Genomic DNA, 113,794 nt, shown 5'->3' with positions numbered 1-113,794 from the left:
CCACAGCGGCTTGCGACCGGCCATGACGGGGCCGATGATGCCCAGACGCTGGTTGATAAAAGGCAAATTGGCTGCCACAAGGGCAGCCAAGATGATGAGCCAGATAGAGGCGGTTATAGACACAAAGCCATTCCTAGAAAAAGCGATGAGGGCATCAAGCCCTCATCACATTCGTCTTATCAGGAAGCCAGGGCACGCACAACGGCGTCAGCGCACAAGGCCATCAGACCGCCGGGCAGGATACCCAGCAGCAGAACCAGCGCACCGTTGATCGTCAGCACAACGCGTACATCCAGAGGGGCAGACACGCTGGTAGCAGTGATTGGAGCATCAAAGTACATGACCTTGACCACGCGCAGGTAATAGAAGGCGCCGATCAGCGACATGATCACGGCGAACACGGCCAGACCGATGTATAGGCTGCTGCCCGAAGCGACCAGTGCCTGCAGCACGGACAGCTTGGCGTAGAAGCCGACCAGCGGAGGAATACCGGCCATGGAGAACAGGCAGATCGCCATCACGCCGGCGTACAGCGGGCTGCGCTGGTTCAGGCCGGCCAGATCGGCGATCTCTTCGCTTTCAAAGCCTTCGCGGGCCAGCAGCAGGATCACGCCGAAGGAAGCCAGGGCAGTCAGCACATAGGTCACGATGTAGAACATCGCCGAGCTGTAGGCATTTTCGACGGTGGCAGGATCGACCTTGCCGTCCACCACACCCGACATCAGACCCAGCAGCACGAAGCCCATCTGGGAAATCGTCGAGTAAGCCAGCATGCGCTTGAGGCTGGTCTGCTGCAGACCGGCCAGGTTGCCGATGAGCAGCGAGCAGACGGCCAGCACCATCAGCATCTGCTGCCAATCGATGGCCAGCGGCAGCAGGCCGTCCACCAGCAGGCGGATGGTCATGGCAAAGGCAGCCAGCTTGGGTGCGCCACCGATCAAGGCAGTGATGGCGGTAGGTGCACCCTGGTAAACGTCGGGCACCCACATGTGGAAGGGAACCACACCCAGCTTGAAGGCCAGACCGGCGACCACGAAGACCAGACCGAAGACCAGCACCTGGTGCTTGATTTCACCGGAATTGATGGCCTTGAAGACCTGTCCGATATCCAGCGAACCGGTGGCGCCGTAGAGCATGGACATGCCGTACAGCAGGAAACCGGAAGCCATGGCACCCAGAACGAAGTACTTCATGGCGGCTTCGACGGACACGGTGTGGTCACGGCGCAGAGCCACCAGCGCATAGCTGGACAGTGTCAGCAGCTCCAGGCCCAGATACAGGACCAGGAAGTTGTTGCCGCTGATCATGATGAACATGCCCAGCAGGGCCAGCATGGACAGTGTGAAGAACTCACCGCCGCGCAGCATGTCGCGCTCGGCCGCATAAGGGCGGCCGTAGACCATGGTGATCATCACGGCGATAGTGGCAAAGCACTTGAGCCAGTTGCCCATGGCGTCCGAGACAACCATGTTGCCCCAGCCGTAGAAGGTATTGCCGCTCGCGGCGTACATGCCTTGCATCACCGCCACGACAAGCAGGGTGAGCATGGTCAGAACATAGGTGCCGGTGCGACGGGCGCTCTTGACGCCCAGGTCCACCAAGGCAATGACGCAGGCCATGACCAGGAGAGTGATCTCCGGGTAGATCGCCAGCCAGCTGATGTTGTCAATCATCTCGTGTCTCTCGTTTCAGTCTGGTCAGTTGAGCTTGCTCACAGCCACATGCTTGATGAGCTCTGCCACAGACACATCCATCACATCGGTGAAGGGCTTGGGATACAGACCCATGACCAGCACGGCCGCGGCCAGCAGGCCCAGCACCAGGAATTCGCGGCAGTTGATGTCCTTGAGTTCAGCCACATGGTCGTTGGCCACGGCACCCAGGTACACGCGCTTGTACATCCACAGGGTGTAGGCAGCGCCGAAGATCAGAGCGGTTGCAGCGCCCAGACCAATCCAGAAGTTGTATTGCACGGCACCCAGGATCACCATCCACTCGCCGACAAAACCGGCGGTTGCAGGCAGACCGCAGTTGGCCATGGCAAACAGCAGAGCAAAGGCAGCGAACTTGGGCATGGTGTTGACCACACCGCCGTAAGCGGCGATTTCGCGGGAGTGAACGCGGTCGTACAGCACGCCGATGCACAGGAACATGGCGCCGGACACGAAACCGTGGGCAATCATCTGCACCAGGCCACCGGAGATGCCCAGGTTGTTGAACATGAAAAAGCCCAGGGTCACAAAGCCCATGTGAGCCACGGACGAATAAGCTACCAGCTTCTTCATGTCCTTTTGCACCAGAGCCACCACACCCACATAGATCACGGCAATCAGCGACAGCGTGATCATCAGGCCCGACCACTCATGCGCCGCATCGGGAGCAATGGGCAGAGAGAAGCGCAGGAAACCATAGGCACCCAGCTTCAGCATGATGGCGGCCAGCACGGCGGAACCGCCGGTAGGGGCTTCAACGTGAACGTCAGGCAGCCAGGTGTGGACCGGGAACATGGGCACCTTCACCGCAAAAGCGGCGAAGAAGGCGAAGAAGATCAGCGTCTGTGCGGTACCGGACAGGGGCAGCTTGTGCCAGTCCAGGATCTCGAAGCTGCCGCCCGACTGGGTGTACAGATAGATCAGTGCGACCAGTGTGAGCAGCGAGCCCATCAAGGTGTACAGGAAGAACTTGAAGGCTGCGTAGATACGGTTCGGGCCGCCCCAGATACCGATGATGAGATACATCGGGATCAGAGTCGCTTCGAAGAACACATAGAACAGCATGCCATCCAGAGACGCGAACACACCGATCATCAGACCCGACAGGATCAGGAACGCGCCCATGTACTGGTTCACGCGCTCGGTGATGTTGGTCCAGGAGGCGATCACCACGATGACGGTGATGAAGGCCGTCAGCGGCACAAACCACATGGAGATGCCATCCACGCCCAGGTGGTAGTGGATGTTGAAGCGCTCAATCCAGAGCGCGTTCTCCACAAACTGCATATTGGCAGTCGTGGTGTCGAAGCCGGTGACCAGAGGAATGGTCACCGCAAAACCGATCAGCGCACCGATCAGTGCCAGCCAGCGCACCGCGTTGGCCTGCCCTTCTTTGCTGAAGGCCAGCAGGAGGGCGCCAAAAGCAATCGGCACCCAGATAGAAAGACTCAACAAACCCATTTTTGTTCTTCCCCTACTACTTGTTGAGCCACACGAAGTACGTCATGAGGGCAACGATACCCAGCAGCATGACCAACGCGTAGTGATAGAGATAGCCTGTTTGCAGGCCGCGCACCCACTGACCGAACTTGGCCATGAGCTTCCAGGAGCCATTGACGATGGCGCCATCGATGATGGCCTGATCGCCGGCCTTCCAGAAGAAGGTACCGAAGGCACGGGAGCCGCGGGCGAAGATGTTCTCGTACACCCAGTCCACGCCGTACTTGCCTTCCAGAACCTGGTACAGACCAATCTTCTTGGAGAAAGCCATGATGGCGGCAGGAATCTCGGGCTTGACCATGTAGAACACATAGGACACCACCACACCGGCCAGAGCCAGCCAGAACGGTGCAGCCGTGAAGCCGTGCAGTGCCATCGGCACCCAGCCGTGGATCTGCTCGGCCAGTTCGGCCATGGCGCCATGCTTGGAGCCATCGACGTGGATCACGCCCTTGAAGAAGTCGCCAAACAGCATGGGCATCAGCGCAATCGCACCGATCAACACCGAAGGAATGGCCAGCAGCACCAGAGGACCGGTCACCACCAGAGGCGACTCGTGGGGCTTGGCATCATGGCCATGGCCGTGGTCGTCATGACCGTGGTGGTCATCATGGTGGGCATCGGGGTTCTGGTCGTAGCGCTCCTTGCCGTGGAAGACGATGAAGTACAGACGGAAGGAGTAGAAAGCCGTGATGAACACACCGGCCAGAACTGCAAAATTGGCAAAGCCGGCAGCAGGCAGGTTGGAAGCGTGAACCGCCTCGATGATGGCATCCTTGGAGTAGAAGCCCGAGAAGAACGGCGTGCCGATCAGCGCGAGGTTACCCAGCAGGAAGGTGATCCAGGTGATGGGCATGTACTTGCGCACGCCGCCCATCCAGCGGATGTCCTGATTGTGGTGCATGCCCATGATGACGGAGCCGGCACCGAGGAACAGCAGAGCCTTGAAGAAGGCGTGGGTCATCAGGTGGAACACGGACACCGAGTAGGCCGACACACCCAGAGCGATGGTCATATAGCCCAGCTGGGACAGCGTGGAGTACGCAATCACGCGCTTGATGTCGTTCTGGATGATGCCCAGGATACCCATGAACAGCGCTGTGATGGAGCCGATCACCAGGATGAAGTTCAGCGCAGCGTCCGACAGCTCATACAGAGGAGACATGCGCGACACCATGAAGATGCCGGCCGTCACCATGGTCGCCGCGTGAATCAGCGCGGAGATAGGTGTGGGGCCTTCCATGGAGTCCGGCAGCCAGGCGTGCAGCGGGAACTGGGCCGACTTGCCCATCGCGCCGATGAACAGGCAGATGGCAGTCACGGTCACCAGCAGCCAGCCCGTACCGGGCAGCTGGGTGTTCTGGATCTCTGGCAGCTTGGCAAAGATTTCAGAGTAGTTCAGCGTGCCGGTGTAGGCCGCAATCAGGCCGATACCCAGAATGAAGCCGAAGTCACCCACGCGGTTGACCAGGAAGGCCTTCAGGTTCGCGAAGATGGCCGTAGGCTTCTTGTAGTAGAAGCCGATCAGCAGATAGGACACCAGACCCACGGCTTCCCAGCCGAAGAACAGCTGCAGCAGGTTGTTGCTCATCACGAGCATCAACATGGAGAAGGTGAACAGCGAGATATAGGAGAAGAAACGGTTGTAGCCGTCATCCTCTTCCATGTAGCCCATGGTGTAGATGTGAACCATCAGCGACACAAAGGTCACCACGCACATCATCATGGCCGTGATGGAGTCGATCAGGAAACCGACTTCCATCTTCAGGCCACCGACAACCATCCAGGTGTAGATGGTTTCGTTGAACTTTGCGCCGTCGAACACGACAGCCTTGAACGTGAGGGCCGACAGAACGAAGGCCAGGAGCACGCTCAGAATCGTCAGGGAACTGCTGCCGGTGCGACCAATCTTGTTGCCGCCAAAGGCCGTGCCCCAGATACCCGCGAGTGCGGAGCCGACCAGCGGTGCCAACGGCACCGCAAGCAGCATGGATGCAGAAAGGGTTTGACTCATTTCTTGAGAACCTTGCAAGTTACGGCGGACTCAACCCTTGAGGGCGTTGAGATCTTCCGCATCGATGCTTGTCTTGTTACGGAACAGCAGCACCAAGATCGCCAGACCGATGGCCGATTCAGCAGCAGCCACTGTCAGGATGAAAAACACGAACACCTGGCCGTGCATGTCGCCCAGATAGCTGGAAAACGCGACAAAGTTCATGTTCACGGCCAGCAGCATCAGCTCGATGGCCATGAGCAAGACGATCAGGTTCTTGCGGTTCAGAAAGATGCCAACCACGGAGAGTGCAAACAGCATGGCACCCAGCGTCAGGAAGTGGCCCAAAGTCAGCGTCATGCTTTTGTCTCCACAGCAGGCGCTGCAGCCGCGGCTTCAGCGTCAGGTTTTTGTGCAGGCTTGGTGCTGTCGACCTTGACCAGCTTGATGCGGTCAGAGGCGCGTACACGAATTTGATCTGCAGGGTTCATGGCCTTGCTGTCCTTGCGCTTGCGCAGCGTCAGGGCAATTGCGGCAATCATGGCCACCAGCAGGATCACGGCCGCAATTTCCACGGGATACAGGTATTCCGTGTACAGCAGCTTGCCCAGAGCCTGTGTGTTCGAGTAAGGAACGGTCTGGCCGGCGGCATTGACCATGGTCGCACCAACAGCCTTGGCGTCTTCGACATCACCGAAACCGCCCATCAGCACCATGCCCATTTCAAAGGCGATCAGCACACCGATCAGGGCGGCGAACGGGAAATGCTTCCAGAAACCGCGGCGCATGGAGTCGATACGGATATCGAGCATCATCACCACGAACAGGAACAGCACCATCACAGCGCCCAGATAGACCAGCACCAGAGCGATGCCGAGGAATTCAGCCTTGAGCAGCAGCCAGATGGCGGCAGCCTGCGAGAAGGCCAGAATCAGATTGAGCACGGCGTGCACAGGGTTGCGAGCCGTGACAACCCGGAAGGCTGCAAACAGCAGCACGACCGAGAACAGATAGAAAAAACCAGTTTTGGCGTCCATGGATCGAATCTTTTCAAGTGATCAAGGAGCCGCTTCAGCGGTACTTGGCATCTGCTGCCTTGTTGGCAGCGATCTCGGCTTCATAACGGTCACCCACTGCCAGGAGCATGTCCTTGGTGAAGTAGAGATCACCGCGCTTTTCGCCGTGGTATTCGAAGATGTGCGTCTCCACGATGGAGTCCACCGGGCAGCTTTCTTCGCAGAAGCCGCAGAAGATGCACTTGGTCAGATCGATGTCATAGCGCGTGGTACGGCGCGAGCCGTCGTCACGCACATCGGACTCGATGGTGATGGCCATGGCAGGGCACACGGCTTCGCAAAGCTTGCAGGCAATGCAGCGCTCTTCGCCGTTTTCGTAACGGCGCAGGGCGTGCAGACCACGGAAGCGTGGCGACTGAGGTGTTTTTTCCTCAGGGAACTGCACCGTGATCTTGCGACGGAAGGTGTAGCGGCCAGTCAGGGCCATGCCCTTGGCCAGTTCCCAGAGCATGAAGCTCTTGAGGAAATCCTTGAAGGAGAAAGGTGTTGCAGCTACTGCAGACATACGTACTCCGCTTATTTCCAGATGTTCCAGGGCGAGTACAGCCAAGCACCCACAACCACCAGCCACACCAGGGTGACGGGAATGAAGATCTTCCAACCCAGACGCATGATCTGGTCATAACGGAAGCGCGGGAAGGTAGCGCGAATCCAGATGAAGCACGACACCACCAGGAAGGTCTTGATCGCCAGCCAGATCCAACCGGGGATGAAACCCAGGAAGTCGAACGGAGGCAACCAGCCGCCCAGGAACATGATCACGGCCAGGATGGAAACCAGCCACATGCTCGCGTATTCGGCCAGGAAGAAGACCGCAAAGCCCATGCCCGAGTACTCGACCATGTGACCTGCCACGATTTCGGCTTCGCCTTCGACCACGTCAAACGGGTGACGGTTGGTTTCGGCAACGACCGAGATCAGGTAGACGATGAAGATGGGCAGCAGAGGCAGCCAGTTCCAGGACAGGATGCTCATGCCCATGGATGCGAACTGACCTTGACCCTGGCTCATCACGATGGCCGAGAGGTTCATGCTGCCCGTGACCATGATGACCACCAGGAAACAGAAGCCCAGCGCGATTTCGTAGCTCACCATCTGGGCCGAGGCACGCAGCGCGCCCAGGAAGGCGTACTTGGAGTTGGAAGCCCAGCCCGCAATGATCACGCCATAGACTTCGATGGAAGTGATGGCCATGAGCAGCAGCAGACCTGCATTCACGTTGGCCAGGGCCACATCGGGGGCAAAGGGAATCACCACCCAGGCCGCCAGGGCGGGCATGATGGCCATGACGGGGCCCACATAGAACAGGCCCTTGGCAGCTGCCGTGGGCTGAATCAGTTCCTTGGTCAGCAGCTTCAGGCCGTCAGCCAGAGGCTGCAGCAGACCCGAGGGACCCACGCGGTTGGGGCCCAGACGGATTTGCATGAAACCCAGCAGCTTGCGTTCCCACAATGTGAGGTAGGCCACGGCACCCATCAGGGGAGCCACGATGGCCACGATGCCGAGCAGAATCCAGATGACGGGCCAGGCCACATCGGTCCAGAAAGGAGCTGCGGACAGGCCCGCGCCCCAGGCTTTCAATGCGTCGATCATGCGGCGCCTCCCTCACGAACCTGACGAGCGTCAGCCGTCAATTGCAGCGACGTAGCGCGGCGCACGATGCTGTCGAGCTGGTAAATGCTGGCGACTGCAGGCGCAGTCACATTGCCGGCGGGCACTGCGCTCACGGCCTGGGCCGCGTTGCTCAGCACATTGGCTGGCACTTGGGCAGCGCCGCCGGTAGCCACAGCCAGCACGTCCTGCGACGTCTCATAGTCCACGCCCGGCACACCCATCAGGTTGGCCAGCACGCGCAGCACCTTCCATGCGGGACGCGTGTCGGCCAGAGGCTTGACCACGGCGTGGAAGCTCTGCAGACGGCCTTCGGCGTTGACAAAGCTGCCCGAGGTTTCCGTGAACGGAGCAATGGGCAGCAGCACATCGCTGAATTCCAGATTGGCCTTGAAGGGGCTCAGAGTCACCACCATCTCGGCCTTGTTCAGACCAGCAATGGCGGCCTTGCCGGCAGCGCTGTCGAACTCGGGCTCGTTGTTCAGCAAGATGGCAGCCTTCAGGCCACCGTCAATCATCTGAGCCGCATTCAGACCGTTGCCAGCAGGCATAGCCTTGACCCATTGCGCGCCCACCGTGTTGGCGGCTTCGGTCAGATAGCCCACGGCAGCACCGGTCTGTTCGGCAACCCAGCTGGCCAGAGCCAGCAGTGCAGAAGCCTGAGCATGGTGCGCTGCGGCATTGCCCAGCAGCACGGCCTTTTGCTCGCCGGCCAGCAATGCAGCGGCAATCGCCTTGGCTTCGTCATGGGCCTGACCGGCCACGGGTGCCGAGACACCCTTGGCTTCGGCCACGGCAGCGGCCACATCGGCCAGAGCCTGAGCCCAGTCGCCGGCAGCGACCACCGATGCGTTGACAGGCAAGGCCCAGTCATGGATGCGATCGTTGATGGCGAAGACCTTGCAGCCCTTCTTGGCAGCCTGGCGAATGCGCTGCGCGAACAGCGGATGGTCCTTGCGCAGGTTGGAGCCCACGATCAGAGCGGACTGCAGATTGCTCAATGCAGCGATGGGCAGACCCAGCCACTGCACGCCTTGCGTGGCAGCGAACTCGGCATTGCGCAGACGGTAGTCGATGTTCTCGCTACCGATGCCGCGCACCAGCTTGCCGGCCAGGAACAGCTCTTCCACTGTGCTGTGAGGGCTGACCAGAGCGCCGATGGCGCTGGCGCCATGGTTGCTCTTGATCTGCTGCAGGCCGTTGGCCACATATTCCAGAGCGGTCTGCCAGTCGACTTCCTTCCACTCGCCGCCCTGCTTGAGCATGGGCTTGGTGAGGCGTTCGTCGCTGTTCAGCGCTTCATAGGAGAAGCGGTCGCGGTCGGCAATCCAGCATTCGTTGACTTCTTCGTTCTCGAAGGGCACAACGCGCATGACCTTGTGGTTCTTGACCTGAACGATCAGGTTGGAGCCTGTGGAGTCGTGCGGAGCCACCGACTTGCGGCGCGACAGTTCCCAGGTACGGGCGCTGTAGCGGAAGGGCTTGCTGGTCAACGCGCCCACGGGGCAGATGTCGATCATATTGCCCGACAGCTCGGAGTCCACGCTATCGCCCACCACGGTGGTGATCTCGGAGTGCTCGCCGCGGTGAATCATGCCCAGTTCCATTACGCCGGCCACTTCCTGGCCAAAGCGCACGCAACGTGTGCAGTGAATGCAGCGGCTCATTTCCTCCATGGAAATCAGCGGCCCCACGTTCTTGTGGAACACCACGCGCTTTTCTTCTTCGTAACGCGAAGAGCTGCTGCCATAACCCACTGCCAGATCCTGGAGCTGGCATTCGCCGCCCTGGTCGCAGATGGGGCAGTCCAGCGGGTGATTGATGAGCAGGAACTCCATCACCGACTGTTGTGCCTTGATGGCCTTCTCGCTCTTGGTGCGCACGATCATGCCCTGCGTCACTGGCGTGGCGCAGGCGGGCATGGGCTTGGGAGCCTTTTCCACATCCACAAGGCACATGCGGCAGTTGGCCGCAATGGATAGCTTCTTGTGGTAGCAGAAGTGAGGAATGTAGGTGCCGGCCTTCTCGGCTGCATGCATGACCATGCTGCCTTCCGTCACCTCGACCTTTTTTCCGTCCAGTTCAATTTCAACCATATGCTTGTCTCGCGATCAGGCGCTCATGCTGCCTGTTTGGAAGCGTTCTGGATCTTCGCTTCGAACTCGTGGCGGAAGTGCTTGATCATGGCGCGAACCGGCATGGCTGCCGCGTCGCCGAGCGCACAGATCGTGCGGCCCATGATGTTCACGGATACCGAGTCCAACAGCTCGATATCTTCCGGACGGCCTTCGCCGTGCTGAATACGGTTCACCACGCGCCACAGCCAGCCCGTGCCTTCACGGCAGGGCGTGCACTGGCCGCAGGACTCGTGCGAATAGAAGTACGACAGACGCAGCAGGCACTCGACCATGTCGCGCGAATCATCCATCACGATCACGGCGCCCGAACCCAGCATGGAGCCGGCCTTGGAGATGGAGTCATAGTCCATCGTGCAGTCCATGATGATGTCGGCAGGCAGCACGGGCGACGAAGAGCCGCCGGGGATCACGGCCTTGAGCTTGCGTCCGGTGCGCACACCGCCGGCCAGCTCCAGCAGCTTGCTGAAAGGCGTGCCCATGGGAACTTCGTAGTTGCCGGGCAGGTTCACGTCGCCGCTGACCGAGAAGATCTTGGTGCCGCCGTTATTGGGCTTGCCACATTCCAGATAGGCCTGGCCACCGTTGCGGATGATCCAGGGAACGGCCGCAAAAGTCTCGGTGTTATTGATGGTCGTGGGCTTGCCGTAGAGACCGAAGCTGGCGGGGAATGGCGGCTTGAAGCGGGGCTGACCCTTCTTGCCTTCCAGCGATTCCAGCAGCGCGGTTTCTTCGCCGCAGATGTAGGCGCCAAAGCCATGGTGGGCATGCAGCTGGAAGCTGAAGCTGCTGCCCAGGATGTTGTCACCCAAGTAGCCGGCCGCACGGGCTTCTTCCAGGGCCGCCTCGAAGCGCTCATAGACTTCGAAGATCTCGCCGTGGATGTAGTTGTAGCCGATGCTGATGCCCATCGCGAAAGCGGCAATGATCATGCCTTCGATCACGATGTGCGGGTTGAACATCAGGATGTCGCGGTCCTTGCAGGTACCGGGTTCGCCTTCATCCGAGTTGCAGACCAGGTGCTTCTGACCGGGGAACTGGCGGGGCATGAAGCTCCACTTCAGACCCGTGGGGAAGCCCGCACCGCCACGGCCGCGCAGACCGGATTCCTTGAGCGTCGCGATGACCTGATCTTGTGTCAGGCCTTCGCCGCCATCCTTGCCCAGCAGCTTGCGCAAGGCCTGATAGCCGCCGCGTGCTTCATAGTCCTTGATGGACCAGTTGCTGCCGTTCAGATCCGCATAGATCTGGGGGTTGATGTGACGGTCGTGGAAGCAGGTTTCATTGCCGGTCGATGCGAACTTGGCCAGCACGGCATTGGCGGCAGGATTGTTCAGAATCGTGCTCATGCCTTGCCCTCCGCTGCGCGCAGGCCGTCAACCAGCTCGTCGAGCTTTTCATTGCTCATGAAGCTGCACATGCAACGGTCGTTGACCAGCATCACGGGCGAATCGGCGCAGGCGCCCAGGCACTCGGACTGCTGCAGCGTGAACAGGCCATCCTTGGTGGTCTCGCCCATCTTGATGCCCAGCTTGTGCTCCAGGTGGTGCAAGGCCTTGTAGCCGTCACGCAGCTGGCATGGCAGATTGGTGCAGACATTGAGCTTGTACTTGCCAACGGGTTGCTGGTTGTACATGTTGTAGAAAGTGGTGACTTCGTGCACCGCAATCTCGGCCATGCCCAGGACTTCGGCAATCACTGCCTCGCTTTCCTGGCTGACCCAGCCCTGCTCCTGCTGCACGATAGACAGGCAAGCCATGACGGCAGACTGTTTCTGGTCAGCCGGATACTTTGCCACCTCACGCGCAAAGCGTTCTCTGGTCGCTTCGGTAATCATCGGTCAACGTCTCCAAACACGATGTCCAGGGTACTGAGCACCATCACGGCGTCAGCCAGCATATGGCCACGGCTCAGTTCATCGAGAGCAGCCATGTGCGCAAATCCTGGTGGACGAATCTTCAGTCGATAGGGCTTGTTGGCACCATCGCTGATCAAATAAATGCCGAACTCACCCTTGGGATGCTCGACGGAAGCGTAAGCCTCGCCTTCGGGAACCTTGAAGCCTTCGGTAAAGAGCTTGAAGTGGTGAATCAGCTCTTCCATGTTGGACTTCATGGCTTCACGGCTTGCGGGCGCAACCTTGTGATTGTCCGTGATCACCGGGCCGGGATTGACACGCAGCCAGTCCACGCATTGCTTGATGATCTTGTTGGACTCGCGCATTTCGGCCATGCGAACCAGATAGCGGTCGTAGCAGTCGCCCGTGGCACCCACCGGAATATCGAAGTCCAGCTTGTCGTAGACCTCGTAGGGCTGGGTCTTGCGCATGTCCCAGGGCAGGCCCGAGGCACGCAGCATGGGACCGGTCAGACCCAGATTGATGGCGCGCTCAGCAGACACCACACCGATGCCGACGTTACGCTGCTTCCAGATGCGGTTGTCGGTGAGCAGGGTTTCGTACTCGTCCGCACACTTGGGGAAGCGCTGCGTGAAAGCATCGATGAAGTCCAGCAGCGAGCCCTTGCGGTCTTCGTTCATAGCCTCCATGGAGCGCACATTGCGCACCTTGCTGGCCTTGTACTGGGGCATGCTGTCCGGCAGGTCGCGATACACGCCACCGGGACGGAAGTAAGCCGCGTGCATGCGCGCACCCGACACTGCTTCGTACATGTCCATCAGCGCTTCGCGTTCGCGGAAGCTGTAGATCAGGATGGTCGAGCTGCCGGCATCGTTGCCCGAGGAACCCAGCCACATCAGGTGATTCATGATGCGGGTGATTTCCGAGAACATCACACGGATGTACTGGGCACGGATAGGCACTTCGATGCCCATCAGTTTTTCAATGGCCAGGCAGTAAGCGTGCTCGTTGCTCATCATCGAGCAGTAATCCAGGCGGTCCATATAGGGCAGCGACTGGATATAGGTCTTGCTTTCGGCCAGCTTTTCGGTCGCGCGGTGCAGCAGACCGATGTGCGGGTCGGCGCGCTGCACCACCTCGCCATCGAGCTCCAACACCAGACGCAGCACACCGTGCGCTGCCGGGTGCTGCGGACCAAAGTTCAGGGAATAGTTCTTGATTTCAGCCATGGTCTTCCGTCAAAAGGCGACGTGCGCCTTTAGTGCAGGCCTCCGCCGTAGTTTTCTTCACGAATGATGCGCGGCGTGATTTCGCGAGGCTCGATCGTGACGGGCTGGTACACCACACGTTGCTGTTCGGCGTCGTAGCGCATTTCCACGTGACCGGACAGGGGGAAATCCTTGCGGAATGGATGGCCGATGAAGCCATAGTCTGTCAGGATACGACGCAGGTCTTCGTGACCTTCGAACACGATGCCGAACAGATCGAAGGCTTCGCGCTCGAACCAGTTGGCCGAGTTCCAGATGGGGTTGATCGAGGCCACCACGGGGAAGTCGTCGTCGGCGCAGTACACACGCACACGCAGGCGCTGGTTCAGCGTCAGGGACATCAGGTGGGATACAACGGCAAAACGCGGACCGTCCTTGCCGACTTCCGCATAAGTGGAATAGTCCACGCCGCACAGATCCAGCAGCATCTCGAACTGGCAGTCCGGGGCATTGCGCAGAATCTGCATCACGTCCAGATACTTGTCAGCGGATACTTCCACCGTCACTTCGCCATAGGCCAGAGTGACGGAGCGCACCCTGTCACCCAAGGCAGCAGTAACCACATCCCGAAGCTTCTCGGGGTGAATTGCAATTGCAGTCATCTCAGCCCTTTAAACGCGAGCGATGGTGTGGGTACGACGAATCTTCTGCTGCAGCTGGATGATGCCGTAGATCAGCGCTTCCGCTGTCGGGGGGCAACCAGGCACATAGACGTCGACGGGAACAATGCGGTCGCAACCACGCACCACCGAGTAGCTGTAGTGGTAGTAACCGCCACCATTGGCGCAGGAGCCCATGGAAATTACCCAACGCGGCTCGGACATCTGGTCATAGACCTTGCGCATCGCGGGAGCCATCTTGTTGCACAGCGTACCGGCAACAATCATCAGGTCAGAGTGGCGGGGGCTGGCACGGAACACTTCGGAGCCGAAGCGACCGATGTCATAGCGGGCAGCTGCTGCGTGCATCATCTCCACCGCACAGCAGGCCAGGCCAAATGTCATGGGCCAGATCGACCCTGTCTTGGCCCAGTTCACCACCGTGTCATAACTGGTGGTGACGAAGCCTTCCTTCATCACGCCTTCGATCATCGTGTTTCCTCAGAAAAGCTGCTTATTCCCAATCCAGGGCGCCTTTTTTCCACTCGTAGGCAAAGCCCACGACCAGAATGGCCAGGAAAATCAGGACAGCAACAAAACCCACGCCGCCGACATCTTTGAGTGCGACAGCCCAGGGCAGCAGAAATGCGATTTCCAAGTCGAACAGAATGAACAGGATGGCGACCAGGTAGTAGCGCACATCAAACTTCATTCGAGCGTCTTCAAACGCCTCGAAACCGCATTCGTAGGGGGAGTTCTTGGCAGCATCAGGGCGGTTGGGACCCAGCACGTAGCCGAGCACCAGGGGTACAACACCCACAGCCATGCCAATAAGAATGAACAGAAGAACGGGAAGGTACTGATCGATGTTCATCGAGTGGGCCTTGTTATGAAAACATGCCTCACCGATCACTGCCTGATCAGCAGGGCAGGTTTTTAGTTATGTGTTGGTGCCGTCGGCGAGACTCGAACTCGCACAGCTTTCGCCACTACCCCCTCAAGATAGCGTGTCTACCAATTCCACCACGACGGCTTCGTCTCAAAGTCCGGCAATCCCTGGAACCTTCGTTGCAAAGATTCTGATCCCCAGACAATCCCTAGATTCTAGCCTGAAAAACCCCACTCTTTGGGGTTCTTCAGGATTTTCTCCAAATTATTTCGTTGGGATCTGGGCTGCGCCCTCAGCACCAGCCGCTGGAGCAGCAGGAGGCACGGCTGCATCGCCGGCAGTTGCGGGCGACACATTGGCAGCAGGCGCAGGAGCCGAAACAGGAGCAGCGCCTTCCAGCACACTGCCCGAGCTCACTGGGCGAGCGTTGCCCAGATAAGCCAGAGCCAATGTAGCCACGAAGAACACGGTGGCCAGAGCCGCCGTGGAGCGCGACAAGAAGTTGGCGCTGCCCGAGGCGCCAAACAGGCTGCCCGACGAACCGCTGCCAAAGGAAGCCCCCATATCGGCACCCTTGCCGTGCTGCATGAGAATGAGGCCAATCATGCCCAGAGCGGCCAGCATCTGGACCGCGAGAATGACGCTGGAAAAGACGTTCATATCAAAACCTAAAAGTCTGAATCATTGCGCACCACACCGGAGTGCGGCGCAGACGAATTATTGCGCTGCCGCAATAATGGTGAGGAAATCCGGGGCCTTGAGAGCAGCGCCACCGATCAGGCCACCGTCAATATCGGCCTGAGCCAGCAGCTGCGCCGCATTGCCCGCATTCATGCTGCCGCCATAAAGCAGAGGCACGCGATCAGCCTTGTCGCTGGCCGCCGCCAGCTGCGCCCGCAGCACGGCATGCACCTGCTGAGCCTGCTCGGGAGTGGCAGTCTTGCCGGTGCCTATGGCCCAGACAGGCTCATAGGCCACAACCAGCTCGCTCACGCAGTGGCCGACCTGATGAATCACGGCTGCCAGCTGACGCTTGACCACGGCCTCGGTCTGACCCGCCTCACGCTCCGCCAGGGTCTCGCCCACGCAGACGATGGGCGTAATGCCCTTGGCCAGCGCGGCCTGGGCCTTGGCGGCAACCACTGCATCAGTCTCGCCATGATATTGACGACGCTCGGAGTGACCGACCAGCGCATAGCGCACGCCGAACTCCTTGAGCATGGCGGCCGAAGCCTCGCCCGTGAATGCGCCCTGCTCGTGCTGGGACACATCCTGCGCGCCCACGCCAATGGAAGTACCCGCAAGTTCTGCCTGGACTTGAGCCAGATAGGGCGCAGGAGCAGCCACGGCCACGCCCGCCTTGTTGTCAGCAGGCAAGCCCTGCTTGATGGCCTGCAGCAAAGCAGCATTGGCAGCCAGGCTGCCATTCATCTTCCAGTTGCCAACAATGAGTTTTTGCTTCATGTTTCCCAAGTCAAAACGATTTTTCCGGTGTGCTGGCTGGATTCCATCAGCGCATGAGCCTGCGCCGCATCAGCAGCATCGAATTCACGATAGATGGCTGGGCGCACCTTGCCGGACTCCAGCAGGGGCCAGACATTGCGCTTGAGCGCCTCGGCGATCGCCGCCTTGAAGGCAACGGAGCGCGGGCGCAACGTGGAGCCGGTCACGGTCAACCGCTGGCGCAGCACCAGGCCGGCATCGAACTCGGCCTTGACGCCACCCTGCACCGCGATAATGACCAGGCGACCATCAGGAGCCAGGCATTGGACTTCGCGCGCCACATAGCTGCCGGCGACCATGTCGAGAATGACGTTGACGCCCTCGCCCGCCGTGATGCGCTGCACTTCTGCCGCAAAGTCCTGGGTCTTGTAGTTGATGGCGTGGTCGGCACCGAGCTTGAGACAGTCATCGCACTTGGCATCACTGCCCGCCGTGACAATGACCGTCGCGCCCCAGGCCTTGGCCAGCTGAATCGCCGTCACGCCAATGCCGCTGCTGCCGCCCTGCACCAGCAAGGTTTCACCGGGCTGCAGAGCCCCCCGGTCAAACACATTGCTCCAGACCGTGAAAAAGGTCTCGGGCAAGGCCGCCGCCTGCACGTCGCTGAAGCCCTTCGGCACCGGCAGGCACTGGTCCACGGGCGCAGCGCAGAAACTCGCATAGCCGCCACCGGCCACCAGCGCGCAGACGCGGTCGCCAAGCTTGAAGCCCGCCTTGGCCATGGCCGCCTCGTCACCCGCCACGATCACACCCGCCACCTCCAGCCCCGGAAGATCGGAGGCTCCGGCAGGCGGCGCGTAATGACCTTTGCGCTGCAGCACATCGGGGCGGTTGATGCCGCTCGCAGCAACGCGAATCAGCACCTCCCCCTCAGCCGCCACCGGCATGGGACGTACACCCATGCGCAGCACGTCTGGCGCACCATAGCTGGTGATCTCCACCGCTCGCATTGTGTTGGCTTCCATAGTCAGGCTTTGCTTTATCAAAGGAATCAGGCTCAAACGCTTATGCAGAAAGTGCCGGCAGCTACAAAATCAGGATCAACCAGCAAACGACAAAACAGGAGACCGCCTCGCGGCGGACTCCTGCTCAGCCATTACTGCTGCTGTTGCTGCTGCTCGTCAGCGGCTGCGCGGTTTTCACGTGGCTCGCGATTCTCGCGGGGTTCGCGATTCTGGCGAGGAGCACGTTCGCGATACTCGCGATCGCCACGGGGTTCACGCGGCTCGCGCTCGGGCATGCCGGCAGGACGCTCGGTCAGCGCCTTCATGGACAGCTTGACACGACCCTTGTCGTCGGTTTCCAGAACCTTGACCTTGACCACTTGACCTTCTTGCAGGTAGTCGGTGACCTTTTCCACGCGTTCGTGAGCGATCTGGCTGATGTGCAGCAGACCGTCCTTGCCGGGCAGCAGGTTGACCAGGGCACCGAATTCCAGGATCTTGACGATGGGACCTTCGTAGATCTTGCCGATCTCGACTTCGGCCGTGATCTGCTCGATGCGCAGCTTGGCGGCTTCGGCCTTGGCGCCGTCGGTGGCGGCAATGGTGATGGTGCCGTCTTCCTCGATGTTGATCTGGGTGCCGGTCTCTTCGGTCAGCGCACGGATGGTGGCGCCGCCCTTGCCGATCACGTCACGGATCTTCTCGGGGTTGATCTTCATGGTGTAGAGCTTGGGCGCGAAGCTGGAGACTTCGGTCTTGGCTTCGCCCATGGCTTCCTGCATCTTGCCCAGGATATGCATGCGCGCTTCCTTGGCCTGAGCCAGGGCGACCTGCATGATTTCCTTGGTGATGCCCTGGATCTTGATGTCCATCTGCAGGGCTGTGATGCCGTTGGTGGTACCTGCCACCTTGAAGTCCATGTCACCCAGGTGATCTTCGTCACCCAGGATGTCGGTCAGCACGGCAAACTTGTTGTCTTCCTTGATCAGACCCATGGCGATACCGGCCACATGCGCCTTCATGGGCACGCCGGCGTCCATCATGGACAGGCAGCCGCCGCAGACCGAAGCCATGGACGAGGAACCGTTGGACTCGGTGATTTCCGACACCACGCGGATGGTGTAGGGGAACTCTTCCTTGGTCGGCAGGCAAGCCGCCAGAGCGCGCTTGGCCAGACGGCCGTGGCCGATTTCACGGCGCTTGGTCGAGCCCATGCGGCCCACTTCACCGGTGGCAAAGGGAGGCATGTTGTAGTGGAACAGGAAGCGGTCTTCGAACTCGCCAGCCAGCGCATCGATCTTCTGAGCATCGCGCTCGGTACCCAGCGTGGAGATCACCAGGGCCTGAGTCTCACCACGCGTGAACAGCGCGGAGCCGTGAGTGCGGGGCAGCACGGAGGAACGGATCTCGATGGGGCGCACGGTACGGGTATCGCGGCCGTCGATACGGGGCTCGCCCGCCAGGATCTGCGAACGCACGATGCCGGCTTCGATGTCGAACAGCATGCCTTCGACCTTGACGCCGTCGAATGCCACGCCTTGCTCGGCCAAGGCGGCCTTGACATCAGCGTATGCAGTGCGGCAAGCCAGGGTACGCACCTGCTTGTTGCGCTCCTGGTAAGCGGCGCGCAGCTTGGCTTCGCCCAGCTCGGCCACCTTGGCGATCAGCGCTTCGTCCTTGGCGGGAGCAGTCCAGTCCCATGCGGGCTTGCCGCCTTCACGCACCAGGTCATGGATGGCGTCGATGGCGATCTTGCCCTGTTCGTGACCGAACACCACGGCGCCCAGCATCACTTCTTCAGGCAGTTGCAGGGCTTCGGATTCCACCATCAGCACGGCGGATTCGGTGCCGGCAACGACCAGATCCATCTGAGAATCCTTGCGCTGGGTCTGACCGGGATTCAGCACATATTCGCCGTTGATGTAGCCCACGCGAGCAGCACCGATGGGGCCGCTGAATGGAATGCCGGACACAGCCAGGGCCGCCGAAGTGGCGATCATGGCAGCGATGTCGGCGTCGACTTCGGGATTCAGCGAAATGGTGTGGATGACCACATGCACGTCGTTGTAGAAGCCTTCGGGGAACAGGGGACGGATGGGACGGTCGATCAGACGCGAGGTCAGAGTCTCCAGCTCGGAAGGCTTGGCTTCGCGCTTGAAGAAGCTGCCGGGGATCTTGCCGGCGGCATAAGTCTTCTCGATGTAATCGACGGTCAGGGGGAAGAAGTCCTGGCCGGCCTTGGCGATCTTGGAACCCACGACAGTGGCCAGCACCACGGTGTCGTCGATGTTGACCAGCACGGCGCCGGAGGCCTGACGCGCGATTTCGCCGGTTTCCATGGTGACCGTATGCTGGCCCCACTGGAAGGTCTTGGTAACTTTGTTGAACATGGTCATATTGACTCCTTCATGAATAGCTGGATGCGCTTATCCAGTCTTGATTTGGAGTGCAAACAGAACACGATGCCATTCCAGTGCTGCGCTACGCGCTACAAATAGTGCAGCATTGGAATGACACAGCTTCGCTCTGTTTTGCGAACTCCGAAGTAAAAAACGCCTGAGCTAGGCAATCTAACTCAGGCGTTTCGATCTTTCACCGTGCTTACTTGCGCAGGCCCAGCTTGGCGATCAGTGCTGTGTAGCGGTCAGCGTCCTTGGACTTCAGGTAGTCCAGCAGCTTGCGGCGACGGCTCACCATGCGCAGCAGACCGCGACGACCGTGGTGGTCCTTGGCGTTAGCCTTGAAGTGGGGAGTCAGTTCGTTGATGCGAGCTGTCAGCAGAGCCACTTGCACTTCGGGGCTACCAGTGTCGTTTTCGGAACGGGCATTGGCCTTGACAACTTCAGCCTTCTTATCGGCAGCGATCATTTTGTTTTCCTTAGGATTTGGCACTCGACGAGGAGCACCTTGGTTACTTGCGCCAAGGCTGGAAAGGCCTCAGCGTGCGTCTTGCACCATGCAAAACTTGGCGATTATATCAAGAGGCGATTTATTCCCTATGCAATAGCACGACTAGGCGCCAGACCAAGGCAGGCAAACCCGCTTGCCCGCTCCTAAGCAAGACTCGGACAATCCGCCCATCACCTCCAGCCGGGGATCTGCAATGACCAGCTTTTCTAGACGCTATTCGTTTGCCAGCCTCTGCACTGCGGTCCTTATGGTATTCGCCCTCGCAGATCAGCCAGCACTCGCAGCCAACGCAGGCCAACGGAGCCACAAAGCAGCCAAGAAGCAAAGCGGCAAGGTCAAGATCCAGAACCACCCGGAGCAGTTCGGAAGAGACGACTGCCGAACGCGATAGACGGCTCTATCGGGAATGCCAGGGAAGACCCAACTCCGGGGCATGCGCGGGGTATGCCTACCCGGCTTCCGGCCGCCGCCGCTGAAAGCGACCACCGATCTCCCCATCAAGACCACTCATCCAGTCACAAAGCATTCGGCATGCAACGAAACGTAATATGCCAGCATGCCCAATTTGCCCCTCATTCGTCGCCATTTTTCCAGAGGCTTCACAGCCATTGAACTCATGGTCACGGTTGCCATTCTGGCCGTTTTGGCCGGCCTTGCCGCGCCCAGCTTCAATCCAATCATTGAACGCTGGCGAGTGCGCCAGGTTTCGGAAGAGTTGCAGTCCACGTTTTACTTTGCGCGCTCCGAAGCCATCAAGCGCGGCGGCAATGTGACTATTTTGCGCAGCGATGATGGCGGAGGCTGCACAGCAGTGGGCACAGACACCAGCCTCTGGAGCTGCGGCTGGATTGTGTTTGCCGACTTGGACAACGACGGCGAGCAGGACAGCGGCGAAGACACATTGCAGACTGCCCCCGCCCCCAACAAGGTAAGCGTGCAGTTCACCAATACCAGCGATGCCAAGCTGACCGACCCGATCAAGGTTGACCGCTGGGGAAGGTTCTCAAGCACGAATGCCGCCATCGATTTTGCATTTCGATTGACCCCAAAAAGTGGCAGCGCCGCCAGCGCATCCTCAATCTGTGTCAGCAGCAGCGGACGCATCAAGCGACTCGACTCTGCAACCGGCTCATGCAGTTAACCAAACGAACAGGATCATTGGGCAGCGGCACAGGCCCGCCCTCAACGAGGAATATGTATGTACCCCGGCTTAAACAACGCTCCGCACCTCGCAGCCCCCGGTTTCAGCAGTTACGGATTCACTTCCATTGAGCTGATAGTGACCGTTGCCATAGCCGCAGTCCTCAGCGCCATTGCAGTGCCCAGCTTCAATTTTATTTTTGAGCGCTGGCGCGTCATGGAGGCCGTGGAGATCATGAAATCCAGTCTGATGTTCGCCCGCTCAGAAGCTATCAAGCGCGGTGGCAACGTATATCTGGAAAAGCTTCCCCGAACCACTGTTGGCTGCGTCACCGACGGGACCAACCAGGACTGGGATTGCGGCTGGGTCGTCTTCGTGGACAGCAATGGCAACAGGCGCTGGAACAGCGGAGAGGAAATCCAGCGCTATGAACCACCAACCAAAGTAACCGTCACCAGAACCAAATCAGGCGCCACCATCCGTGTCGACCGCTGGGGAATGATGGATGGCGCCAATTTGATCGGCTTCACGATAGCACCTCAGCCTGCCGGAATAGCCTCTGCCGCCACCAAGGGCATTTGCATGTCTTCGGGCGGACGAATTCGAGTCATTGAACAAAAAGACGTGCCATGCACCAACTGAATCACACTCGCCAACCCGGTAAACAGCGAGGCATCACTTTGCTGGAATCGTTGATTGCCATTGTCGTTGCCGCACTGGGCATCCTCGGCATCCTCGGCGTACAAATGCGCACGCTGACCGACACCCAGACCAGCATGCGCCGCGCTCAAGCCATCCGTTTGATTGAAGACCTCAGCGAGCGCATGAAGGTAAATCCCAATGCACTGAGCGGCATCAACACCTACGTCACGGGCTGGACCGCAACACCGCCAACCACTGCGGCGACCAAAAAATGCGTTGGCAGCACTACCTGCACCCAGGCCGAATTGGCCGAGTACGACCTCAAGGAATGGAAACGCCTGGTGGAGCGCTCTCTCCCGCTTGGCAATGCCGCCACCTTCCTGGCCCTTGCCGACGGCGATTCCAGCAGCATCACCAACCGCCGGCAGCTGGGCGTGCTCATACGCTGGCGGGAAAACGAGCGCGAAGACTTTGCAAGCGATGCCACCGGCACTGCTGCCAAAAAAGCCTACGAGGACGCCATCAACACCGGAGCCAGCATCAAGAGCGACGGCAGCATCAGCACCAAAGATCCCACCTCCTGCCCCGCCAACTTCACTTGCCATCTTCAATACATACCAGTCAGTGCACGCTGCGCACCTGACTTTCGTGCAGGCAATAGTGCACCTTTGTTTTTCTGCCCCGGAACCTGACGCATCCCTATGAAAGCCTCCAGCATCGCGAGAAGCCAGCCTCAGCGCGGCGTGACTCTGATTGAACTACTTGTCGGCATCGTCATCGGACTTCTGACGGTAGCCGTTGCCATGGGTGCGCTGATGGTCTCAAGAGGCGTTACCGGCACGGTCAGCGATAGCAGCATGCTGCAGCAACAAGCCGCATACGCTTTTCGCGTCATCGGGCAACAGATCCGCCAGGCTGGCTCCTTGAGACTGAATCTGGCCTCACAGAAGTCAGAAGGAGCCGATATCGATATGTCGGATCCGGTAGCCTTTGAGACCAAAGCCACAGATTTCGATCCCGCGGTCAATACCATCAGCGGTATGGACAGCCCCGGCACCAATGAATACAAGCTCACCTTGGGTTATCGCAACTATAAAGAGCCGGTATATACATCTACAAATGCTGCATCCATGCTGCGCGATTGTCTCGGTCAATCACCCAATGACAATTTGATTCAAAGCCGGTTCTCGCTCAATTCTACAAATAATGAATTGCGCTGCGTGGGCGCATCAGGAAACCCGCAGCCCATTATTCAGAATGTCGCTAATTTTCAAGTGCGATATTTGCTGCAGACATCGGCATCCAGTGGTTCCCCGCAGATCAGCTATGTCGATGCAGCTACTGTGGCAAGCGCCTGGCCGCAGGTTGTCGGCGTGGAAATATGTCTGGTGCTTTATGGCAATGAAGCCATTGATATGCCGGACAACACCACCTACCTGGACTGCGACAACACTACATCCGTCACCATGAATACATTGGCTGCCCCACGTACGCGGCGAGCGCACATGGTTTTCCGCAACATCTACCAGCTGCGCAGCCAGGGACTGACTACGGTCAGCTGAATACCATGAATACATTCAAATTTTCCCGACAAAGAGAACAGCGAGGTATATCACTATTCGTTGTGATCATCTTTGTCATGCTCTCCATGCTGCTCGCCCTGTGGGCATCCCGCACATCGCTTTTCAATGAGTTGATCGTCGGTAATGATGCTGATTACCAGCGAGCCTTCGAGGCAGCCCAGGCCATCTTGCAAGATGCCGAGCTCGATATTCGCGGAGAAAACTCTGATGGCAGCTTTTGCACACCCAATGACAGTGACGGAAACATATGCCGACGCACGACTGCAGAGAAAATCCCGCTAGAAGCACAAGAGGTGGGAACCCTTCTGGCGGACCTGGCAGATCCCACCAAGATTGCCAGCACAGCGCCGAAATGCAAAAACGGCATTTGCATCAAGCGCGCTGATCGCCCTGACATCAAAGACAAACAGGACTTCTGGAACAACACAGATTCGACCAAGGGCATTACGCTGACACAAATGACCGGTGTTCATACAGGCACCACTACGCCCGTCGGCGCGCGCTATGGTCAATTCACAGGCGCAGCAATCGGAGATGATGATAGTCCGGCAAGTGCCATATTGCGAGACCGAAGTGCCGCCAACCAAGGGGCCTGGTACTGGATCGAGATTCTCCCCTATGACGATAGCAGCAAAAATTCCGGTGTTCTTGTCAACAGCACTGGAACAGGTGCAATAAACCCACAAAGCATTTTGGCACTCAACCTGACACCTAATATCGTCTATCGAATTACAGCTCTGGCGTATGGCCGCAAGCCCAACACAATGGTTGTGCTACAGCAGACGTATGCAAGACAAAAACTCAAAGACTAGATACCCATATTCTCTAATTATCAGATCAGGTGATCGCCATGCAAAAAAAAATGCCCGCTCACTTCAAAAGAAAGTCACTTGCCATAGCAGCAGGTGCAGTTCTAATACCCTCGATCGCAACATCCATCGAGTTGCTTCAGGCCCCTCCGGGCACAGTGCAGCCCTATGTCACACCTAATGTGATTATCTCCGTCGACGATTCTGGAAGCATGGACTTTTGCTCAAATGCCGAAAGCAGCTCCCAATGCATTTACGAGAATCGTCAATGGAAAGGCGCAACTAATGAAAAAAAACCCAATGCCGATGGAACTTGGCCAGTAACAAGCCGTCGAATTAATGTTTTAAAGTATGCTTTAATTGGTGCACAAAAAACTGATGGCACCTGGGAAGGAGGCGTCTTTCGGGATAAAAACTTACTCCCCGATAGAAAAATTCGTCTTTCTTGGCAAGCAATGTGGAACAACGGCAAGGCACCCGATGCAAAGAATGTCGACTCCGATAAAATGAATCAAAACTCCATGCGCTTCTTAGGAGAAACTCATAGAAATAACTTCATTAGCTTCATTAATGGATTAGATGCAAATAGTGGAACACCTTCCCACTTAATGTTCAAACAAGCCGACGCCTACATGCGTCGCGACTTATCAATAAATAGTCCCTGGGCATCAGACCCAGGGAGTCAAGCTACACCTTACCTCGGTTGTCGTCGAAACTACCATATCATGATGACGGATGGCCGCTGGAACAATACATCATATGACATCGGCAACACAAATCGTCGAGATAATGCAACCAACATAACCCTACCAGATGAAACCATTTATGGTGGAACACAAGCCCAACAAAAACAGACATCTTTATATAGAGACTCCCACACAGAAACCCTAGCTGATTGGGCTTTCTACAGCTGGGGAACGCCATTACAAACAGCAAAAGACGAGACAAATGGAGTTAAAGGATTAAAAGGATCCATACAACCCTCTCCAGAATATGACAATGCCCCTCAACAAGAAAATTTCGGAAAAGACTCAAAAGGCAACGATGCAATTTTAGAGAGATACTGGAACCCAAAGTTCAACCCTGCCAACTGGCCCCATATGGTCACCTACACCATTGGATTCAGCAATATGGCTGTAACTTGGCCTGGCGCATCTGACATTATTGCACCGACTAATAAAGTTCCATTTGGATACAACGGAAGCTTTCTTGATTTCGTTACAGGAAACAAATCCTGGCCTGCGATGGACAATGAAAACAAGAGATCTCTTGATCTTTGGCATGCTGCCTTAAATGGTCGTGGGCGCTTTTATGCTGTTGAGAAAGGTGAAGATCTAGAAAAAGCATTCCGTGAAATTTTTGGGCAAATCAACACCCAAACTGATCCAGATATGACATCCACTGCTACAAGTGGATCCAATAATACGCGCTATGACGTTGGAAAGTTCACAGGAAATTATGAACCCAAAAATGGCTGGAAAGGCTTCATCAAGGCTGAAACTGTCAGAACAGATGGATCGATAATATCCACTCCTGGATGGGGTGGTCAGAATACGGCAGAAAAGCTTGACGCCTTAAATGCAACAGGTGCCACAAAAAATACAACCAGCAGAACCATCCTCAGCTGGAGTGACAAATGGGGGAGCGAGGACAAGTATCAGGGTGGCGTTCCATTCCTGTGGGCAAATGATGAATCCACACTAAGCACAGCCCAAAAGCTATGGTTACAGAAGAAGCCTGATGGATCTGGAACCGACGAAGGTGCAGCAGCTGGGCAAAACCGCCTGAACTTTATACGAGGCATACGAACCCTTGAAGGCTCTGAAAGCACCGGCTACACAGCAGCCAAGCCGTTTCGTGAGCGCAAGAGTATCCAAGGAGACATCATCAACTCCATTATCTGGTTTACTGGAGCTCCTTCGAGCAACTACGCTTTAAAGGGCTATGCAGACTTCACCCGATCCAAGGGTACAAGAACGCCGATGATTTATGCAGGTGGCAATGACGGAATGCTGCATGGATTCTCTGCTGCTGATGGCACAGAGAAAATTGCATACATTCCGCAGGGAATCATCCCTAGCTTAGGTCGCCTTACAGACCCCACATACAACCAAAAGCATCGCAATTTTGTTGACGGCTCCCCAATGACAGGGGATATCTATATCGGCTCAAACATCGACACAGACACCAACCCTGGCAACAACTGGAAAACAATTCTGGTTGGTTCACTGGGCGCTGGCGGAAAAGGTTATTTTGTTTTGGATGTCACCAACCCAGATAGCTTTTCCACGACAGCGGCTTCGAGCCTCGTCAAATTAGACCGAACTCGCAGTACTGATGCTGCGATGAATGCCGCAGCAGCACCCAACTGCGCATTGACTGGCATGAGTACTCCCGAAAAGACGGCCTGTGCCAAAGCCGTATCGGAGGATCGTGACATTGGTAACATCACAGCAACACCCGTCGCTGATGAGAACAACCCTATGCGCACCACACAGATCACGCGCATGAATAACAACCGCTGGGCAGTTGTTATGGGTAACGGCTACAACAGCAGCAACCAACGCCCCGTATTGCTGATTCAGTATCTGGACAACGATATGGAACTCAAGCGTATCCCTGTCGTAGGCGCCGTTGATGCGAGTACTGCAGACATTGGTACAGGTAGTGGCATTGCCAACGACAATGGCCTGGCTGCCCCCCGCTTGGTTGACCTCAATGGTGATGGATTGCCTGATATTGCATACGCTGGTGATAACTTGGGCAATATGTGGAAGTTTGATCTCACCAGTGCTGATGCAAGCAACTGGGGAGTCGCTTTCAGCGGAAGGCCATTATTCACTGCGCAAGGCCCCGCATCCTTGAACAGCACCAGAACTCTTGTCCAGTCCATTACGGCCCCACCAACTGTGCGTGCCAACGACCGGAAAATGACCATTGGAACAGGCAACGACAAGAAAACCATTGCTGTAGGCGGCATGATGGTTGCTTTTGGCACAGGCCGCAACGCTACCAAAGCTGACGAAAACAACCGGAATGTGCAAACCATTTACTCCGTCCTGGACAACACACGCTACAACTTGATTACCACAAACCTTGGCCCACGCGTACAAGTCAATAGTGGCAATACATCCTGCACAACCCCCAACGGAACCTGCATTCCAGTCCCCACGGCCTTGGGCACCGGCGTAACCGCAGCCAAGCTTGCTCAGCAAAGCATTACGGAACTGAGCAACGGTGACTTTGGCGCTGTTGGAGCAAGTAATGACGACAACAAGCTCACCACCAGCACCTGGGCCAACTACAACGGCTGGTATCTGGACTTGCCGGCCGTAGGAGAGCGTCAGCTCAAACCCATGGAGTTCTATGACGGCAGCAATATCCTGGCCATTTACTCTCAGGTTCCGGCCAAGGGCACCGATGTAGACCCCAATGTGGAAAGCTGTGAATCCACGACGGTCGATGGAGAGCGCCAGTACCGCACCTTTATCAACATCATGGATGGGCTTCGTCCGTCGGTTCAGATCGTTGATAAAAACAACGACGGTCTCTACAACTCGCTGGATCTGAATGTGTCTCGCGTCAAGGTAAGCAAAGGCTCCCACACGCTAATAGCCCAGAAAAACAAGATCGCAGATATCGACACCAAGAATGATAAAGAGATGCTGGCACGCATGCCCGAGCAGTCGCTGCGCCCCAGCTGGCGTCAGCTGCGTTGAGCGCTGCCTGCTTCATGAGGAAAAATGAAAATGCAAAAAAAACAGCAAAAAGGCTTCACCTTGATCGAATTGATGATCGTCGTGGCCGTCGTCGGTATCCTGAGTGCCATCGCCTACCCCAGCTATACCGAGTATGTGCGCCGCGGCCATAGAGCAGATGCACGCGCCGGCCTGCTGCAAGCCCAGCTCTGGATGGAGCGTGCAGCCACGGCAACCGGGGTATATCCAACCAATGCAGACCTCACCAAGGTGCTACCCGCCAACCTGTCCTGGTCCACCGACGCCAGCAAGCGCTACCAGATCGAAATGAAAGCCAGCTCCACTGCCGCCTACACTTTGATCGCCAAACGCAAAAACCCGGGAGCACAGGCAACTGACAAGTGCGGAGACTTCACCCTCAGCAACACAGGGGTCAAGAGTGCTGACAATCTGGCAAGCGGTACCACGGCCTCGGACTGCTGGACCAAGTAACGCAGAACCCTCTGCATTACCATCCTGGGCATGACACCCTCTGCCCACTTCATGAACAAAGCGCTTGAGCAGGCTGCCCAGGCGCTTTTTCTTTCTTCACCCAACCCGCGTGTTGGCTGCGTGATCGTCGATGCCTCGGACCGCATCATCGGCCAGGGCTTTACCCAGCAGGCCGGTGGTCCGCACGCCGAGGTGATGGCATTGCGTGATGCTTCTGCAAAAGGCAACGATGTGCGTGGCGCCACGGCCTATGTGACGCTGGAGCCCTGCTCGCACCATGGCCGCACCGGCCCCTGCTGCGACGCCTTGATCGCAGCCGGCATCGGCAAGGTGGTGGGAGCCCTGACGGATCCCAATCCGCAAGTGGCCGGCCAGGGTTTCGCGCGGCTGCGCGCCGCGGGCGTCGATGTGGAGATCGGCCCCGGCGGAGCTGAATCACGCGAGCTCAATATCGGCTTTTTCAGCCGCATGATTCGCGGCACACCCTGGGTGCGCATGAAGGCTGCCAGCTCGCTGGACGGCGTCACGGCCTTGCACAACGGCCAAAGCCAGTGGATTACCTCGGCGGCCGCCCGGGCCGACGGACATGCCTGGCGTGCCCGTGCCTGCACGATTCTGACCGGCATAGGCACGGTGCTTGAAGACAATCCGCGCATGAATGTGCGGGACGTAGACACGCCACGCCAGCCACGCATTGCCGTGGTGGACAGCAAGCTGGACATCCCGCTGGATGCTCATGTTTTGAAAGCACCTAGCGGTTGCCTCATCTATACCTGCAGCACAAAGCAATCTAAAATTGAAGCACTGCAAGCGCTAGGTGCTACGGTTATTGCTATGCCCAATGCTGCAGGCAAGGTCGATCTGGCGGCCATGCTGCGAGATCTGGCCGCGCGCGGCACGAATGAACTGCATGTGGAAGCTGGCTTCAAGCTCAACGGCTCCCTGATTCGCGAAGGTCTGGTCGATGAGCTTCTCTTCTATCAAGCCCCGAAACTGCTTGGCACGGGTGCCATGGGTATTGCCAACTTCGGCCCGCTCGACAGACTGGACCAAGGTCTGCCACTGGTGTTCCATGATGTCACCCGCCTGGGACCGGACCTGCGCATTGTTGCCAGAGTCCAGGGCCGAGAGCAGTTCTAGCGCAGTCTGTGTCCGACATGTGAATCCGGTCATCATGGGTTACAAAGCAGCAATGACGGCTTCTATCTCCACATCGTCACGGCTGCAGCCATCAGGGCCGCAAAAGCATCTGGCGCTGCTTGCCGGCATCATTGCCGCGATGCTGCTCACAGGTTGCGCGGCGTCGCTACCCAAGGATGTGGAGCGCCCCGTCAGCACCGCATTGAGCCAGCCCCAAAGCACCGAGCTTGGCCTGTTCATCTCTCAGGCTCGCCCGGCCAAGGCAAAGCCAGATGCCTCTGCTTTTGCCTTGCTCTCCGGCCCCAAGCATGCCCTCAGCAGCCGCATGGCGCTGGTGGAAAACGCACAGAAAACGCTGGATCTGCAGTACTACGCCATCCATGCAGACCAAAGTACCGGGCGACTGCTGCGCGCCATCGTGCAGGCGGCCAAGCGCGGCGTGCGCGTACGCGTGCTGCTGGACGACTTCCACAGCACGGGGCCGGACGCGCAGGTCATGCGCCTGGCTTTTGTGCCCAATGTGGAGATGCGCATGTTCAACCCGCTGGCCGGCTCGCGCGCCTCCACCATCGGCCGCGCCTGGACCTTGCTGACCGACTTTCAGCGCGCGCAGCAGCGCATGCACAACAAGCTGTTTGTGGCCGACAACACCCTGGCCGTGATTGGCGGGCGCAATCTGGGCGATGCCTACTTTGACGCCTCCAATGAAGGCAATTTTGTCGATCTCGATGTCTTGACCGGCGGCCCGGTCGTCAAGGATTTGTCGCGCAGCTTCGACCGCTACTGGAACAATGTGCGCGCCTACCCCGTGCAGTCGCTGATCAGCGAGCCTGACTTGCTCAAACTCAAAAAGCAGTTTGAACAGGAAGACGCCAGGAGCGAAGCCGAGCATGCTCGTAACACCGCTGTCCCCAGACCGGAACCCGAAGACAGCCCCTTGAATCTGACCCAGATCCCATGGATCTGGGCCCAGGCCATGGTGCTGGCCGACAGCCCGACCAAGATTCCCGCAGAAGGGGCGGAGCGGACTGCCGCCGATGAGTCATTCGAAGCAGCGGTGCTCAAGGCCGACGACGCCAACAGCCTCCCCCCCTTGGCCACACCAGCGCTGAATGCCGAGTCGGTGGTTGATGGTCTGCTGGCTCTGATTCGCTCTGCCAGGCGGGACTTGCTGGTCGTTTCGCCCTACTTTGTACCGGGGTCGGAGATCATGGATGCCTTTCGCACCGCACGCAGCAAAGGCGTACGCATCCGGGTACTGACCAACTCCCTGGCCTCCAACGATGCTCCACTGGCACATGCCGGCTATGCCCGCCACCGCAAGGCACTACTGGAGATGGGCATCGAATTGCACGAAATGCGCAGCGAAGCGGCCAATGTCAGCTCCGCCCTGCGCGCAGGCGGCACGGGCTCCAGCGGGGGCAGCTCCGGCGCTTCGCGGGCCATGCTGCACACCAAGCTGCTGGTCATAGACGGGCGGCTGGTCGCCGTAGGTTCCATGAATCTGGATATGCGCTCACGCCTGCAGAACACCGAGATCGCCGTGCTGATCGCCAGCCGCCGCTTCAGCCAGCTAGCCGGCGACAGCATCGATGAAAGCCTGCCCGAAAACAGCTGGCGGGTGGACCTGGATCCCAAGGGAAAGCTGGTCTGGCGTGCACCTCAGGACAGCGGGCTAGCGGACTCTTACTCGGAGCCCGATGCCAGCCTGGGGCTGCGCCTTATGCTGCAGCTGCTCGGGCCTCTGGCTCCGGACAGCCTGCTTTAGGCATGGTTTGCGGCCAGGCCCATTCCTGCTGCAGATCACGCTGCGGCAGCGCCTGCACCCAGTCGCTGATGGCGCGTTGATCGGTCTGGGTGCGCACTTCCTGATAGGCCAGCTCTGCCTCGGGAAAACGTCTGCGCATGAGGTTGAGCCACTGCTTGAGGCGACCCGCACGCTGACGCGGCTCCAGATCCTCGCAGACCATATGCCAAAAACGCTGCACCTGGGGTACCAGCACCAGCCAGTCAATGCCAGCGACCGCACTGACGCTGCCGTGCTCCACGGCGCGGCGCACGGCCAGGGCCAGACCCGGGTCGGCCACAATGCCACGCCCGAGCATCAGATCGTCACAGCCCGAAACTTCGCGGCAGCGCAAGGCCTCTTCCACAGTCCAGATCTCGCCATTGGCCACCACATTCACGCCCACCGCCTCGCGGATGCGTGGAATCTCTTCCCAATAGGCCGGCGGACGATAGCCGTCCAGCTTGGTACGCGCATGGACGACGATCTCACAGGCACCGCCCTGCTCCATGGCCTGCGCGCATTCCGTCATCAGCGCACGGTCGTTGAAACCCAACCGCATCTTGGCCGACACCGGCATCTGCGCGGGCACGGCACGGCGCACGGCGTCCACCACGCGCACGATCTGCTCGGGATCCTGCAGCAGCGATGCACCGCCGCCATGGCGGTTGACCACCTTAGCCGGGCAGCCGAAATTCAGATCAATCCCCTCGGGGCCCAGGCGCGCCAGATTGGCAGCGTTCTCGGCCATGCTGACGGGGTCGGAGCCCAGCAGTTGCGCCCGCACCGGCACGCCGGCCAGCGTCCGGCTGCCGTTGCGCAGCTCGGGCATGGTACGCAGATAGACCTTGTCCGGCAGCAGCGAGCCGCTGATGCGAATGAATTCGGACACGCAGCGATCCGCGCCGCCCACCCGGGTCAGAACATCGCGCAGCACAAAATCCAGCAGCCCTTCCATGGGCGCGAGCAGCAGTCTCATTTCAGATTCAAATCAGATTGACCTGTGGCGCTTATTCAGAAAACGCCAGCAGCTATTAATTCAGAAGCAATTGGCAAGCTTGGGCAGTAATGACTGGCCGATCCACTGCGAATTGGCGCAGATTCACACCAGTGTCATCGTCAGCTCATGCAATAGCGCATCCGCACTTGTAATGCGTCAGACAGAAGCAGCCATGATTTTGCAGAAAACCGCCAAGGCCCAGGAGGAACTTCAGCCCGGATCGCGCCAGCTGCCGCAGCGCGCGCGCTCCCTGCTGTTGCTGGCCGGCGGCAAGAGCATGGAAGAACTTGCCGCCATGCTGGGCAGCGATCATGCCGCACTGGCCCAGCAATTGGTGGAACAGGGATATCTTCAACTGATGCCAACCAGCGGCTCCAAAGAGCGCAGTCTGGCCACTCCTCATCCAGCGATCCCTCTCGCCACAGTTGGAGACAGCCCGGCCACACCTGCCCTGGCGCCAGCCGAAGAAGCCACTGATTCGACACCAGCCAACAATATGGCGGGCACGCGCATGTATTTATTCGATATGTGCGAGCGCCTGTTTGCCAACCGCCATGAGGCCCTGGCCCAGACCTTGCGCACCCAACTGCGCGAGGCCAGAGACCTGCACAGCTTGCGCAGCGCAGGCATCAGCCTGTTGGCGGCGGTACAGGAATATGCAGGCGAAGAGCGCGCACAGTCGCTGCGCGAGAGGCTGGCGGCCCTGCTGGCGCATGGGGAAGCCGCCGATCCACCCTGCCAGGAACTGCAAGGCGCAATCGCCTAGCAGCCTGGCTGTCAGCCCGCCTTGGCCAGACGCCAGAGCGAGGTCACTTCGGCAGAGCGCGCAATGTGCAGAGGATCCTCTCGATCCTGTACCTTGCCATGATGCGGGCGAACATCCTCACGCCCCAGCACCTTGAGTCCGGCGGCCTCAATCCAGCTCAGCAGCTCGTCACGCGTGCGCAGCTTCAGATGCTCGGCCAGGTCGGAGATGATGAGCCAGCCTTCGCCACCTGGCAGCAGGTGTGCCGCCAGCCCTTGCAGAAAGCCGCGCAGCATGCGGCTGTCTTCGTCATAAATCGCCTGATCGAGCACCGATGCTGCCTTTCCCGGCAGCCAGGGCGGGTTGCAGACGATCAGACCGGCCTGCCCTTGCGCAAACAGATCGGCATGCTGCAGCTCCACCCGGGAAGCATGACCCAGGCGCTGCAGATTCTCGCAGGCGCAGGCCAGCGCACGCTCGCTGGTATCGGTGGCGACCACCGACTTCACGCCGCGCCTGAGCAGCAATGCCGAGAGCACGCCCGTGCCGACACCAATATCCCAGGCCTGTTCCAGACCGGCTGCTGGAATGCTCGCACGCGCCACCAGATCGAGATACTCGCCGCGCACGGGCGAGAAAACACCGTAGTGCGCATGAATGCGGGCGCCATCCAGGGCAGGAATCTCCACCCCCTTCTTGCGCCACTCATGAGCGCCGACCACACCCAGCAGATCGCGCAGCGGCACCAGCACGGACTGCGCATGCACTTCGGCCGGAACTGTGCCCCAAGCTTCAGAGCAGGCCTGACTCCAGTCAGGAGCCCGGCGCAAGGCGCAATGCCATTGCACATCCAGCTCGATCAGAATGCTGGCCAGCATGCGTGCACGCTGGGCCTGGGACTGGCGGTACAGATGAAAAGCGTGGGGAAAGCCTGCAGCAGCAGGGCTCTTTGCCGGGCTCTTGCGTCGCGACTTCTTGTCCAGCCGGCGTCCCAGTGCCAGCAACAGCTGACGCGCATTCTGAAAATCACCGCGCCACAGCAGCGACGCACCTTCGCTGATATGGCGAAACGCCGTATCAGCGGGCATGGTGTCATCGGCAACTTCGATGCGGCGGGGCTTGGGCAAGCTGCTTTCGCTGCGCCACAAAGCCGTATGGGCCTGGGCTTGCTCCTGCCATTGCAGCAGGTCGAAAGCAGATGCGGGAGCGCAGACTGAGGCCGCGAGCTTGCTGTTGGGAGACGTCACGGCCTGTCTTTCAGTGAGTGCTGAACGCTGTGATCAGCCGTTCAGAGGACGCTTGACGCGCACTTCTTCAATCTTGATGCTGCCAATCACAGCCGTCTTGGCCGTGGACATTTCACGCTTGAAGCCTGCCATTTCATGGAAACGCAGGGCACGCTCGTTGCGCAGCGGAATCCAGGCTGTCACATTGGTGCAGCCTTCTTCCAGCAGACCATCTCGGGCGGCGTCCCACAGGGCAACGCCAACACCTTGATTCCAGTGCGAAGGGGCTGCATAGATAGCCCAGATCTCGCCGGTGGTCTGGCGGGACTTTTCATCACGGGAGCGGTCAAAGCCGACAAAGCCAACGATCTTGTCGCCGTCAATGGCGACCTGGACCTGTGGCTCACAGTATTCAATAGCTTCGCGCCAGTAAGCCTGGCGCTTTTCAACCGAGGACATGGCCTTCAGTTGATCATCGGGAACCAGACCTCGATAAGCCTCCAGTGCGGAAGCAGTATGGATCTGGGCAATCGCTTTTGCATCGCGAAGAGTAGCGGGACGGACCTGGATACTAGACATGGAAAAACCGGGGCGGAAACATGTAAGAATAGAAGGGCGTAATTGTCTACAGATTCAGAGTTTTGGCACGCGGTGCAGTGGTTAGCCATTTGCTCAACTGCGGCTGTTCGCAATTTCTTGCTATGGCGCAATCTATGTGCTATGCGCTCCACTAAGCAGAGCAGCAAGCCCGCAACCATCAATGGTTTGCGTCACATTTGATGACAATCTGGCAAGCGCTCACGACAGCATCGAAGCGCTCAATCCCTGTTCGACGGCCAAGAAACTTCAGAGCCAGCGTCGCATGAAGTCCATCACCCGGTCGAATTTTTCCCCGAACGGCGGGTACAGCAGGGAAGTCGCCGCCCAGCGCGACTGCACGAAAACCGCCTTCTGGTGCACAAAGCGCAAAAAGCCCTGCTCTGCGTGATAGGCACCCCAGCCGCTGTCGCCGACACCGCCGAATGGCAAGTTCTCATGCGCCACATGCAGCAAGGTGTCGTTCACACAGACGCCTCCGCTGACGGTGCGCATCAACACCGCATTGCGCTCGGCCTCGTCGTTGCCAAACCAGTACAGCGCCAGCGGGCGCGGGCTGGCGTTGATGGCATTGATCACGTCTTCGATATGCTCGTAGGAGATCACAGGCAGGATGGGGCCGAAGATCTCTTCCTGCATCAGCTGCATCTCGCCCGTGGCGCCGAACACCAGCGCCGGAGCGAACTGGCGCTCCACCGCCTCGCCCCAGGCCGTGGTGTCGCCATCGACCGCAGGGGCTGCTGCCTCATGCATCCAGTGCACCTGCGCTCCCAGGCTTTGCGCCTGACGCAGCATCTGCTTGAGTCGTGCCAGATGGCGCTTGCTGATGATGGCCGTGTAATCCGGGTTGCCCGAGATGCGCGGGTACAGCTGCTGCACCGCCGCCTGATAGGCCTCGGCAAACTCCTGCTCCTTGCCGCGCGGCAGCAGCACATAGTCGGGAGCAATGCAGGTCTGCCCGGCATTGACCAGCTTGCCATAGGCCACCTTGAGCGCAGCGGCCTGCATATCGCAGTCCTGCGCAATGATGCAGGGCGACTTGCCCCCGAGCTCCAGCGTGGTGGGTGTCAGGTGCACGGCTGCCGCCTGCGCCACACGCCGCCCCACGGCCGTGGAGCCTGTGAACAGCAGATGATCGAATTGCAGACCCGAGAACTGCGTGGCCACGGCCACGTCTCCCTCGATCACGCAGAACTCTTCGGGTGCAAAGAACTGGGCGACCAGCTCGCCCATTTTTGCCGAGGTATGCGGCGCCAGCTCGCTGGGCTTGAGCATCACGCGATTTCCCGCCGCCAGAGCCGTGATGGCCGGCGCCAGCGATAGCTGCAGCGGATAGTTCCAGGGCGAGATGATGCCCACCACGCCCAGAGGCTGGCGCTCCACCCAGGCCTTGCCCGGCTGCAGCATCAGTGGCGTGCGCACGCGCTGACGCTTGCTCCACTTGGGCAGATGCTTGAGCGTGTGCCTGAGCATATTGCGCACCAGCATCAGATCCAGCATCTCGGTCCAGCGCTCGGAGCGCACGCCAAAGTCCTGCTCCACCGCCGCGCACAAAGCCGGGCCGTTCTCGTCCAGCATCTTCTGCAGACGCAGCAGCCTCTCCCGGCGCACCAGCAAAGGTACATCGACCTGCGTGCGGCTGGCTTGGTACTGCAAGTCAAAAATGCGGTGCAAGTCCATGTAGTTCATGCCTGTCTGAAAATCCCAAGATCACAGTCCCGACCATACCGCGAGACTGCGTAAACACAGCGTAAAAAAAGAGCCTGATGCAACACTGCACAGGCTCTTGTGTGTTGACCGCGAAACAAGCCTGCGGCCCTTTATTGCCTCACCTGCTCCAAAGTATGAAGCCTGTGTAAGCGCTTGTCATTACGACTCGTGCACCTCGCGTGGCTGCACATCGGTCACATCGCCGGCACCCGGCAGAACGCCGCGACGCCCGCGGGCTTCACGCCCATCCTTCTTGGCATCGGCATTGCCCGACGATTGCGCCATCCACTCGGCCCCCGAGCGGTACACCGTCTGCCAGCCGGCAAAGGGGCTCATGGCGCCCATGCTCATGGGCACCACGGGCTGGCCCGTGAGCCTGGCCCACAGGGCGCGCGCACCCCAGGCCAGGGCGATGAGGCAGGCCACGGCCATCAGGCACAGGAAAAACACCAAGCCCACCAGCATCAGCATGATGCGGACGGCCCAGCGGGTTGCAGTGGCGGCGAAATCGTTCAAAGCAATACCTCTTTCTAGGGTTCAGGTCCTCAGGCAGTGCCTGCGGACTCGAACCGGAACACCCCGGGATCATTCACCGGGTCGACTGTCACAGCTATCGTACTCTTGGGCGGGAATTTCCCCTCAAGTAACAACTTGGACAGCGGGTTTTCAATACGCTGCTGGATTGCGCGTTTGAGCGGACGGGCACCGAACACGGGATCGAAGCCCACCTTGGCCAACTCGGCCAGGGCCTGCTCGGACACCTGCATGCTCAGTTCCATCTTCTGCAGACGGCTTTCCAGCAACTTCAGCTGAATCCTGGCAATCGCCTCGATGTTCTTGGCATCCAGTGCATGGAAGACCACGGTTTCATCGATGCGGTTCAAGAATTCGGGTCGGAAATGGTTTTTAAGTTCCCCCCAGACCGCTTCCTTCACATCATCGGCATCCTCGCCAACCATGGCCTGTATCAGATGCGAGCCGATATTGCTGGTCATCACGATCACGGTGTTCTTGAAGTCCACCGTGCGGCCCTGGCCATCGGTCAACCGGCCATCGTCCAGAACCTGCAGCAATACATTGAAGACATCAGGGTGGGCTTTTTCCACCTCGTCCAGCAGCAGCACGCTATAGGGCTTGCGGCGCACGGCCTCGGTCAGGTAGCCGCCTTCCTCGTAACCCACATAGCCGGGGGGCGCACCGATCAAGCGTGCCACAGAGTGCTTTTCCATGAACTCACTCATGTCAATACGCACCAGATGGTCCTCGCTGTCGAACAGGAAGCCTGCCAGCGCCTTGCACAGCTCTGTCTTGCCCACGCCCGTGGGGCCGAGGAACAGGAAGGAGCCGGTGGGGCGATTGGGATCGGACAGACCCGAGCGCGAGCGGCGAATGGCATTGGCCACGGCGCTGATCGCCTCCTCCTGGCCCACCACGCGCTCGTGCAGCTTGTCCTCCATGTGCAGCAGCTTGTCTTTTTCGCCCTGCATCATCTTGGCCACGGGGATGCCAGTGGCACGACTCACCACCTCGGCGATCTCCTCGGCTCCGACCTGGGTGCGCAGCAGCTTGTTGGCAGTCGCGCCGTCCTGGCCCTCTTCCTTGGCCTGGGCTTCGTGCAGCTTCTTTTCGAGTGCCGGCAGCTTGCCGTACTGCAGCTCGGCCACCTTGTTGAAGTCGCCCTTGCGCTTGAACTCCTCGATCTGTATGCGCAACTGGTCCACTTCCTTGCGGATCTGCTCCGAACCCAGAGCGCTGGCTTTCTCGGCCTTCCAGATTTCCTCGAGGTCGGCGTACTCGCGCTCCAGGCTCTCCAGCTCTTCCTCGATCAGCTGCAGACGCTTTTGCGAAGCCTCGTCCTTTTCGCGCTTCATGGCTTCGCGCTCGATCTTGAGCTGAATCATGCGGCGCTCGAGCTTGTCCATCACCTCGGGCTTGGAGTCCATCTCGATCTTGATCTTGGCCGCAGCCTCGTCGATCAGGTCGATGGCCTTGTCAGGCAGAAAGCGGTCGGTGATGTAGCGATGGCTCAGCTCCGCAGCGGCAACGATGGCGGGGTCGGTGATATCGACGTTGTGATGCGCCTCGTACTTCACCTGCAGGCCGCGCAGAATGGCGATGGTGTCCTCCACCGAAGGCTCGTCCACGATGACCTTCTGGAAGCGGCGCTCCAGAGCGGCATCCTTTTCGATGTACTTGCGGTACTCATCGAGCGTGGTCGCACCCACGCAATGCAGCTCGCCGCGCGCCAGCGCGGGCTTGAGCATATTGCCGGCGTCCATGGCGCCATCGGCCTTGCCGGCACCCACCATGGTGTGGATCTCGTCGATGAAAAGAATGATGCGGCCTTCGTCCTGTGCGATTTCCTTGAGCACGGACTTGAGGCGCTCCTCGAAGTCGCCGCGGTACTTGGCACCGGCCAGCAGGCCCGCCATGTCCAGCGACAGCACGCGCTTGTTCTGCAGGCTCTCGGGCACTTCGCCGGCCACGATGCGCTGGGCCAGGCCTTCGACAATGGCGGTCTTGCCCACGCCGGGCTCGCCGATGAGCACGGGGTTGTTCTTGCTGCGGCGCTGCAGCACCTGGATGGCGCGGCGGATTTCATCGTCGCGGCCGATCACGGGATCGAGCTTGCCGCTGCGGGCGCGCTCGGTCAGATCCAGCGTGTATTTCTTGAGCGCTTCGCGCTGGCCTTCGGCTTCTGCACTATCCACGTTCTGCCCTCCTCGCACGGCATTGATGGCTGCCTCCAGGCTGGATTTGCTCACGCCGCTTTGCTTGAGCAAGGCACCGGCACGCGTGGCCGAGCCTGCGGCATCGGCCAGCGCCAGCAGAAACAGCTCGCTGGCGATGAACTGGTCACCGCGCTTGAGGGCTTCTTTCTCCGAGGCCTGCAGCAGGCGGGCCAGCTCGGAGCCGACCTGCACATCGCCTTGCTGCTGCACGCGCGGCAGATCAGCCATGGCCTGTTCTGCCAGGTTCTTGAGTTGTTGCACATTGCCGCCGGCGCGCTGCAGCAGCGCACGCGGGCCGTCGTCCTGGCGCAGCATGGCCACCAGCAGGTGCAGAGGGTCGATGGTGGATTGATCAGCACCGAGCGCCAGGGACTGCGCGTCGGCCAAGGCTTCTTGGAATTTGGTCGTCAGTTTGTCAATTCGCATGGTTTGTCGCTTTCGCTCCAATCAGATTCATTGCCATTTATCTGATAGTCAAACAGGGGGTTTCAAGACCCGAATGCGCAAAAAACAGCAAAAAGCAGATCCGCAACCGCCCTGCTTGCGGTATATCAAGTTCAAGCATCGCGCCAGCACCGAGCCAGTTGCGTAGGAGTAAGCCCATAGTGCTTGCGAAAGCTGCGCAGCAAATGACTGGCATTGGCAAACCCCGTTTCGGCGGCCAGCCATGCAAGCTGCGGCGTGCGTCCTCTTGCACCGCCTGCGCTACCCAGCAGGCGGGCGCAGACCTGCTGCAGACGCCGCTGCATGACCCAGTCATGCACGGTGCATCCCATGCTTTGATGGAACATACGGGCAAAGTGATATTCGGACAAGGCCACGACCTGCGCCAGCACGGGCAAGCTCAGGGCTTTGCTGTCGGCCAGATGAGCCTCCACATAGTCAAGCACCTTGCGCCGGGCCGTGGATGACAGGCCACCCAACGGTTTCAGCAGCTTGTGCCGCTGCCAGGGCGCCGCCGATTGCAGCACCAGCCGATCCAGCACTTGCTGGCTCAGGAAGTCCGCCTGCCATATGTCGTGAGCCTCACTCCAGTCCAGTCGCCACAGCGCCTGCGACCATTGCGCATAGATTGGATCCTGGGAATAAATCTGCGGTGTCAGCGTAATGCTGCGCGGCTCGGCATCCAGCAGGCGCACCACTCGGTCGGCCCAGGCAATGTCAGAGACATACAGGTGCAGAAACTGCACAGGCTCACGCACCAGCCAGCGCGATTCATGCTCGGCCGGGAGAACGCAAAAGCGCCCTGCTTCGCCTCGGGCCAGTGCATCGCCCTTGAGTTGCGATCCCCGACCTCCGGCCAGATAGACAGACAGCGTGTGATGGCCTTGCTGCCGGTAGTGCACCTCATCATCGTGATTGGTCCAGATTGCCAATTCCAGCGACTGACTCAAACCCGCTCTGCGCCTGATCTGGGCGCGTGACCGAGCCAGTACATGACTCAGATGCGATGGGGCGGATACAGCGCTGGCGGGCATGCCTGCATTGTGGCGCCAGCTATCTGGCCGCGCTTGCTGCAGCGCCACAAAACCGCAGGAATGTGCAATGCAGAGCCAATCCAGGCGCGCAAGATCTGGTTCTTCCAAGCACCAAGACTTGCCATGCTTTTACCTCTTTATGCCCTGGTCGTGCTGATCTGGGGCTCCACCTGGATCGCTCTCAAGATGCAACTGGGCAGCGTACCCGTAGAGCTGTCCATCGCCTATCGCTTTGGTCTTGCCTCCCTGGTGCTTTTTGCCTGGCTGCTGCTGACCCGCCAGTGGCGCGTCCCCCGCGGCGCAGCCATTCCACGCGTGCTGGGCCAGGGACTATGCCTGTTCAGCCTGAACTTTGTCTGCTTCATGCACGCCAGCGAGACCCTGACCAGCGGCCTGGCTGCCGTGGTGTTTTCCAGTGCCAGCATCTGGAATGCATTTCTGGCGCGAGTCATCCATGGCCGCAGGCTTGCGCCCAATGTGCTCGCAGGCAGCGCTCTGGGCCTGACGGGTCTGGTGATTCTGTTCTGGCCAGAGCTGCAGCAGGGTCAGCACGCCAGCTGGCAAGGTCTGTTGTGGGCGCTGGGTGGAACGCTGTGCTTTTCCTGCGGGAACATGCTTTCTGCATCGCTGCAGGGCCTGGGCTACAAGCCGCTGCACACCAATGCCTGGGGCATGCTGGCCGGCACGCTGCTGCTGGTGGCGTATGCGCTGATCGCCGGTCTGCCCTGGCACTTTGACACCAGCCCGCAATATGCAGGCGCACTGCTGTATCTGGCCATTCCCGGCTCGGTGATTGCCTTTACCGCCTACCTCACACTGGTGGGTCGACTGGGCCCCGAGAAAGCCGCTTATGCCACGGTGCTGTTCCCCATAGTGGCGCTCAATATCTCGGCCGTGGTGGAAGGCTATGAATGGACTGCTGTGGGACTGCTGGGCCTGGCCCTGGTGATGGCCGGCAATGTGCTGGTCTTCAGGCCGCCACGCTGGCTGCAGCCGAACGGTCTACAAAAAGCATAGCATCTACCGCTCTTATGCACTTCATTTCAGATGATTTTTCGACTGAAACTCAATGAATAAATGCGAAAGCAGCTATCAATTCATAGAATTATTGCCATCGCGCCAATGCCTGCTCGTCGCTGACACGCGCATCCACCCAGCGTGCGCCTTGCTCGGTCTGCTCTTTTTTCCAGAACGGCGCTTCGGACTTCAGATAGTCCATGATGTATTCGCAGGCCTCGAAGGATTTGCCGCGGTGGGCGCTGGTCACCGCCACCAGCACGATCTGGTCCATGGGCTGCAGCAGGCCGATGCGGTGAATCACGCGCGCGCCATAGATGCCAAAGCGCGCCACGGCCTTGACGATGATGGCCTCGATCGACTTCTCGGTCATGCCGGGGTAATGCTCGAGCTCCATGCTGGAGACGGCATCGCCCTCGTTGCGGTCGCGCACCGTGCCGACAAAGCTGCAGACCGCGCCCACGCGTGCATCGCCGGCGCGCAGGGCGGCAATCTCGGCCGAGAGGTCAAAGTCCTGGGTCTGAATGGATACACGTGCTTCAGTCATGCCTGCATTGTCGCAGGCCAGCATGGGCATGTCTGCCGCATTAGCATTGGGCCATGGCCACACAAACCATCAATCTGCCGGAGTACACGCTGTACCCCTCTCCGCGCAATGAGCACCGGATGATTTTCGAGTTCCAGCTCTTTGTGCCCTATCCCTATGAGCTGATCCACCTGCCCGACTACAACTTCAAGGGCAAGGCCACGCTGTTTGCCGCCCACCGCAAGCGCGACAACAAATCGGGCCAGCTCATTACCTGCGAACTGGCCGTGGACATCGAGCGCTTCGAGCGTCTGTTCGAGCCAAGCTAAGCCATGGACGACACCAGCCAGATTCAGCCACCGACCAGCTTTGCCGAGCTGTTTCGCACGCGCAGCGGCAAGCTGTCCGTCCCGATTGCCGAGGTCGTCGCACGCTATGAGCTATGCGAAGACCTGGCAAGCCATCTGACCGAGCAGGCACAGACGCTCTATCACTCGGGTAACTCCTCCGAAGAACAGGTGCTGCTGGGCATGCACGCGGGCCTGGCCGCGGAGGGCTCGGTCGTCACGGCGCCTGAGGCGGGCTGGATCGTGCAGCGCCTGGCCGAGCTGCTGGAATGGCGTGCACCGCAGTTCCCCACTCCAGCAGACCCGGCCTGAAAACCTGGGCACAACGGATCTTCAGCGCTTTCAGACAGGCATTTTTCGCTCCAGTTTCAGGAGTTTCCTCCACGTCGAAGCAGATCAGAAGGCTCCAACAGGCGCACGCAGACGCTGCCAGGCCAAGGCCCGCCAGGCAGGCGTTCCATAGGCAGCGACCAGATCTCGCCCTATGGCAGCCCAGGCCGGATCTGCCGGGTTCAAGCCCAAAGCCTCGATGAATGGCGCTTGCACGATGAAGCACTGGCGCCGATAAGGCAGCAAAAAGCCATCCGCCTGCTGTGCGAGCACACTGCGCGCCTGCGCGTACTCGCTGAACCAGATGTGCAGAAGAATGCCGCTACGCGGCACATGCCAGAAGCTGCCCATGTCATCTCCCGGTGCCGCCAGCGCCCCCCAGCAACCGACGCGCCTGCTCCCAGCCGGCAAAGCCGACCTCGCGCGCCGCCTGATGCAAATGGTCGCGCAATGAGGCCGAGCCCGCAGCACCCTTGCGCCGCGCACGGTTCAGGCGCACGCGGGCGCGTACCTTGAGTTCGTCGACCAGGGCCTGCGGCGAAACGAATCCGCAAACAGAACCTGCCCCCATGGCCGGACTCGACGGATCAATGGCTGCAGCACCACCGAGCAGCGCTTGGCCTGAACACATGGCATTCACGGTTTCACTGCTCATGGCTGTACCCCTTGCAGCTCTTGCTGCCACAGGGAAAGCAGGGCCTGAAGTTCGGCGTCATAGTCGAACAAAGGATCGTCGCGCTCCTTGACTCGGTCCAGTACCTCAAAACGAAATGCCCGTGCGCCATGGCAAGCCCAGGCCTGGGCCAGTGCCGCATCGCGCCGGGAGCCATTGCTCAGCTCGAACCGCAGGCGGTTGAGCGTTGCGTCCACATTGCGGCTGGCACCCAGGCGCAACAAGTCAGCGACATCGCAGCGCACCGCGTAGATGCCCATGGCGGGAAACGCCTGTTTGTAGTCCCGCGTCAGCGCGCGCCGCGCCTGGGGGTGGAGAGATGAAGTCATGACAGTGCTCCAGGTTGCATCGGAGCCTCCCGCGCTGGGCCCCTAGAACAACCATGGTCTGACAGAACATCGAAATCGAGCGTGAACACGCTGTCGAAAGCAAGGGTGAGAGCCTCTTGTGCGGGCAGGCGTCCCTTGGCACCTGTGGGCCGCGATTCTAGGGCAAGAGCCTCAGACCTGTTCAGGCATCAGTTGTTCGACCAGCTTGCGTCCGAACGCCACATCGGGCTGCAGACCATAAAGAATGCGATAGACGATGGGTGCCACCAACTGGTCCAGCATGGCGTCCACATCGGGCGCCTCTTCGCCACGCGCGCGGGCCCGGCCCAGCACGATGCCAAGCTGGTCGCGAATGATGTCCACGCAGGCGCAGGTCACCTGGTCTTCCTGGGTTGCCACCAAGGTATCGCGCAGCAAGGTTCGTCCCAGGGGAGAGCCCATTTCCTCGATGTATTGCTCGGTCCAGGCCTGCAGATCGCCATGCAGGCTGCCCGTGTCCACAGGCTCGGCAATGGGGCGGATGCGCTCCAGCGCCACATCGGCCAGCAACTGCGGCAGATCGCCCCAGCGGCGGTACAGCGTGGAAGGCGTCACGCCGGCTTCGGTGGCGATCAGGGGAAAGGTCAGCTCCTCGCGCGGCATGTGCTCCAGCAGTTTCCTCACCGCCTGATGCACGCTGGCCTGTACACGGGAGCTGCGCCCGCCCGGCCGGGATTGGACTGGGTCTTTTGCAATCATGGTCATTAAAGCTAAATATTTGCGTTAACAGCAAACTAACGCAGAATACGCAAACGCAAAAAATTTGCTTTTATGGTAGCGGAGCCTGCTTTTCCATGCCCACATCCTCTGTATCCCTGACTGCGGTGTCCAGCACTCGCAATATGGCTGCTGTCGCCCTGACCCTGGCCAGCTTTCTGGCGGCATCCAGCGCTCCCACGCCCTTGTATAGGCTCTACCAGCAGGCCTGGGGCTTTTCCTCGGGCATGCTGACCCTGATCTTCGCGGTCTATGCCTTCAGTCTGCTCGTCGCCCTGCTCACCATGGGCGCACTGTCCGATTACCTGGGCCGGCGCCCCGTCATTCTTGCCGCCCTGGGACTGGAGGCGGTCTCCATGCTGATGTTCGCCCATGCACAGGATGCGCAGGCTCTGCTCTGGTCGCGTGTGGTGCAGGGCTTTGCCACCGGTATGGCGAGTGCAGCCCTGGGCGCGGCCCTGCTCGATCTGGACCGTGAACGCGGTGCGCTGATCAATACGCTGTCCCCCATGCTGGGTATGGCAGCCGGCGTGTTCGGCGCCAACCAACTGGCCAGCCACGGTCATGACGGGCTGCACCAAGTCTACTGGTGGCTGCTGCTGGTATTTGCGGCATCGGCCTGGGCCATTGCCGTGATGCCTGAAACCGTCAGCCGCCGCAGCGGGGCTGTGGCCTCCATGCGCCCTCGCATCCGCCTTCCCGCGCATATCCGCCCTGCATTCCTGCGCATGGCACCGCTGGACATCGCTGCCTGGGCGCTGGCGGGCTTTTATCTGTCGCTAGGCCCCACCCTGCTGCGCGTGATCACCGGCTCCACCCTGATGGCAGGCCTGGCCGTGTGCATCAACACCCTGAGCGCCGCAGCGGCCATCTGGCTGCTTCGCCACTGGACGGCCCAGCGCATGCTGCGCTTCGGTGGTTCGGTTCTGCCGCTGGGCATCGTGATTCTTCTGCTGGGCGTGGCCAGCCACAGCCTGACGCTGATGGTGGCAGCCTCCATCATTGCCGGTGCGGGCTTTGGCGTGGGCTTTCAAGGGGCGCTGCGCAGCGTGCTGCCGCTGGCCGAGCCGCATGAACGCGGCGGCCTGCTGTCCACCATCTATGTGCTGAGCTATCTGGCCTTCAGCCTGCCTGCCATCGCCGCAGGCCTGCTGACCCAGAGCCTGGGGCTGGTGCCCACCACCTATGGCTATGGTCTGATGCTGATTGTGCTTGGCTTGCTGGCACTGGCTGCCACAAGGCAGAAAGCGGTCGGACGGCATGGTGCATAAACTGTGCGTTGCGGTCTTGCTCTACATTGCCTGACTCATTCGTCCCCGACCTCCATCAAAAAAGCCGTGCAGCAAACGCAGCACGGCTTTTTGATCGGCATGACGGCCTCAGGCCTGGATCGACTCGGCAGCCTTCCAGTCTGCGTAGCGGTTCAGAATGCGCTGCACTTGCCCATGGGTCCACTCACCGCCCTTGGCGGCCGCAATGCCCCGCGCATTGAGTTCGGCCGCCATGGCGCGGTGGGTCAGACCTTGTTGCAGCAATTCGGCGAACAGTGCTTCGTGCTGCCTGGCAAAGGCATCGGCTGCCGATTTACGTTTTTCCACCGTGGCGCGGATATTGGCCGCACCGGCCGTGCCCAGCTTGACTCCGCGCTCACGCGCTTCAGCCAGGGCCTTGCGGGTACGGGCGCTGATCTCTGGGTTCACTTCGGTAGATGGCAAATCGGCGGTTTCGGTCATGGCATTACAGGGGGGATATAGCTCAGGGTCTGACCCAGGAACCATAACAGGAACAGCACCACGGGCGCATGAACCAGCAACTGCACAAAGTTGAAGCCGATCAGATCACGCGCCTTGAGGCCCAGCACGCCCAAGAGCGGCAGCATGTAGAAGGGGTTGATCAGATTAGGTAGAGCCTCAGCAGCGTTGTAGATCTGCACGGCCCAACCCAGGTGGTACTGCAGATCATTGGCCACTTGCATCACATAAGGTGCTTCCACAATCCACTTGCCACCGCCAGAAGGCAGGAAGAAGCCCAGCACGGCCGAGTAGGTGCCCATCAGCAGTGCATAGGTGTCATGCGTGGCAAAGCTGGTGAAGAAGGTGGAGATATGATGGGCAATGCTGGCACCGCCGTCACCCTTGACGTCCGTCATGATGGCCGCAATCGCACCATACAGAGGGAACTGGATCAGCACGCCGGTCGTAGTGGGCACGGCACGTGCCACGGCATCGAGAAAGCTGCGGGGGCGCCAGTGCAACAGCGCACCGGCCATGAGAAACAGCAGGTTGTAGGTGTTCAGCCCAGAGATTGCCTGAATGAAAGGCTTGCTCGAGAACTCCTCCACCATCCAGCCCACGGTCAGCGCCACCAGCAAGATGATGAGGATGGGGCTGTATTCAAGCCATTCGCCGGGGCGGCTGGGCTTTTTGACTTCCTGCACGACTTCTGTGCCCAGGTCGACCTGGCATTGGGCCGCATCACGCGCGGTCTTCTCACCGGGTGCCGTCATGTAAGCCACGACGATGGAGATCACCATCAGCACGCCCAGCATTACGCCGGACTGCCACAGAAAGATCGTCTGCGTGAACGGAATCACGCCGGTAATGGCCAGAATGCCGGGAGGCAGGCTGGCAGGGTTGGCCTGCAGCTGCGCCGCCGAAGACGAAATGCCCAGCGCCCACACGGCACCCAGACCCAGATAGACGGCGGCACCGGCGGCACGGTAGTCCATCTTGATGTCGGTGCGGCGTGCCAGTTCCTTGACCAGCAGACCGCCGAACACCAGGCTCAGCCCCCAGTTCAGCAGCGAGGCGCTCAGCGCCACAAACGCCACCCAGGCCACGGCGCCACGGCCGGTCTTGGGCACACGGGCCAGCGCCTTGATGAGTGCAGATGCGGGCTTGGAGCTGGCCACCACATAACCGCCAATCACCACAAAAGCCATTTGCATGGTGAAGGGGATCAGACTCCAGAAGCCCTTGCCGAAGGCCTTGCTGGTTTCCTGCACCGGCGCACCAATGGCAAACGCTGCCAGCACCACGATGAAGATGCCGACCACGGCAAACACCCAGGAATCCGGGAACCACTTCTCCGCCCAGCTGGCGCAGCGCATGGCAAAGCGCGCAGAGCGGGTCTCCTCCATATTGACGTGAGTTGTCATGAGTAAGTGCTTTCTGTCTTTCTTGTAGAAAGCGCGGATTCTCCAAAATGAATCTCGTCAGATTCACGAAAACACGCCCAGGAAAACCCTAGTAAGCAATCTCACGATCAAGGCCGGCACCTGGAAACCGACAAACAGCAAAAAGGCCTGTGCAAGCGGTTTGCACAGGCCTTCTGTGGACTTCAGGCTTCTTCAGAAACCGTTTTTAGAGGCTCACAAGCGCTCAGAGACTCATCAGCCCCCCGTCACTGGCGGAAAAAATGCCACTTCGTCGCCATTGCTGAGCACGGCATCGGCATCGCAGATATCCTGGTTCAGCGCCATGCGCACAGCCTTGCTGGCAGCCAGCACCTGGGCAGCCGCATCGCTGCGGCTCATCAGTTGCTCGCGCAATGCTCCCACGGTGGCTGCCGGGGTCTGCAGGCTTTCGCTGCCCGTACCCAAGGCTTCCCGGATAGAGGCGAAATATCGAATCGTAACGGTCTTCATCTCCAACTCCATCAGGCCATGAGCTCGGTAAACGGGATAAAGCGCACACTGTCGCCCATGGCAACCGTGGTGCCGGCAGGGTTGTCCACCACGCCGTCGCCCCAAGCCGTGGAAGTCAGCACGCCCGAGCTCTGGTTTCTGAACAACTCCAGCCCGCCACGCTCGTTGTAGCGCACCCGCAAAAACTCTCTGCGCTTGTCGCCCTTTGGCCAGACGAAATCGGCGCGCGCTTCGATGGCTCGCGGCAGCACATGCTGCACGCCCTGCAGACGCAGCAGGAACGGGCGCACCAGCACCTGGAAGGTGACAAAGCTGGAGACCGGGTTGCCCGGCAGACCGATGAAATGCGCAAAGCCCGTGCCGGACTCGCGATTGACGCGGCCGTAGGCAAAAGGCTTGCCGGGCTTGATGTTGATCTGCCAGAGGTCCAGCTGACCCAGCTCCTGCACGGCAGGCTTGATATGGTCTTCCTCGCCCACGGAGACGCCGCCGCTGGTGACGATCACGTCGTGGTCCATGGCGGCATCGGCCAACGCGGCAATCGTGGCCTCGCGGTCGTCGGGAACAATGCCCAGATCCGTCACCTCGCAGCCCATGCGCAGCAGCAATGCGCGCAGGAAGAAGCGGTTGCTGTTGTAGATGCTGCCCGCTGGCATGTCCTGCGGCGCAACGGTACCGGGCATGACCAGTTCGTCGCCGGTGGAGAACAGGGCCACACGCGGCTTGCGTGCCACCTGCAGGCTGGCAAAGCCCATGCTGGCTGCAAGACCCAGGTGGGCTGGCGTGAGGCGGGTGCCGGCTTCGATCACGGTGGCGCCCTGCGTGATGTCCTCGCCCGCGCGGCGAATCCACTGCCCAGCCCTGGGCTGGGCCTTGATGCGCACGCGGCCGTCCTCGAGCAGTTCGCAGTCCTCCTGCATGACGATGGCATCGGCCCCGGCCGGCACGGGCGCCCCCGTGAAGATGCGGGCGACGGAGCCAGCAGCCAGCGCATCGGGCGAGGTGCCGGCAGGGATGCGCTGCGACACCGGCAGCACTGCAGCGCCGTCGGCACATTCGGCGATGCGCACCGCATAGCCATCCATGGCCGAGTTGTCCTGAGGCGGCACCTGTAGCGGCGAAACGGCGGCCTGCAGCAGCACGCGGCCATCGGCATCAAAGGTGTCCACCATTTGTGCGCCGGCCTGGGGTTGGGCATGGGCCAGCAGCTCCTGCAGGGCTTCATCCAGAGGCTTGAGCGGCTTGCGAGACGTCTGTGGTGCTTGCATTGCTGTGTCTTTCCTTAGTTCTTGTATTGCAGAGAGTCCGAATGAGCCAGCAGCCATTGCAGCACAAGCTGGGGCTGGTTCAGATCCAGCACGGGCTGGACAGGCACTTGAGGCAGGTCATGGGCAGCGTCGGTAGCCACTGCCAGCACCCTAGGGTCATGTACAAACAGCGGCTCCAGGCTCTTGCCCTTGTCCAGCCTGTCCTGCTGCTGCCGCCAGACCTCTATCTTGGGCAGCTCGCCATGCTTGAAGCCTTCGACCAGCACCCAGTCCACGCTGGGATCCAGCTGCGCCAGCATATGGTGCACGCTCAGCTGAGCAGGCTGCTCGTATTCGCGCATCAGCGCCATGCGTCTATCGGATGCGAGCAGCACTTCATAAGCGCCAGCCTTGCGGTGACGCCAGCTATCCTTGCCTTCGCGATCCACATCAAAGTCATGGTGGGCATGCTTGATGACCGAGACCCTGAGTCCGCGCTGCTTCATCAGCATCACCAGCGCCTCGACCAAGGCGGTCTTGCCCGCGCCCGAATATCCGGCAAAGCCTATGACCTTCATCTTGATTTCAATATGTTTTTGATAGCTACCAGCGCTCTAGGGGCAAGCGCAAAATACCAATTTCATCCAAAGAAAAAAAGCACCTGTCGCCAAGCCACAGATGCTTTTCAAGCTTAACGCCGCAGGACTTTATCTGCAGTTTTCGGCGATAAAGGCCTTGACCTGGTCCACGTCGGAGGCCATGACGACCACACGCTTGGGCAGGTCTTCAATGCCATTGAACTTGGCGGGACGGTTGGGCTGGCGGCCCAACGCTTCTTCGATAGTCGCCGCAAACTTGATGGGCAGAGCGGTTTCCAGCACCAGCATGGGCTCGGCGCCCAGATGCTCTCGCGCCACCTTCACGCCGTCGGCGGTATGGGTGTCGATCATCTGATCAAAGCGCTCGAAGGTGTCCTTGATGGTGGCCAGACGGTCGGCGTGCGTGCTCTTGCCGCTCACAAAACCGTACTTGCCGGCCGCATCCTTGAAGGCGGGATCTGTGCTCAGATCGAACTTGCCGGCCTTGGCCACGCCTTCGGCGAACAGCTGCCTGGTGCGCACGCCGTCGCGTCCCACCAGGTCGAACACAAAGCGCTCGAAATTGCTGGCCTTGGAGATGTCCATCGAGGGGCTCGATGTCTCGTAGGTATTGGCCGAGCCTCGCACCTGGTAGACGCCGGTGCGGAAGAACTCGTCCAGCACATCGTTTTCGTTGGTGGCCACCACCAGCTTGGCAATGGGCAGACCCATCTGGCGCGCCACATGGCCTGCGCAAATATTGCCGAAGTTGCCCGAAGGCACGGTGAAGCTCACCTTCTGATCATTGGAGCGGGTGGCCTGCAGATAACCGGCAAAGTAGTAGACCACCTGGGCCAGCAGACGTGCCCAGTTGATGGAGTTGACAGTACCAATCTTGTACTGGGCCTTGAAGGCGTGGTCGTTGGAGACGGCCTTGACGATGTCCTGGCAGTCGTCGAACACGCCTTCGATGGCGATGTTGTGGATGTTCTCGTCCTGCAGGCTGAACATCTGCGCCTGCTGGAAAGGGCTCATGCGACCGTGTGGGCTGGTCATGAAGACGCGCACGCCCTTCTTGCCGCGCATGGCGTATTCGGCCGCGCTGCCGGTGTCCCCGCTGGTGGCGCCAAGGATATTCAACTCCTCGTTGCGGCGGGCCAGTTCGTACTCGAACAGATTGCCCAGCAGCTGCATGGCCATGTCCTTGAAGGCCAGCGTGGGGCCGTTGGACAGAGCTTCGATGTGCAGCACGCCGTCGAGTTGACGCACGGGCACGATGGCGTCGCTGCCAAAGACTTCCCTGGTATAGGTCTTGGCACACAGGGCGCGCAGATCCTCGGCTGGAATGTCGTCGATATAGAGCGACAGAATCTCGAAGGCCAGGGCCGCATAGCCCTTGTTGGCCAGCGTCTCGCGCAGCTGGCTCAGCTTGGCATCGTCGATCTGGGGGTACTCGACGGGCAGGTACAGGCCGCCATCGGGAGCCAGGCCTTCGAGCAAAATGTCGCAAAAACGCTTGCGGTCAGCATGGCCGCGGGTGGACAGATACAGCATCTCAAACTCGCCAAAAACTAAAATTCGGAACGGACAGCCAAACGGACAGAAGTCATGCCGCCAAGCCGACCATTATCGGTCAGCAAGCCCGATTTGACTGTGCGCGAATGCAGAGACCGGCCAACGCCATTGCCTCATATCGTGCCGGACGGGGCTCAGGGCTGGAAATAGCGTTGCGCCCCCGGCTTGATATAGGCCTTCAGCTCCTTGAACGGGACACTGACGCCGCTGCCAAGGCACACACCCATGGCATGGCCTATGCCTGAAATCACAAAGCTCATCTTGTCGGGCTTGTCGAGCATCAGCGCCATGTACTGGGGCAGCAGCTCGGTGCACTCCTTGTCATCCTCGGAATGCCGGTTCACGGCCTTGCTCAGAAAACGCGACAGCCGATCACCATACTCCAGCTTGTACTCGCCATATTTCACGTCCTTGAGCAGGCGGGTGAAGTCCATATAGCCGCCCCGCAGCAAGTCCAGCACAAAGGGGTCGTAATGATTGTTGGGGTGCGCGCCACCGCAACCGGTTGAACCGGACTCCACCACACTCATCAAGGCACTTGAGAGGTAGGTCACCTTGATCGACTCGTTATTGAAGTCCCCCAGTGAGCCTGCCGCCGGGCCAGCGTTCTGGTAGATCGAGCCCACACAGGCTAGCGCCTCCAGACTCATGGCCCAGTGGCGCTGCTCCAGAACGGTATTGGTCTGCGCCAGAATTTTGCTATCCGGATGGCGCGTGAGACGCGGATACCAGAACTGGGTACGCGCATCGCGCACCGGCCTCCAGGCCAGCGTGGGGCTGACCACCACTTCCTTGCCCTGCTCCAGCTTTTGCTCGGCCACTTTCAGATAGTCGTAGGGCGTGGCCTGTGCCGAGATGGCAACGCCCGATGCAATACCGCTGCCCGCACCTTGCACAATCGCCAACGTCACGGCCTCCACACCGAATGGCGCTATCTTTTCAGGGTCGTACTGCGCAATATGGGTAAGGGCTAGCGGCAGTTTTTTGCCGTGAATATCATCCACCCACTCACCTGCCAAAGCACTGCCTTGCTGGCGCAGTTGCCAAACGATGCGGCGCTGTTGGGAGTCGGTCAACACGGGAGGCTCGCCACCGCTTTCACGCGCCCAGTCGTTATTCAAAGGACGTGCCTCAGACAGCGCATTCAGCGAGCCCCGGAGTGGAATATCCACTCCATGCCGCAGATAGAAATAGCGCCCCTGGCGTTCACCACCCTCGCCCGGCTTACCCAGCTCCATCACCACCGCCGAGCCGCCCAGCGTGCCACGATAGACATCGACGGGCGCCGCTTGCGCACCCGCCGCCACCAAAAACAAAAAGGCTGACGCCATAGGGCGCCAGCCTTTGAAGGAGTTTGCAATACCGACACCGCACTGAACAGGGAATAAACCGGTTTGAGTGCGACGGTACATGCTCAAGTCCTTAGTTCAGCTCTTCCTTGCGGATGCGGGTGATGGGAGCCAGCACCGTGGGCAGCCCCTGGATTTCGGCCAGGGCCTTGTCCATATCACCTTCGCGCGTGTCGTGCGTGAGAATGATCAGGTCGGTCTGGGTCGAGCCTTCGCCGCCCACTTCGTCGGCTTCGCGCTGCAGCACGGCGTCGATGCTGATGCCGGCACCCGCCAGCAGGCCGGTGATCTTGGCCAGCACTCCGGCTTCGTCGGCCACGCGGATGCGCAGGTAGTAGCTGGTCACGACCTCGGCCATGGGCAGCACGGGCAGCTCGCTGCCAGCGGCAGCCAGGCTGCTGCTCTGGAAGGCCAGGGCTGGCACGCGGTGGGCAGGATCGGAGCCGTCCATGCGGGCGATATCCACCAGGTCGGCCACCACGGCGGAAGCGGTGGGCTCGGACCCGGCGCCCTTGCCGTAGTACAGCGTGGTGCCCACGGCATCGCCGTTCACCACCACGGCGTTCATCGCGCCTTCCACATTGGCGATCAGACGCTTGGAAGGCACCAGCGAGGGGTGCACGCGCAGCTCGATGCCCTTGTCCGTGCGCTTGGTGATGCCCAGCAGCTTGATGCGGTAGCCCAGTTGCTCGGCGTAGCGGATATCGGCACCGGCCAGCTTGGTGATGCCTTCCACATAGGCCTTGTCGAACTGCACGGGAATGCCGAAGGCAATCGCGCTCATCAGCGTGGCCTTGTGGGCCGCATCCACACCCTCGATGTCGAAGGTGGGATCGGCTTCGGCATAGCCCAGACGCTGCGCTTCCTTGAGCACCACGTCGAAGTCCAGGCCCTTGTCGCGCATTTCGGACAGGATGAAGTTGGTCGTGCCGTTGATGATGCCGGCCACCCACTGGATGGAGTTGGCGGTCAGGCCTTCGCGCAAGGCCTTGATGATGGGAATGCCACCGGCCACGGCAGCTTCATAAGCCACCATCACGCCCTTCTCGGCCGCGGCCTTGAAGATTTCCGTACCGTGCACGGCCAGCAGGGCCTTGTTGGCGGTCACCACATGCTTGCCGGCCGCGATGGCTTCCAGCACCAGGGCCTTGGCAATGCCGTAGCCGCCGATCAGCTCGACCACCACATCGATATCGGGGTTGGCGATGACTTCACGTGCATCGCCGACCACCTTGACCTTGTCACCCACCACGCTCTTGGCGCGTTCGGTATCCAAGTCGGCGACCATGGTAATTTCAATGCCACGACCCGCACGACGGCGAATCTCGTCTTGGTTGCGTTCCAGCACATTGAAAGTACCGCTGCCTACGGTGCCAATGCCCAACAGGCCTACTTGGATGGGTTTCATAAGTTCTAAGGTCAAAAAAGCGCTGAAGCGCTTGAAAATCAAGCGCCACCAGCTATCAAAAAGATGAGTTACGCGGCTTTCTCAGCCTTGGCAGGCTTAAGTGCCTTTTCTGCCGGCACTGCCTTGGGCTTGTCCGTGCCATGGCGCTTGCGGTACTTCTCGAGGAAGGCTGCCAGCCGGTTGATGGCCTCGCGCAGATCTGCCTCATGCGGCAGGAACACGATACGGAAGTGATCAGGCTCGGGCCAGTTGAAACCCGTTCCCTGCACCAGCATGACCTTGGTTTCCTGGAGCACTTCGAGGAAGAATTCCTGGTCGTCCTGGATCGGGTAGACGGCTGGATCGAGGCGCGGGAACATGTACAGCGCGCCCTGAGGCTTGACGCAGCTCACGCCGGGAATGGCGTTGATCAGCTCCCAGGCCAGATCGCGCTGCACGCGCAGGCGACCGCCTTCCTGCACCAGAGCATCGATGCTCTGATGACCGCCCAGTGCCGTCTGCACCGCCCATTGGCCGGGCACATTGGCGCACAGGCGCATGTTGGAGAGCATGTTCAGGCCCTCGATGTAATCCTTGGCGGGCTTTTTGTCGCCCGAGATCACCATCCAGCCAGCACGGTAGCCGCAGGAGCGGTAGGCCTTGGAGAGGGAATTGAAGGTGATGGTCAGCACATCGATGGACAGGCTGCCCAGCGGCGTGTGCTTGGCATCCTCGTACAGCACCTTGTCGTAGACCTCGTCCGCGAAGATGACCAGGCCATGCTCGCGCGCCAGCTCCACGATCTGCAGCAGCAGCTCCCTGGAGTACAGCGCACCCGTAGGATTGTTGGGGTTGATGACGACGATGCCCTTGGTGCGCGGCGTGATCTTGGCGCGGATGTCGTCCATATTGGGCATCCAGCCATTGGACTCGTCGCACATGTAATGCACGGGCGTGCCGCCGGACAGGCTGGTGGCAGCCGTCCACAGCGGGTAGTCGGGCGCAGGCAGCAGCATCTCGTCGCCATTGTCCAGCAGCGCGTTGGTGGCCAGGCTGATCAGCTCCGAAGCACCGTTGCCCAGATAGATGTCGTCCAGTGTCACGCCCTTGATGCCCTGGCGCTGGGTTTCATGCATCACGGCCTTGCGCGCCGCGAAGATGCCCTTGCTGTCGGAGTAGCCTGCCGAGTTGGGCAGGTTGCGGATCATGTCCTGCTGCACTTCCTCGGGAGCATCGAAGCCGAACACGGCCAGATTGCCGATGTTGAGCTTGATGATCTTCTGGCCGTCGTCCTCCATCTTCTTCGCCGCGTCCATGATCGGCCCGCGGATGTCGTAACAGACGTTTGCTAATTTGGCGGATTTTTGAACGGTTTTCATGCGAATCAATGCAAAAGGATTTCAGGCACGCCAGGGCGCATTAAGTGCCATGGTGAAACCTATAATTTAAGCACAGTTCCGCGCTGCAGCAATGTCCCCACCCTCTCTGTATGGAGACAGCAGCCATCGCCCCCGTCCAGCGCGCCGATTGCGCACACTCTCCATCATGAAATTTCAGGCAGACAAATCCGATGCGCAAACCATCACCGGCTATGGCCCGGGCTGGATCGCGGTTGACAAGCAAAACCACGAAACCAGTCTGCTGGTCGGGGCCCGCGGCCTGCTGACCGAGTGGAACTGCGCCCGCTTCGAAGACCTGACGGCCGAGCATTTCGAGGAACTCGCCAAGCTGGATGCGGAAGTCGTCCTCTTTGGCAGCGGCAGCAAGAACCGCTTTCCACCCGTGGCCTGGCTCAAGCCGCTGATCGCCAAACGCATTGGCCTGGAGAGCATGGACACCGCCTCGGCCTGCCGTACCTATAACGTTCTGGCCAGCGAAGGCCGCAACGTGGTCGCAGCCCTGCTGCTAGCATAGACTTCTGAGCTTACATTGAGAGAAATACGTATTTCAGGGTAAAATCGCAGGTTGCGGCTGGGGGCGATCGATTGATAAAAACAAAAATACCACCGACGCCCTCGGCATTTCAACGAACACACCCGAGAGATACAAGCGCATGGCGATCGTTGTCAACAAACCACTCCCAGAATTTGAAGCCAACGCCACCGGCGGCGTCAAGGTGTCCAACACCTCGCACAACGGCCAGATTCTGATCCTGTATTTCTACCCCAAGGACAACACGCCGGGTTGTACCACGGAAGCAATGCAATTCCGCGATAAGTACAAGGATTTCGTGAAGGCTGGCGCCACCGTGTTCGGTGTGTCGCGCGACAACATGAACTCGCACAACGACTTCAAGGAAAAGCTGGAACTGCCGTTCGAGCTGATTGCCGACACCGAAGAAAAGATGTGCCACATGTTTGGCGTGGTCAAGAACAAGATCATGTACGGCAAGAAGGTCAAGGGCATCGAGCGCTCCACCTTCCTGATCGGCGCCGACGGCATCCTGATGCAAGAATGGCGCGGCCTGAAGGTCCCCGGCCACGTGGACGAAGTACTCAAGGCCGTCAAAAGCCTAAAGACTCAAGACAAGAAGGTGGCCTGAGCCTCGCCCGGGACTGAAACCTTGCAATCATCTACACGCAAAGTATTTCAAAGTCTTTAAACAAGGCAAAACAGGAAATACTGCTTCAGGCCCTCGGAGCCTATGCATAATGGGGCATGCCTCAGTGCTACGCAGTATTCTCTGTTCACCCCACCAAAGCCGCCTCGGTTTCCAGGCGGCTTTGTGCTTTTTGAATCTTGTTGAGAACGGTTCGTCCACTATGCCCCTGCCCCCCGCACCCGGCCACCGCGCCGCAAAGCTCTCCGCAGAAGCCTTTTCGTCCATCCGCAAGCCTGCCAAGCAGACTGCAGAACTTGACGAGGATCTGAACCCCTCCAACGGAGCCGCCCTGAGTGCGGCTTCTGAGCCCGTCCCTGCGGTCACCAAGTCCCGTCGCAGCGCCAGCAAGCCCACTGTCGCTGCAACTGCTGCAGCCAAGGCACCGCGCAAGACCGCTGCCACAACCGCCGCTGCAGCACCTGCCAAACCCGCCGACGCGACTGCCAAGCCTGCTCGCCGCGCCCGCAATACGCGCACCGGCCCGACCACGCTGTTCGTGCTGGACACCAATGTGCTGCTGCATGACCCCAGCAGCCTGTTCCGCTTTGAAGAGCACGACATCTTCCTGCCCATGGTGGTGCTGGAAGAACTGGACAACCACAAAAAGGGCATGACCGAGGTGGCGCGCAACGGCCGCCAGGTCAGCCGCACCCTGGACTCCCTGGTTGCATCCCAGCCCGCCGACGGTCTGGAAAAAGGCCTGCCGCTCAATGCCACGGGTCAGCGCAGCGCCACCGGCACACTGTACTTCCAGACCAACCCTCTGGATGCATCCCTGCCCGAGAGCCTGCCACAGGGCAAGGCCGACAACCAGATTCTGGGTGTGGTCGCAGCCCTGCGCGAGCAGCACAAGGATCGCGAAGTCGTGCTGGTGTCCAAGGACATCAATATGCGCGTCAAGGCGCGCGCCCTGGGCCTAGCCGCCGAGGACTACCAGAACGACAAGGTGCTGGAAGACGGCGATCTGCTGTACTCGGGCGCACTGGCCCTGCCCCACGACTTCTGGGCCAAGGCCGGCAAGAATGTGGAGAGCTGGCAGGAAGGCGCCATTACCTACTACCGCGTCAGCGGCGCCATCGTCGACCAGTTGATGATCAACCAGTTCGTCTACTACGAAGCACCAGGCGAGCCCAGCCTCTACATGCGCGTGACCGAAATCCGCGACAAGACGGCCGTGCTCAAGACGCTGCGCGACTTCGGCAATCCCAAGAATGCCGTCTGGGGCGTGTCCACACGCAATCGCGAGCAGAACTTCGCCATGAACCTGCTGGTCAACCCCGAAGTGGACTTTGTCACACTGACAGGCACGGCAGGTACCGGCAAGACCCTGCTGGCCCTGGCCGCCGGCCTGGCCCAGGTACTGGACGAGCGCCGCTACACCGAGATCATCATGACCCGCGCCACGGTGAGCGTGGGCGAGGACATCGGCTTCCTGCCCGGCACGGAAGAGGAAAAAATGGGCCCCTGGATGGGTGCCCTGGATGACAACCTGGAGTTCCTGGCCAAGGGCGACGGCGGCAATGCCGGCGAGTGGGGGCGCGCCGCCACCAACGAGCTGATCCGCAGCCGCATCAAGATCAAGAGCATGAACTTCATGCGCGGTCGCACGTTTCTGAACAAATACGTCATCATCGACGAGGCCCAGAACCTGACCCCCAAGCAGATGAAGACCCTGATCACCCGTGCCGGCCCCGGCACCAAGATCATCTGCATGGGCAATCTGGCCCAGATCGACACACCCTACCTGACAGAAGGCAGCTCGGGCCTGACCTATGTAGTGGACCGTTTCAAAGGTTGGCCCCATAGCGGCCACATCACGCTGGCGCGCGGCGAACGCTCGCGCCTGGCAGACTTCGCCAGCGAGGTGCTGTAAGTGGCGAGCTGGATCGCGGCACTCAAGCTCGTACCCTGGGGCGAGGTCATCAAGGCCACGCCTCAGGTGGTGAAGGCCGCCCAGGGCATGCTCAAGAAGAAAGAAGCCCAGGCCGAGGCGCGCGAGCAGGACGCCAGCGCACAAAGTGCTGCGCAGCGCATTTCGCCACCGGCTTCCGCCGGCGAGCAGGCGCTGCTGCTGATCCAGCAGCAGGAGGAGCGCATCACCCAGCTGGAGCAGTCGCAGCGCCAGTCGCTGGAGATCATCGAGAAGCTGGCCCAGCAAAATGCCCAGATCGTCGCAACCGTGGGCGCGCTGCGCATAGGTGCACAGCGCCTGGCCTGGGCCTGCGGCGTACTGGGACTGTGCGCGATCGGTCTTGGCGTCTACCTGTTCAGCCGCTAACCCCGCAGCTGCTCAAAAAAACAAAGCCCGCAAGGTCTGTGCCTTGCGGGCTTTTCTTATGTCCTTCAATTTGATAGCTTGCAGCGCTTGATATTCATAGCTTTCATATTCATAGAGTTATGAAATCCACACCCAACAAGCGCTAATCGCTATGATTTTTAGTATTCGTCCGTGCCGTAGCCCTGCGCCAGATTCTCGAAACGCGTCTGGTTCTTCTGGAAGAAGAGCTTCACCGTCCCCGTCGGCCCGTTACGCTGCTTGCCGATGATGACCTCGGCAATATTGGGCTCCTTGCTCTCTTTGTTGTAGTAGTCGTCACGGTAGATGAACATGATGATGTCCGCGTCCTGCTCGATGGCGCCCGATTCACGCAGGTCGGACATCATGGGGCGCTTGTCGGTACGCTGCTCCACCGAGCGGTTGAGCTGGGACAGCGCAATCACCGGGCATTGCAGCTCCTTGGCCAGCATCTTCAAACCCCGCGAGATTTCGCCCAGTTCGGTGGCACGATTGTCGGAACTAGCAGCAGATCCCGATCCGCTCATCAGTTGCAGGTAGTCAACCACGATCAGGCCCAGCTTGCCGCACTGGCGCGCCAGACGACGCGCATTGGCACGCAGCTCGGTTGGAGACAGGCCCGGCGTTTCGTCGATATGCAGCGACACGGTGCGCAGGCGCTCGATGGCCTCGGTCAGACGCGGCCACTCGTCGTCGCTGAGCTTGCCGGTACGCAGATTGCCCTGGTTGACGCGGCCGATGGAGCCGACGATACGAACCGCCAGCTGGGCCGCGCCCATTTCCATGGAGAAGATGGCGACCGGCAAGCCCTCATTAAGCGCCACATGCTCGGCAATATTCACGGCAAACGAGGTCTTGCCCATGGAGGGACGCGCCGCCAGCACCACCATGTCGCCGGCCTGCAGGCCCGAGGTCATGCGATCCAGATCGACAAAGCCCGTGGGCACGCCGGTCACATCCATGGGGTTGTCGGCCATCTCCTGGACCCGGTCCAGCAGGTCCACCACCAGCGAATCCAGCGACTGGAAACCCTGCTTGTTGCGCGCTCCCTCCTCGCCGATCGCCATGATCTTCTGCTCGGCTTCGTCGAGGATGCGCTCCACGGTCTTGCCCTGCGGATTGAAGGCATTGGTCGCGATGTCGTCGCTGGCCGTGACCAGCTTGCGCAAGATGGCGCGCTCGCGCACGATTTCCGCATAGCGGCGGATATTGCTGGCACTGGGCACATACTGCGCCAGCTGGTTCAGGTACATCAGGCCGCCGATTTCCTCGGCCTTGCCCATGCCCTGCAGATGCTCATAAACCGTGATCACGTCGGCCGGCTTGCTTGCATTGATCAGCTTGCCGATGGCTTCGTAGATCAGCTTGTGCTCGTGTCGGTAGAAGTCGCCGTCGCCAAGCAGATCACCAACGCGCTCCCAGGCATTGTTGTCCAGCAGCAGACCGCCGAGCACCGAAGATTCCGACTCCATGGAGTGCGGCGGCACACGCAGTTGCGCCACCTGCTGATCGGCAGTGGGAACCGGGGCGAATGCATCATCTTGCAGATCAAGCGGGGGCATTACTGACGACATGAGACTCCTAGAGACAAGTCCTCCATCGTAGCGGGAGGCGGTGGCGACGTCACGGCGGGTGACGATAAAAACGCTGGCGAGACAAACAATTACCAGAAAACAAAAAACCGCCCGAAGGCGGCTTTTTGCCAATTCAGAACAGAGCCTGAATTAGGAGTGGTCGCCGTACACGGAGACGGCCACTTCTGCAGCCACGTCGGTGTGCAGAGCCACCACCACAGTGGCATCGCCAACGGTCTTGATGGGGCCGTTGGGCATGCGCACTTGCGACTTGTTCACTGCGAAACCGGCCTTGACCAGTTCTTCAGCGATGTCGGCGTTGGTGATGGAACCAAACAGACGACCGTCAACGCCAGCCTTCTGAGTGATCTTCACGTTCACGCCGTTGAGCTTTTCGCTCAGTTCTTGAGCGGCAGCCAGCTTCTCGGCGGCAGCCTTTTCCAGCTCAGCGCGCTTGGCTTCGAATTCAGCCTTGGCAGCAGCTGTTGCACGACGTGCAGCGCCGGAGGGGATCAGGAAGTTACGAGCGTAACCGTCCTTGACCTTGACGATATCGCCCAGGTTACCCAGGTTCACAACCTTTTCGAGCAGAATGATTTGCATAGTCGTGCTCCTTAGATCTTGTGCTGGTCAGAGTAGGGCAGCATAGCCAGGAAGCGAGCGCGCTTGATGGCTGTGTTCAGCTGACGCTGGTAGATGGCGCGCGTGCCGGTCAGGCGTGCGGGCACAATCTTGCCGTTTTCGGCGATGAAGTCACGCAGGGTGTCGACATCCTTGTAGTCGATTTCTTCGACGCCGGCGACTGTGAAGCGGCAGAAACGCTTGCGCTTGAACAGCAGCGACTGGGTGTTGCGCTTAGGACGCTTGTCCTTGTTGAATTTCTTGAACGTGGCCATTGCTGGACCTCTTGAAAATTAATTTTGTTGAATATCCTGAATGTGTAAAACCAGCATCTTGCTATTGCGCGGCGTGGCCAGAAAACCTTGAAAGGTCCATTGGCTACCGGGTGCTTGGCGGGCCAGCTTTTCAGCCAGGGCGCCAAAGGCAACAGCCTTGACAGATGCATTCACGTTGCGCGCACTGCCCAGCTCTTGTTGCTGCGAACTGTGTTCAATTCGCAAATCCAGGGCCGGCAATCCGGCGGGCGTGTAGCGCAAAGCAGCTTGCTCTACGAGAAGGCCCGTCAATACAACGCGGTTTTCCACTCCTTCAGTGTCTGATGCTATTAAGCGTGCTCAGCCTGGTTGGCCTTGCGGGCTTCTTCGCGCTCAACGCTCTTCATCATGGCGGAAGCAGCTGTTTCAGCCTTCTTCTTCTGCACAGTCAGGTGACGCAGCACGGCATCGTTGAACTTGAAGGCGTGTTCCAGTTCAGCCATCACAGCCTGGTCGGCTTCGATGTTCAGGCACAGGTAGTGAGCCTTAGCGAGCTTGTTGATCATGTAAGCCAGCTGACGACGGCCCCAATCTTCTTCGCGATGCACCTTGCCGCCACCAGCGGCAATCATGCCCTTGTAGCGCTCCAGCATCGCGGGAACTTGTTCGCTTTGATCCGGATGGATCAACAAAATGATTTCGTAATGACGCATAACGACTCCTTTTGGGTAAACGCCGCCCACTGCGTCTGTAGCGGTGCGGCAAGGCAAAACGTGAGATTCTAGCCGAGTGGCAGACTATCTGTACACTCTGGGGCCTATAAACCTGCGATTAGCATTGGTCAATCAAGGCGAGATGTCTTGAAATCACAAGTACTTACTCCCCTGGAATATCCCGCAAATGCTGCAGACTCACCCCAGCCGCTGCGCCCGCCGCCCTTTGTTGGGCGGCACGGGTCTTGAAATAGACCTGGCGGAGCGCATCTGGCAGACAGATTGTCTTAAGTTTTGAGAAACCTTCACCAACTATGACCGAGAACCACAACCCCAACACCATCAACGACGCCAGCCCCGAGGAACTGGAAGCGGCCCTGGCAGCCAATGCGTCGGACGAACTGGGACGTCTGCAGGCCGAGCTGGAAGAACTCAAGGCCAAGAGCGCCGATCTGGCCGACCAATACCTGCGTGCCAAGGCCGACGCCGAAAACATGCGCCGTCGCGCCGAAGAAGAGGTCGCCAAGGCACGCAAGTTCGGCATCGAGAGCTTTGCAGAAAGCCTGCTGCCCGTGATCGACAGCCTGGACGCGGCCCTGTCCATCCAGAACGCCACGCCCGAACAACTGCGCGAAGGCTCGGACGCCACGCTGCGCCAGCTGAATTCGGCCCTGGAGCGCAACAAGGTGCTCGCCATCAATCCCGCTGCGGGCGAGAAGTTCGACCCTCACCACCACCAGGCCATCTCCATGGTTCCCGCCGACCAGCCCGCCAACACCGTGGTTGCCGTGCTGCAAAAGGGCTATGTGATCGCCGACCGCATCCTGCGCCCCGCGCTGGTTACCGTGGCCCAGGGCTGAGCCAGCTAGACACCCCAAAAAAACAACCGTCAGGGCAAAAAATAGTAAGTGACGGCTCTTGAAGCCGGCCACTACGCCCACAAGTGACGAATCAAGCAAACATTCAACAGATTACGGAGAGAATTATGGGAAAAATCATCGGTATTGACCTGGGTACCACCAACAGCTGCGTTGCCATCATGGAGGGTAACAACACCCGCGTGATTGAGAACAGCGAAGGTGCCCGCACCACCCCCTCCATCGTTGCCTATCAAGAAGACGGCGAAATCCTGGTCGGTGCATCCGCCAAGCGCCAGGCCGTCACCAACCCCAAGAACACCATCTACGCTGCCAAGCGCCTGATCGGCCGCAAGTTCGCCGAAGCCGAGGTGCAAAAGGACATCGACCTGATGCCCTTCCAGATCGTCAAGGCCGACAACGGCGACGCCTGGGTGCAAGTGCGCGACCAGAAGCTGGCTCCTCCCCAGATCAGCGCCGAAGTGCTGCGCAAGATGAAGAAGACCGCCGAGGACTTCCTGGGCGAAGCCGTGACCGAGGCCGTCATCACCGTGCCCGCCTACTTCAACGACGCACAGCGCCAGGCCACCAAGGACGCCGGCCGCATCGCGGGTCTGGAAGTCAAGCGCATCATCAACGAACCTACCGCAGCTGCCCTGGCCTTCGGCCTGGACAAGGTGGGCAAGGGCGACCGCAAGGTGGCCGTGTATGACCTGGGCGGCGGCACGTTCGACGTCTCCATCATCGAAATCGCCGACGTGGACGGCGAAAAGCAGTTCGAAGTGCTGTCGACCAACGGTGACACCTTCCTGGGCGGCGAAGATTTCGACCAGCGCATCATCAACTACATCATCGACGAGTTCAAGAAGGAACAAGGCGTCGACCTGTCCAAGGACGTGCTGGCCCTGCAGCGCCTGAAGGAAGCTGCCGAAAAGGCCAAGATCGAGCTGTCGAACTCCGCACAGACCGACATCAACCTGCCCTACATCACCGCCGATGCCACAGGCCCCAAGCACCTGAACATCAAGCTGACCCGCGCCAAGCTGGAATCGCTGGTGGACGATCTGATCGAGCGCACGATTGCACCTTGCCGCACCGCCATCAAGGATGCAGGCATCTCGGTTTCCGACATCCACGACGTGATCCTGGTCGGCGGCATGAGCCGCATGCCCAAGGTGCAGGAAAAGGTCAAGGAATTCTTCGGCAAGGATCCCCGCAAGGATGTGAACCCCGACGAAGCCGTGGCCGTGGGCGCTGCCGTGCAGGGCCAGGTGCTGGGTGGCGAGCGCTCCGACGTGCTGCTGCTGGACGTGACTCCCCTGTCTCTGGGTATCGAAACCCTGGGCGGCGTCATGACCAAGATGATCAGCAAGAACACGACCATTCCCACCAAGTTCGCGCAGACCTTCTCCACGGCTGAAGACAACCAGCCGGCCGTGACCATCAAGGTGTTCCAGGGCGAGCGCGAGATCGCCAGCGCCAACAAGATGCTGGGCGAGTTCAACCTGGAAGGCATTCCGCCCGCAGGTCGTGGCGTGCCCCAGATCGAAGTGACCTTCGACATCGACGCCAACGGCATCCTGAACGTGTCGGCCAAGGACAAGGCTTCCGGCAAGGAAAACAAGATCACCATCAAGGCGAACTCTGGCCTGTCGGAAGAAGAAATCCAGAACATGGTCAAGGATGCTGAGCTGAACGCAGCCGACGACAAGAAGAAGCTGGAGCTGGTGACCGCAAAGAACCAGGGCGAAGCCGCTGTTCACAGCGTCAACAAGAGCCTGGCCGAGCATGGCGACAAGCTGGATGCCGCTGAAAAGAGCGCCATCGCAGCTGCCGTCAAGGAGCTGGAAGAAGCGCTCAAAGGCGAGGACAGGGACGCCATCGACGCCAAGACAACGGCCCTGATGACGGCCAGCCAGAAGCTGGGCGAGAAGATGTATGCCGACGCACAGGCCGCTGGCGGTGCCGAAGCTGCTGCTGCCGCAGCAGGTGCCTCCGCCGGTGCCGGCGCCTCGGCTGCCGCTGACGACAATGTGGTTGACGCCGAAGTCAAGGAAGTCAAGAAGGACTAAGCGCGGGCAGGTCCTGGCCTCAAACCATTGACCGCTTGCCGCCGCGCCGGGCTCTCAGGAGCTGGCGCGGCGTTCCTGTTCCATCCGACCGAAAACTCACATGTCCAAACGTGACTACTATGAAGTTCTGGGCGTTGCCAAAAGCGCCTCGGACGATGACATCAAGAAGGCCTATCGCAAGCTGGCGATGAAGTTCCACCCTGACCGCAATCAGGGCGACAAGGCCAAGGAAGCCGAGGAAAAGTTCAAGGAGGTCAAAGAGGCCTACGAGATGCTTTCCGACAGCCAGAAGCGCGCGGCCTACGACCAGTACGGCCATGCCGGCGTGGATCCCAATCGCGGCATGGGCGGCGGCGAGGGCTTTGGCGGCTTTGCCGAGGCCTTTGGCGACATCTTTGGCGATATGTTCAACGGTGGCGGCCGCGGCGGTCGCGGCGGCCGTCAGGTCTACCGTGGCAACGACCTCAGCTATTCCATGGAAATCACCCTGGAAGAGGCTGCCAAGGGCAAGGATGCCCAGATCCGCATTCCAAGCTGGGACAGCTGCGACACCTGCAGCGGCAGCGGCGCCAAGCCCGGCACCAGCACCAAGACCTGCACCACCTGCAACGGCATGGGCACGGTACAGATGCGCCAGGGCTTTTTCAGCGTGCAGCAGACCTGCCCGCACTGCCGCGGCACAGGCAAGATCATCCCCGAGCCCTGCACCTCCTGCGGCGGCCAGGGCAAGGTCAAGCGCCAGAAGACGCTGGAAGTGAAGATTCCCGCCGGCATCGACGACGGCATGCGCATCCGCTCGGCCGGCAACGGAGAGCCCGGCACCAATGGTGGCCCGGCAGGCGACCTCTATATCGAGATTCGCGTCAAGGACCACGACATCTTCGAGCGCGACGGTGACGATCTGCACTGCAATGTGCCCGTGAGCTTCATCACCGCCGCTCTGGGCGGCGAGATCGAAGTGCCCACGCTGCAAGGCAAGGCGGCGATCGACATCCCTGAAGGCACGCAAGCCGGCAAGCAGTTCCGCCTGCGCGGCAAGGGCATCAAGGGCATTCGCTCCAGCTACCCCGGTGATCTGTACTGCCACATCGTGGTGGAGACTCCGGTCAAGCTCACCGAGTACCAGCGCAAGCTGCTCAAGGACCTGGACGAATCGCTCAAGAAGGGTGGCTCCAAGCATTCGCCCAGCGGCGAAAGCTGGACGGACCGCCTGAAGAGCTTCTTCAGCTAAGCCCCTGCACCCAACAAAAAGCCCATCGGCAGTGCCTGATGGGCTTTTTTTTCATGGCTCGCCAATCACTCCTTGGCGGGCTTCCAGTTGCGCACCTCGCGCTGCACCTTCAGCCGCTCAGCGGGGCCCAATGCCTGCTCGGCTGTCTGCATGCGGCTTTGCAGCGAGGGATCCTTGGCATGAGCGATAGTCAGCCAGAAATAGGCCTTGCCCATGTCTTTCTGCACGCCCTGACCGCTGACATACATGGCTGCCAGATTCGACTGTGCCAGGGTGTAGCCCTGCTTGGCGGCGCGATCGAACCAGCGCGCCGCCTGGCCTGCATCCTGCGGCACGCCCTGGCCGTTGGCATAGAGAAAACCCAGAGACGACTGAGCCGCCGCATTGCCCTGACCGGCGGACTTCTCCAGCCACCGCGCCGCACGCGTCAGATCCTGCGGCACCAGCGCGCCTACGGCATAGATCATGCCGGTGTTGTACTGGGCGTCGGCATGGCCTTTCTCGGCAGCCTGTTCAAACCACTGCAGGGCGGCCCTGCCATCCTCCTTGACGCCCCGGCCGCTTGAGAGCATCACTCCCAGGCTGTACTGGCCTGCAGCCTCGCCACTTTTGGCCGAACGCTCGAACCATTTCACGGCCTGCGCATCGTCTGCGGCCACGCCACGCCCCTCGGCATACATCAGACCCAGATTGTTCTGCGCAATGCCGTCGCCCTGATCCGCCGCCTTGCGATACCAGCTCACGGCCTGCACTTCGTCCAGAGTCACACCCCGCCCGTTGGCGTAGAGCACTCCCAGGTCGGATTGCGCAGGTGCATAGCCCTGGTCGGCCGACTGGCGATACCAGTGCACGGCCTGTGCCAGATCCTGGTTCACGCCCTTGCCAAAACGGTAGCGCGAGCCCAGCAGATACTGGGCCTTGGCGTCGCCCGTCTGTGCTGCTGCACGCATGGCGGCCAGTTCCTTGGCATCTTCGGCCTGATTGTTCCTGGCCTCCGGCGTCCAATGCTCACGACCCAGCGGAGCTGCCGCTGCCGCACCTGCTGCCGCAGCACCAGCGACCGCTGCATTGCGGCCGGTGCGTCCTTTTTTACCGGCCTTGCCGGCGGACTTGGCCGATGAAGATTTGGCAGCACCTGCAGTCGTGCTCTTGGTGGGCTTGGACGATTTGGCTGGCGCGGCCGCACTGGACTTGGCCGGGGTCTTGCCTTTGGCCACAGCTGGCAAGGCAGTGCCGCCCAGCGCCAGCGCAGTTGCCAGCAGGCAAACCTGACCCCAGCAACGGCTGCGGTGCAAGAGGAGCGACCCCGAAGCCATAGCTGGCAACTCGGAAGGCTCACTGTCGGACATCGGATGATTGGGAACTCTCATGACTCACATTTTTGCAGCGAATAGCGTCGATTCCTGGCTGCTTTACTGACGATTTACTTTGTAAAAAGATGCCGGAACTCAGGCACCTGAAAAACTTTTGTTCCTCAGACCTGATCAGGCTTGAACGATTCTGGCATCTAGAGTCTTCGCTATGAAAATGCAAGTACACAAGACTGACAAATGCAACATCGCTTTCCCAGGTTTCGCCAAGCCATCGCAAAGCAAGAAATCACCCATCTCCAAAATTTACCCATCGCCAAGCAAGACATCTCATTCAAAGATGGATGTAGCTAGATTAATCGGTAAAAATGCTGAAAACTTCTCGAAACGAGAAGACTTGAGCCTACCCCATGAAGAATTCAGAGCGCAGTTTTGCGCGCCGCATCGATCTCACCTCGCTTCAGCTGTTCGTCGCCGTGTGCGAACTGGGCAGCATTGGCCGCGCCGCTGAACGCGAGTTCATTGCAGCCTCGGCCGTCAGCAAGCGGCTGTCCGACCTGGAAGCGACGGTGGACACAGCCCTGCTCTATCGCCACAGCCGCGGCGTGACGCTGACGCCGGCCGGCGAGAGCCTGCTGCACCATGCGCGCAATGTGCTCTACGGGCTGGAGCGCATGCAGGGCGAGCTCTCCGAATACGCCGACGGCGTGCGCGGCCATGTGCGCATGCACGCCAATATGTCGGCCATCGTGCAGTTTCTGCCCGAAGACCTGGGAGCCTTTGCGCGCGAACACAGCCAGATCAAGATCGATCTGCAGGAGCACCTGAGCCCCGACGTGCTGAGCGCCGTGGCCGAGGGCACGGCCGATATCGGCATCTGCACGCTGGGCAATATCAGGAGCAGCGAAGGCAATCAGGCCACCGTGCAACTGACCCAGGGCAATGTGCCGCTGCAGTACCGCAGCTATCGCAAAGACCGACTGGTCGTCGTCGTGCCCGAGCGCCACGCCCTGGCCGACCGCGAAAGCGTCGCCTTCACGGAAGTGCTGGAATGGGACATCGTCAGCCTTCATGCGGGCTCCTCGATCAGCCTGGCCATGCGCGCTGCTGCAGCCCAGGCAGGCCACCCGCTGCACCAGCGCATCCAGGTCACCAGCCTGGACGCCATGTGCCGCATGATCGACAACGGCCTGGGACTGGGCCTGCTGCCCGACCGCGCATTCGAGCTGATGCATGGCGTGGGCCATCTGCGCGCCGTGCAGCTCACCGACGACTGGGCGCACCGCGAACTCTGCGTGGTGGCCCGCGACTTCGAAGCGCTGCCGGTGACCACCCGCCTGCTGGTCGATCACCTCTGCCCCGCCAGCGCCAAGGCTTGAAACATCGCATCAAGCCACAACAGAATCCTCCCAACAAACCAACCTCACGAGACCACCATGGGACGCACCCTCTACGACAAGATTTTTGACGAGCACGTCGTTCACACCGAGGAAGACGGCACCTCCGTCCTCTATATTGACCGCCATCTGGTGCACGAAGTCACCAGCCCCCAGGCCTTCGAAGGTCTGCGCATGGCCGGCCGCAAGCTGTGGCGCGTCAGCTCGGTCGTGGCCACGGCCGACCACAACACGCCCACCGACGGCTGGGAGCGCGGCTATGACGGCATTGCCGACCCCATCAGCAAGGAACAGATCACCACGCTGAACAGCAATATCGCCGAGTTCGGCTCGGCCGCCTTCTTCCCCTTCATGGACAAAGGCCAGGGCATTGTTCACGTCATGGGCCCCGAGCAAGGCGCGACCCTGCCCGGCATGACCGTGGTCTGCGGCGACAGCCACACCTCCACCCACGGCGCTTTCGGCGCGCTGGCCCACGGCATCGGCACCTCCGAGGTCGAGCATGTGATGGCCACCCAGACCCTGCTGGCCAAGAAGGCCAAGAACATGCTGGTGCAGGTCAACGGCAAGGTCGCGCCCGGCATCACCGCCAAGGACATCGTGCTGGCCATCATCGGCAAGATCGGCACCGCCGGCGGCACGGGCTACACCATAGAGTTTGCCGGCGAAGCCATCCGCGACCTGAGCGTGGAAGGCCGCATGACGGTCTGCAACATGGCCATCGAAGGCGGCGCTCGCGCAGGTCTCGTGGCCGTGGACGACAAGACCATCAACTACATCAAGGGCCGCCCCCTGGCGCCCACGGGTGGCGAATGGGATGCCGCCGTCAGCTACTGGAAGACGCTGCATTCCGACGCCGATGCGAAGTTCGACCGTGTGGTCGAGCTCAATGCCGCCGACATCGTGCCGCAGGTGACCTGGGGCACCAGCCCCGAGATGGTGCTGGGCATCGATGCCGCCGTCCCCGATCCCGACAAGGAAAAAGACTCGAACAAGCGCGGCGCCATCGAACGTGCGCTGACCTATATGGCACTGGAACCCGGCAAGCCCATCAACGACATCTTTGTCGACAAGGTGTTCATCGGCTCCTGCACCAACAGCCGCATCGAGGACATGCGCGAAGCCGCCGCCGTGGTCAAGAAGCTGGGCCAGAAGGTCGCCAAGAACATCAAGCTGGCAATGGTCGTGCCCGGCTCCGGCCTGGTCAAGGAACAGGCCGAGCGCGAAGGCCTGGACCAGATCTTCAAGGCCGCCGGCTTTGAATGGCGCGAACCCGGCTGCTCCATGTGCCTGGCCATGAACGCCGACCGCCTGGAGCCCGGCGAGCGCTGCGCATCGACCTCGAACCGCAACTTCGAAGGCCGTCAGGGCGCCGGTGGCCGCACTCATCTGGTCAGCCCCGCCATGGCCGCTGCGGCCGCCATCCACGGCCACTTTGTCGATATCCGTAAATTTGCGTAACCCCCCTGAGTCGCTGCGCGTCTTCCCCCAAGGGGGACGACGGCCTTTGCTGCGGGGCGGCCCTTGCTGGCCGTCTCTGATGCAAGACGCGAACGTCGCCAAGACTAAAGATTCTGGAATCACACCATGCAAAAATTCACCGTGCACAAGGGGCTCGTTGCCCCCATGGACCGCGAGAACGTCGACACCGACGCCATCATCCCCAAGCAGTTCCTCAAGTCCATCAAGAAGACCGGCTTCGGCCCCAATCTATTCGACGAGTGGCGCTATCTGGACCAGCCCGGCCAGCCCGGCGTACCCGAAGCCGACCGCAAGCCCAATCCCGACTTCGTGCTCAACCAGCCCCGCTTCAAGGGCGCCAGCATCCTGATCGCGCGCAAGAACTTCGGCTGCGGCTCCAGCCGCGAGCACGCGCCCTGGGCACTGGACCAGTACGGCTTCCGCGCCATCCTGGCCCCCAGCTTTGCCGACATCTTCTTCAACAACAGCTTCAAGAACGGCCTGCTGCCCATCGTGCTGCCCGAGGCCACGATCGACCAGCTGTTCAACGACGTCGCGGCCTTCCCCGGCTACGAGCTGACCATCGACCTGGAGCGCCAGGTGATCCTGAGGCCCCAGGGCGAAGAGATCGCCTTCGACGTCATCGCCTTTCGCAAATACTGCCTGCTCAACGGCTTCGACGATATCGGCCTGACCATGCGCCATGCCGACAAGATCAAGGCCTTCGAGGCCGAGCGTCTGGCGCAAAAGCCCTGGCTGGCGCATACCTTGATTCAGAAGTAACCCCTGAGCCGCGTTGCCTAGGCGGCCCCGCGGCTTCCCCCAGAGGGGGACGACGGCCTTTGCCGCGAGGCTGCTCTTGCTGGCCGTCTCTCACTTGGGCCATGCTGGAGGTAAGGTTCTCTGCTGTGCCGGTCTCACTCAGTTGAGGGATGCCCGCCTCTTGAGCCCGAAGTAAAACTATCAATAAATGAGCTGCTTACGATTGTCATCAATAGACTTCGATAGATATTCAATCTGAAATCTATGAATAAAGAGCGCAAGCAGCTATCAAATTAATCAAAGGAACATCATGAAGATTGCAGTTTTGCCCGGTGATGGCATCGGTCCCGAAATCGTTGCGGAAGCCGTCAAGGTGCTTGAGGCCCTGAATCTGGGTCTGGAAATGGAAACCGCTCCCGTGGGTGGTGCCGGCTATGAAGCTGCCGGCCACCCCCTGCCTCCTGCCACGCTGAAGCTGGCCCAGGAAGCCGATGCGATCCTGTTCGGTGCCGTGGGCGACTGGAAGTACGACACGCTGGACCGCCCCCTGCGTCCCGAGCAGGCCATCCTCGGCCTGCGCAAGGCCCTGGGCCTGTTCGCCAACTTCCGCCCCGCCATCTGCTACAAGGAGCTGACCCATGCTTCCAGCCTCAAGCCCGAACTGGTGGCAGGTCTGGACATCCTCATCATCCGCGAGCTGACCGGCGACATCTACTTCGGCCAGCCGCGCGGCCGCCGTGTGGCTCCCGACGGTCATTTCCCCGGTGCCGAAGAAGCCTTCGACACCATGCGCTACACCCGTCCCGAGATCGAGCGCATCGCCCATGTTGCCTTCCAGGCCGCCCAGAAGCGCAGCAAGCGCGTGACCAGCGTTGACAAGGCCAATGTGCTGGAAACCTTCCAGCTCTGGAAGGATGTGGTCAGCGAAGTCGCCAAGCAGTACCCCGACGTGGCGCTGGACCATATGTACGTGGACAACGCCGCCATGCAACTGGTCAAGGAACCCAAGCGCTTCGACGTGGTGGTGACCGGCAATATGTTTGGCGACATCCTCTCCGACGAAGCCTCGATGCTGACCGGCTCCATCGGCATGCTGCCCAGCGCCAGCCTCAACGACAAGAAGCAAGGCCTGTACGAACCCAGCCACGGCTCGGCCCCCGACATCGCCGGCAAGGGCATTGCCAATCCTCTGGCCACCATTCTCTCGGCCGCCATGATGCTGCGCTTCAGCCTGGGCCAGGAAGCCGCCGCCCAGAAGATCGAAGCTGCCGTGCAAAAGGTGCTGGCCGATGGCCTGCGCACCGCCGACATCTACAGCGAAGGCACGACCAAGGTCAGCACCCGTGAAATGGGCGATGCCGTGGTCAAGGCACTGGCAGGAGTCTGAGGCCCGGAAACCGCTGATGCCAGGCCACCGCCGCAAAGCGGTGGCTTTTTTGTTCGACGCAATTTTCGGCGCCAAACAAAACAAAACGTCAAAAATAAATCATTTATTTCGACGTTTTGACTAGAGTTTCAAGCACTTTTAATTCTTCAAGCTTTGGCTCTAGTCGCTAGAATGACAACTCTTATGTTTGCCGCACGCACCTTCGCTCCCGAGACCCTCACACCCGCAAAGCTTGCCGGTGTGAATGCGCGCGCAATCACCATTAAGACGATTACAGGCTGACCCAGCCCGGTTCGTCGCGCGCCCCTTCCGGCCCTGACGAGCCGGACGAAGCAGTCTCAAGCTACTGTTTTCAAAACTGAAAAGGCGTTTCAAATGAGCAAGCAATTGGTAGGTTTGGTGGGCTGGCGCGGCATGGTCGGCTCCGTGCTGATGGATCGTATGCAGGCCGAAGGCGACTTCGCGCTGATCGAGCCCGTGTTCTTCTCCACCTCCAATGCCGGCGGCAAGGCCCCGGCCATGGCCACGGTGCACACCGAGCTGAAGGACGCCAACGACATCGCCGAGCTGTCCAAGTGCGACATCATCATCACCTGCCAGGGCGGCGACTACACCAAGGAAGTCTTCCCCAAGATCCGCGCCGCCGGCTGGAACGGCCACTGGATTGACGCCGCCTCCTCGCTGCGCATGGAGAACGACGCCGTCATCGTGCTGGACCCCGTCAACGACGATCTGATTCAGCAAAAGCTGGCTGCCGGCGGCAAGAACTGGATTGGCGGCAACTGCACCAACTCCATCCTGCTGATGGGTCTTGGCGGTCTGTTCAAGGCCGGTCTGGTGGAATGGGTCTCCTCCATGACCTACCAGGCCGCATCGGGCGGTGGCGCCAACCACATGCGCGAGCTGCTCAAGGGCATGGGCGTGGTGCACGCTGCCGTGGCCGACGAGCTGGCGACTCCTGCTTCCGCGATTCTCGAAATCGACCGCAAGGTGGCCCAGACCATCCGCGAAGATGTGCCCACCGAATTCTTCGGCGCGCCTCTGGCCGGCGGCCTGATCCCCTGGATCGATGTGCAGCTGCCCAACGGCCAGTCCAAGGAAGAATGGAAGGGCCAGGCCGAGGTCAACAAGATTCTCGGCACCGAAGCCGCCATCCCCGTGGACGGCCTGTGCGTGCGCATCGGCGCCATGCGCTGCCACTCTCTGGCCCTGACCTTGAAGCTCAAGAAGGACCTGCCCCTGGAAGAGATCGAGGCCCTGATCAAGGGCGGCAATCCCTGGGTCAAGTTCGTGGCCAACGACCGCGCCCTGACCGTCAAGGAACTGACTCCCGCAGCGACCACCGGCGGCCTTGACGTTGCCGTAGGCCGCGTGCGCAAGCTCAACATGGGCCCCGAATATGTCTCGGCCTTCGTGATCGGTGACCAGCTGCTGTGGGGCGCTGCCGAGCCGCTGCGTCGCATGCTGCGCATCCTGCTGGCAGCCTGATCCCGTCCACCATCAAGCCTGCGAATGGCTTGATCCAGCACAGCAAAGCGCCAGTCATCCTCGTGATGGCCGGCGCTTTTTTCATGTCCAAGCTCCAGGCTTGGGCGACAATTGCCCGCTTATTCGGGCGAATGCAAACCGTCAGCAAACCTACATTAGGTTTCATCTCGTTGCCAATCGACAACAATTGAGAGCCTTGCCAGCCATGCTTTTGCTCACATTGCAATAGCGTCGTTGACAATGCAAACTGTGTCCGCCGGGCCGAGAGACCTTTGCCGCCTGCTGGAATTTCCAATTTTTATGTGCACCGCAGCCACAAACCCGATCAAGAACAAGAGGGCTGTAGGCTGCACGAATCAAGTCTGAGCCCTATGCAACGCTGGAAACTATCTGCGCTCGCCGCAGCCACCCTCGCACTGTCAAGCCTCCCGGCCACCGATGCATGGGCATTGGCGCTGGGTCGCATCACGGTGCAGTCGGCTCTGGGCGAGCCCTTGCGTGCCGAGGTCGAGATCCCTCAACTCAGCGCTGCCGAGGCCGACAGCCTGCAGGCCGCTATCGCATCGCCAGCTGCATTCCGCGCCCAGGGCATGGAATTCACGGGCACGGCCAACTCGGTACGCGTACAGGTGCAAAAACGCGCCAACGGCTCGGCCGTGCTCAAGCTCAGCAGCTTTCAGCCGGTCAACGATCCCTTTGTCGACCTGGTGATCGATGCCAACTGGGCATCGGGCAAGCTGCAGCGCAACTACACCTTGCTGCTCGACCCTCCTGCAACGCGCCGCCCTGCTCCTGCGCCCACCACCGCTGCCCAGGCCACGCCTGCCGTGGTACCTGCGCCTGCGCGTCCCGCCGTGACTGCACGCCTGGCGTCCAGCCCTGTCAACACAGCCGGCCGGGACCTGCGCAATGACCGCGATCAGGACGAAGCTGCAACCAAGCCTCTGCGAAAACGCCAGGCCGGCACTGCAGCACCGGCTGGCAGCAGCGATGAAGTTCGCGTCAGGACAGGCGACACCGCAGGTCGCATTGCTGCAGCGCACAAGCCAGCAGGCGTCTCGCTTGATCAGATGCTGGTCGCCATGCTGCGCAGCAACCCGCAGGCCTTTGTCAATGGCAATATCAACCGCATGCGCAGCGGCGCGGTGATTCAGTTGCCCGATCAGGCGGCCGCTCAGGCCACCTCGGCCAAGGAAGCCCGCCAGATCATGGCGGCCCAGTCTCAGGATTTCAACCAGTTCCGCCGTCAACTGGCTGGCGTGGCACCTGTGGCTCCTGTGGAAGCAGCATCGCGCAGCGCTTCGGGCCAGGTTCAGGCCCATGTCGCCGATGCCAAGGCCGCCACCGCAGCCCCCGACAAGCTGACCCTGTCCAAGGGCTCCGTCAAGGGCGTGGCCGCAGATGAGCAAGTGGCTCAGCAAAAACAGGCCGCAGACCAATCTGCGCGCGCCGATGAGCTCAAACGCAATATGGCCGAGCTGAGCCAGATTGCGGCAGCCACCAAACCTGCAGGTACGGCTGCAGCTCCCGCAGCAGGCACACCGGCTGCAGCTGCACCAGCGGCAAGCCCTGCAGTCACCGTACCTGCGGCCAGCGCCGCCAATGCTGCAGCGCCTGCCCCCGCTCCGGCTGCTGATGCGGCTGCAACGTCTGCGCCCCCAGTCACACCCGAGGCTGCTGCAGCCGATGCAGCCAAGCCAGGCGACACCACGCCTGCGCCAGCTCCGGCCGAAGGCGAACCGGCACAACCCGCAGCCGAGCCTGCAGCGCCCACACCGGCACCGGTTGCACCTCCCAAGCCTGTTGCAGCACCGGCCCCCATTCCCGAGGAGCCCAGCTTTATCGACAGCCTGATGGAAGACCCGACCATCCCGCTGGCTGGCGCAGCACTGCTGGCCCTGCTTCTGGGCTATGGCGGCTACCGTGTTTCTCAGCGTCGCAAAGCCGCAGCGGCAGGCGCGGACAGCACGCTGGGCGACAGCCAGCTTTCAGCGGACTCCTTCTTCGGCGCCAGCGGCGGCCAGCGCGTGGACACCACGACCAGCAGCAGCCAGATGTCGGGCCAATCCATGCAGTACTCTCCCAGCCAGCTCGACGCCGGCGATGTGGACCCGCTGGCGGAAGCCGATGTGTACCTGGCTTACGGCCGCGACCTGCAGGCCGAGGAAATCCTCAAGGAAGCGCTGCGCAGCGACCCCAACCGCCTGGTGCTGCACCAGAAGCTGGCTGAAATCTATGCCAAGCGCCATGACCGCATGGCCTACGCATCTGTAGCCAACAACGTCTTTGCCCTGACCCAGGGCAAGGGGCCCGAATGGCAGCGGCTGGCCGATCAGGGCCGTATCCTGGATCCGGAAAATCTGACTTACCAGCTGGGCGGAGCTCCCCAGGCTCATGCAGCGGCAGCTGCGACCCCAAGCGCCTTCAGCCCCACCGATCCCTCAAGCGCCCTGCAAGGCGGTGTGGCCGCCGCCGTGGGCTTTGGCTCGGCACTGGCTGCTGCACAGGCGGCCGAAGCCGCTGCCAGCCACGAAGGGCCACCCACAGAGCCCGCCGGCATGGACTTCGACATGGATCTGGAGCTGCCGGCGGACCTGCCTGACACCGCAGCCAGCGCAGCGCCTGTGGCCTCCGAACCCGTCTCCTTGCCCAACGAGCAGGATTTCGCGGCACTGGCACAGTGGGACACCCCTGTCACCGCATCCGAGCCAGCACCCGCAGCAGACAATGGCCTGAACCTGAACCTCGACGATCTGGCCTCGTTCAGCCTGCCCGCCACGGCATCTCAAGCCCCGGCCCCTGTCGCAGCTCCCGCGCCCGCCGAGCAAAGCTCCCTGAATGCGCTCGAGTTCGACCTCGACAGCTTCACACTGCCTTCGCAGGCACAGCCCGAGGCCGAGAGCGGACAGGAAACTGCACCGCTGGAACTATCTTCCAGCCAGGAGCGCCTGGACACAGAGCAGGACATCGAAGCCCTGACCTTGCAGCAACCGGGTGAAGAGGCCGCCAGCCCTGCCGCCGCCCCTGCGCAAGCCGATGTGACCTTCGACCTCAGCGGCCTGTCGCTGGACCTGGGCACATCCGATATCGCTGCGCCAATAGATGCCGTGCCAGCGCCCTCCGAACCCGAAGACCCGCTAGCCACCAAGCTGGCCCTGGCCGAGGAGTTCAATGCCATCGGCGACAGCGACGGAGCGCGTACACTGATCGAGGAAGTGATCGCCGAAGCCCATGGCGATCTCAAGGCCAAGGCTCACAGCCTTCTCTCTCAGATTGGTTGATTGATTTGATGCATTCAGACCCCGCGCCGGGAGCCATGCCATGCGCATAGCTCTTGGCGTCAGCTACAACGGTCAGGCCTATCGCGGCTGGCAAAGCCAGCCCGATGGCAACACCGTACAAGACAAACTCGAAGCGGCCCTGGGCCGCTTTGCTGCTCAAGAAGTCTCCACCATCTGCGCCGGTCGCACCGATTCCGGTGTGCACGGCCTGATGCAGGTCGTGCACTTTGACACCGAGCTGCAGCGCGCGCCCAACTCCTGGGTGCGAGGCACCAACACCTTTTTGCCCAAGGACATCGCCGTGCAATGGGCGGCCGAGGTCGCCGACGGCCCGAATGGCTTCCACTCCCGGGCCTCTGCCACTGCACGCCGCTATGCCTATGTGCTGCTGCAGTCGCCCGTGCGCCCCAGCGTCGACCATGGCCGCGTGGGCTGGGTGTTTCAGGCCCTGGATGCGCAGCGCATGCGTGCAGCCGCCGACCTGCTGCTGGGCGAGCATGATTTTTCGTCCTTTCGCGCGGCAGGCTGCCAGGCCAAGAGCCCGATCAAGACCCTGCGCCGCATCGACATCCACTACCGCCCCGCAGGCCAGGCACCCATGCGCGACGGACAGATGGAATGTGGCTACTGGCGTTTCGAGTTCGAGGGCAGCGCTTTTCTGCACCACATGATCCGCAACATCATGGGCTGCCTGATCTACGTGGGCCAGGGCTCCAAGCCCGTGGAATGGATGCAGCAAGTGCTGGAGGCACGCTCGCGCGAAGTGGCCGCCCCCACCTTCTCCCCTGACGGTCTGTACTTTCTCGGCCCCATTTACGATACGCGCTGGGGCCTACCTGTAGACACCCCCCCGTTTGCCTGGCTGCCCTGAGCGGCCAGCGGCCAACGATTGCTGCAACGCCAGAGATTTGCCATGTCTTCCATTGCCCCCCGCACCCGCATCAAGATCTGCGGCCTGACCCGCGAGCAGGATGTCGACGCTGCAGTGGCCGCCGGTGCCGATGCCGTCGGCTTTGTGCTTTATGCGCCAAGCCCACGCGCCGTGACGCTGCAACGCGCGGCCGAGCTGGCCCGGCGACTGCCGCCCTTTGTCACACCTGTTTTGCTCTTTGTGAATGAAACAGCTACCAATGTGATAGCTGCTTGCGACCTAATACCCAACGCCTGCGTGCAATTTCATGGTGATGAATCGGCTGCGGATTGCGAGGCCGCCACCCGGGGCGTGCAGCCCTGGTTGCGCGCGGCGCGCATACCCCTTGGAGACGATGCGGCGCGATTTGACCTCGTAGAATATGCCCAACGTTATTCAAAGGCCCAAGCCATCCTGCTCGACGCCCATGTCGATGGTTATGGTGGCGGCGGCAAGGCATTCAATTGGTCACTTCTGCCAACAAGCGTCGACTCTCACCTCGTTTTGTCTGGTGGACTCACGCCTGCAAACGTGACCGATGGCATCTTGCAAGTGCGCCCTCGCGGGTTGTCTCTGGCCGTTGATGTGAGCTCTGGAGTCGAGGCCGAAGGCCCCGACGGCAAGCCCCTCAAAGGCATCAAGGATGCCCACAAGATTCATCGCTTCATTGCTGCCGTACGTGCAGCTGATGCCCAAATTTTGCAGACTGACACATGTTTGAATACCAGTATCCCGACGTCCACGGCCATTTCGGCCGCTACGGCGGCAGCTTCGCCAGCGAAACCCTGACCCACGCGCTCACCGAGCTGCGTGAGGCCTACGCAAAGTATCAGAACGACCCCGAATTCATCGCCGAATTCCAGTCCGAGCTGGCACACTATGTAGGCCGTCCCTCGCCCGTCTATCACGCCTCGCGCATGAGCCGTGAAATGGGCGGCGCGCAGATCTATCTCAAGCGCGAGGACCTCAACCACACGGGCGCACACAAGATCAACAATGTGATCGGCCAGGCCATGCTCGCCAAGCGCATGGGCAAGCCGCGCATCATTGCCGAGACAGGTGCCGGCCAGCACGGCGTGGCCACGGCCACCATCTGCGCTCGTTACGGCCTCGAATGCATCGTCTACATGGGCGCCGAGGACGTGAAGCGTCAAAGCCCCAATGTCTACCGCATGAAGCTGCTGGGCGCCACCGTGGTGCCCGTGGAATCGGGCTCCAGAACGCTCAAGGATGCGCTCAACGAAGCCATGCGCGACTGGGTGGCCAATGTGGACAACACCTTCTACATCATCGGCACCGTGGCCGGCCCCCATCCCTATCCCATGATGGTGCGCGACTTCCAGAAAGTCATCGGCGACGAGTGCCTGACGCAGATGCCCGAGTTCCTGGGCGCCGACAAGCAGCCCGACGCGGTAGTCGCCTGCGTGGGCGGCGGCAGCAATGCCATGGGCATCTTCTACCCCTATATCCCCTACGAGAACACCCAGCTGTTCGGCGTGGAAGCGGCGGGCGAAGGCCTGGAGTCCGGCAAGCACTCAGCCTCGCTGCAAAAAGGCAGCTCGGGCGTGCTGCACGGCAACCGCACCTTCATCCTGCAGGACGAAAACGGCCAGATCACCGAGACCCACTCGGTGAGCGCCGGCCTGGATTACCCCGGTGTGGGCCCTGAACATGCATGGCTGCAGGAAATCGGCCGTGCCCAGTATGTGGGCATCACCGATCAGGAGGCGCTGGACGCCTTCCACTATCTGTGCCGCGCCGAAGGCATCATCCCGGCTCTCGAGTCCAGCCACGCCGTAGCCTATGCCATGAAGCTGGCCAAGACCATGCGCGCCGACCAGTCGATTCTCGTCAGCCTATCGGGCCGTGGCGACAAGGACATCGGCACCGTGGCCGACCTCTCGGGTGCCGAATATTTCGACCGTCCCTCCATGCGCGGTCTCACCGTCAAGGGCGCTCCCGGACATGATGCAGCCAAGGCTGCCGCAGGGGGCAACAAGTTATGAGCCGAATTACCGCCACTTTCAGCAAGCTCAAGGAAGAAGGCCGCAAGGCCCTGATTCCCTATGTGACTGCAGGCTTTCCATTTGCCGCCATCACCCCCTCCCTCATGCACGGCATGGTGGAAGCCGGTGCCGACGTGATCGAGCTGGGCGTGCCCTTCTCGGACCCCATGGCCGACGGCCCCACCATCCAGCGCGCGGGCGACAAGGCCATCGCCAACGGCGTGGGCCTGAGCCAGGTACTGGCCTATGTGGCCGAGTTCCGCAAAAAGGACCAGACCACGCCCGTGGTGCTGATGGGCTATGCCAACCCCGTGGAACGCTACGACCAGATCCATGGCGAGGATGCCTTCGTCAACCATGCGGCGGCTGCCGGCGTCGACGGCGTGCTGATCGTGGACTATCCGCCAGAGGAATGCGAAGAGTTTGCAGCCAAGCTCAAGGCCCGCGACATGGACCTGATCTTCCTGCTGGCTCCCACCAGCACCGAGGAGCGCATGCAGCAGGTGGCGCGCGTGGCCAGCGGCTATGTCTACTATGTCTCGCTCAAGGGCGTGACCGGTTCGGGCGCTCTGGACACTTCGGCCGTGGAGGCCATGCTGCCGCGCATTCGCCAGCATGTCAGCGTGCCCGTGGGCGTGGGTTTCGGCATTCGCGATGCCCAGACCGCACAGACCGTGGGCCAGGTGGCCGACGCCGTCATCATCGGCAGCCGCATCATTGACCTGCTCGACAACCAGCCCCACGAGAAGATCGTTCCTTTGGCAATAGACTTTCTGCGTGGTGTGCGAAAGGCTCTCGACGCATAATGCACCCCTAGAAATTAGCCTCCCCCTGAGCGGCTTCGCTGCTTCCCCCTTGAAGGGGGACGACAGCCTCGCAGCGGGGCGGCCCTTGCTCGCTGTCCCTGACCGGGATTGCGCCAGTGCCTGCGCCGCGCCGCCCTCATGGGTTGCGGGTGGCGCGCAGTGCAGTGGAAACTGAAAAGGAAATAACCATGTCCTGGCTTGAAAAACTTCTGCCTGCAAAAATCCAGCAGACCAATCCGACGGAACGCCACCAGCAGATTCCCGAAGGTCTGTGGATCAAGTGCCCCAGCTGCGAAACCGTTCTGTACAAGACCGATCTGGAAAAGAACCAGAACGTCTGCCCGACCTGCGGTCACCACCACCGCATCGGCGCGCGCGCGCGTCTGAACCATTTCCTCGACGCCGAAGGCCGCTATGAAATCGCACAGGAAGTCATTCCTGTCGACCCGCTGAAATTCAAGGACAGCCGCAAGTACCCCGAGCGTCTGAAGGAAGCACTGGAGAACACCGGCGAGACCGACGCACTGATCGTCATGGGTGGCTCCGTCAAGAGCATCAATGTGGTCGTGGCCTGCTTCGAGTTCGACTTCATGGGCGGCTCCATGGGTTCTGTGGTCGGTGAACGCTTTGTGCGCGGCGTGGAGACCGCCATCGAGCAGAAAGTGCCTTTCATCTGCTTCACCGCCACCGGTGGTGCCCGCATGCAGGAAGGTCTGCTGTCGCTGATGCAAATGGCCAAGACCAATGCCGCGCTGACACGTCTGGCCAAGAAGGGCCTGCCCTATATCTCCGTGCTGACCGACCCGACCATGGGCGGTGTGTCCGCCGGCTTCGCCTTCGTGGGCGATATCGTGATTGCCGAGCCCAAGGCCCTGATCGGCTTTGCCGGCCCTCGCGTGATCGAAACCACCGTGCGTGTGAAACTGCCCGAAGGCTTCCAGCGCGCCGAGTTCCTGCAGGAAAAGGGCGCCGTGGACATGATCGTCGACCGCCGCGAGCTGCGTGATCGCGTCTCCAGCTCTCTGGCCATGCTGCAACGCCTGCCTGCGGACGCCGTGGAATAAGCACCGGACGAGCAAAAAGCAAAACGGTTGACGCAGCATTCATCTGCGTCAGCCGTTTTTTTTGCCCGCTTTAGCGCCTCGGGACATCCAAAACACACCGCACAGCAGGCTTTGGAATTGACGAGGCTCCGGGCAATACGGCTTTCCCGGCCCGGGCAGCTCCCCTAGCGCACCCCGGCAATCATGGACAGGCCGCCAGCCTGCACATAGTTGAGCACCATCAACAGCACCTGCAGGCCAATCAGGGCAATCAGCGCCGAAAAGTCCACATTGCCTATCAGGGGCACCACCTTGCGGATAGGAGCCACCAGCGGATCGGCCAGACGCTGCAGCACGCCGTAGATGGGCGAATAGGGCTGCACCCAGGACAGGATGGCGTAGATCAGCAAGATGCCCATCATGCCGGACAGAATGACCTTGATCAGCCCGCACAGCGCCAGCCATGGCAGCGCCACAACCGAGCCCTTGGCACCCAGCAGCAGCCAGATCAGCAGCACCTGCACCAGTTGCAGCAGCAAGGCAGCAATAAGACTGGATTTGTCCCAGCGGCCCTTGGCGGGAACGACTTTGCGCAACGGCATGACAATCCAGTCGCTCAGCGCAAAGACCAGTTGTCCCACGGGATTGCCAAACGGCACACGCTGCACCTGCATGTACATGCGCAGCAGGCAGGCCCCGCTGATCAACCCGACGACGACATCCAGCAGAAACAAAACGATTTCAAACAGCATGTGACCCAATTCAGAAAACAGTGAGCAACTCACCCATTCGTGGGATGATAGCCGGGCACCATGACTGATACACAAAGTCTGCATTCCCTGCCCCTGTTCCCGCTGAACACGGTGCTGTTTCCTGAAGGCCTGCTGAGCCTGCAGGTCTTCGAGGTGCGTTATCTGGACATGATCCGCAAATGCCAGCATGCCGACGCCCCTTTCGGCGTGGTTGCGCTGCAGTCGGGACAGGAGGTACGCAAGGCTGGCGCCCAGACCGAGCGCCTGCACTCGGAGGGCGTACTGGCCCATATCGCCCGGCTCGACTCTCCCCAGCCCGGGCTGCTGCACCTGCAATGCAAGGGCGTCCAGCGCTTTCACATCCAGCGCTGCTGGCAACTGCCGCATGGCCTGTGGGTAGCCGATGTCGCCATGCTGCCCGACGACCCCAAGGTCACTGTCCCCAAGCATTTGATCAGCACCTCTCATGCACTGGCTCAGGCCTTGCTGAACCTGCACAGCCACGACCCCGACCACGCGCAACTGCCCACTCCGACGCAGATGCACGACTGCGCCTGGGTTGCCAATCGCTGGGCCGAGATGCTGCCCCTGCCGGTGCGGGTCAAGCAGCAGCTCATGACACTGGATGCCCCGCTGCTGCGACTGGAGCTGATTGCCGATGTGCTGGAGCAAAGCGGCATTACCGGATCAGGCCCGCAGGAGGAAGCCTGAATTTGGCTCCTCCCTTTAACGGCGGTGTAAAAACACTACTTTTTCGACAGCATTCAGCTGGCTTTCTCCGCTGCAGTCTGGACCATGGAGGCGACATTCCGCAGTTCCTGCGAGCGCTTTGCCCGGTCGCTTACCGCTGACTCGGCAAAAAACTTAAAATCACCGGTTTCGGGCAGCGGCTATCCTTGCCGCGCCCCCATTCCTGGCCTCCAACCGGCGCTTGTCGCTGGCGCTCTCTTTTCATGACTGAACAAAACATCTCTTCTGCGGCAGAAAACACCGCCCCTCAGGACGAAAACAAACTCATCGCCGAGCGCCGCGAAAAACTCAAAGCCCTGCGCGAGTCTTCCAAGGCCAATGGCGGCGTTGCCTTTCCCAACGACTTCAAGCCCGAGCATCGCGCAGCAGCCCTGATCGCCGAGCACAGCGACAAGGATGCCGAAGCCCTGGACGCTGCAGCCGTCGCCGTCAGCGTGGCTGGTCGCATGATGCTCAAGCGCGTGATGGGCAAGGCCAGCTTTGCCACCGTGCAGGACGCCACGGGTCGTATCCAGGCCTATGTCACCCGCGATGCCGTGGGTGAAGAGGTCTACGCCGACTTCAAGAAATGGGATCTGGGCGACATCATCTCCGTCGAAGGTCAGCTGATGAAGACCAAGACCGGCGAGCTGTCGATCAAGGCCACGAAAATCCGCCTGCTCACCAAGAGCCTGCGCCCCATGCCCGACAAGTTCCACGGCATGGCCGACCTGGAGCAGAAGGTGCGCCAGCGCTATGTGGACCTGATGACCGACGAAGAAGCCCGCAAGCGCTTCGTGGCCCGCAGCAAGGCTGTGGCCGGCATCCGCGACTTCATGGTCGAACACGGCTTCCTGGAAGTCGAGACACCCATGCTGCACCCCATCCCCGGCGGTGCCAATGCCAAGCCCTTCATCACCCACCACAATGCGCTGGACCAGGAGATGTACCTGCGCATCGCGCCCGAGCTCTACCTCAAGCGCCTGATCGTCGGCGGTTTCGAGCGCGTGTTCGAGATCAACCGCAACTTCCGCAACGAAGGTATCTCGGTGCGCCACAACCCCGAGTTCACCATGATGGAGTTCTACGCGGCCTACTGGAACTACCAGGATCTGATGGACTACACCGAAAAGCTGATCCGCGACGCGGCCATGAAGGCCGTTGGCACGCTGGAGCTGAGCTATGGCGGCAAGCCCGTGGACCTGGTCAAGCCCTTCGAGCGCCTGACCATCCCCGAAGCCATCGTCAAATACACCGAAGCCGGCGACAACGTGGGCAACCGCGAATGGCTGACCAATGCCCTGAAGAAGCTGGGCATGAAGGAAGACAAGGACAAGCTGTCCACCCGCACCCTGGCCAGCCTGCAGGTGCTGTACTTCGAAGAGGTGGTGGAAGAGAAGCTGTGGAACCCCACCTTCATCATGGAACACCCCACCGAGATCTCGCCGCTGGCGCGCGCCAACGACGAGCGCCCCGAAGTGACCGAGCGCTTCGAGCTCTACATCACGGGCCGCGAATTCGGCAACGGCTTCTCCGAGCTCAATGACGCCGAAGACCAGGCTGCCCGCTTCAATGCCCAGGTGGAAGCCAAGGACGGAGGCGACGACGAAGCCATGTACTTCGACCACGACTTTGTGCGCGCCCTGGAATACGGCATGCCCCCCACCGGCGGCTGCGGCATCGGTATTGACCGCTTCATGATGCTGCTGACCGACAGCGCCAGCATCCGTGACGTGATTCTGTTCCCGGCATTGCGCCGCGAGGTCTGAGAAGCGGCTGTGCGCCCGGCTCGGGCGTTGCGGAACAACATGGCCTGACGGGCCTCTGACGATCCGTGACTGAGACACCAATAGCCACCGGCACAGCCAGATTGCGCACCGGCCACTATTCAAAATAGGCTGTCGCAATACTGGCTGGCTATACTGCTTGACATGCAGATTCCCCAATACTGGGCTCAGGCAAGACTACGTCATCAGACCGGCGTACGCCATGGCGTCACCGTTCAACGCTGGGGCTGGTCCGACAACAGCGAGTCAGATGCCCAGGCTCATGCTCAGCAAAGAGCACAGCAGGCACTGGAGGCGGCTCTCGCTGCCGCTGCCAAGCGCAGCCTGCCCGAAGACTTCGAGCGCATGGAATGGCGCACCGAATACGGGCTGGACGGCGGCACACCCATTCGCGAAGAGGTGCTGGAGCGGCGTGATGAATCCGTCATGACGCGCAATAGCTATGGCGCACACTGCCTGAATACAGAGAACGTGGCCATTGCCGATATCGACTTTCCACATCAGAAAAAGCCTGCCCGCTTCCCAGTCATTTCGTCGCTGCTGCTGGCTCTGACCCTGCCCTGGCTGTGGCTGACCCCTCTGACCTGGAGTCTCGGTGCGGCGATGCTGATGCTGCTGGTGGCCAGCATCGGCCTGGTCTTCTGGTCAGGCCTGAAGCAATGGCTGCATGCCCGCCAGACGCAGCGCAACAATGCCCACCTGCCACCGCCTGTGGATATTGCACTGGCAAAAGTTCGGGCGTTCTCAGCCAGGCACCCGGACTGGGGCTTGCGCGTCTACGAAACGCCCAAAGGACTGCGCGTCATTGTCACCCACACCGCACTCGCCCCCTCCTCACCCGAGGTCCAGGGGCTGTTCCAGCAACTGGAGGTTGACCCGCTCTACGCCATGCTGTGTAACCAGCAGCAGTGCTTTCGCGCCCGAGTCAGCGGCAAACCATGGCGCATGGGGCTGAACGGTCTGTCGAGCCAGGAAAGGCGCTGGCCCCTGCCTGCCGCCTCTCAGACTGCACGCCAGCAGTGGGTGTCGGTTTATGAAACAAGATCGACGCAGTTCGCGGCCTGCCGCTTTATCGCTCAACTGGGCGCGACGACGCTGTGTTCAGCGGCACAGACTTTCGTCATCTGGCACGATGAACGCAGCAAAGCGCACTCCTCTCTGGCATTGGCCTGAGCATGTCCGTGACCATTCACAAAGCCTGTTGCTTAAAACCGGCGTATAAAGTAACAATATATTTCCCAGACCATGCCTGAACTACCGATGAGTCTGACCCTGACCTTCCTCTCATGACAGCTCTGCCATCTTCTGCATCAGCTTTGTCTGCCATCGAATCCAGCGGGGCACGGTTCTCGTCACCCGATTCTGCGACGCCGTTCTCCGTACTGGTCGTCGAGGATCAAGCAGTCATGCGAGCTGCTCTGGTGACGGAACTTCGCCAGGCCGGTGTGACACAGGTGCTGGAAGCCGAAAACGGCCGCACCGCGCTGGCACTGTTTCGCAGCGAAAGACCCGATCTGGTGCTGCTGGACATCCGCCTTCCCGGCGAAGACGGCTATTGGGTCGCGCGTCAGCTGCGCGAGGCCGAGCCCGGCGAGTGGACACCCATCATCTTTCTCTCCGGCCTGGACAACGATCTGGACGTCTGGCGCGGTATTGAGGCGGGCGGCGACGATTACCTGGTCAAACCCGTCAAACCCATTGTGCTGGTCGCCAAGCTGCGCGCCATGCGCCGCCTGCTGGACATGCGCCGTCGCCTGGTCACGGTCTCTGCAGAGCTGCATCTGGCGAATCAAAAGCTCAACGAAATGGTGGAGCTCGATGCGCTCACGGGTTTGGTCAATCGTCGAGGCCTCGATCGCATGCTGCATGCCGAAATTGCTGCGGCAAGGCGCGAGAGCAGGCCGCTGACGCTGATGCTTTGCGACCTCGATCACTTCAAGCACTTCAACGATACCTACGGCCATGTCCAGGGCGACGAATGCCTCAAGCAGGTCGGACGTCTGCTGCGCGAAGTCTGCGTGCGCCCACGCGACATCGCCGCACGTTATGGCGGTGAAGAGTTTGCCATGATCCTGCCCAATACCCCGCGCTCCGGTTCGATGACGTTCGCACGTGCTCTCGGCCAAATGCTCAAGTTCCTCAAGATTCGCCCGCCAGGAGCCGCCGAGGATATTCCGCTGACCCTCTCCGGCGGGATTACCACCTGCATTCCCGACGAGCACACCAGCGCCGAATCCATGCTGATGCGAGCCGACGAAGCCCTGTATGCCGCCAAGTCTCAAGGGCGCAACCGCTTCTTCAGCTTCGAGATGCAGATGGACACCATAGAGCAGAGACAGATCTAGCAGTCCGCCAAGCAGCGTTGCGGCACTGCCTGCCCAATCGACACTTATCAGCTCCGCTCTCAAGAGACGCTAGGATTGGCGCATTGTCCTGTCAGCCCTTCGGGGCTGACCTCTGCCGTTTTTCTCGAGTGACTGGTTATGCGTCGTCTTCAAATGCACCTGCCCGATTGGATGCAGGACTGGCTTGAAATCCTGATTCCCGGGGTTCAGATCTTTCTCATCATCCTGGTGGCCTGGCTGATCAACTGGCTCATCAAGCGCATCATCTCGCGTGCAGGCAAGGCCTATGACCTGCCTCATGAGCTGCTCATGCCGCTGCGCGGCGTGTTTCGCTGGATCATCATCGCCGCCGCCATACTGGCGATTCTCGAGCGCCTGGGCATGTCGGCTACCGTGCTCTGGACGGCTTTCACCGGCTTTGCCACAGTGGGTGCAGTTGCCTTCTTCGCGGCCTGGAGCGTGCTCTCCAATCTGTTTTGCGCGCTGCTGATCGTCACCGTCGGCCCCTTCCGTCTGGGCGACTATATCGAGGTGCTCGACACTGCAGAGAAGCCTGGAGCCAAGGGCCGCGTGATCGACCTCAATATGCTCTACATCACCTTGCAGGATGACAGCGCACCGGCAGGCATGCCCAATCTGCTGCAGATTCCCAACTCACTGATCTTCCAGCGCGTCATTCGCCGCTGGAAAGGCGGCATGCCGGTGGTGACGGAGAACACGCCGGCCACCAGCCAGGAAGAAGCGTGCGCGGTGGCCATCACGACTCCTGGCGACAGCGCCGCTGCCTCGGGCTGATACCGGCGGATATCGGCTGATACCCGGCCTCCATGCAAAAGGGCTTCCTGAGAAGCCCTTTTTGATTACCTCAAGGCAGACGCGGCCTGACCTTGCTGGCAGCCAGCTTGGCATTCACACGGGCTTGCTCCACATCGCTGGCGCGCGCCAGGGCCACGCCCATGCGACGCTTGACAAAGCTCTCGGGCTTGCCAAAAAGGCGCAAATCGGTGCCGTGCACTGCCAGGGCCTGGTCCACTCCATCAAACACCAGGCCTTCTGCATCCTGACCACCGTAAATTACGGCACTGGCACCAGGGTTGCGCAGGCTGGCATCCACGGGCAGACCCAGAATCGCGCGGGCATGTAGTTCGAACTCGCTTTGCCACTGCGTGCACAGCGTCACCAGTCCTGTGTCATGGGGACGCGGCGAGACTTCGCTGAACCAGACCTGCTCGCCCTTCACAAACAGTTCCACGCCAAACAGGCCCAGGCCGCCGAGGTCATCGGTAACGGCCTTGGCAATCTGGCGCGATTTCTCGAGTGCGGCTGGGTGCATGGGATGAGGCTGCCAGCTCTCCACATAGTCGCCGGCCTGCTGGATATGGCCCACGGGATCGCAGAAATGGGTTTCGATCTGACCATCCGCACCCTTGGCGCGCACAGTCAGCTGGGTGATTTCGTAATCGAAGTCGATAAAGCCTTCGACGATCACGCGGCCCTTGGCCACACGGCCGCCGGCCATGGCGTAATCCCAGGCCTTGGCCACATCGGCCGGGCCGTCGATCTTGCTCTGGCCCTTGCCCGAGCTGCTCATCACGGGCTTGACCACACAGGGGTAGCCGATGGCGGGCTGGCCGTCGCTGCCGTCGATCGCGGCTTGCAGCTCGACCAAGGAGTCGCAAAAACGATAGGGGCTGGTGGGCAGGCCCAGGGTTTCAGCGGCCAGACGGCGAATACCTTCACGGTCCATGGTCAGACGCGCGGCTCGGGCCGTGGGAATGCAGGTGATGATGCCTGCGGCCTCCAGCTCTTCCAGCATGGGCGTGGCAATGGCTTCTATCTCGGGCACGACCAGATCGGGCTTGACTTCTTCGATCAGTGCCTTGAGCTGGGCCGGATCGCTCATGGTGATGGTGCGCGCATGATGGGCCACCTGCTGGCCAGGCGCGTTTTCATAGCGGTCCACGGCAATGGTTTCCACGCCCAGGCGCTGCAGGGCAATCAGCACTTCCTTGCCCAGCTCGCCGCTGCCCAGCAGCATGACTTTGGTGGCATTGGGGGAGAGAGGGGTTCCTAGGGTGGTCATGGTTGCATCCTGCATATATGGGGCCGAGCCCCCGATCATAGGCGAGCAGGCAAGCCTCTCGTGACTGCAGCCTGGCAATTCGGCCGCTTTCAGCGCCGAGCTATGAAGCGCATGGCACGGCTGATTGAAGATTCAGTGCGGCATCGGCGAGTAATGCTCGATGCGGCAGGCGCCGCGATTCTTGCATTGCCCGTCCAGATAGCGAAAGCGTACCGTCACGGCAGTACCGGGACTGGGCCACTGCCTGCGCGGCAGCTCGCTTTGATAGTCTGCCGTTTCTGGCCTGAAGCTCAGCGCCGTGCCCGGTTGCGGACATTCGGCATCGCCGCTGGCTTTAGCTTCAAGCACGCGGGCTTGCAGCGCTCGGCCACCGCTTTGCTTTTCTCGCACCTGCACCTTGAGATCGCAGATCTGCCAGTCTGCAGCCTGGGCGGCAGCGGCGCAGGCGGTCAAAGCCGCCGCGATCAGAATTCGGAAAAGAGTCATCTGCCTACCTGCAAGTGAGTGGTGTTCATGGGCCAGCATCTCTACCAAATAGATAGCTTCAATCGCTTCAAGACAAAGGGATTGAGGCCAATATCTTGAAATTTTTCGGTGGGTATCAGTGCGTCAGACCGACAGCCTTGCCGCCACGCTGCGGAATGCTTCCCGCGTCGAATCGCATCTCGGAAGTCCAGACCGCATCGTCCCAGACCCAGGGGCTGCTGGCCTGCTCCAGACCCAGCACATGCACGCCGCTCAGGTCCTTGACGCGTTCCTTGAGCCAGTCGATCTGATCGCTGCGCACAAACACCAGGCAGGCAATCTCCCAGTCGGGCTGCGTGATGCCCAGACCGTGCAGTTGCGACAGCAGCGGGGCATACCATTTCTCGACCCGCTCGTTGAGACGGTTGACCAGCGCCAGCGGATAGCCGGAAGCCGATACCTCGACCACATAGACCTGGCGACGCGCCGGGCGCAATGCCACGAAAGCCGGACATTGCCAGCCATCGGCCACCTCGTACTTGGGGGCCACAAAAGTCTCACCGTTGGCCGTGAGCAGCTGCATCACGGCTTCTTCATGTCGGTCCATGCTGAATTTCTCCGGCGCGCCGAAAGTGCGCGCAGGCTCACACCTTAGCGCAGCTCAGGCCTCACCAAAGCAAATTCCGATATCGCGCGCCATGGTCAGCAGCGGGCTGTCCAGCGGCACGGTGCGCTGGGTATTGGCCACATCGGCAATCGCCACACTGCCGATGCGGCCGTTCTGCAGCGTGACCATATGGCCCAGCTGGCCGCCCAGCACCAGTTGCGCCGCATGGTGGCCGAACTGCGTGGCCAGTACCCGGTCAAACGGCGTCGGATCGCCGCCGCGCTGCACATGCCCCAGCACCGTGGTGCGCACCTCGCTCTGGAGATGGGGTTGCAGGCGCTCGCGCAGCACATGGCCGACGCCGCCCAGACGCACGGGGTCGGGACTGTGCGCAATCCGCTCGCGCACCGTCAGGCTCTGGCCGCTTTCCTTGGCCCCCTCGCCGATGCAGATGATGGTGTAGCGCTGACGCCGCTCGCGCTCCTGACAGACCTTGATGATGGACTGCAGGTCGTAATCGATCTCGGGCAGCAAAATGATGTCGGCAGCACCGGCGATGCCGGACTCCAGCGCCAGCCAGCCCGCATGGCGGCCCATGGTCTCCACGATCATCACGCGGTGGTGGCTCATGGCCGTGCTCTCGATGCGGCGCAGGCTTTCGGTCACCGTCGCCACGGCCGTGTCGAAGCCGAAGCTGCGCTCGCAGTTGGCAATGTCGTTATCGATGGTCTTGGGCACGCCCACGCATTGCAGTCCCACCTGCGCCAGGCCATGGGCCAGGCTCATGGTGCCGTCGCCGCCGATGGCAACCACCACATCCAGTGCCAGCGCCTTGACATTGCGCCCCACCTGGGCCAGCGTGGCCGCATCGCGCAGCGGGTTGGCGCTGTTGCTGGTGCCCAGGATGGTGCCGCCGATATGCAGAATGCCGCTGACCTCGTCCCAGCTCAGCGCTCTGACGCGCGGACTGGCATCCATCAGCCCTTCAAAGCCGTCGGCAATGCCCAGTACCTCGCACTGGCCATGGTTGATCAGGGACTTGGTGACCGCACGGATCACCGCATTGAGGCCGGGGCAATCGCCGCCACCGGTCAGCACACCAACGCGCATGGGCTCACTCTCCAAAGATTCTTGAATGCACATCATCCCACGAGAAAGTCGCTCCCAGAGCCTCCCATGCCTGCACCGTGGTTGAGACTGCTTGTCCCCGAACCTGCCTGCTTCAGCGGCTCCCGGGCAGGTCGGCCTCCCGGATCCCTTGCTGCGGCTGCAGCAGCCAGCGGGCCGTGTGGAACTCCGTCACGCTGTCGCGGTGGGCCACCGAAACCAGTGCCCCGCCTCTGCCCTGCACCAGTTGCACCAGCCGGCTGTAGATCTGCGCTTCGGCGGCATTGTCCAGCGCGCTCGTGGCCTCGTCCGCAAACACCCAGGCCGGACGCTTGAGCAGGACCCGCGCCACGGACAGCCGCTGCTGCTCGCCTCCCGACAGGCTGCTGTTCCAGGCCGCCTGGCTGTCCAGCCGCTCCTGCAGCTGCGGCAATTGCGCTTCGCGCAAGACCTGTTTGAGCTCAGCGTCGCTGTAGCTTGCCGCCGACTCCGGATAGGCCAGGGCATCGCGCAGGCTGCCGTCGGGAAAATAAGGGCGCTGAGGAATGAACATGGCGTCCATAGGCCGCTCCACCCGACCTCGCGCATAGGGCCAGATACCAGCAAACGCTCGCAGCAAGGTGGACTTGCCGCTGCCCGAAGGCCCGCTGATCAGCAACCTCTGGCCAGGGCGTATCTGCAGCCCGGCGTCCGCCACGATGGGGCTTCCTGCGGGCAGGGACACATCGAGATTCCGGGTCTGCAGCTGGGTCGACGCTGCAAGCTGTACGCCGACCGGGTGCTCCCCCTGCTCGCGCAGACTCCCGTCGAAACCGGCCAGACGCAAGGTCGTGGCCCGCCAGGCCGCGATATCGGAGTAGTTGTTGACGATCCAGCTCAGTGAGTCCTGCACCTGATTGAAGGCCGAGCCTATCTGCATCAGCTGACCCAGCTGGATGGCGCCACTGAAAAAACGCGGTGCGGCAATGATGAAGGGAAAGACCACGGCCGCCTGGCCGAAGAAATTGGTAAACCAGCCCAGACTCTTCTGCTTCTTGATCAGATTCAGATAGTTGCCCAGGGCGTCGCCGAAACGCAGGCCGATCTGGGCACCCTCCACGCGCTCGCCACCGTCCAGGGCGATCGCCTCGGCATGCTCGCGCACGCGGATCAGGTGATGGCGGAAGTTGGCCTCCAGTTGCTGCTGGCGGTTGTTGAGTCGGACCTGGGGTTTGCCGATCCAGAAGGTGATCGCACTGCCGACCAGACAGTACAGCACGGCCATCCAGACCATGAAACCGGAAACCTGCAGCTGCCCGCCACCGAGCAGTGCCAGCAGACCGATATCGACGACGGAACTCAGGCTCCACAGAATGCCGACGAAGCTCACAAAGGTGACGGCCGCATTCAGCAGCCCCATGGACAGCGACACGGTATAGGTGGTGAACAGATTCAGGTCCTCCTGAATTCGCTGATCGGGGTTGTCGGGGGCCTTGGCATTGCCGTCCACGCCATAGCGCCCCAGCTCCAGCCGGTAGAACGCCTTGGCCGACAGCCAGCGCTGCAACATGTGCTCGGTCAGCCAGCGCCGCCAGTTGAGCTGCAGCAACTGCGTCAGATAGAACTTGTAGACCGCGATGACGATATACACCAGGGCCAGCCAGAGAAAGCGCCATAGCTGCTGCCAGAACACCTCGGCCTGCTTGTTCTGCAATGCGTCATAGAACACCCGGTTCCATTCATTGATCTGCACCAGCATGAACACCGCGGCGAGATTGAGGCCCACGATGGCGGCCAGCAGCCCCCAGGCCCGCCATTTCTCCTCGGACTGGAAATAGGGCCGGGTCAGGGTAAAGGCCTGGCGCAGCACGCCCGGCCGGTGTTTGCGGGACTCAGGTCCCGGGCTCTTGGAATTCATGCAGGCTTTCGGTGATTCATGAACAAAGGCGCAGCGACGATGCCACGGCCAGGCTCCTGAGCTCACCCTAAGCCGGCTAACTGAGGCCAGACTTAAATGCCAGAGACCGCCCTACCTGGCCTTCAAGGGACATAAAAAATCCGCTGCCCTTGCGTCAAAGGCAGCGGATGGCGGGGCCGGGAAAGTCCTGATCTAGGGCAGCAGGTCCAGCGCCTGCAGATAGGCAGGCTGGCGCATCAGATCGTCCCAGGCTTGGGGTTCGGTATCGGGCAGCAGCGAGACACGGCGCGATTCGGAGTCGATATCGGGCACCCAGCGGCCGTCGCGCAGCGCGGCATCCATGCCGTCCAGCAACTCGTCCACATGCTCGCCCAGACCCAGGCTCTGGTTGCACAGCAGCACCATGTCGCAGCCCGCATTCAGGGCCGTCAACGCGGCATCGGTGTAGCTGATGAGTTCGCCGTCGATGCGGCGCGCACCCTCCATGCTGAGGTCGTCGCTGAAGATGGCTCCGTCATAGCGCAGACGGGCGCGCAGGATGTCCTTGAGCCATTTCTCGCTGAAGCCTGCCGGGCGCTTATCCACCTTGGGATAGATCACATGGGCAGGCATGACGGCCGTGAGCACGCTGGACAGCCAGGGATAGGGGGCGGCGTCTTCGTCGAGAATGGCCGTCAGGCTGCGCTTGTCGACGGGAATGTCCACGTGCGAATCGGCCTTCACAAAGCCATGGCCGGGGAAATGCTTGCCGCAATTGCCCATGCCGGCCTGCAGCAGACCCTGCATCAGGCTCCTGGCCAGAGCAGCCACCACCCGCGGGTCGCGGTGAAAGCTGCGGTCACCGATGACCGAGGATTCGCCATAGTCCAGATCCAGCACGGGCGTGAAGCTGAAATCCACACCGCAGGCACGCAGCTCCGTACCCAGCACATAACCAGCGGCCGTGGCCGCATTCATGGCACGCATGGCACCGCTGCCTTCACGGTATTTTTTGCCTTGACCATCATCCATCCACATCTCGCCAAAGGCGCGCATGGGCGGGATGTGCGTGAAGCCATCGGTACGGAAACGCTGCACACGGCCGCCCTCGTGGTCCACGCTGATCAGCAGGTCGGGCTTGACGGCCTTGATATCGGCACACAGCTGGACCAGCGCGCTGCGGTCCTCCCAGTTGCGCTTGAAGAGAATGATGCCGCCCACCAGCGGATGGGCCAGGCGCGCGCGGTCCACATCAGTCAGCGATGTGCCGGCAATATCAATGATCAGAGGTGCATGCATGCTCATGATGTAAAAATTTCTATAGCTGCCAGCGCCTATGTATCAGGCACCAGAGGCTGATTTCATTCTTTTCTTTCGACGACACAAAAGCTGGCCGCGTAGTCGGACTCGTCGGTGACGGACAGGTGCGCCGTCAGATTGTTTTTCTCGAACCATTCCTTGAGTTCGCCATGCAGACGAATCGCAGGCTGGCCGCTAGGCAGTTTGATGACTTCGCAATGACGCCAGGTCATGGGCATGACCATGCCCATTCCCACGGCCTTGCTGAAGGCCTCCTTGGCAGAAAAGCGCGTGGCCATGTAGCGGATGCCGCGCTCGGGCCAGCGCTCGCTGCGCGCCTTCCAGGTCGCCAGCTCGCCATCGGCCAGAACCTTGCGGGCAAAGCGCTCGCCATGTTTTTCGAGGCTTGCGCGAATGCGGCGCACATCGCAGATATCGGTGCCGATGCCGTAAATCATCCATGGTTCCTTTAGAGAGAAAAAGACCTCAAACGCTTACCTACAAAGCGCTGGCAGCTATCTTTTCAGGAATTTTTACCTGCCATACCAGCATCGATGCAGGCCTGATAGGCCTTGACGGTCTCGGCATAGCCCAGCTCCAGCGCATCGGCAATCAGCGCGTGGCCTATGGAGACTTCGGCCAGACCCGGCACCCGGGCCACAAAGGCGGCCAGATTGTCGCGATTGAGGTCATGGCCGGCATTGATGCCCAGCCCCGCATCCAGCGCGGCCTGCGCGGCCCTGGCATAAGTTTGCAGTTGTTGCTCCTGCTCGGCCTTGCCCCAGTTGGCGGCAAAAGGCTCGGTGTAGAGCTCCACGCGGTCGGCACCTACAGCCTTGGCCGCCGCCATCTGCTCGGGGATGGGGTCCATGAACAGGCTCACGCGCACGCCCAGAGTCTTGCATTCGGCAATCAGCGGCTTGAGGCGTTCGGCATCCTGGGGAAAGCTCCAGCCATGGTCGCTGGTGAACTGGTCTTCGCTGTCGGGCACGAACGTGGCCTGATGCGGGCGCGTCTGGCGGATGAAGTCCATCAGGTTCTGCGTGGGATTGCCCTCGATATTGAACTCGGCGCCAGGCCAGCTCTTGAGCAGCTCGTGCAGCTCGAAGACATCCTGAGCGCGGATATGACGCTCGTCGGGACGCGGGTGGATGGTGATGCCCTGCGCTCCGGCCTCCAGGCAGATCTGCGCCGCACGCGTCACCGAGGGAATACCCAGATGGCGGGTATTGCGCAGCAGCGCCACCTTGTTGACATTGACCGAAAGCGCGGTGCGAGGGGAGGCAGAGGTATTCATAGCGATTGCAGATCCATCATCAGCTGGCGGGTGCGCAGCATGGTTGAGCCGCAATGGTATTGCAGAAGATGGCGCAATTGCGGCTTCAGGGCCTGGGCCACTTCGGGCTCGGCCAGCGCGTTCAGGGTCCTCGGAAATGGCTGCTCGGCCTGCAGCGCCAGCTCTATGGCCTGCCACTGCTGGCCGCTCAGCGCCGCGCGCTCGTAGCCGGCGGCCTGGCGCAGGCCGCCGTCGGCCACCAGGGTGTAACGCAAAACACTGTTGAGCTGGCTGAGCGTTGCGCTTTCCTGCCTCAGATCGGGCAGATGGCCGAGTTCGCGCAGCAGCACCAGCTCGAAGGCACGCAGCACGGGTTCGATGGCCTCGGTCGTGCCGCCATGCTGGCCAGCCAGCACACGCACCACACCGGCATAGATATCGAACAGCGCCGTATAAGGGTCATCGCGCGCCAGCAGGCGCAGCAGCAGCTCGTTCAGATACATGCCCGACCACAGCGCATCGCCCTGGGGCATGACATGGCCGCCCACCCATTCCGCCCCCTTCAGGCTATGAATCTCGGCATTGCCCTCTGCTCCCAGCGTGTAGCTGAGCTTGAGCGGCTGCAGCGGCAGCAGCACGGGGCGAAAGTTGGAGGTATGGCGCTTGACGCCCTTGGCCGCAAGCGCCACGCGCCCGCGATGACGTGTGAACACCTCCAGAATCAGGCTGGATTCGCTCCAGTCGTACTGGTGCAGGATGTATGCGGGTTCGTCGCCGACGCGTTTGGCGCTAGCCATGACTTGCTCCGTACCACAACAAAAATGTGAATGGGGCGGTTTTGCCGCCGGGCCGCCCCAAGGCAAAACCCGGCCTAAGCCGGGTCAGGGCCCCCTCGGGGGGCAGCGGGCACACGCAGTGAGCGAGCGTGGGGGTCAAAAAGTTTTACTCGTAGCCGAAGGATTTGACCCGGGCCTCATCGTCGGCCCAGCCGGACTTGACCTTGACCCAGACTTCGAGGAACACCTTGGCATTGAGCAGCTTTTCGAGCTCCTGACGGGTTTCGGTGGAGATGCGCTTGAGGCGCTCGCCGCCCTGACCGATCACCATGGCCTTGTGACCGTCGCGCTCGACCACGATGGTGGCTGCAATGCGCATGAAGCGACCGAACTTGGGGCTGGGCTCTTCCTCGAACTTATCGATGACAACTGTCGAGGTATAGGGCAGCTCGTCGCCCGTGAAGCGGAACAGCTTCTCGCGCAGAGTCTCGGAAGCCAGGAATTTCTCGCTGCGGTCGGTCAGTTCGTCCTCGCCGTAGAACCAGGGCTGCTGCGGCAGGTATTTGGCGCAAATGCCATACAGGCGCTCGATATCCTTTTTGTTCTTGGCCGACATGGGTACGAACTCGGCAAAAGGATGGCGCTCCTGCATGTCGCGCAGCCAGGGCGCTATCTCGGCACGGCGACCCACGGTGTCGAGCTTGTTGGCGATCAAGAGCGTGGGAATGCCGGGCTTGAACAGGCTCAGCACCTTGGCATCGGCCAGCGTGAAGCTGCCGGCCTCCACCACGAACAGGATCAGGTCCACATCGCCGATCGCGCCCATCACGGTCTTGTTGAGCGACTTGTTCAGGGCAGTGGAATGCTTGGTCTGGAAGCCGGGGGTATCGACAAAGACGAACTGGGTCTCGTCCTTGGTGCGGATGCCGGTAATCCGGTGGCGCGTGGTCTGGGCCTTGCGCGAAGTAATGGAGATCTTCTGGCCCACCAGCGCGTTCATCAGCGTGGACTTGCCCACATTGGGCTTGCCGACGATGGCGATCAGGCCGCAGCGCTGCTCTTCGGGCGCGTAGACGCGGGCCGGAGCCTCCTCTTCCTGGTCGCGGATGGCAGTCGGCGTGCTACCGGGCTTGGCAGCGGCCAGCATGGCGCTGATGTAGTCCAGGCTCGGGTCGCTGATATCGGTAGTAACAGACTTGGGACCTTTTGGGCCCTTGGCTTTTTCTGCACCTGCGGTGCCCGCTATCTTTTTCTTAGCAGCATCGGTCATGGATTTTTGGCTTTCACTTTTTCCAGCAAGGCAGCGGCGGCTGCCTGCTCGCCCATGCGACGGGATGCTCCCGAGCCCTGGGCGCTGATATTCCATTCGGCAATCGTGCACTCGACCTTGAAGGTCTGCTTGTGCGCCGCGCCACTGATTTCCACCACATGGTATTGCGGCAGCTTCATGCGCTTGCCCTGTAGCAATTCCTGCAGTGCGGTCTTGGGGTCTTTGTCCGCCGCACGCATATGGGGGTTGATGTCCACGCCCTCGAAGAGGTGGTGGACGACTTTCTCGCCTGCGGCAAAGCCGGCATCGAGGTAGACGGCACCGATCAGCGCTTCCACGGCATCGGCCAGGATGGAGGGACGCTGCTTGCCACCGGACTTGGCCTCACCTTCGCCCAGACGCAGCAGATCAGGCAGCTGCAACTTCAGCGCAATCTTGTGCAGCGTGCCTTCCTTGACGAGATTGGCCCGAACGCGCGAGAGATCGCCTTCGGGCATGGAGGCCAGCTTGGCATAGAGCAAGCTGGAGATGGCCAGACTCAGCACCGAGTCGCCCAGAAACTCCAGTCGCTCGTTGTTGTCGGCCGAAAAGCTGCGGTGCGTGATGGCACGCTGCAGCAGCGCCGGGTTGGCAAATTGATGTTGCAGCCTTTGCTGCAGAGCGACTAGAGCAGGTTCCACCTGAAAGGTCTATTTCTTGAAACGGTAAACAAGGTAGGCAGGGCCTGCCAGATGAATCTCACGGGAATACTCGAAGCCCACGACGATCTTGTCGTTGACCTTGGTCACGTTCAGATCGTTGCCGGAGATGGACTTGAAGTCGTCAATGGAGGCCGAACGATCGAAGCTGGCCTTGACTTCGGCAACGGTACTGCCTTCAGCGGCGGCCTTGTTGGCCGCCTTGGTGATGGCCTGGTACTCCAGGAAGACGGGCACCGATTGTGCGCCAATTGCGGCAACCGCCACGATGATGGCCACGAGAAACACCAGACCGATGAAGGACAGACCACGCTGCCTGGAGCGCGATGCCAGATTTTTCATGCTTTTCCCCTCTCAAGCCGGGCATGTTCCTGCCCGTGTATCCCAGAAAAATGACGAAACGATTGCCGATGCTCAGTGGAAACGGCCGATACGGCTCAGATCACCGAAGTTCATCCAGACAAAAAAGGCCTTGCCCACGATGTTCTGGTCCGGCACAAAGCCCCAGTAGCGCGAATCCAGCGAGTTGTCGCGGTTGTCGCCCATCATGAAGTAATAGCCTTCGGGCACCTTGCAGGTCACGCCTTCCACGCTGTAGCGGCAGTTTTCCTTGTACTCGAAGTTGCTCGCCCCCTGGATGAAGGCCGGCACATCGTTGTTGACGATGGAGCGGTGCGGCTGCTCGCCCAGGGTTTCCTCGAACTGCTTGAAGTAACGCATCACGTCACGGTCCAGAAAGTCCGGCAGCTCGCGGGTGGGCAGCTCCTTGCCGTTGATGCTCAGGCGCTTGTTGATATAGGCCACCTCATCGCCGGGCACGCCCACCACACGCTTGATGTAGTCCAGCGTGGGCTGGGGGGGGTAGCGGAACACCATCACATCGCCGCGCTGGGGCTTGTTGCCTTCGGTGATCTTCTTGTTGATCACGGGCAGGCGGATGCCGTAGGTGAACTTGTTGACCAGGATCAGGTCGCCCACCATCAGCGTCGGAATCATGGAGCCCGAGGGAATCTTGAACGGCTCGAACAGAAAGGAGCGCAGCACGAAGACGATGGCGATCACCGGGAACAGACCGGCGGTCCAATCCAGCCACCAGGGTTGCATGAGAATGCGACCTTTGGCGTCTTCGGAGACTTCGATGTCGGTCTTGGCAATGCCCATGCGGTCCAGCTCGGCGCGGCGCTCGACCGCTGCCTGTTCCAGCGCAGCCGCAGCCGCGCGGCGTCGAGGCCAGAAGTAAAAGCGCTCGGCCAGCCAGTACACCCCGGTCACCACGGTTGCCAGAAACAGCAGCAGTGCGAAGTTGCCTTCGATGGAGCCGGTGTACCAGGCCGCGATATAGCCTACAAAGGCCGCCAGGATGGCGGCCGTGATCCACTGCATGACTTGCATCAATCCTCCACTTGCAGAATGGCCAGGAAGGCTTCCTGCGGCACTTCCACCGAACCGATCTGCTTCATACGCTTCTTGCCGGCCTTCTGCTTCTCGAGCAGCTTGCGCTTACGCGTGATGTCGCCGCCATAGCACTTGGCCAGCACGTTCTTGCGCATGGCCTTGACGGTCTCGCGCGCAATGATGTTGGCGCCGATCGCGGCCTGAATGGCCACATCGAACATCTGGCGGCTGATGATCTCGCGCATCTTGGCCACCACGGCACGGCCGCGGTAAACGGACTGCGAACGGTGCACGATGATGGACAGCGCATCGACCTTCTCGCCGTTGAGCAGAATGTCGACCTTCACCACGTCAGATGCGCGATATTCCTTGAACTCATAGTCCATGGAGGCGTAGCCGCGCGAGACGCTCTTGAGCTTGTCGAAGAAGTCCAGCACGATTTCGCCCAGAGGCATCTCGTAGGTCAGCATGACCTGACGGCCGTGGTATTGCATATTCATCTGCACACCACGCTTCTGGTTGGCCAGCGTCATCACCGGACCCACATAGTCTTGCGGCATGTAGAGGTGCACGGTCACGATGGGCTCGCGGATCTCCTGGATGCGGCCGATGTCGGGCATCTTGGAAGGATTTTCCACGTCGATCAGTTCACCATCGCCCTTGATCACCTGGTAGACCACGCTGGGGGCCGTGGTGATCAGATCCTGGTCGAACTCACGCTCCAGGCGCTCCTGCACAATTTCCATGTGCAGCAGACCCAGGAAGCCGCAGCGGAAGCCAAAGCCCAGAGCCTGCGAGACTTCGGGCTCGAACTGCAGCGCCGCATCGTTGAGCTGCAGCTTTTCCAGCGCATCACGCAACTGGTCGTATTCAGAGGCTTCGGTGGGGTACAGACCCGCGAAAACCTGGGGCTTGACTTCCTTGAAGCCCGGCAGAGGCTTCTCGGCAGGACCCAGGTTGTTGGGCAGCTTTTTTTCCAGCGTGATGGTGTCGCCCACCTTGGCGGCCTTCAACTCCTTGATGCCGGCAATGATGTAACCCACCTCGCCGGCCCTGAGCATGTCGCGTGGCTGGTTGGCCGGGGTGAACACGCCGATGTTGTTGGCTTCATAGGCAGCGCCGCTGGCCATCATCTTGAAGCGCTCATTCTTCTTGAGCTCGCCATCGACCACGCGCACCAGCATCACGACGCCCACATAGGGGTCGAACCAGCTGTCCACGATCATGGCACGCAGCGGGCCATCGGGATTGCCCTTGGGGGCCGGCACCTTGGCCACGATGGCTTCCAGGATCTCGTCGATGCCCATGCCGGTCTTGGCCGAACAGGGAATGGCATCGCTGGCATCGATACCGATCACGTCCTCGATCTCGGCCTTGGCGTTCTCCGGGTCGGCCTGAGGCAGGTCCATCTTGTTGAGGACGGCGAATACCTCCACGCCCAGGTCCAGCGCGGTGTAGCAGTTGGCCACGGTCTGGGCTTCCACGCCCTGGGAGGCATCGACCACCAGCAGACCGCCTTCGCAGGCCGACAGCGAGCGCGAGACTTCGTAGGAGAAGTCCACGTGGCCGGGGGTGTCGATCAGGTTCAGGTTGTAGACCTTGCCATCCTTGGCCTTGTACTGCAGGGCGGCGGTCTGGGCCTTGATGGTGATGCCGCGCTCTTTCTCGATGTCCATCGAGTCCAGCACCTGGGCTTCCATATCGCGGTCGGCAAGGCCTCCGCAGCGCTGGATCAGGCGGTCCGCCAGAGTGGACTTGCCATGGTCAATGTGCGCAATGATGGAGAAATTACGGATGTGATTCATCAACGAGAAAGACAGCTTTGGAATTGAAAAAAGTGGCCTGCAGCAGCAAGAAAAAAGGGCGCGTCCCTCAAGCGGCGCGCCCTTAACCAACAATCTCTGGCAACTGCGATAGTTGGGACTTTATTGTAGGCAAAACTGGCCGCAAGCCAAGACCCAGCAAGGCTTGACAAGTTTCGGTTTGTGATTTTCGAATTCATTTATCAACAAATTATCCACAAACCAGAAAACACCGTTTAGCCATCAGCAGCCGGAGATTGCAAAGGCTTTTGCACCGCTTGAAAACCGCCTGTCAGCGTGATTTTTTGCGTCCAACCACCATGCATTTGCGTGGGATTCTACCCAATGGCATAGGGGCACTGACAGGCTGAGGGCTTGTTGTCATTTCAGATCACGAAATGGCACCAAGCCCATGCAGGCTTTTCGCCACATTTATTTGGCAGGGCGAATCAGCACATACTGCGCCCAGTCACCACGGCGCACCAGCACATTGACGGGTTTGGACTTGTCGGCCTTGGCCCAGGCAGCCTCGAAGCTCTTGAGATCGGAGACTTCCACATTCGCCAATTGCAGAATCACATCGCCTTCACGCAGGCCGGCACGGGCTGCGGCATCCACCGCAGCCGACACGCGCACGCCGCCCTTGATGGCCAGCTCCTTCTTCTGTGCAGACGTCAGCTCGCTCAGCGTCAGGCCCAGAGCCTTGTTCTCCAGCGTACCGGATGGAGTCTTGCCTGCACCACTGTTGCCTGCCTTGGTCTTGGCAGATTCGTCGGAAGGTACTTCGGCAATCACCATGCTCAGTTCCTTGAGCTTGCCGCGGCGCAGCACGGTAATGGTGCTCTTGGTGCCAGGCTTGGTATTGCCCACGAGACGCGGCAGATCGGAGACCTTCTCGATGGCCTTGCCATCGAACTTGGTGATCACGTCGCCCGCCTCCACGCCGGCCTTTGCGGCAGGCGAGTCCGGCTCGACGGCCGACACCAGAGCGCCCTCGGGCTTGCCAAGGCCGATCGACTCGGCCACATCCTTGGTCACGGGGCCGATCTGCACACCGATACGGCCGCGCGTGACCTTGCCGGTGGCACGCAGCTGATCGCTGACACGGATCGCTTCATCCACGGGAATTGCAAAGCTGATGCCCATGAAGCCGCCCGAGCGCGAGTAGATCTGGCTGTTGATCCCCACCACCTCGCCGCGCATATTGATCAGCGGACCGCCCGAGTTGCCAGGATTGATGGCCACATCGGTCTGGATGAAGGGCAGATAGTCGCCGGTATCGCGCTGCTTGGCCGAGACAATGCCGGCTGTGACCGAATTTTCGAGTCCGAAGGGCGAGCCAATCGCCATGACCCACTCGCCCACGCGCAGCTTGCTCACATCGCCGATCTTGACTGCGGGGAGCCCTTTGGCATCGATCTTGACGACAGCCACATCGGTGCGCTTGTCCGCGCCGACTATTTTTGCCTTGAACTCGCGCTTGTCCGTCAGCGTGACAATGACTTCATCGGCACCATCGACCACATGGGCATTGGTCATCACATAGCCGTCAGCCGTGAGGATGAAGCCCGATCCCACGCCACGTGGCTGCTCTTCCTCGGACTGACCGCCCTTGGGCGAGCGCTGACGCGGCACATTGGGCACGGGAAGGCCGAAGCGGCGGAAGAACTCCAGCATGTCTTCATCCATGCCCAGAGCTTCGGCGCTGTTGTTGGAGACCTTCTCCAGCGTACGGATGTTGACCACCGAAGGCCCGACCTGATCGACAAGATCCGTGAAGTCCGGCAGCCCGCGCGCCGTTGCAGCACTTTGGGCATGAGCAGCAGTAACCGGCAGCATGCCTCCTGCGGCCAGGGCCGCGATCGCCATCGAACTGGCAATGGCTGTAGCCGAAACACGGGATTTGAGCGTCATCCAGGATGGTGTGCGCATCGTTTTTATTCCTTGTTCGAGTCGTCGGACAGAACGGGCCGCCAAATCAGACCCATGAGAGAAAACAGGTGAGAGCATTGAAGCGCATTCTGGCAAAAGCCGCCATCAACTGAAAGCGCTCCGGTCCGTGAAATCGGGCGCAGATCAAACAGTATCTGCACCTAACTGATCCTAAATCAATAGCTGCGTACGAAAGCTGCATAAAAGCTTAGGCCTGAAAACCCTGCATTTCAGGCCTAAGACTGCTGTGCGGAGAAGCATCAATGACGGGTAGCCGTGGCAAAGCTTGCATTGCGCAAAAAGCTGGCAGGCATCTGCAGATTGGGCACGCTGCTTTGCTGGGGGTGAGAAGCCAGCAACTCGTCCAGACGCGGATCACGCAGCATCACGGTCTGGCCGTTGGGACCAGCAACTGCCACCACGGTGGAGGACTGGGCTTCCGAACCCAGAGGCATGGCGGTCTCTTCACCGCCCGAAACGGGCTGGCTCAAGCCCAATGATGCGGCAGGCGCAGCGGCCACTACGACATTCGGGCTGAGAACAGCGAGCTGCGCCCCACCCTGGCGACCGTACAGCCCCCCCGAGCCCGCGATCATGACCCCCCAGCCAACGGCGGCCACGGCAGCAACCGAGGCAAAGCCGGCAGCCATTTTCCAGCGAAAGACCGATGCATTGGCCGCCTGACGTGCAGGCAGGCTGACCACGGTTGCGCCGTTGCCCAGCGCCTGGCCTCGCTCCTCGGCAGCTGTGATCTGCTCCAGACCGCCCAAGCTCAATGAGCTGGCCGCATCTGCGGTCACACCGGGCAGATGAATGCCGCGGATCGGCTCGCGCTCCATATGGGCGCGCACGCCGCTCAAAATATCGTGCTGACTGTGATGTGCCAACTCGGGAGAACGCAGCACATCGCCAATCAGGTGGTACATGGCCCAGGACTGCTGGCCTTCGTCGCTTTCCGCATAGGAGAGCACAGCCTGCATCTGGACCGAGGAAGCCTCGCCATCCACCAGTGCCGACAACTGTTCCTGCTTGATCAGATCGTCATTCATGAAGTTCACCTGCTCGTCTTGCCTGTACTACCAACGCTTTCCACCCTGGCGCTCCAGCAAGGGCTTGACCCTGGCCGAAATCGCCTCGCGTGCCCGAAAGATGCGCGAGCGCACCGTGCCTATGGGACAGTCCATCGCCTGCGCGATTTCCTCATAGCTGAGCCCCTCGATTTCACGCAGCGTGACCGCCTGGCGCAAATCCTCGGGCAAAGCCTCCATGGCGGCATTGACGGCTTCGGCAATTTCACGCGCCGCCAACACTGTTTCCGGGGTTTCCTGAGTCGTTAGTTCCTGTCTGTGAACAGAAGTTTCATTCTCATCGTCCCCAGTGTGTAACGCGCTCTCCGTCATCACCGGCGAGCGATGCATTTCCATCAAGGCCTTCTTGGCCGTATTGACGGCAATGCGGTACAGCCAGGTGTAGAACTGTGCCTCGCCTCGGAACTGGTGCAAGGCCTTGTAGGCGCGAATGAAGGTTTCCTGCGTGATGTCAGGCACCAGATCGACATCGCGCACCATGCGACCCACCAGACGTTCGATGCGACGCTGGTATTTGATGACCAGCAACTCAAAAGCCCGTGTGTCGCCAGCATTGGCTCGTTCGACCAGAGCCAGATCGCTGTCGGCAGAGGGAGTGGGAAAATCGGGAGGTGTCATGAAAGGCCAAGCGGCGTGCTGCCATAACCGGCGAGGGCCTAGCCCTGCTCTGCCAGCGGCACGATGGAGGAATATACCGCACGCCGCAAGTCTCCCCACTGCTCGGGGCTGTGTCGTTGAGACAGGAAAATCCATAGCAGCTTGCGCCTGCCGCCCTTGGCCCTGAACACCAAAACATCCGAAACACTGATCCAAAGCCAGCTGCCACCATCAAGTCCCACCGCCAGCCGCACAGGAAGTGACCGAGCGGTTGACAGGTTTTCGGCTTCCAGCAACCAATACTCTCCATTCCAGAGCAGATGTCCTTGCGGCCAGTTGCGCCACTGTTCGCAAAGCAGCACGGCTGCCAGGATCGAGGCCGGTAAAGCCAACAGCACCTGCAACCAGCCCGACTGGACTTGCAGGCACCATACCAGCAGAGCCATCAGCAAGACCATCCCGGTCAGCAGCAGCAGTCCTCCGGCCCAGCCAGGCCGGACGAAGATATAGGCAACGGCTGGAGCATGGTAGCGGGCACTCATGGGCCGACCATGTGCGAAAAACCGGCTGCCGCAAAGCTAGGGAAAGCACGATCAAGCCGCACATAGAACAAAGCCCGCAAGGCCTGGGCCAGTGCGGGCTTGTGCAGAAGCTGCTCGAAGCGACTTAGACGCGCTTGAAGACCAGGGTACCGTTGGTGCCACCGAAACCGAAGTTGTTCTTCACTGCAACTTCCAGCTTGGCGTCACGCGCCGTGTTGGCGCAATAGTCCAGATCGCACTCGGGATCCTGATTCACCAGATTGATGGTCGGAGGAATCTTCTGGTCGTGCAGTGCCAGCACGGTGAACACGCTCTCGATGCCGCCAGCGCCGCCCAGCAGGTGGCCGGTCATGGACTTGGTCGAGCTGACCACCAGCTTGCTGGCATGCTCGCCCATGGCCGCCTTGATGGCGTTGGACTCATTGATATCGCCCAGCGGGGTCGAGGTGCCGTGCGCATTCAGGTAGTTGACCTGATCCTGGTTCACACCGGCGTTGCGCAGAGCATTGAGCATGGCGCGGCGCGGGCCGTCCATGTTGGGAGCCGTCATGTGACCGGCATCGGCACTCATGCCAAAGCCTGCCAGCTCCGCGTAAATCTTGGCGCCACGGGCCTTGGCGTGTTCGTACTCTTCGAGCACCAGCACACCGGCACCTTCGCCGAGGACAAAGCCGTCACGGTCCTTGTCCCAGGGGCGCGAGGCAGCCTTGGGGTCGTCGTTGCGCGTGGACAGCGCACGCATGGCAGCAAAGCCGCCGACACCCAGAGGCGAAACAGTGGCTTCCGTGCCACCGGCCACGACGATGTCTGCATCGCCGTATTCGATCATGCGTCCTGCTTCGCCGATGCAGTGCAGGCCTGTGGTGCAGGCTGTCACTATCGACAGATTCGGCCCCTTGAAGCCGAAGCGCATGGACACATGCCCCGCCACCATATTGATGATGGAAGCAGGCACGAAGAACGGCGTGATGCGGCGCGGACCGCGGGCAGCCAGTTCTGCGTGGGTGTTCTCGATCAGCGGCAGGCCGCCGATGCCCGAGCCGATCACGCAGGCAATGCGCGTGGCCAGGTCTTCGGACAGGGCTTCGCCTGTGGGCAGGCCTGCGTCTCGAATGGCTTGCTCCGCAGCCGCAATGCCGTAATGAATGAAGCTATCCATGGAGCGCGCATCCTTGGCGCTCATGTACTTCTCCACCTCAAATCCCTTGACCTCACCTGCAATCTTGCAGGAGAAGTTCGACGCATCGAACTTGGTGATGAGGTCAATACCGGACTGGCCGGCCAAAAGATTGGCCCAGGCTTCGCCCACCGTGTTACCCACGGGGGAGATGCAGCCCAGACCGGTCACGACAACGCGACGACGGCTCATGCGTTCAAACCTTTAACTGATCGCTGAAAAAAGACCTTAGGCCTTTTGGTGGGTATTGGCGTAGTCGATGGCGTTTTGCACCGTCGTGATCTTCTCTGCGTCTTCGTCAGGGATCTCGATGCCGAATTCATCTTCCAGGGCCATCACCAGTTCCACTGTGTCCAGGGAGTCAGCGCCCAGGTCAGCCACGAAGGCCTTTTCGTTGGTCACTTGGGACTCTTCAACGCCGAGTTGTTCGGCAATGATTTTTTTGACACGTGCTTCGATATCGCTCATGGTTTCCCTCAGGGGGTTGTGAATGAACCCGCGATTCTAGCCGTTTCGGGAGAAGCCCCTTGGCGGCTGGCCGTCGCGAGGAAACGGCCACTGAACTTGCAAAAGTGTTCAGCTTCTGGCAGCAAGTGCGGCAAACACCGCGCAAACTGCCGAAATTTCTTACATGTACATGCCGCCGTTGACGTGCAGTTCCTGCCCCGTCACATAGCCAGCCCCGGCAGAAGCCAGATAGGCCACGGCATGCGCGATGTCGCTGGGCTGACCCAGATCACCCATGGCGATCTGTGCCTTGAGCGCAGCCTTTTGCGCCTCTGGCAGATCTGCCGTCATGTCCGTGGCGATGAAGCCTGGGGCCACACAGTTCACGGTGATGCCGCGGCTGCCCAACTCCTTGGCCAGAGCACGGGTCATGCCAGCCACGCCAGCCTTGGCTGCAGCGTAGTTGGCCTGACCGGCATTGCCCGAGGCACCGACCACGCTGGTGATGCTGATGATGCGGCCGAAACGCTGCTTCATCATGGGACGAATAGCCGCACGGCTGACTCGGAAAACAGCCTTCAGATTGGTGTCGGTGACGGCATCCCAATCGTCATCCTTCATGCGCATCGCCAGGGTATCGCGGGTAATACCTGCGTTGTTGACCAGCACATGGAGGCCGCCGTCATTCTTGACGATGGAGTCGATCAGGGCATCCACGGCAGCGCCGTCGGTCACGTTCAGCGTGACACCACGGCCACCGAAGGCGGACAGAGCCTGGCTGATCTTTTCAGCACCAGCATCCGATGTGGCCGTGCCAATCACTTGATAGCCCTTGGAGGCCAGCTCCTGCGCGATGGCGGCACCAATGCCACGGGTGGCACCGGTGACCAGGGCAACCTGGGGCTTGGTCTGGTTATCAGTCATGCGAGCAATTCTTTCACGTCAGCCAGGGTGGCTGTATCAAACAGGGGAACACCCGTCAGGTCGGCGTCAATACGCTTGACCATGCCGGCCAGCACCTTGCCGGGTCCACATTCCACGATATGGGTCACGCCGCGAGCCTTGATGGCCTGCACGCACTCCACCCAACGCACCGGACCAAAGGCCTGACGATACAGGGCATCGCGAATCGCATCAGCGTCCGTCTGGACGGTGACGTCGATATTGTTGATGACGGGAATCAGAGGAGTAGCCAGCGTCAGCTCGGCCAGCGCGGCCTTGAGCTTTTCTGCAGCAGGCTTCATCAGGCTGGAGTGGAAAGGTGCGGAGACCGGCAGAGGCAGGGCGCGCTTGGCACCGGCCGCCTTGACCGCTTCACAGGCCTTCTCCACGGCCAACTTGCTGCCGGCGATCACGGTCTGACCGGGATCGTTGAAGTTCACGGCTTCCACCACTTCGGCACCGCACAGCTGGGCCGTCACTTCGGCGCAGACCGCCTTGACCTTTTCGGCATCCAGGGCTAGCACGGCCGCCATGCCACCCGTGCCAACGGGCACGGCATCCTGCATGGCTGCGGCACGCAGACGCACCAGCGGAGCTGCCTGAGCCAGCGTCAGCACGCCGGAAGCGACCAGCGCTGAGTATTCACCCAGGGAGTGACCGGCCACGGCATCTGGCAGTGCACCGCCTTCTGCCTGCCAGACACGCCAGGCCGCAACACCGGCAACCAGCATCACGGGCTGGGTATTGGTGGTCAGCGCCAGAGCTTCCTTGGGGCCTTGCTTGATCAGCAGGCCCACATCCTCGCCCAGAGCCTCGGAGGCTTCGGCCACGGTCTGAGCCACGACGGGATGATCCCCCCAGCCATCCAGCATGCCCACGGACTGCGAACCCTGGCCAGGAAATACAAATGCGAATTTCTTCATATTTCTTAGTATAAAAATTGCCTGAAACGCTTATTTATATTGCGTCTACAGCTACATCTTAAGGAGCACCGCACCCCAGGTGAAGCCGCCGCCTACCCCTTCGAGCAGCACGGTCTGGCCTTTTTTGACCTGTCCGCTGCGCACGCCGTGATCGAGTGCCAGAGGAATCGAAGCCGCCGAGGTGTTGCCATGCTGATCGACGGTCACCACCACCTTGTCCATGGACAGCTTGAGCTTGCGCGCCGTGCTTTGCATGATGCGGATATTGGCCTGGTGCGGGATCAGCCAATCGATGTCGGCATCCGTCAGACCTGCCTTTTCCAGCGCGGAGCGAGCCGCCTTGTCCAGCACGCTCACTGCCAGCTTGAAGACAGCCTGACCGTCCATCTTGAGCAAGGGGTCGCCCAGCACATTGCCGCCGGAGACATTGCCCGGCACGCAGAGAATGCCCACATGGCTGCCATCGGCATGCAGCTCGGTAGCCAGAATGCCAGGCTCGTCGGAAGCCTCCAGCACCACGGCGCCTGCGCCATCACCGAACAGCACGCAGGTCGTGCGGTCGTTGAAATCCAGGATACGGCTGAAGACTTCGGAGCCCACCACCAGCACGCGCTTGGCAGCGCCGGTCTGGATCATGGAATCGGCCACCGTCAGGGCATAGACGAAACCGCTGCACACGGCCTGCACATCGAAGGCCGGGCAGCCATTGCTGATGCCCAGCTTGTGCTGCAGGATGGCGGCCGTCGAGGGAAACACCATGTCCGGAGTGGACGTGGCGACAATGATCAGATCGATATCCGAAGCCTCGATGCCTGCGGCCTCGATGGCCTTGCGACTGGCCTCAAGAGCCAGGTCGCTGCTGGTCACATCGGGCTCGGCGAAGTGGCGGGCACGAATGCCCGTGCGCTCGACGATCCACTCGTCCGAGGTTTCCAGGCCGCGCTGAGCCAACTCGGCTGCGAGGTCGTTATTGGTCAGGCGGCGGGGCGGCAGGTAACTGCCGGTGCCAATGATGCGTGCGTAGCGTCTCATGTCTTCTATCAGGGCGCCGAAGTTCCAGATTCCGTCTGCGCTGCCAGCAGCAAAGGTGCGGCAGCAGCAATACGGCTGCGGACACGGTCAAGCAGGTTGTTGCGTGCCGCATCATACGCGCGGTTCAAAGCATGCTCGAATGCCATTGCATCAGCCGAGCCATGGCTTTTGAAGACCAGCCCGCGCAGACCCAGCAAGGCAGCGCCGTTGTAACGACGATGATCAACACGCTTCATAAGCGCAGATAGCACCGGATAGGCAATGATGGCGGCAATCTTGGTGAAGATGTTGCGCTTGAACTCTTCCTTGAGAATCCCCGAGATCATCGAGGCAACCCCCTCGGTGGTCTTGAGTGCAACGTTACCAACGAAACCATCGCACACGACAATGTCCACCACACCCTTGAAGGTGTCGTTGCCTTCCACATTTCCGTAGAAATTAAGGTTGCCCGCATCGCCTGCAGCGCGCAGCAACTCGCCGGCACGCTTGATGACTTCGCTGCCCTTGATCAGCTCTTCACCGATATTGAGCAGACCGACGCTGGGCGCCTCGGTGTTCTTGAGTGCTGACACCAAGGCCGAGCCCATGACCGCAAACTGCAGCAGATGCTCTGCCGTGCAGTCCACATTGGCCCCCAGGTCCAGCATTGTGGTGTCACTGCCCTTGGCATTGGGCAAGCCGAAGGCAATCGCGGGACGATCGATGCCATCCAGAGTCTTGAGCAGATAGCGCGAGATCGCCATCAGCGCCCCGGTATTGCCGGCGGACACAGCCGCCTGAGCCGCACCATTCTTGACCTGCTGCACGGCCACGCGCATGGACGAGTCCTTTTTCTTGCGCAGAGCTATTTCCACGGGATCATCCATGCTCACCACCTCCGTGGCGGGAACAATGGTCACGCGCTCATGCTTGAAGCCGGCCAACTCCTCGGCCTTGCCGACCAGCAGCAGATGCGCATCGGGGTGTGAATTCAGAAACTGACGGCACGCGGCCAGCGTGACGCGGGGGCCATGATCGCCCCCCATGCAGTCAACAGCCAAATTAATCATGGGCGACTGACAAATCCAATTAGGCTTGGGATGATGAATTGAAGGATCCGAGGACCACAACAGAAGCTATTTGCAAAACCAGCATTGAGATTTTGCAGCCATGCCCGTCATGACAGGCTTTGCAAATATCTCCCATAAAAACAAAAGCCTGTTGCTACAAAAAATGTAGCAACAGGCTTTGCGAATGCAGTCGTCGCTTAGGCTTCGGACTTGTTCTTCAGCACTTGACGGCCACGGTACACGCCGTTGGGGCTGATGTGGTGGCGCAGGTGTGTCTCGCCGGTAGTGGCTTCGACAGCGATGCCAGGCACATTCAGTGCGTTGTGCGAACGGTGCATGCCGCGCTTGGAGGGAGACTTCTTGTTTTGCTGAACAGCCATGATGGCTCCTGTGTATCTTGAAAGGGTTGGTAACACGACTTACACAGCAAGACCGGGCAAAAAACTCTGCCTTTCGACGCACCCTCCGAGAGTGAGAGTGCGCCCTTGTCCGTGCAAGTCCTAAAAAAACGCGATCAGCCCATTAAAGACACGAGGGGGTTTCGCGCGAAGCTCACGATTATAGCGCAAACGCTTTTCGCGGCCCAGGCAAAATCAAATCCCCACCGTGCTATGGGATGGATCAGTCGGCAGACTTGCCTACATTGAGAGATTGCAGCACGGCAAAAGGGTTTTCCTTTTGCTCATTGGCCTGCTCGAAGGCGTCATCGCTGACCTCCAGCTTGACGGGGACCGGGCAGACCTCATGGCGAGGCACTACAGGCACTTCCATCAGCAACTCGTCCTCGATCAACTCCAGCAGATTGAACTCGCTGCTCAATGCCAGCACATCCTCATCGCTGTCGTCATCTTCCAGTTCTGCCGTCGCTTCGTCCGGAACGAAGCGAAATGACCGATCCACGTAAAGGGGAATATCGGCCTCAGTCAGGCAGCGCTGACAGGTCAGCGGCAAAGCCACCTCGGCACTCAGATGCAGCCACACATGGCCGCTGCCGCCTTTTTGCTCCACCAGCTCGCCTTCGGCTTCCCAGCGCACCAGGGGTTGCTCGCCGGTAATCGCCAACGCATCGGCCGCCAGACGCTTGAAGTCCGACAATGGTGCCTGACCATGCAGATGACCTTCAGCCTGCGCGAAAGCACGCACGTCCAGCCGGGTCGCAGAAAAATCCTTGCTCATGCAGCCAGTGTAAG

111 protein-coding genes and 1 tRNA gene (1 of these 112 running past the window's edge) are annotated in these 113,794 nt (G+C 60.6%); 37 read left to right on the top strand and 75 right to left on the bottom strand.

Annotated elements, in window-relative coordinates:
- The 21 genes from AAIL66_RS01590 to rpsO form a co-directional block, all read right to left on the bottom strand.
- A protein-coding gene (locus AAIL66_RS01590) for a DUF2818 family protein (protein ID WP_003076486.1) crosses the window boundary here: on the bottom strand, positions 1-123 show its start. 183 nt of this gene lie to the left of the window's left edge; the window shows 123 of its 306 coding nt (coding positions 1-123); the start codon lies at positions 121-123; the stop codon falls past the left edge of the window.
- 56 nt (positions 124-179) lie between these two features.
- On the bottom strand, positions 180-1,673 hold the full coding sequence (gene nuoN / locus AAIL66_RS01585; RefSeq protein WP_003064398.1) for an NADH-quinone oxidoreductase subunit NuoN: 1,494 nt from the start codon (positions 1,671-1,673) through the stop codon (positions 180-182).
- 24 nt (positions 1,674-1,697) lie between these two features.
- On the bottom strand, positions 1,698-3,173 hold the full coding sequence (locus AAIL66_RS01580) for an NADH-quinone oxidoreductase subunit M (RefSeq protein ID WP_343495847.1): 1,476 nt from the start codon (positions 3,171-3,173) through the stop codon (positions 1,698-1,700).
- A 16-nt stretch (positions 3,174-3,189) separates the two neighbouring features.
- The gene (gene nuoL, locus AAIL66_RS01575) at positions 3,190-5,226 is read right to left on the bottom strand and encodes an NADH-quinone oxidoreductase subunit L (RefSeq protein WP_343495846.1); all 2,037 of its coding nucleotides are present in this window, start codon (positions 5,224-5,226) and stop codon (positions 3,190-3,192) included.
- Between the two features lie 30 nt (positions 5,227-5,256).
- The gene (gene nuoK, locus AAIL66_RS01570; RefSeq protein ID WP_003057821.1) at positions 5,257-5,565 is read right to left on the bottom strand and encodes an NADH-quinone oxidoreductase subunit NuoK; all 309 of its coding nucleotides are present in this window, start codon (positions 5,563-5,565) and stop codon (positions 5,257-5,259) included.
- Positions 5,562-6,242 carry an NADH-quinone oxidoreductase subunit J gene (locus AAIL66_RS01565; protein WP_003076492.1) on the bottom strand — a complete coding sequence of 227 codons (681 nt, stop codon included), beginning with the start codon at positions 6,240-6,242 and terminating at the stop codon, positions 5,562-5,564. Before AAIL66_RS01565 ends, nuoK begins: the two co-directional genes overlap by 4 nt.
- 34 nt (positions 6,243-6,276) lie before the next feature.
- The gene (nuoI, locus tag AAIL66_RS01560) at positions 6,277-6,786 is read right to left on the bottom strand and encodes an NADH-quinone oxidoreductase subunit NuoI (RefSeq protein WP_003057824.1); all 510 of its coding nucleotides are present in this window, start codon (positions 6,784-6,786) and stop codon (positions 6,277-6,279) included.
- Positions 6,787-6,797: 11 nt separating this feature from the next.
- A complete protein-coding gene (nuoH, locus tag AAIL66_RS01555; RefSeq protein ID WP_003057825.1) occupies positions 6,798-7,874 on the bottom strand; it encodes an NADH-quinone oxidoreductase subunit NuoH in 1,077 nt (358 codons plus the stop codon).
- Positions 7,871-9,988 carry an NADH-quinone oxidoreductase subunit NuoG gene (gene nuoG, locus AAIL66_RS01550; RefSeq protein ID WP_059439941.1) on the bottom strand — a complete coding sequence of 706 codons (2,118 nt, stop codon included), beginning with the start codon at positions 9,986-9,988 and terminating at the stop codon, positions 7,871-7,873. The genes nuoH and nuoG overlap by 4 nt, the downstream gene beginning before the upstream one ends.
- A gap of 23 nt (positions 9,989-10,011) precedes the next feature.
- Complete coding sequence (gene nuoF, locus AAIL66_RS01545) at positions 10,012-11,376, bottom strand: NADH-quinone oxidoreductase subunit NuoF (RefSeq protein WP_003064388.1); 1,365 nt, start codon at positions 11,374-11,376, stop codon at positions 10,012-10,014.
- On the bottom strand, positions 11,373-11,864 hold the full coding sequence (nuoE, locus tag AAIL66_RS01540) for an NADH-quinone oxidoreductase subunit NuoE (protein WP_003057829.1): 492 nt from the start codon (positions 11,862-11,864) through the stop codon (positions 11,373-11,375). The genes nuoF and nuoE overlap by 4 nt, the downstream gene beginning before the upstream one ends.
- Positions 11,861-13,114, bottom strand: a complete 1,254-nt coding sequence (locus AAIL66_RS01535; protein WP_003076498.1) for an NADH-quinone oxidoreductase subunit D — start codon at positions 13,112-13,114, stop codon at positions 11,861-11,863. Before AAIL66_RS01535 ends, nuoE begins: the two co-directional genes overlap by 4 nt.
- Before the next feature lie 29 nt (positions 13,115-13,143).
- Positions 13,144-13,755, bottom strand: a complete 612-nt coding sequence (locus tag AAIL66_RS01530) for an NADH-quinone oxidoreductase subunit C (RefSeq protein WP_012837316.1) — start codon at positions 13,753-13,755, stop codon at positions 13,144-13,146.
- A gap of 9 nt (positions 13,756-13,764) precedes the next feature.
- A complete protein-coding gene (locus AAIL66_RS01525; protein WP_003057832.1) occupies positions 13,765-14,244 on the bottom strand; it encodes an NADH-quinone oxidoreductase subunit B in 480 nt (159 codons plus the stop codon).
- 22 nt (positions 14,245-14,266) lie between these two features.
- Positions 14,267-14,626: an NADH-quinone oxidoreductase subunit A gene (locus AAIL66_RS01520; RefSeq protein WP_003064381.1), complete on the bottom strand. Its 360-nt coding sequence runs from the start codon at positions 14,624-14,626 to the stop codon at positions 14,267-14,269.
- Between the two features lie 74 nt (positions 14,627-14,700).
- Positions 14,701-14,785, bottom strand: a tRNA-Leu gene (locus tag AAIL66_RS01515).
- Positions 14,786-14,905: 120 nt separating this feature from the next.
- Complete coding sequence (gene secG, locus AAIL66_RS01510; protein WP_003064379.1) at positions 14,906-15,301, bottom strand: preprotein translocase subunit SecG; 396 nt, start codon at positions 15,299-15,301, stop codon at positions 14,906-14,908.
- Between the two features lie 57 nt (positions 15,302-15,358).
- A complete protein-coding gene (gene tpiA / locus AAIL66_RS01505; protein WP_034378755.1) occupies positions 15,359-16,105 on the bottom strand; it encodes a triose-phosphate isomerase in 747 nt (248 codons plus the stop codon).
- The gene (locus AAIL66_RS01500) at positions 16,102-17,094 is read right to left on the bottom strand and encodes an NAD(P)H-quinone oxidoreductase (RefSeq protein WP_343495901.1); all 993 of its coding nucleotides are present in this window, start codon (positions 17,092-17,094) and stop codon (positions 16,102-16,104) included. Before AAIL66_RS01500 ends, tpiA begins: the two co-directional genes overlap by 4 nt.
- A gap of 146 nt (positions 17,095-17,240) precedes the next feature.
- A complete protein-coding gene (gene pnp, locus AAIL66_RS01495; RefSeq protein ID WP_034389390.1) occupies positions 17,241-19,484 on the bottom strand; it encodes a polyribonucleotide nucleotidyltransferase in 2,244 nt (747 codons plus the stop codon).
- Between the two features lie 205 nt (positions 19,485-19,689).
- Positions 19,690-19,956, bottom strand: a complete 267-nt coding sequence (rpsO, locus tag AAIL66_RS01490; protein ID WP_003057844.1) for a 30S ribosomal protein S15 — start codon at positions 19,954-19,956, stop codon at positions 19,690-19,692.
- Positions 19,957-20,554: 598 nt separating this feature from the next.
- Between rpsO and AAIL66_RS01485 the strand changes: the two genes are divergently transcribed.
- The 9 genes from AAIL66_RS01485 to AAIL66_RS01445 are packed head-to-tail and all read left to right on the top strand — an operon-like array spanning position 20,555 to position 31,271.
- The gene (locus tag AAIL66_RS01485; RefSeq protein ID WP_280008768.1) at positions 20,555-21,139 is read left to right on the top strand and encodes a GspH/FimT family pseudopilin; all 585 of its coding nucleotides are present in this window, start codon (positions 20,555-20,557) and stop codon (positions 21,137-21,139) included.
- Positions 21,140-21,196: 57 nt separating this feature from the next.
- Complete coding sequence (locus AAIL66_RS01480; RefSeq protein ID WP_174446995.1) at positions 21,197-21,781, top strand: GspH/FimT family pseudopilin; 585 nt, start codon at positions 21,197-21,199, stop codon at positions 21,779-21,781.
- Positions 21,769-22,473, top strand: a complete 705-nt coding sequence (pilV, locus tag AAIL66_RS01475) for a type IV pilus modification protein PilV (RefSeq protein ID WP_343495845.1) — start codon at positions 21,769-21,771, stop codon at positions 22,471-22,473. The genes AAIL66_RS01480 and pilV overlap by 13 nt, the downstream gene beginning before the upstream one ends.
- Before the next feature lie 9 nt (positions 22,474-22,482).
- On the top strand, positions 22,483-23,343 hold the full coding sequence (locus tag AAIL66_RS01470; protein WP_012837307.1) for a PilW family protein: 861 nt from the start codon (positions 22,483-22,485) through the stop codon (positions 23,341-23,343).
- Between the two features lie 5 nt (positions 23,344-23,348).
- Positions 23,349-24,176: a PilX N-terminal domain-containing pilus assembly protein gene (locus tag AAIL66_RS01465; protein ID WP_343495844.1), complete on the top strand. Its 828-nt coding sequence runs from the start codon at positions 23,349-23,351 to the stop codon at positions 24,174-24,176.
- A gap of 38 nt (positions 24,177-24,214) precedes the next feature.
- On the top strand, positions 24,215-27,892 hold the full coding sequence (locus AAIL66_RS01460; RefSeq protein ID WP_343495843.1) for a PilC/PilY family type IV pilus protein: 3,678 nt from the start codon (positions 24,215-24,217) through the stop codon (positions 27,890-27,892).
- Positions 27,893-27,922: 30 nt separating this feature from the next.
- Positions 27,923-28,363, top strand: coding sequence for a type IV pilin protein (locus AAIL66_RS01455; RefSeq protein WP_003064356.1), 441 nt, complete (start codon positions 27,923-27,925; stop codon positions 28,361-28,363).
- A gap of 30 nt (positions 28,364-28,393) precedes the next feature.
- The gene (gene ribD / locus AAIL66_RS01450) at positions 28,394-29,503 is read left to right on the top strand and encodes a bifunctional diaminohydroxyphosphoribosylaminopyrimidine deaminase/5-amino-6-(5-phosphoribosylamino)uracil reductase RibD (protein ID WP_343495842.1); all 1,110 of its coding nucleotides are present in this window, start codon (positions 28,394-28,396) and stop codon (positions 29,501-29,503) included.
- 52 nt (positions 29,504-29,555) lie between these two features.
- A complete protein-coding gene (locus AAIL66_RS01445) occupies positions 29,556-31,271 on the top strand; it encodes a phospholipase D family protein (RefSeq protein ID WP_343495841.1) in 1,716 nt (571 codons plus the stop codon).
- Here the strand turns inward: AAIL66_RS01445 and AAIL66_RS01440 are convergent.
- Entirely contained in the window at positions 31,225-32,268 is a 1,044-nt protein-coding gene (locus AAIL66_RS01440; RefSeq protein WP_343495840.1) for a tRNA-dihydrouridine synthase, read from the bottom strand. The genes AAIL66_RS01445 and AAIL66_RS01440 overlap by 47 nt on opposite strands.
- Before the next feature lie 172 nt (positions 32,269-32,440).
- Between AAIL66_RS01440 and AAIL66_RS01435 the strand changes: the two genes are divergently transcribed.
- The gene (locus AAIL66_RS01435) at positions 32,441-33,055 is read left to right on the top strand and encodes a hypothetical protein (protein WP_343495839.1); all 615 of its coding nucleotides are present in this window, start codon (positions 32,441-32,443) and stop codon (positions 33,053-33,055) included.
- 11 nt (positions 33,056-33,066) lie between these two features.
- On the opposite strand, the gene AAIL66_RS01430 is transcribed toward AAIL66_RS01435, so the two are convergent.
- The 6 genes from AAIL66_RS01430 to AAIL66_RS01405 all read right to left on the bottom strand — a co-directional run bounded on the left by AAIL66_RS01430 (position 33,067) and on the right by AAIL66_RS01405 (position 40,693).
- Entirely contained in the window at positions 33,067-34,281 is a 1,215-nt protein-coding gene (locus AAIL66_RS01430) for a class I SAM-dependent methyltransferase (RefSeq protein WP_343495838.1), read from the bottom strand.
- A gap of 33 nt (positions 34,282-34,314) precedes the next feature.
- Positions 34,315-34,839 carry a GNAT family N-acetyltransferase gene (locus tag AAIL66_RS01425; RefSeq protein WP_034348967.1) on the bottom strand — a complete coding sequence of 175 codons (525 nt, stop codon included), beginning with the start codon at positions 34,837-34,839 and terminating at the stop codon, positions 34,315-34,317.
- A gap of 267 nt (positions 34,840-35,106) precedes the next feature.
- A complete protein-coding gene (locus AAIL66_RS01420; RefSeq protein WP_343495837.1) occupies positions 35,107-36,546 on the bottom strand; it encodes a coniferyl aldehyde dehydrogenase in 1,440 nt (479 codons plus the stop codon).
- Positions 36,547-36,726: 180 nt separating this feature from the next.
- A complete protein-coding gene (locus AAIL66_RS01415; protein ID WP_034378739.1) occupies positions 36,727-37,083 on the bottom strand; it encodes a hypothetical protein in 357 nt (118 codons plus the stop codon).
- 29 nt (positions 37,084-37,112) lie between these two features.
- Complete coding sequence (gene clpB / locus AAIL66_RS01410) at positions 37,113-39,725, bottom strand: ATP-dependent chaperone ClpB (RefSeq protein ID WP_343495836.1); 2,613 nt, start codon at positions 39,723-39,725, stop codon at positions 37,113-37,115.
- 131 nt (positions 39,726-39,856) lie between these two features.
- Complete coding sequence (locus AAIL66_RS01405; RefSeq protein WP_343495835.1) at positions 39,857-40,693, bottom strand: helix-turn-helix domain-containing protein; 837 nt, start codon at positions 40,691-40,693, stop codon at positions 39,857-39,859.
- 207 nt (positions 40,694-40,900) lie between these two features.
- Here AAIL66_RS01405 and AAIL66_RS01400 point away from each other — a divergent pair, with 207 nt between their 5' ends.
- On the top strand, positions 40,901-41,794 hold the full coding sequence (locus tag AAIL66_RS01400; RefSeq protein ID WP_034378736.1) for an EamA family transporter: 894 nt from the start codon (positions 40,901-40,903) through the stop codon (positions 41,792-41,794).
- 88 nt (positions 41,795-41,882) lie between these two features.
- Here the strand turns inward: AAIL66_RS01400 and AAIL66_RS01395 are convergent, their stop codons facing one another.
- Positions 41,883-42,341, bottom strand: coding sequence for a molybdenum cofactor biosynthesis protein MoaE (locus AAIL66_RS01395; RefSeq protein WP_343495834.1), 459 nt, complete (start codon positions 42,339-42,341; stop codon positions 41,883-41,885).
- Between the two features lie 53 nt (positions 42,342-42,394).
- On the opposite strand from AAIL66_RS01395, the gene AAIL66_RS01390 reads away from it, so the two are divergent.
- Positions 42,395-42,649 (top strand): hypothetical protein, encoded by a 255-nt coding sequence (locus tag AAIL66_RS01390; RefSeq protein ID WP_003057869.1) that lies wholly within the window; start codon positions 42,395-42,397, stop codon positions 42,647-42,649.
- 3 nt (positions 42,650-42,652) lie between these two features.
- A complete protein-coding gene (locus AAIL66_RS01385) occupies positions 42,653-42,979 on the top strand; it encodes a hypothetical protein (RefSeq protein ID WP_034378734.1) in 327 nt (108 codons plus the stop codon).
- Between the two features lie 84 nt (positions 42,980-43,063).
- Here AAIL66_RS01385 and AAIL66_RS01380 read toward each other — a convergent pair whose 3' ends face one another.
- From AAIL66_RS01380 to AAIL66_RS01365, 4 genes are all read right to left on the bottom strand, one after another.
- Positions 43,064-43,348 carry a hypothetical protein gene (locus AAIL66_RS01380; RefSeq protein ID WP_343495833.1) on the bottom strand — a complete coding sequence of 95 codons (285 nt, stop codon included), beginning with the start codon at positions 43,346-43,348 and terminating at the stop codon, positions 43,064-43,066.
- A 1-nt stretch (position 43,349) separates the two neighbouring features.
- Complete coding sequence (locus AAIL66_RS01375; RefSeq protein ID WP_343495832.1) at positions 43,350-43,652, bottom strand: hypothetical protein; 303 nt, start codon at positions 43,650-43,652, stop codon at positions 43,350-43,352.
- Positions 43,649-43,999: a GIY-YIG nuclease family protein gene (locus AAIL66_RS01370; protein ID WP_034359755.1), complete on the bottom strand. Its 351-nt coding sequence runs from the start codon at positions 43,997-43,999 to the stop codon at positions 43,649-43,651. Before AAIL66_RS01370 ends, AAIL66_RS01375 begins: the two co-directional genes overlap by 4 nt.
- A 171-nt stretch (positions 44,000-44,170) precedes the next feature.
- Positions 44,171-44,737, bottom strand: a complete 567-nt coding sequence (locus AAIL66_RS01365; RefSeq protein WP_034378918.1) for a TetR/AcrR family transcriptional regulator — start codon at positions 44,735-44,737, stop codon at positions 44,171-44,173.
- 95 nt (positions 44,738-44,832) lie between these two features.
- On the opposite strand from AAIL66_RS01365, the gene AAIL66_RS01360 reads away from it, so the two are divergent.
- Entirely contained in the window at positions 44,833-46,026 is a 1,194-nt protein-coding gene (locus tag AAIL66_RS01360; RefSeq protein ID WP_343495831.1) for an MFS transporter, read from the top strand.
- A 108-nt stretch (positions 46,027-46,134) separates the two neighbouring features.
- Here the strand turns inward: AAIL66_RS01360 and AAIL66_RS01355 are convergent, their stop codons facing one another.
- The 9 genes from AAIL66_RS01355 to AAIL66_RS01315 form a co-directional block, all read right to left on the bottom strand.
- Positions 46,135-46,488 (bottom strand): recombinase family protein, encoded by a 354-nt coding sequence (locus AAIL66_RS01355; protein ID WP_003064321.1) that lies wholly within the window; start codon positions 46,486-46,488, stop codon positions 46,135-46,137.
- Positions 46,485-47,912 carry a TIGR00366 family protein gene (locus AAIL66_RS01350; RefSeq protein ID WP_003064320.1) on the bottom strand — a complete coding sequence of 476 codons (1,428 nt, stop codon included), beginning with the start codon at positions 47,910-47,912 and terminating at the stop codon, positions 46,485-46,487. The genes AAIL66_RS01355 and AAIL66_RS01350 overlap by 4 nt, the downstream gene beginning before the upstream one ends.
- Before the next feature lie 234 nt (positions 47,913-48,146).
- Positions 48,147-48,401, bottom strand: a complete 255-nt coding sequence (moaD, locus tag AAIL66_RS01345) for a molybdopterin converting factor subunit 1 (RefSeq protein WP_003064318.1) — start codon at positions 48,399-48,401, stop codon at positions 48,147-48,149.
- A gap of 11 nt (positions 48,402-48,412) precedes the next feature.
- Positions 48,413-49,669 (bottom strand): gephyrin-like molybdotransferase Glp, encoded by a 1,257-nt coding sequence (glp, locus tag AAIL66_RS01340; RefSeq protein WP_343495830.1) that lies wholly within the window; start codon positions 49,667-49,669, stop codon positions 48,413-48,415.
- A 14-nt stretch (positions 49,670-49,683) separates the two neighbouring features.
- Positions 49,684-50,226, bottom strand: coding sequence for a molybdopterin-guanine dinucleotide biosynthesis protein B (mobB, locus tag AAIL66_RS01335; protein WP_343495829.1), 543 nt, complete (start codon positions 50,224-50,226; stop codon positions 49,684-49,686).
- 129 nt (positions 50,227-50,355) lie between these two features.
- Positions 50,356-51,780, bottom strand: a complete 1,425-nt coding sequence (gene thrC, locus AAIL66_RS01330) for a threonine synthase (RefSeq protein ID WP_343495828.1) — start codon at positions 51,778-51,780, stop codon at positions 50,356-50,358.
- Positions 51,781-51,935: 155 nt separating this feature from the next.
- A complete protein-coding gene (locus tag AAIL66_RS01325) occupies positions 51,936-53,132 on the bottom strand; it encodes a hypothetical protein (RefSeq protein WP_343495827.1) in 1,197 nt (398 codons plus the stop codon).
- Between the two features lie 91 nt (positions 53,133-53,223).
- A complete protein-coding gene (locus AAIL66_RS01320) occupies positions 53,224-54,558 on the bottom strand; it encodes a homoserine dehydrogenase (protein ID WP_003064309.1) in 1,335 nt (444 codons plus the stop codon).
- Between the two features lie 68 nt (positions 54,559-54,626).
- A complete protein-coding gene (locus AAIL66_RS01315) occupies positions 54,627-55,916 on the bottom strand; it encodes a pyridoxal phosphate-dependent aminotransferase (RefSeq protein WP_003057902.1) in 1,290 nt (429 codons plus the stop codon).
- A gap of 166 nt (positions 55,917-56,082) precedes the next feature.
- On the opposite strand from AAIL66_RS01315, the gene AAIL66_RS01310 reads away from it, so the two are divergent.
- The 4 genes from AAIL66_RS01310 (at position 56,083) to AAIL66_RS01295 (ending at position 59,417) form a co-directional block, all read left to right on the top strand.
- Positions 56,083-56,451: an Mth938-like domain-containing protein gene (locus AAIL66_RS01310; protein ID WP_003064306.1), complete on the top strand. Its 369-nt coding sequence runs from the start codon at positions 56,083-56,085 to the stop codon at positions 56,449-56,451.
- A 139-nt stretch (positions 56,452-56,590) separates the two neighbouring features.
- Positions 56,591-57,079 (top strand): peroxiredoxin, encoded by a 489-nt coding sequence (locus tag AAIL66_RS01305; protein ID WP_003057908.1) that lies wholly within the window; start codon positions 56,591-56,593, stop codon positions 57,077-57,079.
- Positions 57,080-57,299: 220 nt separating this feature from the next.
- Entirely contained in the window at positions 57,300-59,012 is a 1,713-nt protein-coding gene (locus tag AAIL66_RS01300) for a PhoH family protein (RefSeq protein ID WP_034408636.1), read from the top strand.
- Positions 59,013-59,417, top strand: a complete 405-nt coding sequence (locus AAIL66_RS01295; RefSeq protein ID WP_343495826.1) for a hypothetical protein — start codon at positions 59,013-59,015, stop codon at positions 59,415-59,417.
- Positions 59,418-59,575: 158 nt separating this feature from the next.
- Here the strand turns inward: AAIL66_RS01295 and dnaB are convergent, their stop codons facing one another.
- The 5 genes from dnaB to rpsF all read right to left on the bottom strand — a co-directional run bounded on the left by dnaB (position 59,576) and on the right by rpsF (position 62,597).
- On the bottom strand, positions 59,576-61,009 hold the full coding sequence (gene dnaB / locus AAIL66_RS01290) for a replicative DNA helicase (protein WP_034359740.1): 1,434 nt from the start codon (positions 61,007-61,009) through the stop codon (positions 59,576-59,578).
- Positions 61,010-61,159: 150 nt separating this feature from the next.
- Positions 61,160-61,612: a 50S ribosomal protein L9 gene (rplI, locus tag AAIL66_RS01285; protein ID WP_003064296.1), complete on the bottom strand. Its 453-nt coding sequence runs from the start codon at positions 61,610-61,612 to the stop codon at positions 61,160-61,162.
- An 11-nt stretch (positions 61,613-61,623) separates the two neighbouring features.
- Entirely contained in the window at positions 61,624-61,905 is a 282-nt protein-coding gene (rpsR, locus tag AAIL66_RS01280; RefSeq protein ID WP_003057920.1) for a 30S ribosomal protein S18, read from the bottom strand.
- A gap of 18 nt (positions 61,906-61,923) precedes the next feature.
- Positions 61,924-62,214, bottom strand: coding sequence for a primosomal replication protein N (priB, locus tag AAIL66_RS01275; protein ID WP_003064293.1), 291 nt, complete (start codon positions 62,212-62,214; stop codon positions 61,924-61,926).
- A 20-nt stretch (positions 62,215-62,234) separates the two neighbouring features.
- Entirely contained in the window at positions 62,235-62,597 is a 363-nt protein-coding gene (gene rpsF, locus AAIL66_RS01270) for a 30S ribosomal protein S6 (RefSeq protein ID WP_003064289.1), read from the bottom strand.
- 314 nt (positions 62,598-62,911) lie between these two features.
- On the opposite strand from rpsF, the gene grpE reads away from it, so the two are divergent.
- From grpE to dnaJ, 3 genes are all read left to right on the top strand, one after another.
- The gene (gene grpE / locus AAIL66_RS01265) at positions 62,912-63,457 is read left to right on the top strand and encodes a nucleotide exchange factor GrpE (RefSeq protein ID WP_045838327.1); all 546 of its coding nucleotides are present in this window, start codon (positions 62,912-62,914) and stop codon (positions 63,455-63,457) included.
- A gap of 125 nt (positions 63,458-63,582) precedes the next feature.
- The gene (gene dnaK / locus AAIL66_RS01260; RefSeq protein ID WP_343495825.1) at positions 63,583-65,526 is read left to right on the top strand and encodes a molecular chaperone DnaK; all 1,944 of its coding nucleotides are present in this window, start codon (positions 63,583-63,585) and stop codon (positions 65,524-65,526) included.
- Between the two features lie 100 nt (positions 65,527-65,626).
- Positions 65,627-66,757 (top strand): molecular chaperone DnaJ, encoded by a 1,131-nt coding sequence (gene dnaJ, locus AAIL66_RS01255; RefSeq protein WP_034359736.1) that lies wholly within the window; start codon positions 65,627-65,629, stop codon positions 66,755-66,757.
- Between the two features lie 65 nt (positions 66,758-66,822).
- On the opposite strand, the gene AAIL66_RS01250 is transcribed toward dnaJ, so the two are convergent.
- Complete coding sequence (locus AAIL66_RS01250; RefSeq protein WP_343495900.1) at positions 66,823-68,106, bottom strand: tetratricopeptide repeat protein; 1,284 nt, start codon at positions 68,104-68,106, stop codon at positions 66,823-66,825.
- Positions 68,107-68,477: 371 nt separating this feature from the next.
- Between AAIL66_RS01250 and AAIL66_RS01245 the strand changes: the two genes are divergently transcribed.
- The 11 genes from AAIL66_RS01245 (at position 68,478) to accD (ending at position 82,629) form a co-directional block, all read left to right on the top strand.
- The gene (locus tag AAIL66_RS01245; RefSeq protein ID WP_003064272.1) at positions 68,478-69,446 is read left to right on the top strand and encodes a LysR family transcriptional regulator; all 969 of its coding nucleotides are present in this window, start codon (positions 68,478-68,480) and stop codon (positions 69,444-69,446) included.
- 57 nt (positions 69,447-69,503) lie between these two features.
- Complete coding sequence (leuC, locus tag AAIL66_RS01240; RefSeq protein WP_034378709.1) at positions 69,504-70,925, top strand: 3-isopropylmalate dehydratase large subunit; 1,422 nt, start codon at positions 69,504-69,506, stop codon at positions 70,923-70,925.
- Positions 70,926-71,051: 126 nt separating this feature from the next.
- On the top strand, positions 71,052-71,708 hold the full coding sequence (gene leuD / locus AAIL66_RS01235) for a 3-isopropylmalate dehydratase small subunit (RefSeq protein ID WP_003057935.1): 657 nt from the start codon (positions 71,052-71,054) through the stop codon (positions 71,706-71,708).
- A 289-nt stretch (positions 71,709-71,997) separates the two neighbouring features.
- Complete coding sequence (gene leuB, locus AAIL66_RS01230) at positions 71,998-73,074, top strand: 3-isopropylmalate dehydrogenase (protein WP_034353433.1); 1,077 nt, start codon at positions 71,998-72,000, stop codon at positions 73,072-73,074.
- A 375-nt stretch (positions 73,075-73,449) separates the two neighbouring features.
- Complete coding sequence (gene asd, locus AAIL66_RS01225; RefSeq protein WP_343495824.1) at positions 73,450-74,562, top strand: aspartate-semialdehyde dehydrogenase; 1,113 nt, start codon at positions 73,450-73,452, stop codon at positions 74,560-74,562.
- A 371-nt stretch (positions 74,563-74,933) separates the two neighbouring features.
- Entirely contained in the window at positions 74,934-77,843 is a 2,910-nt protein-coding gene (locus tag AAIL66_RS01220) for a FimV/HubP family polar landmark protein (RefSeq protein WP_343495823.1), read from the top strand.
- A gap of 40 nt (positions 77,844-77,883) precedes the next feature.
- Complete coding sequence (truA, locus tag AAIL66_RS01215; RefSeq protein WP_034353424.1) at positions 77,884-78,714, top strand: tRNA pseudouridine(38-40) synthase TruA; 831 nt, start codon at positions 77,884-77,886, stop codon at positions 78,712-78,714.
- Between the two features lie 42 nt (positions 78,715-78,756).
- Positions 78,757-79,542 (top strand): phosphoribosylanthranilate isomerase, encoded by a 786-nt coding sequence (locus AAIL66_RS01210; RefSeq protein ID WP_034353420.1) that lies wholly within the window; start codon positions 78,757-78,759, stop codon positions 79,540-79,542.
- The gene (gene trpB / locus AAIL66_RS01205) at positions 79,467-80,759 is read left to right on the top strand and encodes a tryptophan synthase subunit beta (RefSeq protein ID WP_003064250.1); all 1,293 of its coding nucleotides are present in this window, start codon (positions 79,467-79,469) and stop codon (positions 80,757-80,759) included. Before AAIL66_RS01210 ends, trpB begins: the two co-directional genes overlap by 76 nt.
- On the top strand, positions 80,756-81,565 hold the full coding sequence (trpA, locus tag AAIL66_RS01200) for a tryptophan synthase subunit alpha (RefSeq protein WP_003064247.1): 810 nt from the start codon (positions 80,756-80,758) through the stop codon (positions 81,563-81,565). The genes trpB and trpA overlap by 4 nt, the downstream gene beginning before the upstream one ends.
- A 188-nt stretch (positions 81,566-81,753) precedes the next feature.
- Positions 81,754-82,629, top strand: a complete 876-nt coding sequence (accD, locus tag AAIL66_RS01195; RefSeq protein ID WP_034353411.1) for an acetyl-CoA carboxylase, carboxyltransferase subunit beta — start codon at positions 81,754-81,756, stop codon at positions 82,627-82,629.
- A 164-nt stretch (positions 82,630-82,793) separates the two neighbouring features.
- Here the strand turns inward: accD and AAIL66_RS01190 are convergent, their stop codons facing one another.
- A complete protein-coding gene (locus AAIL66_RS01190) occupies positions 82,794-83,360 on the bottom strand; it encodes a YggT family protein (protein ID WP_045838330.1) in 567 nt (188 codons plus the stop codon).
- A gap of 60 nt (positions 83,361-83,420) precedes the next feature.
- Here AAIL66_RS01190 and AAIL66_RS01185 point away from each other — a divergent pair, with 60 nt between their 5' ends.
- The 5 genes from AAIL66_RS01185 to AAIL66_RS01165 all read left to right on the top strand — a co-directional run bounded on the left by AAIL66_RS01185 (position 83,421) and on the right by AAIL66_RS01165 (position 89,016).
- A complete protein-coding gene (locus tag AAIL66_RS01185; RefSeq protein ID WP_034353402.1) occupies positions 83,421-84,071 on the top strand; it encodes an LON peptidase substrate-binding domain-containing protein in 651 nt (216 codons plus the stop codon).
- A 242-nt stretch (positions 84,072-84,313) separates the two neighbouring features.
- Entirely contained in the window at positions 84,314-85,858 is a 1,545-nt protein-coding gene (gene lysS / locus AAIL66_RS01180; protein ID WP_343495822.1) for a lysine--tRNA ligase, read from the top strand.
- Positions 85,859-86,020: 162 nt separating this feature from the next.
- A complete protein-coding gene (locus AAIL66_RS01175) occupies positions 86,021-87,049 on the top strand; it encodes a hypothetical protein (protein WP_343495821.1) in 1,029 nt (342 codons plus the stop codon).
- A 113-nt stretch (positions 87,050-87,162) separates the two neighbouring features.
- Positions 87,163-88,221 carry a diguanylate cyclase gene (locus tag AAIL66_RS01170; RefSeq protein ID WP_012837272.1) on the top strand — a complete coding sequence of 353 codons (1,059 nt, stop codon included), beginning with the start codon at positions 87,163-87,165 and terminating at the stop codon, positions 88,219-88,221.
- 138 nt (positions 88,222-88,359) lie between these two features.
- A complete protein-coding gene (locus AAIL66_RS01165) occupies positions 88,360-89,016 on the top strand; it encodes a mechanosensitive ion channel family protein (RefSeq protein WP_083994674.1) in 657 nt (218 codons plus the stop codon).
- 70 nt (positions 89,017-89,086) lie between these two features.
- On the opposite strand, the gene purT is transcribed toward AAIL66_RS01165, so the two are convergent.
- The 26 genes from purT to AAIL66_RS01035 all read right to left on the bottom strand — a co-directional run bounded on the left by purT (position 89,087) and on the right by AAIL66_RS01035 (position 113,780).
- Positions 89,087-90,304, bottom strand: a complete 1,218-nt coding sequence (purT, locus tag AAIL66_RS01160) for a formate-dependent phosphoribosylglycinamide formyltransferase (RefSeq protein WP_343495820.1) — start codon at positions 90,302-90,304, stop codon at positions 89,087-89,089.
- A gap of 132 nt (positions 90,305-90,436) precedes the next feature.
- Positions 90,437-90,790 (bottom strand): hypothetical protein, encoded by a 354-nt coding sequence (locus AAIL66_RS01155; RefSeq protein ID WP_343495819.1) that lies wholly within the window; start codon positions 90,788-90,790, stop codon positions 90,437-90,439.
- A 115-nt stretch (positions 90,791-90,905) separates the two neighbouring features.
- Positions 90,906-91,376, bottom strand: a complete 471-nt coding sequence (locus AAIL66_RS01150) for a hypothetical protein (protein ID WP_003057958.1) — start codon at positions 91,374-91,376, stop codon at positions 90,906-90,908.
- Positions 91,377-91,430: 54 nt separating this feature from the next.
- Positions 91,431-92,486, bottom strand: coding sequence for an ATP-dependent 6-phosphofructokinase (locus AAIL66_RS01145; RefSeq protein ID WP_003057959.1), 1,056 nt, complete (start codon positions 92,484-92,486; stop codon positions 91,431-91,433).
- Between the two features lie 112 nt (positions 92,487-92,598).
- Positions 92,599-94,380 carry an ABC transporter ATP-binding protein/permease gene (locus tag AAIL66_RS01140; protein ID WP_343495818.1) on the bottom strand — a complete coding sequence of 594 codons (1,782 nt, stop codon included), beginning with the start codon at positions 94,378-94,380 and terminating at the stop codon, positions 92,599-92,601.
- Positions 94,381-94,572: 192 nt separating this feature from the next.
- Complete coding sequence (nagZ, locus tag AAIL66_RS01135) at positions 94,573-95,664, bottom strand: beta-N-acetylhexosaminidase (RefSeq protein WP_343495817.1); 1,092 nt, start codon at positions 95,662-95,664, stop codon at positions 94,573-94,575.
- A gap of 56 nt (positions 95,665-95,720) precedes the next feature.
- On the bottom strand, positions 95,721-96,116 hold the full coding sequence (gene acpS, locus AAIL66_RS01130) for a holo-ACP synthase (RefSeq protein WP_003064212.1): 396 nt from the start codon (positions 96,114-96,116) through the stop codon (positions 95,721-95,723).
- Between the two features lie 65 nt (positions 96,117-96,181).
- On the bottom strand, positions 96,182-96,955 hold the full coding sequence (locus AAIL66_RS01125) for a pyridoxine 5'-phosphate synthase (RefSeq protein ID WP_343495816.1): 774 nt from the start codon (positions 96,953-96,955) through the stop codon (positions 96,182-96,184).
- The gene (recO, locus tag AAIL66_RS01120; RefSeq protein ID WP_003064206.1) at positions 96,952-97,731 is read right to left on the bottom strand and encodes a DNA repair protein RecO; all 780 of its coding nucleotides are present in this window, start codon (positions 97,729-97,731) and stop codon (positions 96,952-96,954) included. Before recO ends, AAIL66_RS01125 begins: the two co-directional genes overlap by 4 nt.
- A gap of 145 nt (positions 97,732-97,876) precedes the next feature.
- Positions 97,877-98,980, bottom strand: coding sequence for a GTPase Era (gene era, locus AAIL66_RS01115; RefSeq protein ID WP_343495815.1), 1,104 nt, complete (start codon positions 98,978-98,980; stop codon positions 97,877-97,879).
- Complete coding sequence (gene rnc, locus AAIL66_RS01110) at positions 98,977-99,660, bottom strand: ribonuclease III (RefSeq protein WP_003057967.1); 684 nt, start codon at positions 99,658-99,660, stop codon at positions 98,977-98,979. The genes era and rnc overlap by 4 nt, the downstream gene beginning before the upstream one ends.
- Before the next feature lie 9 nt (positions 99,661-99,669).
- On the bottom strand, positions 99,670-100,020 hold the full coding sequence (locus AAIL66_RS01105; protein ID WP_034378690.1) for a DUF4845 domain-containing protein: 351 nt from the start codon (positions 100,018-100,020) through the stop codon (positions 99,670-99,672).
- Between the two features lie 72 nt (positions 100,021-100,092).
- Positions 100,093-101,070 carry a signal peptidase I gene (gene lepB, locus AAIL66_RS01100; RefSeq protein ID WP_253232498.1) on the bottom strand — a complete coding sequence of 326 codons (978 nt, stop codon included), beginning with the start codon at positions 101,068-101,070 and terminating at the stop codon, positions 100,093-100,095.
- Positions 101,070-102,878 carry a translation elongation factor 4 gene (lepA, locus tag AAIL66_RS01095; protein WP_003064195.1) on the bottom strand — a complete coding sequence of 603 codons (1,809 nt, stop codon included), beginning with the start codon at positions 102,876-102,878 and terminating at the stop codon, positions 101,070-101,072. The genes lepB and lepA overlap by 1 nt, the downstream gene beginning before the upstream one ends.
- 429 nt (positions 102,879-103,307) lie before the next feature.
- Entirely contained in the window at positions 103,308-104,807 is a 1,500-nt protein-coding gene (locus tag AAIL66_RS01090) for a DegQ family serine endoprotease (protein ID WP_034353363.1), read from the bottom strand.
- Between the two features lie 260 nt (positions 104,808-105,067).
- A complete protein-coding gene (locus AAIL66_RS01085) occupies positions 105,068-105,856 on the bottom strand; it encodes a sigma-E factor negative regulatory protein (protein WP_059439958.1) in 789 nt (262 codons plus the stop codon).
- 27 nt (positions 105,857-105,883) lie between these two features.
- Complete coding sequence (gene rpoE, locus AAIL66_RS01080; protein ID WP_343495814.1) at positions 105,884-106,513, bottom strand: RNA polymerase sigma factor RpoE; 630 nt, start codon at positions 106,511-106,513, stop codon at positions 105,884-105,886.
- A gap of 38 nt (positions 106,514-106,551) precedes the next feature.
- The gene (locus tag AAIL66_RS01075; protein WP_034353360.1) at positions 106,552-107,034 is read right to left on the bottom strand and encodes a hypothetical protein; all 483 of its coding nucleotides are present in this window, start codon (positions 107,032-107,034) and stop codon (positions 106,552-106,554) included.
- Positions 107,035-107,158: 124 nt separating this feature from the next.
- Positions 107,159-108,403: a beta-ketoacyl-ACP synthase II gene (gene fabF / locus AAIL66_RS01070; RefSeq protein WP_034353357.1), complete on the bottom strand. Its 1,245-nt coding sequence runs from the start codon at positions 108,401-108,403 to the stop codon at positions 107,159-107,161.
- Between the two features lie 36 nt (positions 108,404-108,439).
- Entirely contained in the window at positions 108,440-108,679 is a 240-nt protein-coding gene (gene acpP / locus AAIL66_RS01065) for an acyl carrier protein (RefSeq protein ID WP_003058049.1), read from the bottom strand.
- Between the two features lie 159 nt (positions 108,680-108,838).
- Entirely contained in the window at positions 108,839-109,582 is a 744-nt protein-coding gene (gene fabG, locus AAIL66_RS01060) for a 3-oxoacyl-ACP reductase FabG (protein ID WP_003058052.1), read from the bottom strand.
- Positions 109,579-110,523 carry an ACP S-malonyltransferase gene (fabD, locus tag AAIL66_RS01055; RefSeq protein ID WP_343495813.1) on the bottom strand — a complete coding sequence of 315 codons (945 nt, stop codon included), beginning with the start codon at positions 110,521-110,523 and terminating at the stop codon, positions 109,579-109,581. Before fabD ends, fabG begins: the two co-directional genes overlap by 4 nt.
- Positions 110,524-110,574: 51 nt before the next feature.
- Positions 110,575-111,555, bottom strand: a complete 981-nt coding sequence (locus AAIL66_RS01050; protein WP_003064176.1) for a beta-ketoacyl-ACP synthase III — start codon at positions 111,553-111,555, stop codon at positions 110,575-110,577.
- Between the two features lie 8 nt (positions 111,556-111,563).
- Positions 111,564-112,604: a phosphate acyltransferase PlsX gene (gene plsX / locus AAIL66_RS01045; RefSeq protein WP_034364877.1), complete on the bottom strand. Its 1,041-nt coding sequence runs from the start codon at positions 112,602-112,604 to the stop codon at positions 111,564-111,566.
- A gap of 197 nt (positions 112,605-112,801) precedes the next feature.
- Complete coding sequence (gene rpmF / locus AAIL66_RS01040) at positions 112,802-112,984, bottom strand: 50S ribosomal protein L32 (protein WP_003058062.1); 183 nt, start codon at positions 112,982-112,984, stop codon at positions 112,802-112,804.
- Between the two features lie 241 nt (positions 112,985-113,225).
- Complete coding sequence (locus AAIL66_RS01035) at positions 113,226-113,780, bottom strand: YceD family protein (protein WP_003064170.1); 555 nt, start codon at positions 113,778-113,780, stop codon at positions 113,226-113,228.
- Positions 113,781-113,794 lie beyond the last annotated feature (14 nt).

Source organism: Comamonas sp. F1-6, from assembly GCF_039581415.1.
Taxonomy (GTDB): Bacteria; Pseudomonadota; Gammaproteobacteria; order Burkholderiales; family Burkholderiaceae_C; genus Comamonas; species Comamonas thiooxydans.
The sequence above is the reverse complement of the archived record's forward strand: the minus strand, read 5'-3'. Positions and strand labels throughout refer to the sequence as shown.

Coding starts and splice junctions, on each gene's coding strand:
- nuoN (WP_003064398.1), bottom strand. CDS start 1,673: ATGATTGACAACATCAGCTGGCTGGCGATCTACCCGGAGATCACTCTC.
- nuoL (WP_343495846.1), bottom strand. CDS start 5,226: ATGAGTCAAACCCTTTCTGCATCCATGCTGCTTGCGGTGCCGTTGGCA.
- AAIL66_RS01035 (WP_003064170.1), bottom strand. CDS start 113,780: ATGAGCAAGGATTTTTCTGCGACCCGGCTGGACGTGCGTGCTTTCGCG.
- thrC (WP_343495828.1), bottom strand. CDS start 51,780: ATGCTGTATCTGTCCACCCGCGGCCATGCTGACCGCAAGCGTTTTTGC.
- AAIL66_RS01355 (WP_003064321.1), bottom strand. CDS start 46,488: ATGACCGAAACCGCCGATTTGCCATCTACCGAAGTGAACCCAGAGATC.
- AAIL66_RS01245 (WP_003064272.1), top strand. CDS start 68,478: ATGAAGAATTCAGAGCGCAGTTTTGCGCGCCGCATCGATCTCACCTCG.
- accD (WP_034353411.1), top strand. CDS start 81,754: ATGTCCTGGCTTGAAAAACTTCTGCCTGCAAAAATCCAGCAGACCAAT.
- AAIL66_RS01325 (WP_343495827.1), bottom strand. CDS start 53,132: ATGGCGTCAGCCTTTTTGTTTTTGGTGGCGGCGGGTGCGCAAGCGGCG.
- AAIL66_RS01385 (WP_034378734.1), top strand. CDS start 42,653: ATGGACGACACCAGCCAGATTCAGCCACCGACCAGCTTTGCCGAGCTG.
- AAIL66_RS01185 (WP_034353402.1), top strand. CDS start 83,421: ATGACTGATACACAAAGTCTGCATTCCCTGCCCCTGTTCCCGCTGAAC.
- AAIL66_RS01150 (WP_003057958.1), bottom strand. CDS start 91,376: ATGGACCGACATGAAGAAGCCGTGATGCAGCTGCTCACGGCCAACGGT.
- nuoF (WP_003064388.1), bottom strand. CDS start 11,376: ATGAGCACGATTCTGAACAATCCTGCCGCCAATGCCGTGCTGGCCAAG.
- AAIL66_RS01465 (WP_343495844.1), top strand. CDS start 23,349: ATGAATACATTCAAATTTTCCCGACAAAGAGAACAGCGAGGTATATCA.
- AAIL66_RS01315 (WP_003057902.1), bottom strand. CDS start 55,916: ATGAAAACCGTTCAAAAATCCGCCAAATTAGCAAACGTCTGTTACGAC.
- AAIL66_RS01305 (WP_003057908.1), top strand. CDS start 56,591: ATGGCGATCGTTGTCAACAAACCACTCCCAGAATTTGAAGCCAACGCC.
- AAIL66_RS01535 (WP_003076498.1), bottom strand. CDS start 13,114: ATGGCTGAAATCAAGAACTATTCCCTGAACTTTGGTCCGCAGCACCCG.
- nuoI (WP_003057824.1), bottom strand. CDS start 6,786: ATGTCTGCAGTAGCTGCAACACCTTTCTCCTTCAAGGATTTCCTCAAG.
- AAIL66_RS01125 (WP_343495816.1), bottom strand. CDS start 96,955: ATGAATACCTCTGCCTCCCCTCGCACCGCGCTTTCGGTCAATGTCAAC.
- recO (WP_003064206.1), bottom strand. CDS start 97,731: ATGGCTAGCGCCAAACGCGTCGGCGACGAACCCGCATACATCCTGCAC.
- AAIL66_RS01520 (WP_003064381.1), bottom strand. CDS start 14,626: ATGAACATCGATCAGTACCTTCCCGTTCTTCTGTTCATTCTTATTGGC.
- AAIL66_RS01425 (WP_034348967.1), bottom strand. CDS start 34,839: ATGTCTAGTATCCAGGTCCGTCCCGCTACTCTTCGCGATGCAAAAGCG.
- purT (WP_343495820.1), bottom strand. CDS start 90,304: ATGACCACCCTAGGAACCCCTCTCTCCCCCAATGCCACCAAAGTCATG.
- pilV (WP_343495845.1), top strand. CDS start 21,769: ATGCACCAACTGAATCACACTCGCCAACCCGGTAAACAGCGAGGCATC.
- AAIL66_RS01375 (WP_343495832.1), bottom strand. CDS start 43,652: ATGAGCAGTGAAACCGTGAATGCCATGTGTTCAGGCCAAGCGCTGCTC.
- AAIL66_RS01165 (WP_083994674.1), top strand. CDS start 88,360: ATGCGTCGTCTTCAAATGCACCTGCCCGATTGGATGCAGGACTGGCTT.
- fabG (WP_003058052.1), bottom strand. CDS start 109,582: ATGACTGATAACCAGACCAAGCCCCAGGTTGCCCTGGTCACCGGTGCC.
- AAIL66_RS01390 (WP_003057869.1), top strand. CDS start 42,395: ATGGCCACACAAACCATCAATCTGCCGGAGTACACGCTGTACCCCTCT.
- AAIL66_RS01470 (WP_012837307.1), top strand. CDS start 22,483: ATGAAAGCCTCCAGCATCGCGAGAAGCCAGCCTCAGCGCGGCGTGACT.
- nuoH (WP_003057825.1), bottom strand. CDS start 7,874: ATGATCGACGCATTGAAAGCCTGGGGCGCGGGCCTGTCCGCAGCTCCT.
- nuoK (WP_003057821.1), bottom strand. CDS start 5,565: ATGACGCTGACTTTGGGCCACTTCCTGACGCTGGGTGCCATGCTGTTT.
- tpiA (WP_034378755.1), bottom strand. CDS start 16,105: ATGAAGCAAAAACTCATTGTTGGCAACTGGAAGATGAATGGCAGCCTG.
- grpE (WP_045838327.1), top strand. CDS start 62,912: ATGACCGAGAACCACAACCCCAACACCATCAACGACGCCAGCCCCGAG.
- acpP (WP_003058049.1), bottom strand. CDS start 108,679: ATGAGCGATATCGAAGCACGTGTCAAAAAAATCATTGCCGAACAACTC.
- secG (WP_003064379.1), bottom strand. CDS start 15,301: ATGAACGTCTTTTCCAGCGTCATTCTCGCGGTCCAGATGCTGGCCGCT.
- dnaK (WP_343495825.1), top strand. CDS start 63,583: ATGGGAAAAATCATCGGTATTGACCTGGGTACCACCAACAGCTGCGTT.
- AAIL66_RS01580 (WP_343495847.1), bottom strand. CDS start 3,173: ATGGGTTTGTTGAGTCTTTCTATCTGGGTGCCGATTGCTTTTGGCGCC.
- AAIL66_RS01420 (WP_343495837.1), bottom strand. CDS start 36,546: ATGAACTACATGGACTTGCACCGCATTTTTGACTTGCAGTACCAAGCC.
- plsX (WP_034364877.1), bottom strand. CDS start 112,604: ATGATTAATTTGGCTGTTGACTGCATGGGGGGCGATCATGGCCCCCGC.
- nagZ (WP_343495817.1), bottom strand. CDS start 95,664: ATGAGCATGCATGCACCTCTGATCATTGATATTGCCGGCACATCGCTG.
- AAIL66_RS01175 (WP_343495821.1), top strand. CDS start 86,021: ATGCAGATTCCCCAATACTGGGCTCAGGCAAGACTACGTCATCAGACC.
- AAIL66_RS01085 (WP_059439958.1), bottom strand. CDS start 105,856: ATGAATGACGATCTGATCAAGCAGGAACAGTTGTCGGCACTGGTGGAT.
- AAIL66_RS01480 (WP_174446995.1), top strand. CDS start 21,197: ATGTACCCCGGCTTAAACAACGCTCCGCACCTCGCAGCCCCCGGTTTC.
- truA (WP_034353424.1), top strand. CDS start 77,884: ATGCGCATAGCTCTTGGCGTCAGCTACAACGGTCAGGCCTATCGCGGC.
- AAIL66_RS01395 (WP_343495834.1), bottom strand. CDS start 42,341: ATGACTGAAGCACGTGTATCCATTCAGACCCAGGACTTTGACCTCTCG.
- lysS (WP_343495822.1), top strand. CDS start 84,314: ATGACTGAACAAAACATCTCTTCTGCGGCAGAAAACACCGCCCCTCAG.
- AAIL66_RS01310 (WP_003064306.1), top strand. CDS start 56,083: ATGAAATTTCAGGCAGACAAATCCGATGCGCAAACCATCACCGGCTAT.
- AAIL66_RS01525 (WP_003057832.1), bottom strand. CDS start 14,244: ATGATCGAAGGCGTGATGAAGGAAGGCTTCGTCACCACCAGTTATGAC.
- AAIL66_RS01360 (WP_343495831.1), top strand. CDS start 44,833: ATGCCCACATCCTCTGTATCCCTGACTGCGGTGTCCAGCACTCGCAAT.
- AAIL66_RS01530 (WP_012837316.1), bottom strand. CDS start 13,755: ATGACTGCAATTGCAATTCACCCCGAGAAGCTTCGGGATGTGGTTACT.
- AAIL66_RS01090 (WP_034353363.1), bottom strand. CDS start 104,807: ATGCGCACACCATCCTGGATGACGCTCAAATCCCGTGTTTCGGCTACA.
- fabF (WP_034353357.1), bottom strand. CDS start 108,403: ATGAGCCGTCGTCGCGTTGTCGTGACCGGTCTGGGCTGCATCTCCCCC.
- lepA (WP_003064195.1), bottom strand. CDS start 102,878: ATGAATCACATCCGTAATTTCTCCATCATTGCGCACATTGACCATGGC.
- AAIL66_RS01485 (WP_280008768.1), top strand. CDS start 20,555: ATGCCCAATTTGCCCCTCATTCGTCGCCATTTTTCCAGAGGCTTCACA.
- rpsR (WP_003057920.1), bottom strand. CDS start 61,905: ATGGCCACGTTCAAGAAATTCAACAAGGACAAGCGTCCTAAGCGCAAC.
- leuB (WP_034353433.1), top strand. CDS start 71,998: ATGAAGATTGCAGTTTTGCCCGGTGATGGCATCGGTCCCGAAATCGTT.
- moaD (WP_003064318.1), bottom strand. CDS start 48,401: ATGAAGACCGTTACGATTCGATATTTCGCCTCTATCCGGGAAGCCTTG.
- AAIL66_RS01445 (WP_343495841.1), top strand. CDS start 29,556: ATGACGGCTTCTATCTCCACATCGTCACGGCTGCAGCCATCAGGGCCG.
- AAIL66_RS01500 (WP_343495901.1), bottom strand. CDS start 17,094: ATGCGAGCGGTGGAGATCACCAGCTATGGTGCGCCAGACGTGCTGCGC.
- rpsO (WP_003057844.1), bottom strand. CDS start 19,956: ATGATCGCTGCCGATAAGAAGGCTGAAGTTGTCAAGGCCAATGCCCGT.
- AAIL66_RS01400 (WP_034378736.1), top strand. CDS start 40,901: ATGCTTTTACCTCTTTATGCCCTGGTCGTGCTGATCTGGGGCTCCACC.
- AAIL66_RS01075 (WP_034353360.1), bottom strand. CDS start 107,034: ATGAGTGCCCGCTACCATGCTCCAGCCGTTGCCTATATCTTCGTCCGG.
- rpsF (WP_003064289.1), bottom strand. CDS start 62,597: ATGCGTCATTACGAAATCATTTTGTTGATCCATCCGGATCAAAGCGAA.
- glp (WP_343495830.1), bottom strand. CDS start 49,669: ATGCAAGCACCACAGACGTCTCGCAAGCCGCTCAAGCCTCTGGATGAA.
- AAIL66_RS01380 (WP_343495833.1), bottom strand. CDS start 43,348: ATGGGCAGCTTCTGGCATGTGCCGCGTAGCGGCATTCTTCTGCACATC.
- AAIL66_RS01365 (WP_034378918.1), bottom strand. CDS start 44,737: ATGATTGCAAAAGACCCAGTCCAATCCCGGCCGGGCGGGCGCAGCTCC.
- nuoE (WP_003057829.1), bottom strand. CDS start 11,864: ATGATTACCGAAGCGACCAGAGAACGCTTTGCGCGTGAGGTGGCAAAG.
- era (WP_343495815.1), bottom strand. CDS start 98,980: ATGACCGATGCTGCTAAGAAAAAGATAGCGGGCACCGCAGGTGCAGAA.
- AAIL66_RS01460 (WP_343495843.1), top strand. CDS start 24,215: ATGCAAAAAAAAATGCCCGCTCACTTCAAAAGAAAGTCACTTGCCATA.
- AAIL66_RS01190 (WP_045838330.1), bottom strand. CDS start 83,360: ATGCTGTTTGAAATCGTTTTGTTTCTGCTGGATGTCGTCGTCGGGTTG.
- dnaB (WP_034359740.1), bottom strand. CDS start 61,009: ATGTCGTCAGTAATGCCCCCGCTTGATCTGCAAGATGATGCATTCGCC.
- nuoG (WP_059439941.1), bottom strand. CDS start 9,988: ATGGTTGAAATTGAACTGGACGGAAAAAAGGTCGAGGTGACGGAAGGC.
- leuD (WP_003057935.1), top strand. CDS start 71,052: ATGCAAAAATTCACCGTGCACAAGGGGCTCGTTGCCCCCATGGACCGC.
- AAIL66_RS01455 (WP_003064356.1), top strand. CDS start 27,923: ATGCAAAAAAAACAGCAAAAAGGCTTCACCTTGATCGAATTGATGATC.
- lepB (WP_253232498.1), bottom strand. CDS start 101,070: ATGCAAGTCATGCAGTGGATCACGGCCGCCATCCTGGCGGCCTTTGTA.
- AAIL66_RS01145 (WP_003057959.1), bottom strand. CDS start 92,486: ATGCGCGTTGGTGTGCTGACCGGTGGCGGCGATTGCCCCGGCCTCAAT.
- AAIL66_RS01050 (WP_003064176.1), bottom strand. CDS start 111,555: ATGAGACGCTACGCACGCATCATTGGCACCGGCAGTTACCTGCCGCCC.
- trpA (WP_003064247.1), top strand. CDS start 80,756: ATGAGCCGAATTACCGCCACTTTCAGCAAGCTCAAGGAAGAAGGCCGC.
- pnp (WP_034389390.1), bottom strand. CDS start 19,484: ATGACCATGTTCAACAAAGTTACCAAGACCTTCCAGTGGGGCCAGCAT.
- AAIL66_RS01140 (WP_343495818.1), bottom strand. CDS start 94,380: ATGAATTCCAAGAGCCCGGGACCTGAGTCCCGCAAACACCGGCCGGGC.
- AAIL66_RS01565 (WP_003076492.1), bottom strand. CDS start 6,242: ATGGACGCCAAAACTGGTTTTTTCTATCTGTTCTCGGTCGTGCTGCTG.
- AAIL66_RS01170 (WP_012837272.1), top strand. CDS start 87,163: ATGACAGCTCTGCCATCTTCTGCATCAGCTTTGTCTGCCATCGAATCC.
- leuC (WP_034378709.1), top strand. CDS start 69,504: ATGGGACGCACCCTCTACGACAAGATTTTTGACGAGCACGTCGTTCAC.
- AAIL66_RS01300 (WP_034408636.1), top strand. CDS start 57,300: ATGCCCCTGCCCCCCGCACCCGGCCACCGCGCCGCAAAGCTCTCCGCA.
- AAIL66_RS01370 (WP_034359755.1), bottom strand. CDS start 43,999: ATGACTTCATCTCTCCACCCCCAGGCGCGGCGCGCGCTGACGCGGGAC.
- AAIL66_RS01435 (WP_343495839.1), top strand. CDS start 32,441: ATGCGTCAGACAGAAGCAGCCATGATTTTGCAGAAAACCGCCAAGGCC.
- dnaJ (WP_034359736.1), top strand. CDS start 65,627: ATGTCCAAACGTGACTACTATGAAGTTCTGGGCGTTGCCAAAAGCGCC.
- fabD (WP_343495813.1), bottom strand. CDS start 110,523: ATGAAGAAATTCGCATTTGTATTTCCTGGCCAGGGTTCGCAGTCCGTG.
- acpS (WP_003064212.1), bottom strand. CDS start 96,116: ATGATTTACGGCATCGGCACCGATATCTGCGATGTGCGCCGCATTCGC.
- AAIL66_RS01210 (WP_034353420.1), top strand. CDS start 78,757: ATGTCTTCCATTGCCCCCCGCACCCGCATCAAGATCTGCGGCCTGACC.
- AAIL66_RS01440 (WP_343495840.1), bottom strand. CDS start 32,268: ATGAGACTGCTGCTCGCGCCCATGGAAGGGCTGCTGGATTTTGTGCTG.
- AAIL66_RS01350 (WP_003064320.1), bottom strand. CDS start 47,912: ATGACAACTCACGTCAATATGGAGGAGACCCGCTCTGCGCGCTTTGCC.
- rpmF (WP_003058062.1), bottom strand. CDS start 112,984: ATGGCTGTTCAGCAAAACAAGAAGTCTCCCTCCAAGCGCGGCATGCAC.
- ribD (WP_343495842.1), top strand. CDS start 28,394: ATGACACCCTCTGCCCACTTCATGAACAAAGCGCTTGAGCAGGCTGCC.
- AAIL66_RS01320 (WP_003064309.1), bottom strand. CDS start 54,558: ATGAAACCCATCCAAGTAGGCCTGTTGGGCATTGGCACCGTAGGCAGC.
- clpB (WP_343495836.1), bottom strand. CDS start 39,725: ATGCGAATTGACAAACTGACGACCAAATTCCAAGAAGCCTTGGCCGAC.
- mobB (WP_343495829.1), bottom strand. CDS start 50,226: ATGAAGGTCATAGGCTTTGCCGGATATTCGGGCGCGGGCAAGACCGCC.
- trpB (WP_003064250.1), top strand. CDS start 79,467: ATGTTTGAATACCAGTATCCCGACGTCCACGGCCATTTCGGCCGCTAC.
- rpoE (WP_343495814.1), bottom strand. CDS start 106,513: ATGACACCTCCCGATTTTCCCACTCCCTCTGCCGACAGCGATCTGGCT.
- AAIL66_RS01105 (WP_034378690.1), bottom strand. CDS start 100,020: ATGAAAAATCTGGCATCGCGCTCCAGGCAGCGTGGTCTGTCCTTCATC.
- asd (WP_343495824.1), top strand. CDS start 73,450: ATGAGCAAGCAATTGGTAGGTTTGGTGGGCTGGCGCGGCATGGTCGGC.
- AAIL66_RS01220 (WP_343495823.1), top strand. CDS start 74,934: ATGCAACGCTGGAAACTATCTGCGCTCGCCGCAGCCACCCTCGCACTG.
- rplI (WP_003064296.1), bottom strand. CDS start 61,612: ATGCAAATCATTCTGCTCGAAAAGGTTGTGAACCTGGGTAACCTGGGC.
- AAIL66_RS01155 (WP_343495819.1), bottom strand. CDS start 90,790: ATGACTCTTTTCCGAATTCTGATCGCGGCGGCTTTGACCGCCTGCGCC.
- AAIL66_RS01250 (WP_343495900.1), bottom strand. CDS start 68,106: ATGTCCGACAGTGAGCCTTCCGAGTTGCCAGCTATGGCTTCGGGGTCG.